The following is a 112,955-nucleotide window of genomic DNA, read 5'->3' as shown; positions in this document are numbered from 1 at the left end:
TTCAGGACGGTCGGCTGTTCGGAATGTCCGATCTCGCCGTCGAATCCGGCCCAGCCGGTGAACGAGGTGATGACGTTGTAGATGGAATCCGGGTCGGCATGCCGAGTGGTGTTGAGCCGGAAAAACTCCCGCCAGCCATTCGGGTACAGCAGCGCAATCGGCAGATTCACGACCAGCCAGGTGCCCGCAGCGGCTGCGACGGTCAAGGCGGCCGCGCCCAGCGGTCGGGCGCTGAGAAACTGCATGCGATACGGGGTTTCGCGCAGCCAGGTCATCGCGGTGCGCCCGCTGTCGATATCGCTCAACCGGAGTCCGAGCCGGGCGCTCGGCACCCGCTGCAGTGGATCGGCGCGCAGGCACAACACCACGATCGGCCCGAGCAGCAGCAGCGGATAGAGCTTTGCCGCGCCGCCCAGTCCGAGCAGCAGGCCCGCGAGCAGCGGTCGTCGGCGGGCCCAGGCGAGTAGGCCGGTGGCGGCGAAAGCCGTTGCGAGCGCGTCGAAATTGGTGAACGCGTGCACGATCACCAGTGGCGAACAGGCGACCAGCGCGGCATCCCAGATCCGTCGCCCTGCCAATTGCGCCGAGGCCCACACCGTGACCAGCCAGGCGAAGGCCAGACCGGCCGCGACCACGTTGAAGTAGATGACCACCTGCAGCGCACCGGGCAGCGGGGAGGCATCCCAGGTCTTGGCGACCTGCATCGACGCGTACTGATAGAGCCCGGACAGCACCGGGTACTCCATGTACCGGGTCTCGCGGCCGCCGTCCGAGGTCTGCTCGGTCCATTCCTTCTTGTACGGGAAGGCGCCCTCGTTCAAACGCTCCGCGCCGTAGAGCGGCACGGTATCCGAGTAGCACATGGCGATGTACTGGCGGCCGTTGTTCCAGTCGAGGGTGAGCGAACCGTCGGACGTGGTCGTCTGCTGGATGCAGCCCGCCTTGCTCGCCCAGCCGAGTGCGAGGAAGACCAGCGCGAAGGCGAGCAGCACCCGCATCGGGGTCCAGAACCGGACCCGGCCGATGAGCGCGTGGTCACCGACCGGGCCGCCGACGACCGTGCTGAGCTGCGCGGTCAGGGAATCGTTGCGGCTGGGCCGATCTCGGCCGTCGGCCGAGCGCAGATCCGGCGCCAGCGGCGCGGGCGCGACATAGTGCCCACGCGCGTCATATGCCGGTGTGCTCTGCGCTGCACCGGACTGCATCCCAGTGGGCTGCGGCGCGCTCCCGTTCGTCCGCCCGTCCGCGAGGTGCTGTTCGGTCACGCCATCCGAGAGTACCGGCCGCGAGGTGCGCCGCCTGGACCGAGTGGTACTGAGTGCCCAATGCGTATCGTTCTCGATGCGGCTGCTGCAGCTGATCGAACTGCTATGCGGCGTTTTTAGCGGTGATAGCATCGTATTGATCAACTGTCGGAGGGGCAGTTGATCATCACAAGAGGGGTGGGAATGTTCACGAAAGTCATGGCTACCGTGGCCTTGGTCGGCGCAGCGCTCGTCGGATTCGCGGGTAATGCCTCAGCGGGGTACCCGTCGTATTCGGAATGCTTGACCTGGGCCGGGGTCCGCGATAGGTGTGTTCAGATATCGGACGGCTCATATGTCGTCTTGAAGGGCTACGGTTCCTACACCGAATGTCTCAGTTGGGCTGGGGTGCAGGACAAGTGCTACCAGGATCCGAATGGGTTCTGGTACATCACGAGCGTCTGATCCAACAACGTCGGGAAGCTCTGGCCAGCCGCAGTGAGCTGGCCAGAGCTTTTCGCTCTAGCGGCTCCGGGTCGGTTGACTGCCGTTACCGGTGCCACCGGATTGGGGCGATCCGGTGGTCGTCGGCATCGAACCGTCGGAGTTCGCCGTCGGCTGTCCGGGCAGCGGCGTCGACTCCGGCTGCTGCTGTTGTTGTTGCGGCTGGCGCTGCTGCGTCTGTGGTTGCACGCCGGGTACCTGGATCGGTCCGAAGGGGGTGTCGATCGTATTCGGGACGATCTGGATCGGCGGCAGTAGCGGCGCCTCCGTGGTCGACGGCGGGGTGAACGGTGCGGACCATGCGGGCACACCGGCCTGGCCCTTGATCGGGGCCGGCTTCGGGAAGGTTTCCTTGGGGGTGCCGTCCAGGGCGCCGTCCATGGTGGCTTTCCAGATATCCGAGGGCAGACCGGAGCCGTAGACCATGCCTCCGCTGTAGTTGCGCAGCGGCGAGTTATCGATCGAGCCCACCCACACCGCGGTGGACAGCGATGGGGTGTAGCCGACCATCCAGGCGTCCTTGTTCTCGCCGGTGTCGAGCAGCTGGGCGGTACCGGTCTTGGTCGCCGACTCGCGGCCGTTGGCCAGGTTGTGATTGCGCGACCACGCTGCGATCGGCTTCATCGCGTCGGTGACGTTGTCCGCGACCGCCGACGAGACCCGCTGTTCACCGGCCACATCGCCGCGGTCGAGCAGCACCTGTCCGTCGGCGCTCACCACCTTGGTGACGAAGTGCGGAGCGTGGTAGACGCCGGAGGCGGCCAGCGTCGCGTAGGCCGAGGCCATATCGAGCACCCTGGCCTGGTACTGACCGAGCACGATGCCGTTGTTCGGCGCGGAACCGTCCGGCTCGACCAGGCTCTTGCCGACGCCCGGAATGGTCTCCGGAATGCCGAGCTTGTGCGCCATATCAGCGATCTTCTGCGGACCGTTCTGCATATCCAGCTCCATGCGGTAGAAGCTGGTGTTCAGCGAGCGCTTGAGCGCCTCGGCGATGGTGCAGGTGCCGCACTGTTCGCCTTCGACGTTCGTGATCTTGATGCCGTTCACGGTGATCGGCGAACTGTCGTACATCTCCGACAGCGGTTTGCCCAATTCCAGGTTCTCCGCGAGACCGAAGACCTTGAACGAGGAGCCCGGCTGCAGACCGGCATTGGCGAAGTCGTAGCCCTGACCGTCGTCGCCGCCGTAGTAGGCGCGCACCGCACCGGTCTTCGGATCCACCGAAACCACTGCGGCGCGCAGTTTTTCCGGTTCGCCCTGCATCTTCTTCTGCGCGGCGTCGACGGCGGCCTGCTGTGCCTTCGGATCGATCGTGGTGGTGATCGACAGACCAGCCGTGTTGAGCTGCTGCTCGCTGATGCCCGCGGCCGCCAACTCCTTGAGTACCTGGGTCTTGATCAGGCCCTCGGGGCCCGTGTCCAGGCCCTTGTCCTTGGTGGTGTTCACCGGGACCACCTGCGGGTACTGCTGGCCCTGGCGCTCTTCGGCCTTCAGATTGCCGCCGGAGACCATGCCGTCGAGCACATAGTTCCAGCGGAACTTCGCGCCCTCGGGATTCTTCTCCGGATCCAGGCCGGAGGGCTGCTGGATGGTGGCGGCGAGCACCGCGCCCTCGGCCACGGTGAGCTCCGAGACCGGCTTGGCGAAGTAGGCCTTGGCGGCGGCATCGATGCCGTACGCACCGCGACCGAAGTAGATGGTGTTGAGGTAGGCGGCAAGGATTTCGTCCTTGCTCCACTGGCGCGCCATCTTCGCCGAGATGACCAGCTCGTGCAGCTTGCGAGACAGCGAGTGTTCGTCACCGACGAGCGCGTTCTTCACGTACTGCTGGGTAATGGTCGAGCCACCGCCCGCGCTCTCCTTGTTGAGGGCTTGATCCCGGGCCGCGCGCATGAAGCCGGAAACCGAGAAGCCCGGGTTGGTGTAGAAGTCCCGGTCCTCGGCCGCGATCACGGCGTTGCGTACGTGCGGCGGAATCTGATCGATGGTGACGTCGGTGCGGTTGCCCTCCGGGGGTACGACCTTGCTGATCACCGTGGTGCCGTCGCTGGCGAGGATATTCGCGACCTGGTTGGTTTTGAGGTCACCCGGCTGGGGTACCGAAACCGTGGTGTAGGCGATCAGGAAGACCGTGCTCGGCAAAATGATGGACAGGGCTAGCAGGACGTAGATGACCCGGCGCACGATCCGCCACGGCGACTTCTTCTTCGCACCGGGACGACGACCGCCCGGTCCGCCCGGACCACCGTTACCGCCAGTGCGGCGCGGCGGCGGTCCCGAGGGCGGCGCGCCCGCGGTCGCCCGGCGCTCGCCGGTGGTGGGGCCGGAGCCGTTGGGGCGCCGCGCACCAGGGCGATCTTGACCGGGGCGATCCTGGCCGGGCCGCGGGCTGGCCGGTCGGGGACCGGTGGGCGGGGCCGTGCGGCGGTTGCGCTCGGCTACGGCGTCGGTCAGCGAACCGGGCTGCCGATTCGGGCGCGCGATCTTCTGCGTGGACTGCGCGCCGGGCGGGGCGTTATCGGGTAGTGGCCTGCCCTGCGGCGGACGGCCCTGCGGCGGCGGACCCGGTCGACGCGGCGGCTGCGGACCGCGCGGCTCACCGGGGTACCCGCCCTGCGGTGGCCGCGGACCACCGGGACCGGGGCGACCGGGTGGGGGACCGGCCGGTCGCTGACCGGGATACGGGTTCGGAGGCTGAGGTGAACTTCGCTGAGTGCGGCCGCCGTGCGGTTCATCGCCGTAGGGGGAAGTCTCGTAGGGCGAATTCACTGACAAGATCTCCATAACTCGTAAGGGTCTGCGGGGCGCGGTGCGGCGATTATCGCCGCGGCGGACGCGTCGAGGCTCCGCGTGTCACCCGACGGGCAGATGACCTGGCACATCATTCGGCTGCGCTGCGCCGGTTGGCCCTGGTGCCCGAGCGCCGCCGCGTGGGCGACGGAGCGGTACCGAGCACATAGGACTGCACCAAATGATTCCAGCTGCAGCTCCGGCATACCTCGACGACATGGACCGAGAACTCCTCGCGAGTCTCGGCGAGGCGTATCAATTCCTCTGGTGTGCGAGCCGAACCCGCCATCGGGCCGACGCCGTCGCCGTAGACCCAGGATACGAGCGTCAATTGCTCTTTCCGGCAGATCGGGCATGTGACCTCGCTCCCCCGACCGTGGAACTTCGCCGCACGTAAAAGGTAGGGATTGGCATCACAAACCTCGGCGACATCGACACGGCCCGCATAGACGTCAGCGAGCAGCGACCGACGCTTGAGAGCGTAGTCGACCACCTGTCGCTGAATTCGCACGAGAACCAGAGTAGCGGGGCCGCGCGCGGGCCGCGCTGGGCTGTGCGGGATCGACCGACCGGTATTCATGGTTGAACTGGGTCGTTACCGGCGTCGGCGGATTACGATTCTCCCGTGTCCCCCGCTACATCCGGGCGGTCAACGGCAGCATCCGGACGTATGCGAGCGCGTGACCTCGACCGTGCCAACGCGTCCAGTGTGCTGGATGCGGCCTATGCCGAAGGGCAGCTCGGCGCCGATGAATACCGCGACCGTACCGCGCGGGCCGAGACCGCCAAGACCATCGCCGATCTGGACCGGCTCACCCGCGATCTCCAGGTCCCTTCGGCGGTGCGCGATCTGGTGCCGGGTGCACCGACACCGACGCGAAACCCCTTGCGCCGCCCCGGATCCACGGGCCGTTATCCCGATCACACCCGAGCCCGCGACGCCGATCGCGACACAACTGGGCAGCTACTCGACAGCGCCCGCCGGGATGGTCAGCTCACCGAAGAGGAGCATCGGACTCTCGGCGAATTGGCGCAAGGGGCCAAGACTCTCGGCGATTTGGCCGATCTGGTCGATGACTTGCAACGGCCGACCGATGCGCCGTTGCCGCCGGCGCCACCTCGATCGAATCGCCGGCGCTGGTATGTGATCTGTGTGACCGCCGCGTCGGTCTGTGCCGCCGTTGCCGCTTTCGCGCTGACCAGCGGTGCCGCGGCGTCGGATGCGCCACCCGTCGCGCAGGTCGGCGCCGCGGTGCCCGATCTCGGTGCGGTGCAACCGGTGGTGGTCGCGACGCCGAATCTGCTCACCCGCGAAGGGGTTACGCACTTCCTGGCGAAGTACCGGGAGAAGTTCGGTGATCTGCAGGCCGATGAGCTGACCATGTTCGGCGATTACGCCACGGTTGCGCGCGCGGTACCCGGTCAGTCGAATCGGCAGGTCCGCTACGACTACCGCGGCGGATTCGCGCAGAGTGGTGGCCCCGTCAGTCGCAAGACCGATACGCCCGCCGCCGATCTGGCGCAGCTGAACGTCGCCGCTCTGTCGGACTTACTGGCAACCGCGCCCACCGCGTTGAAGGTGCCGAACGGAGTTGTCACGCATATGGATATGGAAGTCGACGCCACCGGTACCTATAGCTCTTTCGGCATCGCGAAGGGTGCGACCATCGTGCGGATCTTCGCGGGCAACCAATTCAACGAATCCGGGTACTACCTGCTCACTCCCGCGGGGCAGGTTGTTCGCGCCTGGCCGTTCCAGGGGTGATGGTCGATGACGACGACGCGCTATGGCGGAATCCGGGCCCGCGATACCGATCGGGCCGATGTCTGCGGACTGCTCGACGCGGCGCTGGCCGACGGTCAGCTCATCGATGACGAACACGCCGAACGCACCGCGCGGGCCATGCGCGCCAAGGCATTCGGTGAGCTGGACGAGCTGATCGGCGATCTGCAGATTCCACGGAATCTGGTCGATGCTCCGGTGATTCGAGTCGATCGCCGTCGACCGCGGCGCTGGCTCGCGCCGGTGGCGTTCATCGCCGGTGCGGCGGTCATCGGTGCGGCGGTGGGCGGCATCGCGAGCTGCGCTTCGGGCGGCTCCGGACCGCTCGGGTGGTCGGAGCATGTGCCGGTGCTCACCACGGGGAGCGGCCTCGCGTACTTCATCGATGAATATCGCGCCGAGTTCGGCGATACGAAGGTGGACGAGGTCACCCTGTATCCCGACTACGCGCTCTTCGAGCGGCAGGCGGCAGGCGATCCGACCGAGACCGTGCGATATCGCTACGACGGCAGATTCCACGACTACACCACCAACAATGGGCGCAAGGCCGATGTGCGCACCTTCGATCTCGCGAGCATCGATCTGCGTGCCATCGCCGGGCTGCTGGCCGGTGCGCCGCAGTCGATCAAGACGCCGGGCGGCGTCATCACGCACGCCTCGATCGAATTCCCGCCGGGTCGTAGTGATTCGGACGCCGCTGTGTCGATCTACGCGAAGAACCAAGCGGGTGCGACTGGTTATCTGACGGCGACGGTGACCGGGGAGCCATTGCAGGTCTTCCCGCCCAGTCGCTGACGAGGCGCCGCGACCCGGTGCGGAGGTAATTCATTGGCCCGCCGCAATCGGGCGCGCTAGCATCCCTTGTTCGAATTCGACCTGATGTGCAGCCCGAGGAGGTGGGGCGGGATGACCGCGCCGAAGACCGCCGTCACGCGCGACGCCTGGACCGTTCAGTTGTCCCGGGTCCCGGTCTGATCCCTCTTCGTCCGGCGTTCGTGCCGCGAGCCGCATGGTTCGCGTGACGGTGGTGTCGTGTCCGAAACCGGGCCCGAACCATACGAATACGGAGAATCCGAGTTGAATTCCCCCATCGATTGGCGCACGCGCGCCGAAACCGATGCCGATATTCCCGCGGTCCACGCGATCAACCAGGCGGCCTTCGATCGAGCCGATGAGGCCGATCTGGTCGACGCACTGCGCGTCGATCCGGCATGGATCGACGGACTGTCCATCGTCAGCGCACTGCCGGACGACACTCCGGTCGGCTACGCGCTGCTGACCCGCTGCCATGTCGACACCACGCCTGCGCTGTGTCTGGGACCGTGCGCGGTGCTGCCCGAATATCAGAAGTCCGGCGCGGGCGCCGCCGCGATCCGGGCGGCGCTCGCGACGGCGGGGCAATTGGGCGAAGCATTTGTCATCGTGCTCGGGCATCCGACCTACTACCCGCGTTTCGGCTTCGGGAGGGCATCCGAGTACGGCATCGGCCTGAGCATCGAGGTGCCGGACGAGGCGTTGATGGCATTGACGCTCGATTCGGCTCAACCGCTACCGCACGGCACGGTTCGCTACGCCGCGCCATTCGGTATCGACTAGTGAGAGCGGTCAGCGCCCAGCGCTGACGGCGCCGAGGTGGGGCGAGTCGAGTTTCGTCCCACCGTCGGCCAGCCGGTACCAGCTACGTCCGCGCCCGCAAACGGGCAATGGTGGTGTTGTCTGCTGTCCGGTGCGGGCGTGGGGTAGTCGCCTCTACCTGCGCAAACAGTGGTATGTATCGCCGACCACTATGCACGTTTATATCGCTCCGATATAGTGGGCAGTCGCATCCATCGGTTAGGTCTGCACACACAGTCAGGGGGTGAAGCCCGATGCTCGAGCTGGCAATCCTCGGGCTGCTCCTCGAAGCGCCCATGCACGGATACGAGCTGCGCAAGCGGCTGACCGGATTGCTCGGGCCGTTTCGGGCCTTCTCCTACGGATCGCTCTATCCGACGCTGCGTCGCATGCAGACCGATGGGCTGATCGCCGAGGAGAACGTCGCGGGCGTCACCCGTCGTGCGCGACGGGTCTATCAACTGACTGCGACCGGGCGGGAGCGGTTCACCGAACTGCTCGCCGACACCGGACCGCAGAACTACACCGACGACGGCTTCGGCGTCCACCTGGCGTTTTTCAGCCGCACCCCCGCGGAAGCGCGGATGCGGATTCTGGAGGGCAGGCGACGGCAGGTCGAGGAGCGCCGAGAGGGTCTGCGGGAGGCGATCAAGAAGGCCAGTGGCTCATTGGATCGCTACACCCGCCAGCTCCACCAGCTCGGTCTGGAATCAAGCGAGCGCGAAGTGCGCTGGCTCAACGAGTTGATTGCGGCGGAGCAATCGACGAAGGCGGCACCACAGAAAGAGGGAAATAACGGCCATGAGTGAAGACAACAAGGCTGACAAAGCCACCGAAGTCCGCGTCGCCATCGTCGGCGTCGGTAACTGCGCTTCCTCGCTGGTCCAGGGCGTGCAGTACTACAAGGACGCGGACGAGACCGCGACCGTGCCCGGTTTGATGCACGTCAAGTTCGGCCGGTACCACGTCCGCGACGTCAAGTTCGTCGCCGCGTTCGACGTCGACGCCAAGAAGGTCGGCTTCGACCTGGCCGAGGCGATCTTCGCCAGCGAGAACAACACCATCAAGATCTCCGACGTGCCGCCGAGCGACGTTGTCGTGCAGCGTGGTCCGACGCTGGACGGTATCGGCAAGTACTACGCCGAGACCATCGAGCTGTCCGAGGCCGCTCCGGTCGATGTTGTAAAGGTGCTGAAGGACAACAAGGTCGACGTCCTGGTCTCCTACCTGCCCGTCGGCTCGGAAGAGGCGGATAAGTTCTACGCCCAGTGCGCGATCGATGCCGACGTGGCCTTCGTCAACGCGCTGCCGGTGTTCATCGCCTCCGACCCGGTGTGGGCCGAAAAGTTCACCAAGGCAGGCGTTCCGATCGTCGGTGACGACATCAAGAGCCAGGTCGGCGCGACCATCACCCACCGGGTGATGGCCAAGCTCTTCGAGGACCGCGGCGTGCAGCTCGACCGCACCATGCAGCTCAATGTCGGCGGCAATATGGACTTCAAGAACATGCTCGAGCGCGAGCGGCTGGAGTCGAAGAAGATCTCCAAGACCCAGGCCGTCACCAGCAACCTGAAGAAGGAACTGGGCGCCAACGATGTGCACATCGGTCCGTCCGATCACGTGGGCTGGCTCGACGACCGCAAGTGGGCCTACGTCCGGCTCGAGGGTCGCGCCTTCGGCGATGTGCCGCTGAACCTGGAGTACAAGCTCGAGGTGTGGGATTCGCCGAACTCGGCGGGCATCATCATCGACGCGGTGCGTGCCGCGAAGATCGCCAAGGACCGCGGCATCGGCGGCCCCGTCCTCCCGGCCTCGGCGTACCTGATGAAGTCCCCGCCGAAGCAGCTGGCCGACGACATCGCGCGTCAGCAGCTGGAAGCGTTCATCATCGGCGCGGAGTAATCGGGCGCACTGACAAGTAAAGCCGGGCCGGGTGCACAGCTCCGGCCCGGCTTTGCGTATCGAATCAGCCCGGTCGACCGGCCGCGGTTGCATTCTCGAGCGTCTGTCGAGGGTAGTCGAATGGCGGTTGTGGCCGGGGCTGCCAGCCACCATTCGACTACCCTCGATGGGGTGAGCGCTCAGTCGAGGGAGACGTAGACCTCGACTGAGGTCGGCCCCGTGTAGCGCTCGAGTTCCGCGGTGTGCGACCGGGTGATGGTGCCCGCGCTCTCGGCCTTGCGGACCTGTGCCCATGCGGTGCGCAGCAGATCATAGGGCTTATCGGAGACAACGAATTTCGCGTAGCGTCCGGTCGGGACCCGGGTCAGCACATCACCGGCATCCATATCGTCCATCTCGGCGACTTCGTAGCCCAGAATCGCGACGGCGTGATCGTTCTGGCCGATATAGGCCGCGACCCGCGGCACATTCTTCTCCCGCGCCAGATACCGGTCCCAGGTGAAGTTCACCAGGTCCAGGTCGCGGGCGGTCACCTCGCGTCCGGCCAGCGGGACCGTGAGTCCGGCGACCAGGCTTTCGTCCAATGTGACAATTTCGAAGTCCACAGCTGTTCCTAACCGTCGACCGGTTCGTGTGCCAGCGCCACGAATACTTCGGCCGTGCGCGCGTCCGGATAATGTTCCACGTCACCGGTATAGGCGCGCACCAATCGTCCGGCGGCCTCGGCATCCCATACCGCCCGCCAGATGGTCACGATGGTGTCGCCGAGATTGTCGCCGCTGAGCGTGAATCGGGCGAACCGTCCCGCGGGTACTCGGGCGAGCACATCGCCCGGTAGCAGATCCGCGAGGGTGTGGCAGCGGTAGCCGACGATATGCGTCAGGTAGGAGTTGATCTCCGGCGCGTGGTCCACATACGCGGTCGTCGGCGGGCCGGGCAGCTTGCGGGCCAGATTGCGTTTCCACGCCTCCTCGACCTTGGCGCGGCGCGGTCCCTCGACCGCGAGCGCCGGGCTGCGCAGCACTGTGCCCGCCACGAGCGTCTCGGGACGGTCAACGACATTGAAATCCACCGGCGTGCCCCTATGTCTAGTCTGTCTCCAATTGGCGGCGCTCCCGGGCCCCCGTGGCCGCGGAAGCTACTTCCGGGCCTGACGCTCGCGCCGCGTGTCGTCGCTCGAGCGCATATCCTTCCTCATCGATCTCGCGGCGTCGGCGTCGGCCTGGTTTCGGTTCCGGCGCGCGCGCTCACTTCACTCTGGCAAACGATGCTGCCACGTCATCCGTTCCCATGGCCCCGGTCGACGCACATTCATAGCGAACCGAACCCGGCAAGTTGGAAGCTGCGGCCAAGCCAGACGGAGTGAGTCTTACGGCGACCCGTTCGCGGCCCGTCTCGCGTCCGGGTCGTCGATGCGCATGCGACGACGCAGGTACGGGGCCCCGCCCGCTCGGCGCGTGCCCGTCAGGCGCCGAGTGATCCGTCATCGGCGATCAGCGCGGAGTGAGTCTTACGAGCGACCTGTTCGTGGCCCGTTTCGCGTCCGGGTCGTCGAAGCGCATGCGCCGCATGCGTAGGACTCGACCATCCCTCGCGCGTGCATCGGTGGCCGAACGATCCGCTACCGGTGACCACCACGAAGCGAGTCTTACGAGCGACCGTTCGCGGCCCGTCTCGCGTCCGAGTCGTCGAAGCGCATGCGCCGCAGGCGCGAGTCTCGACGACTCGGACGCGAGACACCAGGGGGCCGCGAACCCGCCGCGCCGAAGGCGCGGCCAAAAACTCAGCCCGGCACCGGAATGCTGAATCCGGGGAAGATTTCGACTTCCTTCGTGGGCTCTGGGGCGGGTGGGATGATGATCACCGGTGCGGTGGAGGTGCCGGACGGCGGATTCAGGATGTCGTAGCTGCCGCCGGAGGGTTTGCTCGCGGTCGGCGGGCTGCCTTGCGGTCCGGCCGCCGCGAACTGCTCGATCGGGGTGCCGTCGAGCGCGCCGTCCATCACCTGTTTCCAGATATCGGCGGGCAGACCGGAGCCGTAGATGTCGGTGCCGCGTGTGGTTTCGATGGGCTGGGACTGTTCGGTACCGACCCAGACCGCAGTGGACAGCGACGGGGTGAAGCCGATCATCCACGCGTCCTTGTTCTCTTTCGACTCACCGAGCTGGGTTGTGCCGGTCTTGGCGGCCGAGGGGCGTCCGCCGGACAGGCTGTGCTCGTTGGAATATGCGGCGATCGGGATCATCGCGCCGGCGGTACTGTCGGCGATGCCGCGCGGTATGCGCTGCTGGCCGGGCGGGAGTTGCTTGCCGACCTGTTTGTCGGGTCCGCCCCGATCCAGCAGGACGCGGCCGTCGCCCGCGACCACTCGCTGCACAAAGTAGGGCTGGTGGTAGACACCGGAATCGGCGATGGTCGCGTAGGCCGATGCCATATCGATGGGGCGAACCAGATACTGGCCCAACACGATTCCGTTGAGCGGGTGCCCGCCGTCCTCGGTGAGCGTCTTACCGGCCACGCCCGGGATCTCTTCGGGGATACCGGCCTGATGGGCGGCATCGGCAATTGCCTCCGGGCCGTCGGCCATCGACATCGTCAGTCGATAGAAGCTGGTGTTCAGCGAGCGCTTCAGCGCCTCGGCCATGGTGCATTTGCCGCACGATTCGCCGTCCACGTTGGTGATCTCGGTACCGTGATCGGTCACCGGTGAACTGTCGAGCATCCGGGTGAGCGGAATGCTCTGCTGCAGTGCCGCGATCACCGCGAAGACCTTGAATGCGGAGCCGGTCTGCAACGGCGCCTGCGCGAAATCGAAGCCGATACCGTCGGCCCCGCCGTAGTAGGCGCGCACCGCGCCGGAACGCGGGTCGATCGAAACCACCGCACCACGCAGTTCCGGTGGCTGCGGGTCGAGTCGATCGTGGATCGCGTCGAGTGCGGACTGCTGTGCCTTGGCATCGATGGTGGTGGTGATCTGCAATGCCCCGGTATTCAGTTCCCGCTCGCTGATGCCCGCGCTGCGTAGTTCCCGCAGCACCTGGCTGCGAATCAGGCCTTCCGGGCCGCGGGCCGCGTTGACGTCCGGGATTTCGGTGATCGGGACGATCTGCGGGAATACCGTCGCATCACGGTTGCCCGGCGCGAGCGCACCCATCTCGACCATGCCGTCGAGCACGTACTTCCAGCGCGCGGTCAGATCGGAGAGGTGGGTTTCCGGATCCAGGATCGATGGGGTGCGGATGACCGAGGCCAGTACCGCGCCTTCGGCGAGCGTCAGTTCCGGCACCGACTTGTTGAAGTAGGCCTTCGCGGCCGCCGAGATCCCGTACGCGCCGCGCCCGTAATAGATGGTGTTGAGGTAGGCGGCGAGGATGTCGTCTTTACTCCATTGCCGCGCCATTTTGGATGCGATGATCAGCTCGCGCATCTTCCTGGTCAGGGTGCGTTCGGAGCCGAGGAAGGCATTCTTCACATACTGCTGAGTGATGGTGGAACCGCCGCCCGCATCCTCTTCGCCGAGGATATTGTTCCGCGCGGCGCGCAGGAATCCACTGGTCGAGTAGCCGGGATTGGTATAGAAGTTGCGGTCCTCGGCCGAGAGCACCGCATCGCGCACCGGTTTCGGCACCTGCGACAGCGGTACCGGAATCCGATTGCCGTCGGGCGGAACAACCTTCGCGATCACCGTGGTTCCGTCGGCGGCCAGGATGGTGGCGATCTGATTGGTCTGCACCGAATCAGGATCCGGGATTTCGGCGCTCCAGTAGACCAGCACGAACAGCAACGACGGCACCGCGACGAAGGTGATGAACAGAGCGAGCAGTAGTCGTCGGAAGCGTTCGCCTCTGCTGCGCTGTGGTCGATTCGCCGGGGTCGGTTGCGGCCTGGACGGTTTCGAAGAGCCGGGCGGCCGGGGCTTGTCCCTGCGTCGTGACGTCCCGGTGTTGTGCTCGCTGAATCCCGCGACGGAGGCATAGGGTGCCGGTATCGGTTGGCCCCGGCGACTGCCGCCGCGTCGCCGCTTGCCGAACGAGCTCACGATCATCTCCTCCCGGAGCGTCGGTAAAACTCACCTGCACGGACACGATCGGAAATGACCAGAGATCGTATACACCGAGTATTACCGCCGCAACGGGATTCAACCGATGCGACAGGCGTACTAGCTCTTCACGCCACCCGCCGTCAGACCAGAGATGATCCGGCGCTGGAACAGCAGCACCATGATGACCAGCGGAATCGTGACCATCGTGCCCGCGGCCATGATTGCGGCGTACGGCTGCACGAGCGGGTTGTTACCGGAGAAGCGCGCGATCGCGACGGTCACCGGTTCGGTCTTATCGCTGGAGAGCAGCCGGGCCAGCAGATATTCGTTGACCGAGGCGATGAACGCCAGGATCGCGGTGGTGAATACCGCGGGCGCCGCCAGCGGCAGCATGACCAGCCGGAATGCCTGCATCTTGGTCGCGCCATCGATGCGGGCGGCCTCTTCGAGTTCCCACGGCAGTTCGGCGAAGAACGAGGCCAGGATGTAGACGGTCATCGGCAGCACGAACGAGATGTTCGGGATGATCATCGCCTGGTATTCGCCGATCCAACCGAGGTTGGTGAACAGCTGGAACAGCGGGGTGACCAGCACGACCACCGGGAACATCGATGCGGACAGGATGAGCCCGGAGACCAGGTACTTGCCCTTGAAGGTCAGCCGGGCCAGCGCGTAGGCGGCGAGCACGCCGAGCACCAGGGCGACCGCGGTGGTCACCGCGCCGATGATGACGCTGTTGAGCAGTGCCTTGCCGAAGTCGTTGCCGCGGCTGGTATCGAAGGCGTTGCGGAAGTTCTCCAGGGTGACGTGGGTGGGCCACGGGGTGTTGTCGAAGGTGTATTCCGGATCGCGGAATGCGGTGACGGCCATCCAGTAGAACGGGGCCAGGCCCCACACCAGCACGATCAGCGCACCCAGATACAGCCGAACCGGACCCAGGCGCTTGGTCCAAGGTGCCTGTGCCGCGGGCTTTTTGGTGGTCACGGTGGTCATCAGTGCGCCTCCCGCTGTTCTTCCTGGGTCCGAACGGCATTGGCGCCCAAGACCTTTACCAGCAGGAACGCCACCGCGAAGATCAGCAGGAAGGTGATCGTCGACAGTGCCGCCGCGCTATTGGGACCCTGGCGGACCTGTTCGACCACCAGCGCCGAAATCGGGCGGGTGGACGGGTTGCCGAGCGTCATGATCGCGGGCAGGTCGTACAGGCGCAGTCCGTCCATGGTGCGGAACAGCACCGCGACCAGCAGCGCGGGCCTGAGCAGCGGCAGCGTGATCTGAGTGAAGCGCTGCCAGGCGGACGCACCGTCGACCTTGGCGGCCTCGTACACATCGGCCGGAATCACCTGCAAACCGGCCAGCAGCAGCAATGCCATGAACGGCGTGGTCTTCCAGACATCGGCGGCGATAACCGCGAACCGTGCGGGCCAAGCCTCCGAGGTCCACAACACGTGGGTGCCGAAGACTCGGTTCACCACACCGTCGTACTGGAACATGAACTCCCACAACCGGGCGGTGACCGCGGTCGGAATCGCCCACGGCACCAACACCGCCGCGCGCAGCAGGGCGCGGCCCCGGAAGGTCTTGCCCATCACCATGGCCATGCCGAGGCCGAGGGTGGCCTCCAGGGTCACCGTGATCACTGTGAAGAACAACGTCACGCCGATGGCCAGCCAGAACTGCGAGCCGAGGTTGCCGGTCGGGCAGGAGACCGTCTCGCCGGCCGCCTGACACTGCTGCAGCAGCCAGTGCGTGTAGTTCGCGAAGCCGGCGCTGCCGCCCTCGACGAACATGCCGGTCGCCGGGTCGAGTCCAGGATCCTTCTGGAACGACATGTACAACGCGCGGAAGACCGGATAGCCGACGACCACTGCGAGGGTGATCAGCACGGGCGTGACGAACAACCACGCCTTACCGGAACGCCGCAACTCCAACGCCAAGGTGCCACCGAATCCGCGCTTTGTCGGCTGAGCGCCGTCGCTCGGCACGCGAGTGGCCGTTCCCGAAGGATCCGACACCGTTTCTCTCTCCTACGGGGTGGTCGGGTCCGCTCTTGTACTCGCTACGACCCGGCTGTCTCGATGCCCTTTTGCATACCGGTGATCGCGTCGTCGACGGACTTGGTTCCGTTCAACGCAGCATAAGCGTTGTCCTGGATGGCCTTCGACACCGCGGGGTAGAACGGGGTGACCGGACGCGGCACCGCGTTGGCGATCGAATCCTTCAGTGCGGGCAGGTACGGCATCTTCGCGATCAGCGCCGGATCGTCGTACATCGACGCGCGCACCGAGGGCAGCGCACCCGCCGCGACGATGTGCTGAGCGTCCTCGCTGATCAGGTAGCGCAGGAAGTCGAGCGCGGTGGCCTTGTTCTTGGAGAACGCACTGATCGCCGCGTTGTAGCCGCCGAGGGTCGATGCGCCGACGCCGTTTTCGCCGGGCAGCGGCGCGACGCCGAACTTGTCCTTGACCGCGGAGGATTCCGCGCCCGCGTCACCGAAGGTGGACGGCCAGTTGCGCATGAAGAGCAGCTTGCCGGTGTTGAAGGCGTTGGCGCTCTCCGGCTCCTTGAAGGTGATGGCTTCCTTCGGGATATCGCCGCTCTTGTAGGCGTCGACGAGCACTTTGAGTCCGGCGCGCGCCTGCGGGGTGTTCACGGTCGGGGTCTTGCCGTCCGCGCCGACGAAGGTGCCGCCGTAGGCATTGATGGCCTCGGCAGCGTTCACCGTCAGGCCCTCGTACGGTGCGAGCTGGCCCGCGTAGCAACCCATATTGTTCTGCTTGGCGATCGGGCACTGCGCCAGCATCTCGCTCCAGGTCTTGGGCGGATTCGGCACCAGATCCTTGCGGTAGAACAGCAAGCCGCCGTTGGTGTTTCGCGGCGCGGCATAGAGCGTGTTGTTGTAGGTGGCGCTGGCGACCGTCGGGGACAGCAGTGCCGAGGTGTCGATCTTGAAGGTGTCCTTCAGCGGCTGGATCCAGCCCTTCGCGGCGAATTCCGCGGTCCACGGCACGTCAAGGGCGACCACGTCATAGGTGGACTGCTTGGAGCGCATGTGCTCGACCAGGTCGTCGTACTGCTGCGAGGCATCGTTCGACTGCTCTTTGAAGGTGACCTGCTCGTCCGGGTGCGAGGCATTCCAGCGCTCGATCAGCTGCTTGACCGCGCCGGTTTCGGTGGTGTCCTTGCCCTCGACGTAGGTGATCGGGCCGCGGCCGGTGAGGTTCTGGCTGGATGGATTGCCGCCGTTATCGCTGGAGCAGGCACTGGTGAACGTCGCCGTCAGCAGCGCAACAGAGGCGGCTGCCAACGCCGCTCGTGGTACGAGCGACGAACGTAGGGACGTCACCTTTTTCAAAGCCATCGCGAACACTCCAAGGGGTCGAGACGTGAGCAGCAGCACACCCTGCCGGTGCACAAGGCAAGATACATGGTTGTTATATGCGACGCAGCGATTGTGCCCGTAACAGGGGCACTTTCCAGCCGGGGCGGACGCCGGCGCTGCAATGTCATAGTCGCTCGTAGCCTCGATATTTTGCCGGGCAGACGGTCCGGGCGATCGGCTGACCGGATATGCCCGCGGACAGCAGCATCTGTGGCAGCTGCATCCCAGCCTGCATCCGCAGCAGCAACTCTTCACCCCGGCGGACGCCCCAGCGCTGCTCGGTGACGCCCGTCGGTTCGTCGCGTCGGCCTACAGGTGGCTGGCCGCACGACCCGTCGCGGCACCGGACCTCCTGCGCACCATCGAGGAGTTCTCCCACGCATGATCAGTTCGGATCAGGTGGGTGTGGTCGACGGGTCGGCTGCCGGGTTCCGCGGGCCCGGGGATGGTCGCTCGCGATGCGGTTAGGCTGACTGGCGATGACTTCGCCGAATGCGGTCCCGGACCGGATGCTCACCCGGATCGGTGGGTTGCTGCGCCAAGCCGAATCGACCGATAACGAGCACGAGGCCGAGGCATTTCTGGCCGCGGCCCAGCGGTTGGCGACCAGGTCCTCGATCGACCTCGCGGTCGCCCGCGCGCATATCGCCGGGCGTGAGCGCAGGCCGACGCCGATGCAGCGGATGATTCCGATCGGCGAACCGGGCAAGAAAGGTTTGCGCACCTACGTTCAGTTGTTCGTGGCGATCGCCGCGGCCAATGATGTGCGCTGCGATGTTGCGCGCACTTCCACGCAGGTTTACGCCTACGGCTTCGAGTCCGATATCGATACGTGTGAAGCCCTCTACACAAGTCTGCTGGTGCAGATGGTGCGTGCGTCGGATCAGTACATCAAATCGGGGCAGTATCGTTCGGCCACCGTCGACAAGATCGTCACGGAGAAACGCTGGGGCCGAAAGGTGCAACGACGCGTACAAGCGCCGGTCGCGGCGGTTACCGCGCGGCTGAACTTTCAGATGGCATTCGCCGCACGGATCGGCCGCCGCCTAGCCGAGGTGAAGGCGGAGGTCGTGGCCGAGGTGGTGCCCGAAACCGTGGCGGCGGGTACGGCATTGGCCCTGCGCAATAAGGAAATCGAGCTCACCGACTTCTATAAGAAGACCTCCGATGCCCGCGGCAACTGGCGCGGCCCACAAGCCTCGGCCGGGCATAGCGCTGCGGCCCGGCGTGCAGGTGACCGGGCCGGGAAGGCGGCGCGGCTAGGGACATCTCCCGAACTCAGTGCTGCGCGTGGGCAATTGCCGGGTGGGTCGAAATGAGCGAATTCATTGCGCGACATGCCAATTGCCCGACTCGGCGTGAGCGACGATGGGTGTGAACCGTGAGCGGGGCCAATGAGTGCACGAGATGCCCAGCGCGCCAAGGTGTATGACGCCGAGCAGTTGGTGCGGAGTGTATTCGATCGAGCCGATGAAAACGGTGTCCGCACGGTGGAGCTCTACGGTTCACACCTCACGCTGCCGATCGAGCGCCGCTTCGCCTCGGTCGAATCGGTGCAGGTCTACACCGATAAGGTGCTGAGTCTCAATTGGATTCGGGCGCAATGGGACCGTGCCGCGACGCCCGTCCGGGTCCGCTCTCGCGCCGGAACCGCCGCCGCGCACTACGAGGCCGCCGATGCGGTGCTGGCTGTTCCGCTGTACACCGGTGCGACCGCATGGGCACTGCGCGAATTGGTGATCCTGCACGAACTGGCCCATCACCTAGAGCCCGCCGCCGGATCGGTAGCCCCGCACGGGCCCGAGTTCTGTAGCCGCTACTTGGAACTCGTCGATGGCATTATCGGGCCGGAAGCCGGGCTGGTTTTGCGGTCGAGCATGCTCGGGTGCGGTGTCCGCATAACCTGAGGCCGCTGCTGCTTGTGGTCGCGCCGTGTCTGCGGCCGCCGGTGGCTGATTGTCGGGCTAGGCACGCGAACTCGCGATGCTCGGCTGTGGTGTCCGCCTCCGCGTGTCCAACGCGATCGAAATCGCGCGACCGCGGTTGCGCAAACGCCGAACTTTGGGAGGTGCGGGGTTCGGTGGTCCATTGCTCGCCGTTGTCGACTTCCGTCGCGACACGGTCACTTGGGCGGCCCCAGTGCACGGACCCGGGTAAGTCGGTCCTCCCACCAGCGGGTTCGTACTGGGTCGGGGTGGCGGTAGCGCTCCAGTAGGGCCGGGTCGGGTGTGGGGGGTGACTTCGGGACCGGCATGAAGCCGTCGACCGGGCGGAGTGATTCCTGCACGAGGTCGCCTTCGAGGAGTGACAAAGTGCCCAGGCCGCACGCGAATTCGAGTTCGGGGAGGGCGGCGGCGAGGGCGAGTTGGGCGGCTAGGCCGACGCTGGTTTCCAGGGCGGAGGAGACCACGCACGGCAGTCCAGCGGCCTCGGCGACCTGGAGTGCGCGGCCGACACCGCCCAGCGGGGTGCATTTGAGGACCGCGATATCCGCGGCGCCCGCTACCGCGACGTGCAGGGGATCCTCGGCGCGGCGGATGGATTCGTCGGCGGCGATTCGGACGTCGACACGGCGACGCACCGCGGCCAGCTCCTCGATGGTGCGGCACGGTTGCTCGACGTACTCCAAACCACCGGCGGCACGGTCGATCTGCTCGATATGCGTGACGGCCGTCTCGACATCCCAGACCGCGTTGGCATCCACCCGAACCGAGCCATCGGGCCCGAGCGCATCCCGGACCGCCTCGACCCGCGCCAGATCCTCACTCAGCGAATCCGGGTGATCTGCGATCTTCACCTTCGCGGTGCGGCATCCGGACCCGGCCACGATCGCGTGCGCCCGCTCCGGATCGACTGCGGGCACTGTGCAATTGATCGGAATCCGTTCCCGCACCGGTTCCGGCCAACCGACCGTCACCTGTTCCATCGCGGTCGCCAACCAGCCGGCGGCCTCCCGATCGTCGTACTCGGGAAATGGACAGAACTCGCCCCACCCGAGCGGCCCCCTGATCAACATTCCCTCGCGCACCGTGATGCCGCGGAACCGGGTCCGCATCGGAATGGCGTAGACGAAGGTTTCGGGCATCACCGTGCAGCCTAGCGAGCCCGGTGCCCCCGCCCGCGCTGTGCGTCCGCCGCCGCTGGCAAGGACGCCCGAATCGGCGAATCATTCGTGCACGGGGTTGGGCTGCCGCCGGGTTGTCGTCGGGTGCGTCTGCTGCGGCTGGTAGGGCTGTGGGGATTGGCGAATTTGTTCGTGCACGGGGTTGGATTGCCGCCGGGTTGTCGTCGGGTGCGTCTGCTGCGGCTGGTAGGGCTGTGGGGATTGGCGAATTTGTTCGTGCACGGGGTTGGATTGCCGCCGGGTTGTCGTCGGGTGCGTCTGCTGCGGCTGGCAGGGCTGCGCGGATCGGCGAATTGTTCGCGCGGAGTTGGGCTGCTGCGCGGCTGGCTTCTCGTCGGCCGCGTTCAGTGCCCCTGCTGCCGCTGTGACGGTGCGCTGGTGCGGGTGGTTGGTGCTGGAGCGGAGTGGCACCGGGATGTGCGAGTCCGATGTAGCGGTCATGCTGGGGTATGGGGTCGAGTCGGTTCGAGCTGCGGTTGGCGAATGCGGTTCGGGTGGTGCTCGGGTCGGTATTCGCGGTCGGGTTCGGGTGGGTGGTCGCCTCTTCTGTGCCGCTGTACGAACTCCTCGGGGGTGATGCCGATCCCGATGGGGGTATGCGCTATCTGGCGGTCGCGTATTGCGTTGCGTGGGTCGGGATTGCCCTCTCCGGGGTTGCGGTGGGCATCAGGGTGGTGGAGAAGATCCGCAACCGACGCCGCATCGCGTGGACTCCGTTGGTGGCGGTGCCATTGATTGCCGAGTCGTGGTTGCTCGGTTTCTTGATTGCAGTGGTGCTGGTTTCGATCTGAGCCCGCGGCACCGATACGGGACCGGTGCCGCGGTACTCGGCGACTCAGAGCCGTTCGATAATGGTGGCGTTGGCCAAACCGCCTGCCTCACACATGGTTTGCAGACCGTAGCGCGCGCCGCGCTCCTGCATGGCGTGCACCAGCGTGGTCATCAGGCGCGCGCCGGAAGCGCCGAGCGGATGTCCGATGGCGATGGCGCCGCCGTTCACGTTGACCTTCGACATGTCCGCACCGGTGTCGTGCGCCCAGGCCAGCACCACCGGCGAGAAGGCCTCGTTGATCTCGACCAGATCGATATCGGAGAGCTGAAGTCCGGCGCGCTGCAACACCTTCTGCGTCGCCGGGATCACGGCGGTCAGCATGAGCAGCGGATCGTCACCGGCCACCGCGAAGCTGTGCAGCCGGGCCAGCGGCTTCAGACCGAGTTCCTCGGCGCGTTCGCTGGTCATGATCAGCACCGCGGCGCTGCCGTCGCTGACCTGGCTCGCCGTCGCGGCGGTGATCTGCCAGCCGATTTCCGGGAAACGCGCGGCCATGGCCTCGTCGTAGTAGGCGGGACGCAGTTTGCCGAGGGTTTCCAGGGTGCTGCCGACCCGGATGCCCTCATCGGTTTCCAGTCCGGCGATGGGGGCGAGCTGAGCGGCGAACGAGCCGTTCTTCGTTGCCAGCGCCGCCTTTTCGTGGCTGCCGAGGGCGAATTCGTCGAGCTGGTTGCGGGTCAGTCCCCAGCGGGCCGCGATCAGTTCGGCGCTGATGCCCTGGGATACCAGACCCTCCGGATAACGCTCGGCGAAGCCGACACCGGAGAAGTCGTCGGATCCGATCATGTTTGCGCCCATGGGAACTCGTCCCATCGACTCGACACCCGCCGCGACCACGATGTCGTACGCACCGGCGATCACGCCCTGTGCGGCGAAATGAATGGCCTGCTGGCTGCTGCCGCACTGGCGATCGACCGTCGTCGCCGGTACCGATTCCGGATAGCCCGCGGCCAGCGCCGCACGCCGGGTCATATTGGCGCCCTGTTCGCCGATCTGGGTGACGATGCCGCCGATCACATCGTCGATGAGCGCCGGATCGATGCCGCTGCGGTCGACTACCGCGCGCAGGCTGTGTGCGAGCAGGTCCACCGCGTTGACATTGTGCAGTGCCCCGTTCGGCTTCCCCTTGCCGATCGGCGTGCGTACCGCTTCGACAATCACCGCGTCTCTCATGGTGGTTCCTTTCGAACCGTGAGCCGAGCTCCTCCGCCTGGCTCTATTGGCTTATAGTCAGGTTAACGCCTGGGTATAGGCGACTCAAGCCAGATATCGCTATGATGTTCGTCATGGCAGCCGTGATGGAAGGACCGTTGGCAGATCTGAGCGCGTGGAAACCCACGGAATGCTCGATCGCGAAGGCGATGGACCTCATCGGCACCCGCTCGGCGATCCTGATCCTGCGCGAGGCCTACTACGGCACCACCCGCTTCGACGGCTTCGCCGCCCGGGTCGGCATCACCGACGCCGCGGCCTCCGGCCAGCTCCGCAAGCTCACCGAGGCGGGTCTGCTCGCCAAGCGGCCGTATCAAGAGGCGGGCAGGCGGACTCGCCACGAGTACGTGCTGACGGATATGGGTCGCGATCTACTGCCCGCGGTGCTCGCACTCATGCAGTGGGGCGATGCCTACCTGCAGCCGGGGCCCGCGCCGCTGCTGCTGGTCGAGGAATCCAGCGGTGCGCCGGTCCGGGTGGAGGTGCGCAGCGAAACGGGTCGCGAGATCGACCTCGAAGAACTCGGCGTCCGGCTCAACCCCGAATATTCGCGCGCCGTCCGCTCGGCGAAGTAATCCGCTCAGGCGGTGGCCACCGCGTAGTTGATGTCCTCGGTGCCGAACTTGTTGTAGAGGTGAACCCACAGCAGCACAAGGGGTTCGGTACTCCGCGCGGTCACCACGCCGCCCAGATCGATGATCTGCGCATCGGACCAGCCGAAGGATTTCAGCAGCGCCGCCACCTCGACCTTGGCCGATTCGTCGTCGCCGCTCAGAAAGACATTGTGCCGCCCCGGAATTCGGGACGGGTCAACCATGAGCTGGTTGTTCATGGTGTTGAGGGTCTTGACCACCCGCGCGTCCGGGAAGGCCTGCTGGATCGCCTCGGCGACGCTGCCCCCCTCGGGGGTGGCCAATTTCGGTGGGAATCCGCCGGAGAAATCCAGTGCATTCGACACGTCCACCAGCACTTTCCCGCTCAGATTCGCCGCGCCCGCCGCGGTGAGCGCGGCCAGCGAGACGGTGCCGGAGGTCGCGTTGAACACCAGCTCGGCATCGGCCGCGGCGTCGGCGAAAGTGCCGTGGCGGCCCCCGGTTTCGTTCGCCCACTCGGTTGCCGCCGCATTGTCGGCTGTCCGGGATCCGAGCGTCACCGCGTGCCCGAGTTCGACCAGCTTGCTCGCGAGCCTGCGTCCGACCTGCCCGGTACCGAGCACCGCTATCTTCAACGTCCACTCCTCACGCAGATCCCGTTCGAGCGTCGAGTTTATGAGTGCGGCGTGGTCTTCGCGTGGCCTTCCGCCGTGGGCGAACGCCGATGGCGGCGACTCGGCGCGGGCGTGAATCCGCGCGCAGCGCGCTCGCCGCACAGTTCCACGCTGCGAGCGGTCTCGGGGACGCGGCCTGCGCTGCCTTCCACGACGAGGGCAAGGACGGCACCTTCGTTTCTGCGCGTGCACTTTCGCTGGTATCCGGTAGGAAGTTTCGGATTGGCGAAAGCGCACGCGCAGCGGTCTCAGGACAAGCGGCGACCGTCGACGGCGGAGAAGAAGTAGGTGTGTTCCGGTGTGGGCGTCAACTGCACCCGGGTGCCCTTCTCCGGCGGGTTGCGCCAATCCGCCCGCGCCACAATGGTTTCGCCAGCGCCGTTCGTCACGCCCTCGGCAACCGTACGGCCGTAGATGTAGGCGTCCGAGCCCAGCTCCTCGACGACGTCGACTTCCATCTGGATGCCCGACTTGTCCACCGCCCCACCGATTTCCAGATGCTCGGGCCGTACCCCGACCACTACCGAACCCTCTGCGGCATCCGCGACCGACCGCGGCACCGCCAGCTCGGCGCCGCCGAGCTCCACCGCGCCGTCGGCGACCGGCAGCGTGAACAGATTCATCGCGGGCGAACCCATGAATCCGGCGACGAACACATTCGCCGGATCCCGGTACAGATCGCGCGGCGTCGCGCACTGCTGCAGCAGTCCGTCCTTGAGCACCGCAACCCGATCGCCCATGGTCATCGCCTCGACCTGGTCGTGCGTGACGTACACGGTGGTGGTGCCGAGGCGACGCTGCAGCTGGGCGATCTGCGTGCGCGTCTGCACGCGCAGCTTGGCGTCCAGATTCGACAGCGGTTCGTCCATCAGGAAAACCTGCGGCTGGCGCACGATCGCCCGGCCCATCGCGACGCGCTGACGCTGACCGCCGGACAGCGCCTTCGGCTTGCGTTCCAGATACGGCTCGAGGTCGAGCAGTTTGGCCGCCTCCAGCACCCGGCGCTCCTTCTCCGCCTTGGCGACCTTGGCGAGTTTGAGCGCGAAGCCCATGTTCTCCGCGACGGTCATATGCGGGTAGAGCGCGTAGTTCTGGAACACCATGGCGATATCGCGTTCCTTGGGTTCGGCGTGCGTGACGTCGTTGTCGCCGATCAGAATGCGCCCGTCGTCGACATCCTCGAGCCCGGCGAGCATCCGCAGCGAGGTCGATTTACCGCAGCCGGACGGACCGACCAGCACGAGGAATTCCCCGTCGGCGATCTCCAGATTCAGCTTGTCGACGGCGGGTTTGGACGAGCCGGGGTAGAGCCGGGTCGCGCTATCGAAGGTCACGGTGGCCATGACAAATCACATCCCATCACCGGCAGGAACGTGCCGGACGATCCGAGTAAGGGTTGAGCGGCGATATTACTGGATCTGCTCGATTCGTGCTCGAAATGATCGAGTTCGCGCGCATTCCGGGCAGGAGTTGTCGATGTGCGACAGAAGTTGGATCGGCGCGGTTGGTGGCAATCACTGGGTCCGGCCGAGGTGGTGGGCGTCGTGGCCCGTCCCCATGAATGACACCGCTCATCGTCATCTGGGACCGGTCAGGGGCGCTTGCCGGTACACGCAAACCTCCGCTCCGGCGGCTTGGACGTCGGCGGGCAGGGTGACGAAAGTGTCGGCCGTGCCGTCGCGGAATGCCATCACCCGGTCGCCGGCCCGCAGGTCGTGCACTCCCGGACCGACATCGGTGAGCCTGGCGATGACCGACTCCGCAGGGGCGGGCAGCTAGGACCGCGGACGGATCGAATCGGTCGGAATTTCGATTCTGGTGTCGTGCTTGTCGACTGTCCAGCGGTCCGCGTCGTAGAGCCACCAACGCTCGACCTGCAAGAGGTAGAACCGTCGCGGCCCGTCGCCATGGAACTCCTCCACCGGCAACAACCACTCGGCACGCACACGCGGGTCAGGGAAATTCGTCTCGTAGTAGTACCGGTGATACTCCTCGACTTGGTCGCGGTCGTGGATCGCACGGCAGGAGCCGCTGAATTGAGCGCCGTCGATCGGGATTCCCGAGGGCGCCGAATCGCCGGTGAGCCCGGTCAGGAACATGGAGCCGGAAACCTGTGTCGAGGCCACGATATCGAGCGAGTGCTGAGCGGAGCGCAGCGAATACCACAGTAGCCTCACCGGGGCGTGCAGCGCGACGAAGTTCACCGGCGCCGCCCACGGACCGGCCGACCCGTTGGTCGCGAGGGTCACGAAACGCGCTGTATCAAGGAGCCGCAGGGCCCGGTCGACCGGTGTCGGTGCGGCAGGGCTGGGTAAGGGAATCGGCCGCGGCGGGTCGGTCAGGATGCGGGAATCGAGGATTTCGTACCATTCGTCTTGACTCGTCCGCCTCTGTTCCCAGTCGGGATCTTGTGACCGTCGGCTGATCTCCGCGCGATAGCGACCCCACGCGGCCTCGTCGGCGAAGCTCACATGGTGTTCCAGGCAGTGGACATCCGAGCCGATGGTGACGGTGTGCCAGCGGGTATCGATGATCATGTCCAGATCGCGGTAGAACCACAACTGTCGATCGGCGATCCAGTCCCAGAACGCCCGGAGATCGCCGCGTGCCTTGGCTGTGGGCCGGAATCGGTAGACGAGATGTAGCAACGGGTGACTCTCCTCGGGTTGTCATAGTGTGGTGATCGGCCAGGTCGGACTCAGCGACCAGGGATAGGTCGAAAATCGTTCGCGATAGGACGCGGCCACCCGAAGGTTGTGGGCCGCCACGGCATCCCGGCTGGGCAGCCGCTTATCGTCGGTCAGCACCACCGCGGCCAACGGCTCGAGGGTGGCACCGCGGCGGACCTTCGCCTCCAACGACGAAATCGACAGATCGACCTGACGGAAGCCGGCCGACACGGCATGGTGCAGCGGGGCGTGGAAAGTCGCGACGAAATACGCGTTGGCCCGCCGAGACTGGGCGTAGTCGGCCCCGAAGTACCTGCCGTGCAGACGATCTCCGTGCGGATAGCAGATGGCTACGGCCGCGAGTTTGCCCGCGCGCCGGCAGGAAATGGCCACCGCACGGTCGAGCAGACCCGCCCGCCGCTGCGCCGCGAACACGTCCCGCATCCAGTCCACCCCGTCCCGGCTGCCGTGCTTGTGCCGGGTCTGGGCGATCAACATCGCCGATTCCTCGGCTACCGAGTCCGTCAGTTCGGTGTATTCGACAGCCAGCCCGTGCCTGGCGAAGTCACGAAGCTCATGGCGGCGCAACTTCCTGTTGTGGCTGCTCGCCCGCTGCCCGAGTTCGTGCCAGCCATCGGACGGGACGGTGACGACAGCCTCGGCTGAGTGCACGAGCACACGCGCATCGGGGTGCGCCGCACCGAGTTCCACGGCCGACATGAGAGGCAGGTAGGGCATGATCACTCCGGCCAGGCCGTCGTCGGTGGCGCCGTCGATCGCGGCGCTCAGCAGCATCCGCAACACCGTCGTCCGCTCGGCCCCCGTTGTGCTTGCGAGGGTGTTGTGGGTCGCACGCCGGGCTCCGAGCCAGCGGTACCGTTGCGACCACAGCCCATCCAACCCGGGAAAGAAGTCGGGCAGATGAAACAGCCCCTGCCTGCCCGACTCCCCATCCCACAGCGGCAGCACGCCCACGACCTCACCGTTCGACTGGCAGGCCAGCACGGGGGCCGGTCCGAGCACGTCCTCGAGATGACGCACCCACGCGTAGCTGGTGTACAGGTCACCGGGAGCGACGAGCGCATCCCAGGAAGCCCTCGAGATATCGGCCACTGCTTCGACCCGCCGCACCACGCACGTCGCGCGATCCTCGACGAGCCGACTTGTCATCCCAACCTGCTGCACTGCACCACTTACCTGCCAGCAACTTCTTTGCATGCGAAATTGGCGTATGACGTTCGCCTACGAACCCGGCTCACGGAACAAACCGGAGAGTATGTGATCAACCTAAGGCGAACGCTCGGCCGAAACATCCGCCGCCACCAACCGCAATATCCGCATCTCGCGCCCGGACCGAGGACGTCCGGCATCTCCCCAGCCAGGATGGGCCCCGTTTTCACCGATATCACGTCACGATGACGAATCCCGGGAAGGTCGATGAACCCAAGGGGTCGGCCAAGAGGGGCCGAATCCAGCAATCGGATCGCCCACAGTAGGGCGAATTCGCAACAGAATCGTGTTGCCTATCCATCACCCCGGCAGGAACGTGCCGGACGATCCGAGTAAGGGTTGACCGGCGATATTACTGTATGTGCTCGCTTCGCACGCGATGCGCTCGAGTTCGCGCGCACGCCGGGGCTAGACCTCAGTCGCCGGTGCGCTCATGGGGTACTTCGCAAAGCCCGAACAGGTGTGAAAACGACGGGCAGGGAGGTCATACCGCGCAAGAAGGCCGACGGTCGCCGGACCAGGTTCTGTGGGGGCACGGCCAGATCCAGGTCGGGCAGCCGGTCCAGCAGCACCTCGATGCTGGTGCTCGCGATGATCTCCGCGATCTGCTGCGCTGGAAACGGGCAGCGGTATTCGCCGTAGCTGAAGGCGAAGTGCGCACTGTTGCCGGAATGGGCATCGGTATCCACACCGAGATGCTGGCGGACGTGTGGATCGGCATTGGCAGCGGCCAGTCCGAGCAACAGCAAGTCGCCCGCACGAATTGTTTTTTCCCCCAGCCGCGTATCGCGTGCCGCCCAACGTCCCGCGTGGATCTGCGACGGTGTGTCCTCCCACAGCACCTCGTTCATCGCCTCCCCCACGCTGGAGCGCGCGCCGCCGAGCGCCGCGGCGAAACGATCGTCGGTAAGCATCAGCCGCACCGAGTTCCCGATCCAGTCCGCGATCGGCAGGTGCGCGACGGCAGTGATCGTCATCAGGTCCTCGACATACTCCTCATCGGTGAACGGGATCGGATGAGCCAGCATGCGTGACACCAGATCGGCGCCGGGCCGATCCTTCTTCACCGCCAGTAGATATCGCATGCGCTCTTGGAACAGCGCATACGCCGTCGGGGATTCGAGCCCACCGTCGGCTATCTCGTTCATCGCCCACGCCAGCTGCGGCCCCTCCTCGGCGGGAAAGCCGATGACCGAGGCGAGGGTCAGTACGGGTAGTAGCGCGGCGAACTCCCCGATCAGATCGGCGCTGCCTCTGCCACAGAAGCCGTCGATCAGCCGATCGGTCAATTCCTCACAGGTACGCCGCAATTCGAACGGATCGACCGACTCCAGGGCGGGTTCCACCATCGCCACGTGCCTGCGGTGCTCCGCACCCACGGTGAAATAGATCGACGGCCGCCTCGACCCGAACATCGGCCGCAAGGGCCAGTCCTCGGGGATATTCGGCCACTGGTTCCACAGGCCGACGTCGCGGGGGAACAGCTCCGGGTCGCTGGTGACCTGGTGCAGTTCGCGGTAGCCGATGACCAACCAGGCCGGTACGCCGCCGGGCAGTTCGACAGCGACCACGGGGCCGTGGTCGCGGCGCATTTCTCGATAGAGATGATGCGGATCGGTGTGGAAGCGCGGGCCGGCCAATGGCACGGCCGTGGTGTTCGGCCGCATCGGGCAGCCGGTGCTCGCGCTCGATTCGGCGCTGGAGGTGGTCATGACGCGATCTCCGGGGTGGTGCGAGTATGCGGGACCGCGAGGTTCGAGGCCGCTGCATAGATGTGCTCGACGAGCGTGATCAGGACACGTTTGGCGGAATCGCGGGAACGAGCATCGCAGTCGACGAGCGGCACCAGAGGATCCAGATCGAGGGCGGCACGGATCTCGTCGGGCCGATTCGGTGCACCGAAGTTGTTGCAGGCCACGATGAACGGGGTCCGCTGATGTTCGAGCCGGTCGATGGCATACCAGGAGTCGGCGATGCGACGCTGGTCCACCAGCACGATCGCGCCGAGCGCTCCGGTGAACAAGCGGTCCCACAGGAACCAGAACCGTTCCTGCCCCGGGGCGCCGAATAGGTACAGCACGTTTTCGGCGTCGATGGTGATCCGCCCGAAATCGAACGCTACTGTGGTCGTCGACTTGCCCGGTGCGCCGCTCGGGTCATCGATACCCAGGCCGGCGTCGGTCATCGTCGCCTCGGTGTCGAGCGGGCGAATCTCGCTGACCGAGCGGACCAGAGTGGTCTTACCGACGCCGAAACCACCCACTATGACGATCTTCAATCCGCGCTGAGTTGTGCTGTCCAGCGGTGCGTCGGCACGCGAGGGCTTGGCGTTCGGCGTGGCGGTGTCAAAGATTGCGGAGTCCAACGAGCACCTTCTCGAGGGTGGTGGAGTCGGGCACCGAATTCCACGGTGCGCCAGGAACTGTGGGGCTGACGTGCGGATGCCGCACGGTGATCTTGCCCGCGTGCAGCAGGTCGGAAAGCAAGATCGTGGCGATGCCGACCGGCAGCCGCAACTCGGCGGCGATCTCGACCACTGCGGTCGGCGCCCGGCACATATCGAGGATCGCCACGTGCTCGGACTGCATGCCCGGTATCGGATCGCATTCGCTGACCACCAGGGTGACCAGGTCGAAGGCGTCGGAGTCCGGTTTGCTGCGTCCTCCGGTCAAGGTGTACAGCCGGTCCGGTTCATCGTCGCGGCCTGCCCGGACCACAACTACCCCTGTACCCCGGCGCGCGGCGCGGCCGCGAGGTGCTCACTCAGTTGTTCCACCAGTTCCCGCATGTTGTGGCCGATCAGGCCGGCGTCCGCGTCCTCGGCGGCGACGACGGCTATATGTGCGCTCGCACCGGCTTCGACGACGAACAGGATGCCGCCGTAGAACTCGATCATCGATTGACGGACCCCGCCGCGGGCGTCGCCGAACTCGACGGAGGCACCGTGGGACAGGCTCTGGATACCCGCTGCGATCGCAGCGAGCTGATCAGCGCTGTCGGTGCCGAGTTCCGGTGTGTGGCACATCTTCAGCCCGTCGCTGGATAGCAACAGGGCATGCCGGGTTCGGGGCGTACGGTCCAGCAGTTGTTCCAACAGCCAACCCAACTGCGAGGGCACAGACGTTGTCATCGATCGTTCTCCACGGCATAGGAAAGGGAAGGTGATTGCGGGGTAGGGACCTCGGTACTTTCGGCGGCGAAAGCGCGTTGGAATGCACCGAATGCGGCGGGATCCGACGCGGGCGGGGGTACCGCCGCCGCAGGGCGCTGCGGCGCGGACAACCCGTCGGGGTGGACCGCAGCCAGCGTGCTGCCCCGCTGCCGCTTCGGCAGTACTGATTCCACATCAGCGGGCTGAGTTTTCGGCGGCGCGGCGGCGGGCACCGGAACCGGCGTCGGCAACGTGAGTACGGCCGTCGCGCCAGGAGCACGATCCAGGCGTGTGGTGAGATCCCGTGGGACAACTACCACCACTGCGGTTCCGCCGATCGCGGAAGGGCGATACGACACGGTGAGACCGTGCTTGCGGGCCAAATGGCCGACCACCGCCAGGCCGAGCCGAGTTCCGCTCAGCGACGACAGATCCAAAGCGCCGTCGGGTCCGTTCCGGCCCGCGCCGGACACAGCCTGTTCGGCCCGCTGCAGCGCCGATTCGCTCATCACCAGACCGCTGTCCTCGATGGTGATCACGACACCGGCAGGAACTTCGGCCGCGTAAACGTGCACTTCGGTGGTCGGCGGGGAGAAGTTGCACGCGTTATCGATGAGTTCGGCCAGCGTGTGCATCACGCCCTCGGCGGCATGTCCGGCGATCGCGATGACGGCAACGGCGCGTAGCCGGACCCGCTGATAGCCCTTCACACGTCCCAACGCGCCACGCAGAATTGATTCCATCGCAATCGGTTTCGCCCATCGGCGCCCCGATCGCGCACCGCTGAGCACCGCGATGCTGTCGGCGAGACGGCCCGCTTGCGCAACGCGGTGATCCAAGTGCAGGAGGTCTTCCAGGACGCGGGGATCGCTGTGCCGGTTTTCCATCTCGCGCAACTCCGCCAGCATGCCGGTGGTCATCGCCTGTATGCGGCTCGCCGCACCCGCGAACGCCGCCATCGCTGCGGCACGGCGGGTTTCGTTGTCCTTGGCGTCGCGTGCATGCGCATCCGCAGCCTCGTTCGCGGCCGCGATGCGTGCCGCCGCATCTCTATCGGATTCCTGCGTTCGCGTGGCCGCGGCCTCATATGCGGCGATGGCCAGGCGGGCTCGCATGGCTTCGCCGTGGAAGTACACCGTCGCGGTTACCGTGGCGCACAACGCGATCGAGGCCACAATGCTGCCGATCGCTACCGGGGTACGGAACTCTGCAGGCGCGGAGGACAGCGCGGCTACCGCAACTGCCGCAGTCACAATGGCGCACGTCACGAACGCCGAGATAGGAAGTAGTTGTCGAACCGGACGTCCTCGGTGCTGTCCATTCGACGGATTCGATGATGATGACAAGTTCCGTACTTCCGCATCCACGTTCACCGCCGGGAACCTCGTCGTTTTCCCGATATTCTCTGCGTAGCAGCATGTTCTATTTCTCACACCACCACGCGGCTTAGAAATCTCGCGGCCGAGCATAGCTGGAGAATGACGAATCCGCCCGAGTTGGGGCCCTTAAGTCGATCTGTCCAGCTTGTCGATGGCTTCTATGTTTGCTGCAGTGTGACGCGTTGCCCGGAGTCGACCACTGCCGGGACCGGGGAACATCCGATGTGCCGGACATCGCGCTGATCGAACCGGCCAGATCAGACGGCTGGCAATCCGGAGCCATTGCGGCTCAGGACGCCGGCTGGATCCGTAACACCGACCGCAAATTGTCCGACGGTCTGTCGGTCCGTAATTTATTGCGGCACAGGATGTTTGCATTGTCGGTGGAGTTCGAGGGAAGATATGAGGATCAAGCCATCAGCATTTGTCCTGCTCGCGGCGAGCATGTGATCGGCACTGTCGGATCTGGCACGAGTTCGTCGTCAAGTGTCGGCACCGGCACTTGCGGTCCCGTCCGAGTGCGGCACTGGCGGGTTACGTCCGGAACTCGCTGCCACGCACGACGCTCCGGAGCCCGCGGCAACGTGGTGACCTTCACCCTCAACCCAAACTCGGTCCAGGCGAGTGGCCAATTCCCGCCGGACAACTGAGCCGCCCTACACGCAGTACGGAAGTCCTGCGGGCCAGCGAAGCCGCTTGCCCGTCGCGGGAAATCATGCGGGTGAACTCATGGGCGCTCACCAGGAACGGGAAATACTGCATCCGACGGTGTGCGCGCAACTCCTAGCATCAATCTGTGAAATTTGGAATGCTCTCCGCCATAGGTGCTCTCACCCTCGCCGCGGTGTCCGTGGCAGCTCCCTCCGCCTCCGCCTTTCCTACGGGCTCAGCCGGGAATGGGGACGGCCGAGAAGTGGTGATCATCGACGGCACTCTGGAGCTGAGCAACTTGGACTCGTGCTGGGCTAGTGGCTTCGCGCGCGACATTCGCTTCGAGAACCGCAGCACCCGCAATTTCCTGGTGTATGCATCCAAAGACTGCACAGGTGAGCCCACCGCGACCGTGACTCCGGGCGGATCCGCGACGTATTACGGCTGGTCGGCCATGGCGGCCCAATAGCTGGCGTCGACCTGGGACCCCGGTAATAGCTGCGCTGAAGATCTCGAGGCCGGTAGCCTCGATCGGGGAACCAGATCCAGCGACGAGGAGCAGGCTAATGACGCGACCGGTTCGAATCGGTGTACAGCTACAGCCCCAGCACGCCTCCGACTACGGACTCCTGCGCGACGCCGTGCTGCGCGCGGAGGACGCGGGCGTCGATATCGCCTTCAACTGGGATCACTTCTATCCGCTGACCGGCGACCACAACGGTGCGCATTTCGAATGCTGGACCATGCTCGGCGCCTGGGCCGAGCAGACCGAACGGATCGAGATCGGTGCGCTGGTCACCGGCGGTGGTTACCGCAATCCCGATCTGCTCGCCGATATGGCGCGCACGGTGGACCACATCAGCAATGGCCGGCTCATTCTCGGCATCGGCGCGGGGTGGTTCCAGAAGGACTACGACGAGTACGGCTATGAATTCGGTACGCCGGGAACCAGGCTCGCGCTGCTGAAGGCGAATATGGCCCGGCTCACCGCCCGGCTGAAGAAGCTGAATCCGCAGCCGACCCGCGATATCCCGATCCTGATCGGCGGCGGTGGCGAGAAGAAGACGCTGCGGCTGGTCGCTCAGTACGCCGATATATGGCACACCTTCGCCGACCTCGACGCGATCGCGCACAAGAACAAAGTGCTCACCGACCACTGCGCGGACGTCGGCACCGATCAGGCGAAGATCGAGCGCTCGGTGCAATGGCCGGGTGCGGAGCGGGCGGCGACATTCGTCGACGCCGGGGTGAATCTGTTCACCATCGGTGTGAGCGGGCCGAAGTTCGACCTGAGTGAGGTCGAGCGGGCGGTCCGTTGGCGTGACGAAGTGAATCCGGAGCCGGTCAGAGGTCTGGCCTAGCCCTGGGCCGGACCGCCGGTCGGAGATGGGGTTCGAATCACCGTGATTCGAATTCCGGGATCGGGCCATAGTGCCGCATCCGTGCACGCCCGGCGGCCGTAGGCCTTGCCGGCGAGGTGTGGCCGACCGCACGCGCCACGGGGTAGCTGCCTTTCAGCCCTGAATCGGACGTTAGGGTTCCTCACCATGGCTGGTCTGCCCGCTGTGCGGTCTCGTGCGTTGATCGCCGTGCTATTGCTCGCCGTCGGCCTCGCCGCCACGGCCTGCGGTTCCGGCGACGATTCCTCCGATCGAGACCAATGCAGCCCGCCCGGACTCAGCGCGGCATCGGCCGCACCGACGAACCTCGGCTCGGCGGCCGCGGCGGGTGCGGACAAATACACCACCGCGAGCACGTTGCCGGTGTCGGCGATCGATACCAGCAAGCTGCGTTTGATCACGCCGGGCAAGCTCACGGTGGGCACGCTCTCGGATGCACCGCCGAGCATCTGCTTGAACTCGGCGGGCTCGTTCACCGGCTTCGACAATGAGCTGCTGCGGGCGATCGGTGCGAAACTCGGGCTCCAGGTGGAGTTCTCGGGTACCGAATTCGCACCGCTGCTCTCGCAGGTTTCCGGTGGACGCTTCGATGTCGGTTCGTCGAATATCACCACCACGGCGGAGCGGCGCGAACGCGTCGGATTCACCAACGGTTACGACTTCGGCTACTTCTCGCTCGTTGTCCCGAACGGCAGTGCCATCAAGGGCTTTTCGGATCTGGGACGCGGTAACCGGATCGCCGTCGTGCAGGGCACGGTGCAGGACGATTACGTGGTCAACCAGCTGCATCTGGATCCGGTGAAGTTCCCGGATTACGCTACCGCGTACGCGAATCTGAAGTCTGGTCAGGTCGATGCCTGGGTCGCGCCGTCGGCGCAGGCCGAGGGGCAGGTGAAGTCGGGTGACGGCACCACGATCATCCAGAACACCTTCAGCCTGGACAATTTCGTCGGCTACGCGGTTGCCAAGAACAACCAGCCGCTGATCGACGCGCTCAACAGTGGTCTCGACGCCGTGATCGCCGACGGCACCTATGCCAAGCTCTACGCCGACTGGGTGCCCAGGCAGTTGCCGCCCGGTTGGAAGCCCGGCTCGAAAGCCGCACCCGCACCGCAACTCCCGGACTTCGCAGCCATAGCCGCGGAGCAGAAGACCACCGACAGCGGACAGGTCGCGCCGAAATCGACGCTGCAGCAGTTGCGGGAGACGTTCTTCGACTGGTCGCTGTACCGCAAGGCATTTCCCGATCTGTTCAAGACCGGTCTGCCGAATACCCTGATCCTGGCGCTGGTTTCGGGTGTGCTCGGCACCATACTCGGCATGCTGCTCGCGGTCGCGGGCATTTCCCGGACACGCTGGTTGCGCTGGCCCGCAAGGGTTTACACCGATATCTTCCGCGGCCTGCCCGCCGTCGTGATCATCCTGATCATTGGACTCGGCATCGGCCCGGTCGTGCGCAATATCACCGGCAACAACCCGTATTGGCTCGGTGCGATCGCGCTGGCATTGCTTGCCTCGGCCTATATCGGTGAAATCTTCCGCTCCGGCATCCAATCCGTGGAAGCGGGTCAGCTGGAGGCCGCGCGGGCCATCGGCTTCGGCTACCGCCAGGCCATGACGCTGGTAGTGATTCCGCAGGGTGTGCGCCGGGTACTGCCCGCGCTGATGAACCAATTCATCGCGCTGATCAAGGATTCCTCGCTGATCTACTTCCTCGGACTGCTCGCGACCCAGCGCGAACTGTTCGCGGTCGGGCGAGATCTCAACGCGCAGACCGGAAATCTCTCCCCGCTGGTCGCGGCCGGCCTGGTCTACCTGCTGCTGACCATCCCGCTGACGCACCTGGTGAACTACATCGACCACCGGATGCGCACCGGCCGACCCGACCAGCCCATCGACCAGGTCGAGGCGGCCACGATCACGGAAGGGCGCGGGTAATGAGTGCATCTCTCACCGGAACCGGTCTGCATCTGACGCTGGGCCAGAACCATGTGCTGCGCGGCGTCGATATCCATGTCGACGCGGGAAAGACCACGACCGTCATCGGGCCGTCCGGCTCCGGCAAGTCGACGCTGTTGCGGGTGCTGAACCGCCTGCACGAACCCGATCAGGGTGATGTGCTGCTGGACGGCGAGTCGGTGCTCACCGAGGATCCGGATCAGCTGCGCCAGCGCATCGGCATGGTGTTCCAGCACTTCAACCTGTTCCCGCACAAGACGGTCGCGGAGAATGTGGCGCTCGGCCCGCGCAAGCTCCGCGGGCTGTCCAAGGATGCCGCTCGGGCGCTGGCCGTCGAGCAGCTCGAGGTGGTCGGGCTGGCCGAGAAGGCCGATTCCCGGCCGGCGAATCTGTCCGGTGGGCAGCAGCAGCGGGTGGCGATCGCCCGTGCGCTGGCCATGCAGCCGGAGATCATGTTCTTCGACGAGGCCACCTCGGCGCTGGATCCGGAGTTGGTGAAGGGCATTCTCGCGCTGATGGCCGAGCTGGCTACCCAGGGGATGTCGATGATCGTGGTGACTCACGAAATGGGTTTCGCGCGCAGCGTCTCCGACAGCGTGCTTTTCATGGACGCTGGTCAGGTGGTCGAAACCGGCACCCCCGACGCTCTGTTCGACAACCCGGGGACCCCGCGCCTGCAGCGCTTCCTCTCCCAGGTTTTGTGAACATCAGCACACCTCTAGTAAACTCGATAGATGCGCACCTGTTAATGTGTCGTCTCGCTTCGGCGCCGCAAATCCAGCAATGGGAACGAGGAGGTCCGATGACCACAGCGCATCACGAGCACGTCGAACACCAGCACACCCACGGCCCCGGCTGCGGCCACACCGAAGTCCCGCACGGCGACCACACCGACTACGCCCACGGCGGCCACCTGCACCGTGAACACAACGGTCACTGGGACGAATGCGAACCCACCGGCCACACCGAACATGTAGGCCACGACCACACCCACGGCCCCAATTGCGGCCATGAAGCCGTCCAACACGGCGACCACGTCGACTACCTCCACGACGGCCATCACCACGCCGCGCACAACGGCCACTACGACGACCACTGAGTTCGCCGCGCCCGAGCTGCTGACCGACTCGGCCGCAGCTCGGCAACCGGAAATCGACTCGCCGGGGGACTCGGATTCGAGTAGAGATGGTGGATGGGGATTGTCGATCCACGGGTTCGGCTGCTGACGCCCGAGGACTGGGCGGTATTTCGGAGCATTCGCCTGCGCGCCCTGGCCGATGCGCCACAGGCCTTCGGCTCGACGCTGGAGCAGGCGCGGAGCAGGTCCGATCAGGATTGGTCGGACCTACTGACGCAGCGTGCGCAGTTCGTGGCGAGCGTCGACGGCACTGACGTCGGGACGGCTGCCGGGCTGGATGATCCCGAACGGCCTGGGGCGCACTTGATTTCGATGTGGGTTGCTGAAAAGTCCCGTGGGACCGGGATTTCGGATCGTCTCGTGCGATCGGTGATCGACTGGGCGGTCGATGTAGGGCATCGCAAGGTGTGGTTGGAGGTTGCCGCGGGCAACGCGGTGGCCGAGCGGTTGTATCTGCGGCACGGGTTCGTGCGGACCGGGGTGCAGGGGACGATCGCGCCCGGCGATCCACGGCCGGAATTCGAGATGCTCTTGAACCTGTGAGCCGCGCACGGTCCTCGGCACGCTGACCGCATACGTATGCGTCGGCGAAAAGTACTTATAGATGACTGATTCGGCACCCATGGCTCTGCTCATAACGTAGTTCCTGTCAGTAGGAACGACAGCGAAACCGCAGATCAGAAGCCTTGGAGGCCATCATGAACGAGCTCGTCGCACAGTACCTGGAAGTCTGGAACACCACCGATGCCGCGGCCCGCAAGGCCGGAATCGAAGCCGTGTTCACCCCCGAGGCCGGCTACATCGACCCGCTGGCCGCGGTCGCCGGACACGACCAACTGGATGCGGCCATCGCCGGTGTCCAGGCCCAGTTCCCGGGTTGGGTTTTCACCCTTGCCGGACCGGTGGATGCCCACCACAACCAGGTGCGCTTCACCTGGCAACTCGGCCCCGTCGATGCCCCCGCCGTGGTTGTCGGCTTCGACGTCGCGGTCATCGAGGACGGTCGTATCGCGAACGTCTACGGCTTCCTCGACAAAGTTCCCGCCACGGCCTGATCCGAACTCGTTATCCCAGAAGGAAATACCAGTCATGACCACGACAGCCCCCACCTACATGTCCACCCTGCTCGCCCCAGGCCAGAATCTGCTGCGTACCTCGCTGCGCCTGGACTCGGTCGTCACCACCGTCAACGGCCTTGCCTACCTGGCACTTTCGGGTCCGCTGGAATCTCTGCTCGGCCTGGACAGCAGGATCGGCATCCCGATCGGAATCTTCTTGACCCTCTACGGCATCGGTGTCGCCCTGGTCGGCATGACCAAGACCATCAACACCAAGGCCGCCGCCGTGGTCGCCGCGGGTAATGCGGCCTGGGTCGTGGTGAGCCTGGCCGCCCTCGTCGAGGGCGCACTCGAGCTGAATCTGGTCGGTTCGATCTGGACCGTCATGCAGGCAGCCACCGTCGGCGGATTCGCGGCCCTGCAGTATCTCGGCATCCGCAAGGCCCGCTGAATATTGGATCCAGTCGACCAACCCCGCGAAACGCGGCATCGGCACCGTCCGATGCCGCGTTCGGCGTTTGTGGTCGGTGCCTGCCTCTAGAGTCGAGGCCGTGCTCGAGGCAACCAAGATCCCGACCGAGTTCGGCACCTTCGACGCCCTGACCAGTGGCGAACCCGGTGGGCGCGAAGTAATGCTGTTGCACGGCTTTCCGGAATCGGCCATCGCATGGGAATTCCAGCTGACTGCCCTCGGGGGCGGCGGTTGCCATGTGATCGCACCCGATCAGCGCGGCTATTCATCGGGCGTGCGACCCGACAAGGTCGCCGACTATCGCATCGAGGAGTTGGTCGCCGATGTCATCGCCATCGCCGACCAATTGGATTGGCAGCGTTTCGATCTCATCGGCCACGACTTGGGCGCGCACGTCGCGTGGGCGGTAGCGGCCGACCACCCGGCGCGAATCCGAACTCTGACCGCCGTATCGCAGCCGCACCCCGCCGCCTTCCTGCAGGCCCTGACCGAGGACGAAGACCAGGCCCGACGAGCCCAACACTTCACCTACTTCCGCCAGCCCCGCACCCCCGAACGCGCCCTGCTCGCCGACGATGCCGCCGCCCTCCGCAAGATCTTCGACTGGAAGATTCCCGAGGAGCGCATCGACGACTACACCCACCGCCTCACCCGCCCCGATGCCCTCACCGCGGCCCTCAACTGGTACCGAGCCTTCCCGCTCGCCGGCCCGACCGCCCCGATCACCGTCCCGACCCTCTACGTCTGGGGCACCGAAGACCCCACCATCGGCTCCACCGCCGCCCTGGCCACCGCCGCCCACGTCACCGCCCCCTACCGCTTCGAAATGCTCGAAGACTCTTCCCACTGGCTCCCCGAAGAAGCCCCCGAATCCCTCACCCGCCTCATCATGGAACACCTCCTCGCCCATCGGACTTAGTCGCTCAGGTGCGGACTGTGGCGAAGGCGGACCAGAGGAGGGGGGAGTGTTCGATGGCGTGGGTGGTGCGCCAGGCGGTCAGGCGAGATCGTTGCCAGGTGGCGAGGGCGGTTACCGGGTCCGGGTGTTCGTGGGCGGCGTCGATGGCGCAGATGGCGTCTTGCAGGGGGTGGGCGTCGGGGGGCGCGCCGGCGAGGCGTTGGAAGGCGAGGTCGGTGGGGAGCGGCCAGCGGCTGGCGGTGACCAGTTCGGCGCCGCCGTTGATCATGGCGGCGACCAGGCCGAGGGCCTCGCTGAAGCGCATATCGCCGCCGCTTTCGCAGGCGATCAGGGCGACTCGGCTCGGAATGGGCCAGAGTTGTGGTCCGGCAACGGGTTCGGTGGTCAGGGTATGGGTGCCGAGCAGTAGGTCCTTGGCCGAGAGCGGGCGGTGCGCTCGGACGGGGGTAGCGAAGCCGATGGATTCGGCGTCGCAGGCGAGATGTAGTTCGGAGGCTTCGCTCTGGCCGGATTCGGGGGCTGCGGCGGTTACGTGCCCGACATAGGTCAAACGGCTGGCACCGCCGCGTAGCGCCTCGCTCAACCAGCTGCGATCGATATCCGTGCGGCGGAATGCGTCGATCGGATCGTCGACCGCGGGCAGGAGACGGCCCTTGGCCGAATATTCGGCAACCCGTCGGGCGAGTGGGGCTTCGGGGTCCATGCGGCCGAGGACCGAGCCGAGCGCGGAATCGGCGCGAAAGCCCGGGATACGCGGGTCGAGTACGGCCACTACCGGAAGGACACCCGTCTCGGACCAGGCACGCGCCGTGCGGTCCGGACCGTGCACAATGCTGGCGGGAGCGAGCAGACTGATATCGGCGATATCCACCAGGCGCAGCTCCGGGCTGGGAGCGATGACCTCCCACGGGATCTGAGCTACCCGGGGCGAGGGTTGCAGTCGAATATGTGGACGCACACCGCGCACGTGCAGGTCGTACAACTGTGCTGCCAGGCCATAGGGCAGCAGTGCGCGGGAAAGCGACTGCGCAACGAGATATTCCGCGTCGTACGAGGCGAAAGCGCCAGTGGTCATGGCACGTTCGAGTCCGCCGGGCACCGCCGGATTCGGCAGCGCCTGCGCGAACCGTTCGACGGCATCGGTGATCGCATCGCCGGGCAGCATGCTCGCACCCTGGGCGTATTCGTTGCGCAACCAGCGCCATGACATGTACAGATCGCCCGCATCCGCCATCCGCACAATGACGGTCGGTTGTTCCGAGAGGGTCATGCGGGCAGCACCCGGCTGTCCCGCACCGGATGCCCGTACCGCAGCTCGGCGGCCTCGATATACCCGGCCAATGCGATATGTCCGTCCGGTGCGACGGCCACCCGCGGCGGTGGCACCACCGGCAGTCCGGCGCTCGCCGAGACCGAGGCCAGCGCCGTGCCCAACTGCGGGGCCGACCCACGTTGCGGTCCGGTCCCGACCTGCACCGTGGGTTGGGCCGGCTCAGCCGGTGGATCGAATAGTTCGAGAGGCAGCCGCGGCGGCACGCCGACCGCGGATCTGGCGATATCCAATGTCGTACCCGCGCACTGTGTTTCGATGAGGTCCACGATCAGCGGACCATTGCCGGAGAGATAGGCGAACCGGAATGCCATCCGCATTGCCGGATCGGCGATCTGGCGGTTCCATTTCTCGCGTTGATTGCCATTGGGCAGGGTGTGGCGCACGGCATCGATCGCCAGCGCCGACGGCACCGCGAGACCGATTGCCCGCCCCAATAACTCGGCATCCGGGGATTCGGCCGCCTCGATGACCGACTCCAACAGCGCCGCATGCCAGAAATCGATTTGGGCACAGTGCAATCCGAGACCGCGCTCGGCATACGCGGCGAAGGCCTCGCCGATGAGGATTTCGCCCTCGTCGTATTGTCCGTTCGAGTACGCCACGGTCGCCAGGCGCACTCGCACATCGGCGGCATCGAGCACCGCACCGGATTCTTGAAAATAGTCGAGGCCGCGGCGATAGAGCTGATGCGCCGCATCGGTATCGCCACGGCCCTCGGCGAGAAAACCCATGGTCTTCAGCCCGACGCCCGCGCGATATCCGAGTTCGGCGCGCTCGAAATACTCCTGGCTGGACCGCAGCGGCGGTTCCGCCTCGTCGAACCGATCCAACCTGACGTACATGACCGCCAGATTCTGTTCCGTCTCGGCGACGGCATTGCGATCACCGGCGGCATCGAAGGCCGCCAGCGCCTGGCCCATGAAGTCGACGGCGAGTTCGCGCCGTCCGGTCTCGAAGTAGATCCCGCCGAGCGTCGAGAGCGGATGTCCGGCCAGGTGCGGCGCGAAACGTACTGCCGCATCCAATGATTCGGTGGCGAGTTCGATTGCGTAGGCCCAGCTCTGGCGATGGAATGCCACCGCGGTCAGCGATAGCAGACAGGCCACCCGCTGCATGCTCTCGTCATTGTGTTCGGTGAGCAGTGCGCGCGCCTGCTCCAGCGCCTCCTGCGCACCATCGAGATCGCCGACGTGCTGCAATGCCTGGGAGAGGTTGATCAGTGCGGCGGGCCGCTTTTCGATCGCGTCTGCGGGCATCTCCGCGAGCGCCTCGCGGAACAGGACGATCGCCTCGGCATGATCGCCGAGTTCATCGGACATGCTCGCGGCATTGACCAGCGCGCTGACCCGCAGGCCATCCGTGCTGGTCCTTGCGATTTCCTCGAACAGCCGCCTGGCCTCGGCGACATCGCCGCGCTGATAGGCGGCCGCTCCTTCGGCAAGTCGCTCGCGACCGTCATCCACCGGCATCAGAAGTCCGAATCCGATGCGGCGGCGGCGATTTCGGCAAGGAGCGGCGCATCGACGGCATCGTCGGCCGCGGTAGCCCGACGCAACCGGGCGGCCGCGAGCTCACGTATCTGTCGCCGGATCTCGGGACCACCCAAGTCGGGTTCGCCGGGCGCACCGACACCGGGCACATAGACATCCACCGTCGAAACGGAATCCGACGGCGTGGTGGCCGCGCCGGTCCACAGATCGCCGACCAGATCCAACTCGGCCTCGGCGGTGCCGACGGGGGTGGTGATGACGGCGCGCGGGCGCAGGTGTGCTGGTGCGGCCGAGCCCAATTGGGGCGCGGCCACCGCGGTGACGCGGACCGTCGTAGTGCCCGAACCGCGGGTCGAGTCCCAGGACACCGCCCGTTCGGACGCGTCGATGAGGCCGGGCGGGCACCGTCGCCAATCCCATCCGCCGGTGCCGCGTCCGAGGGACAGTGCCTCGGCTGGACGGTCGGCTCCACCACCGGCGGCGAGCGCATAGTCTTCTGCGCGAGGGGATATTTCGACCGATAGTGCCGACTCGTCGGCCGAGGCGGGCTCCTCGTCATCGAGGAGCGGTTCACATCGCATGCGCAGGATCGATATCTCCTGGTCCAGCAGCCGGTCGTCGAGCGCGGCGATGCCATCGATCGTCGATGCGGGCCACCAGCGTGCCGCCCAATACGCGAATCCGAGCCGCCAGGCGGCGGCCACCAGATCCGGCACCACGGGTTCGGCCTCGTCGGTGAATTCGGTTTCGCCGCTCTCGGTATCGGCAATGGCAACGGCGATCCGCTCGCCGTATACCGCCCACAACCAGTCCTGGGCGAGCTCGACATCATCGATCACCGCGGCCGGAATCGTCTGTCCGGCAAGCAGACTCCAGGACAAATGACCGCCGACGACCTCGAGCACCAGAACGTCTATCGCCGCGGCATCGTCGAGCACCGTCGGCGCGCCCTCGGGCGCGATAATCCAGATTCCGTCCCCGCCCGGTTCGATCCGCACGGTCGCACTCATCAGCTGGCCCTCGATTCCGCCGGATCCGGCTCGGTGACAAGGGAACGCACACTGAGCGCCTGTTTGACCCGCATGCGATGGTCCAACATAACCGAGCGCGCCACCCCATCGAGCAGATCCCACAGCTCGTCCGGCTCGTAAACGCCGAACTCCCGGACATCACGGCCGTGCAGACGAACCCACAGCCGCCGCAGATAGGGGCGCCATGGCGTGCGCAGTTCGGTGGCGATGGCCCCCAGTGGGCCGCTGGGCATTTCGATATCGGTGCGCACCGCGAGCCGCCGCGCCTGCAGGACGTATGCCTCTCGCTGCCAGCGGCTATTGATCACCCGATGCGCCGCAGTCGATTGTGCGCCACCGGTGTCGGCAGATGCGATCGGCCGCAACCCGAGCGCCAGCGCGGCCCCCGCCGTCGCCGTGACCCGCAGTGATTCATCCAAAAGTGCCCAGGGCGAACAACTTCGGGCGATCTCGGTGGTCACCAATTCCGGAATGGGCGGCAGTTCGGCCCGTTCACTCGACGCCTGCAGCACGGTGAATACGCGCTCGTAGATGGTGCGGTCGAACGGCAGCCCGAGACTGGCCTTCGAGGCCGACGAACCGAGCTCCGGCGGCTGCGGAACCGGCACGGCGGTCAGCCCGAGCTGATGTGCGGTCGGCTCGAAGCTGTTGTCCCATAGTCGGATTCCGCCGTGCGTCCCAGCATGGACGGCGACCAGTAGATCGAATGTCCGCTGCCCCTCGGCGCTGCGACCGTCGCGAGCCGCGGATGCATCGAGCAGCGTCGCGAACAGTTCGGCGTGCTCGCCGGTCGGTCCGCCCACCGGACGCCGTCCCCATGCGATATCGATCAACGAGTCGAGTTCGGCGGTCCGCGCACCCGCGGTGATGTACTCCTTGAGCGCTTGCGTCGTGCGCCCCGCCGCGAATTCGTGGACGTCGCGCAGTGTCGCCTCGGCTGTCGCCCGGTCCCGGTTCGGATCCGGCATACCGGATGTGGTGGCGAGTTCGAAGGCGCGCTGGAAATACAGATCCTGCGGATTGCCCTCGGTGATCCGCAGCCCCCGCCGGACCTGTTTGAGCAGGGAAAACCAGGCCGCCGTCGCGCGCAGTACATCGGCGGCGGCATGGATTCGGGTGGCGAGCAGGACCGCGCCGTCGGCGGTGAGGATCGGGCCCGCGCACAGCGGATTCTGCACAGGGCGAATGACCAGTGGATCCAGGATGAGCTTCACGGTCCGCCGCAGCGGTCCGCCGTGGGGTCCACTGAGCGGTTCGACGCCCTCGAGTCGGCGCCAAACCTCGTCCAGCACCATCGCGCGCGGGCGTCGCATTCGACCAGGTTAACGGAACTTCGTCCGTTTCAGACTCCGAAAAACCTGGGATCGGTAGGGCGCGTTCGATTCCTACCTTTCTCGTATCGGCCCAACACCGGAGCCGAACGAAGCAAAAGGAACAGATCATGAACACCAAGCCGGTCCGCATCTCCGCCGCCGCCCTCGCCGCCTCGGCCGCCGCTTTCGCCCTCTTCGTCACCGGATGCAGCGACGACTCGGGCAGCTCGCCGACCACCTCGGCCAAGCCGGGCACCTCGGCCGCCCCGGCGCCGGCATCGGGCAAGTCGACCGCCTCGGTCGACGGCAAGGCGCTCGACGGCAAGTTCGACACCACCTGCGCCAAGCAGGGCGACACCCTCGCCCTCGCGCTCAGCGACACCAATAACGCCACCTACGGCACCCTGAGCGTGAGCGCCTCCATCACCGGCACCGACAACGTCCAGGCCGTCGCGGTCGCGGGCAGCAAGGGCGGCGCCAGCGGCCTGCCCTACGCCCTCGGCTTCGGTAACGGCATGCCCGGTGGTTCGGCCAAGGTCGTCAAGGACGGCAACACCTACAAGGTCACCGGTGAGGGCGTCGGTGCGCCCGACCTCACCAATCCGACCGCCGGCCCGAAGAGCTCGAAATTCGACATCACCTTCGCCTGCTCCACCGTGGTCGGCGGCTGACCCGCGCCATGACAAACCCGCTTACGCCCCTTGATATGAGGGGCGTGAGCGGGGCAAACCTCTTCATACACAAGGGAACATCATGAAAAACATCGCCCGCTCGCTCGCCGCCGCGTTCTTCGTCCTCTCGATCGGCTACTACCTCTGGCACGGTTTCACCTACACCAGCGCAGGCCCCTTCGACGATGGCGTGCTCGCCTGGGTCGGGCCGCAGATGGCGCTGCCGATCATTGCCCTGACCATCGTCCCGATCGTCTTCGCCTTCACCGGCGAGGGCATCATGGCGGCCTTCACCGGCAACAACAGCTCGGCCTTCCGTGATGGTCTGGTCGGCATCGGCACCATCAAGTCCTTCCGGCAGACCGGCCTCACCGTCAACGATCAGCCGCAGATCCGCATCGACTTCAGCGTCGAGGGCGCCGACGGCAAGATCTTCGACTCGCACGCCAAAATGATCGTTCCGCTCACCGAACTCGCCCTGCTGCAGCCCGGTGTCGTGCTGCCGGTGCGCTATCTGCCCGATCGCACCGACAAGGTCGAGGTCGACCGCTCCGGCGATATGTCGGCAGCCCAGCGCGCCATGAACGAATCCATGATCCGAAAGGGCTTCACCACCAAGGCCAAACTCGATATCGCCGAGCGCGGCATTACCGCTCAGGCCGTCGTGCAATCGCTTGCGGTGCCCGGCGAAATTCGCAACGGGTATTCCAAGATCGAGCTCGGCCTGGTCGTCACCCGGCCCGATGGAACGACTTTCACCGCGAGCGTGGACAAGTTCCTGCCGCCCGCCAGCGTGGCCCAGGTGCAGGTCGGTCGGATCATCCAGGTCCACTATCTGCCGGAGAACGAACAAGAGGTCGTGATTGCACTGCAAGTCAATGCGTAGCCCCGGAACAGAATGTTGCTCTCGTTCATCACCGAACGGGAGCAATATTTGTTTGCGCGTCAGAAGACGCGGTGGCTGAAGAAGCTGTGCCGGCAGGTGGGGCGCTTGCAGACCGCACCACCGCCCGGGATGAACCCGACACAGGTGGGGTGGGTACACCGGTTGCAGCCGCCGTCGCCCTCTTCACCCATGTGTTCGTGGTCGACGAGTACGACGCGGGCCTCCGCCACCGCGCCCGCGAGGATCGAGTCGAGATAGTCCAGCGCCTGCGGGGTGAGCTGGGATTTTCCTTCGGACATAGTCATCGCACTACTCCTGACTCGGTACTCATGTCCTTGTGACCGATCCTCCTCCTGGGAGGGGAGTCGCACATGAGTAGCGCGTTACGTGACTCAACCGAAATCCAGGGTGTTCGACCAGCTAAGAGCGGTAGTACCCGGTCAGTGCCAGGATAGCGGGCAGACGCGGCCCGATCGCTTCGCAAATTGAGGGTTACCTAATTGGTCGCACGTTCATCTGACTGTTTCCTGTGGATTGCCTGAGCGGCTTACGGTGCGCCGGTCAGCACTATGTCAGGAGTTCATCGTGACACCGAAGCCCCTCGCCCTGTTCGTGAAGCACGACGGTCAGCCGAAGCGCTCGGCCATCACCTGTCAGTACAAATGCGGCAACGCCTGCTTCCATGAGGTTCCGAACACTTCCGAGAACGAATACTTCGGCGATATGGTGCGCGCGGCGCTGACGCGGCGCGGCATGTTGAAGGGCAGTGCGGGGGTCGTGGTCGCGGTCGGCGCGGCCGGTATGCTCGCGGCCTGCGGAGACGACAAGGTCGAATTGGCGGCGGGCGGCTCGCTGGTCGACGGTGTGCCGGTCGGCACCAACTTCAAACCCGTCGCGGCGAATTCCGATGACGCACTGGTCATTCCAGAAGGGTACGAGCACAATGTCGTGATCCGCTGGGGCGACCCGCTGTTCGCCGACGCACCGAAGTTCGATGCAAGTGCTCAGTCCGCGGCCGCACAGGCCGAACAGTTCGGCTTCAACAACGACTTCGCTGCGCTACTGCCCATCGAAGGGCAGGCGAATACCTACCTGCTGGTGGTGAATCACGAGTACACCACCGAACCGCAGATGTTCAAGGGCTACAACAAGGAAGAGCCCGCACTCGAGCACTACCAGACCGCCATTGCCGCGCACGGTCTTTCGGTGGTCCAGGTCAAGGGCGAATCCGGAATCGGCAAGCTGACACCGGAATTCGGCAAATACAACCGTCGCATTACCGGCACCACCGAATTCATGGTCACCGGGCCCGCCGCGGGCAGCGCCTTCCTGAAGACGAGCGCCGACCCGTCCGGCACCAAGGTGCTCGGCACTCTCAACAACTGCTCGGGCGGCCTGACCCCGTGGGGCACAGTGCTTTCCGGTGAAGAGAACATCAACCAGTACTTCGCCAACGGCGATAAGGTCACCGACGAGGCCGCCAAGGCCAGGCTCAAGCGCTACGGCTTCCCGAACGGCGCCTCCGAGCGCAAATGGGAGCGGCACGAATCGCGCTTCGATCTGGCGAAGGAACCCAACGAAGCCAACCGATTCGGCTGGGTCATCGAGGTAAATCCGTGGGATGCGGCGGCCGCGCCGATCAAGCACACCGCGCTCGGCCGGTTCAAGCACGAGGCCGCGACCATTCATGTCGCCAAGGACGGCACCGTCGTCGCCTATATGGGCGATGACGAGCGCTTCGATTACATGTACAAGTTCGTCTCTTCGCGAAAGGTGCAGTCCGGCAATGGCCAGGCGAGCATGCGGCACAACCTGACGATTTTGGACGCGGGCACGCTGTATGTCGCCAAATTCACCGGCGATCACCCGGACAAGATCGACGGCAATGGCACGGTGCCATCGGATAAGGGCTTCACCGGTACCGGCCAGTGGATTCCGCTACTGGTCACCGGCGAGGACGGCAAGGCTGCCTCGAAGGTGGACGGCTTCACCGCCGAAGAGGTTTCGGTTTTCACCCGGTTGGCCGCCGACAAGGTCGGCGCGACCAAGATGGACCGCCCTGAGGATTTCGAGGCGAACCCCAAGTCAGGCAAGGTCTATGTCGCGCTGACCTACAACGAGCAGCGCGGCGCGCAGGGCAAGCCCGCCATCGACGAGGCGAATCCGCGCAATATCAATAAATTCGGGCAGGTGCTCGAACTCGACGATGATCACGCGGGCACCACATTCACCTGGAATATCCTCATGCTGTGCGGTGATCCGAAGACCACCGATACCTACTTCGCCGGCTTCGACAAGGCCAAGGTCAGCCCGATCGCGGCACCGGACAATCTCGCCTTCGACGATTACGGCAATCTGTGGATCTCCACCGATGCCTCGCGCGCCAACGGCGCCAATGACGGGCTGTTCTCGGTGGTGCTCGACGGGCCGAATCGCGGTGAGACCAAACAATTCCTGACCGTCCCGTTCGGCGCCGAGACCTGCGGTCCGACGGTGTCGGAGCAGCGGGTCACCGTGTGCGTCCAGCATCCGGGCGAGCGCGATGACGCGACCGCGGAAAAGCCCGCCTCGCATTGGCCCGATGGTGGCGATAGTCTGCCAAGACCCGCCGTTGTCTCGGTGTGGAAGAAGGGCGGCGGGCGAATCGGCGCCTGATCGATTCCCCCGCACACACGAAACCGCTACTCGACAACCTGCAGGGAGTAGCGGTTTCGTGCTGTGTTCAGCCCATATTGGCGTAGCGCGCGAAATCGCCTTGGGCGCCGCCGTATACGTTGACATCGGTGCCGCCCGCGATACCGGGAATGCGGCCGCTGTCGGTGGTCTGCCAGAACGTCCACGCCGGCCAGCCACCCGGGACTTCGGGTTGTTCGTTGCCGCGGTAGTCGGCGATCCAGAGCGGATACCTGGTGAATTCATCGGTATTCGCCATGGCCGTCTTCCAGAAATTCGGATAGGTGTAGACGATCGGCACCCGTCCGGTCAGGGCCTGCACGGTATTCAGATACCGGTGCGTCCAGTTGATCAGTCCGGCCGGATCGAGTCCGCCCGCATTCTCCAGATCGAGCACCGGCGGCAGATCCAGCGGCCCGTTCTGTCCGAGCACGACCGTCGCGTACAGCGCCGCTTGCGGCTCCGGCGGCAGATTCGGTCGCGCGTAGTGATACGTCCCGCGCGCGACGCCCGCCGCCCGCATCAGAATGCTGTCCGGCACGAAATACGGATTGACGTAACTCACGCCCTCCGTCGCCTTCAGCATGGCGAAAGCGTGCCCCGCGCCTCGCACCGCGAACCAGTCGATGAACCGGCCGTCGACATGCTGCCACGACGACACGTCGGGCCCGCTCGGTTCGGCCACCGCCGTGCCCGCCGAAGTAGCCATCAGGATGCTGCCCACCGTGATCGCGGACAACGCCACAGCGCGAGTGGATCTCCAACGAGTGCTATCCATGCTGTTCGACGATAGCGACAATCGCCCGATGTGACCAGAGTTACATCTGAGGCATTTGCACAGCATTCACTCGCCGCTTTGCCGGGGCCGCTCACATCAACAGCGGCCCCCATTGCCGCGACCGGCCCGGATGCGTCAGCCGAGCCAGTCCAGGACCGAGGCCGCGGTCCAGGACTGCTGCATGCTGCCGAGGGGTTCGCCGGTGAACGGCTCGTAGTACTCGGCGAAGCTGCCGTCGCTGGCTTGGCGCAGACCCTCGGCGCGGAGCATGAAGGAGCGTTCGGCCCAGCCGCGGCGGGCGAAGACCCAGGAGAACAACCAGCTCATCACCGGCCAGACCGGGCCGCGCCAGTATTCGCGGGAGCGGAAGTCCTTGGAGACCGGCGAGGTGGACGGCGGCAGGGCGTAACGCAGGTCCGGATGGCCGCAGAAGCGCGGGCCCTCGAACAGGCGCAGCAGACTGCGTTCGGTGTCGCGGGGCAGGCCGCCGCACAGCAGCGGGGCGAACATCGAGAGGGTTTCGGTATTGATCCAGCGTTTGAGGCGCACGTCGAAATCCCGGGCCGCACCGGTGCGTGCGTCGGTAGTCGCGACCACGCCCGCGCGGAAGCGTTCCGCCCACGAATACAGTTCGCGGACATCGGCATGCGGCTGCTTGTACTCCTCGCCGATATTGGCGAGAACCTCACACGCCAGCGCGAAGATCGCGGTGACGAAGACATCCTCCACCGCGAAGCTCATCGTCGAGGCGAGCTGGTAGTCGTCGTATCCGGCACGACGCATCTGCTCGACCAGCCACAGATAACGGTCGTATTCGCGATCGCTCGGCCGCTGCGATGTGTCCGAGACCACCAGCAGATCCTCGCGCTGATACGGCGGCAGATCGCCGGGCGTCACATTCGCATAGGCCCGATCCCAGCGCGGCGAATTATCCATCCCGGATTCCCAGCCGTGATATAGCGTGATCCGGCCGCTTTCCTTGGGGTCGCGGGCATGGGCCAGCCAGCGATGCCAGCGCACCAGATCGGGCCAGCGCCGATTCAGGAATTCCTCGGCCACCGCCCTGGTGCTGCGGCCGTGGCGGCGGGAATGGTCGAGGATGCGCTGCACCGCGATGGCGTGTACCGGCGGCTGGGTGATGCCGGAGGTGTCCGGACCATCCGGTGCATTGGCGGCCAGCTTCTTGCACTCCCAGCGGGCCGGGCCGGGGAAGTAACCGTCCACACCATTGGCGAAGACGATGTGCGGGATCATCCCGTTCTTCCACTGCGCCGAAAGCAGGGTGTCGAGTTCGATGACCGCGCGCTCGACACTCAGCGGGGCGAGACCGACCGCGACGAAGGCGGCGTCCCAGCTCCACATGTGCGGATACAGCCGGGGTGCGGCACTGGTCATGGTGCCCAGATCATTACCCCGTAGCAGGTAGGCGGCGCGCGCCGCGAGCTGTGTTGGGGTGAAACCCGGGTGTGCCATCCCCCTATTTTGCGATGACACCGGCAAGTACGCCCGCTCAGTGACTCGTGTCTCGTCCTGGTGCGCCCTGGTGGCCAGCTGTTGTGCGCCGGATCTCACTCTGCATGCCCCGTCCGTGAATTCCACTTATTCGCTTTATGCATCCATCGCCGCGCGTGCGGGTAGTGCTACTGCCCGTTTCGGTGGCCGATACGGTGACTCCATGACCACCGCCGTGACCAGCACACCGAAGCCGACCGCGCTGATCACCGGCGCCAGCCGCGGGCTCGGCGCCGCGATCGCTCGCGAACTCGCACCGACCCACGATCTGTTGCTCGGCGCCCGCTCGGCCGAGGCGCTGCGCGCGATACTAGGCGAACTGCCCGGCGCCACCGGATGGCCGGTCGAGTTGACCGACTATTCCGCAGTGGCGGAAGCGGTTTCGCCGATTCAGCGCCTGGATGTGTTGGTACACAACGCCGGTATCGCGGACCTGGGTTCGATCGCCGAATCCTCGGTGCAGCAATGGCGAAACACCCTGGAAGCCAATGTGATTGCCGTCGTCGAGTTGACTCGGCTGCTGCTGCCCGCGTTGCGCGCGGCCAACGGTCATGTGGTGCTGATCAATTCGGGTGCCGGATTGCGGGCGAATGCGGGGTGGGCGTCTTATGCGGCGAGCAAGTTCGGTTTGCGCGCTTTCGGTGACGCGCTGCGGTTGGAGGAGCCGGCGCTGCGGGTGACCTCGATCCATCCCGGCCGCATCGATACCGATATGCAGCGGGAGATCATCGCGGGTGAGGGTCGCGAGTATCGCGCGGAGGAATTCCTGAGCCCGGAGACGGTTGCGGGGACCGTGCGTTCGGCCATCGACACACCGCGCGACGGCCATCCGACCGAGATCGTGCTGCGGCCCTACTGATTCGGCTCACTGTGATTTCGTCCGAATGTGCGGCCCGGATGGTGTCGTTTTCTTGACATGTTGTTCCGAGGTTCAGCTCGGGGACAGTTTCGCTCGGTACCGTCGCGTCTGTTACCTGCGCGTTTGCGTCGACGGGGCGGCGGTGCGCTGATAGAGCGAAGCTAGAGGGTTCGAATCGTGGATAGACGTCGGCTGCTGACAATGCTTGCTACAGGCACCGCGGTGGCATTGACCGGCTGTGTGCGGGCCGAGGGGGAGCCGTTCGACAGTGGTTCGGCGGGTAGCGGGCCGATACTGCCCGCACCGCTGCTGCCCCCGCCGCCGATCGGACCGAAGACGCCGATTCCGGCGCAGACCATCACCGCACTGCCGGGCGGTGGCACCAATATGGCGCTCACGATCGATGACGGTGCGAGTCCGGAAGTCGTCGGCGCCTACATCAAATTCGCCAGGGATACCGGCGCGCGGTTCACCTTCTTCGTGACCGCCTACTACGACTCGTGGGCGATTCACCGAGACGCATTACGGCCCCTGGTCGATTCCGGGCAGATCCAGCTCGGCAATCACACCTGGGACCACGCGGATCTGACCAAGCTGTCCGCGTCGGGCATCTCCTCGCAGTTGGAGCGGGCGAAGTCCTTCCTGTGGAACAACTTCGGTGTGGACGGCACGCCCTACTATCGCCCGCCGTTCGGCCGGCACAACAGCACGGTCGATCGGGTCGCCGCAGATCTCGGCTACAGCGTGCCGACCATGTGGTACGGCTCGCTGTCGGACTCCGGTGTGATCACCGAGGATTACCTACTGGAGTGCGCGCGTAAGTATTTCAATCCGCAGACGATCATCATCGGGCACGCGAATGCGCCCGCGGTTACGCACGTCTACGGGCAGTTGGTGGACATCATCAAGGGGCGCAATCTCTCCATGGTGACTCTCGACGACGTGCTGCTCCCGCCGCACTGACAGCGGTGCGGCAGCAGAACGCCGACGCGCTGACGCGCACGGATTTGCCCGCTGGACACGAAATAACCGGGCAAATGCGTGCGCGGCGCGCCGATCCCGTAACGCGGGACGGGCGCGCGGTCAGGCGACGATATTGATGAGCCGCCCCGGCACCACGATCAGCTTGCGCGGCGCGTTCCCGCCGAGCAGTGCCGCGATCTTCTCATCGGCCAGCGCGGTCGCCTCGATGGTCGCGTTATCCGCGTCGGCGGGCACCTGAATTCGGCTGCGCACCTTGCCGTTCACCTGAATCGGGTATTCCACCGACTCCTCGACCAGCAGCGCCGGATCCGCCACCGGGAACGGGCCGTGGGCCAGGGACTCCTTGTGCCCCAACCGTTCCCACAGTTCCTCGGCGATATGCGGTGCCATCGGCGCCAGCATCAGCACCACCGGCTCCACCACCGCGCGCGGTGCGCCGGCGGGGTAGCTCTTGGTCAGATGGTTGGTCAGCTCGATCAGCTTGGCGCCAGCGGTGTTATCGCGCAGCGCGGCGTAATCGTCGTCCACACCCGCGATCGTCTTGTGCAGCAGGCGCAGCGTCTCCTCCGACGGCGCCACGTCGGTGACCCGGACCGAGCCGGACTCCTCGTCGACGACCAGTCGCCACACCCGCTGCAGGAACCGGTGCGCACCGACGACATCCTTGGTCGCCCACGGCCGCGAGGTGTCCAGCGGTCCCATCGACATCTCGTAGAGGCGGAAGGTGTCGGCGCCGTACATATCGCACATCTCGTCCGGCGAGATGGCGTTCTTCAACGACTTTCCGATCTTGCCGTACTCCTGGAACGCCTCGATCTCGATGCCGGTGGTCGGATCGGGGAAGTAGTGCTTGCCGTCGCGCTCGATGATCTCGGCGGCGGGCAGGTACGCGCCGCGCGCGTCGGTGTAGGCATGCGCCTGGATGTAGCCCTGGTTGAACAGGCGGCGGTACGGCTCGTAACCGCTCACATCACCCAGATCGAACAGCACCTTCTGCCAGAACCGCGCGTACAGCAGGTGCAGCACCGCATGTTCGACACCGCCGACGTACAGATCGACGCCGCCCGGATCGTTCGGGCCGTGCTCCGCGGTGCGCGGGCCCAGCCAGTACTGCTCGTTTTCCTTGGCGCAGAACGCATCCGCGTTCGTCGGGTCCGCGTAGCGCAGCTGATACCAGGAGCTGCCGGCCCAGTTCGGCATGACATTGGTGTCGCGGCGGTACTGCTTGGGGCCGTCGCCCAGATCCAGTTCGACATTCACCCAGTCGGTGGCCTTGGCCAGCGGCGGCGACGGTTCGGAATCGGCGTCGTTCGGATCGAAGGTGACCGGCGCGAAATCGTCCAGCTCCGGAAGTTCGACCGGCAGCATCGATTCGGGCAGTGCGTGCGGTGCGCCGTCCTCGTCGTACACGATCGGGAAAGGCTCACCCCAGTAGCGCTGGCGGGCGAACAGCCAGTCGCGCAGCTTGTACTGGACGGTGCCCTTGCCGTGGCCGTCGGCCTCCAGGCGCGCGATGACGGTGGCTTTGGCCTCCTCGACGGCCAGGCCGTTCAGGTAATCGGAGTTCACCAGCGCGCCGTCACCGGCGTAGGCCGCGGTCGAAATATCCCCGCCGGAAATGACTTCCACGATCGGCAGGCCGAATACCGAGGCGAATTCCCAGTCGCGCTGATCGTGTCCGGGCACCGCCATGATCGCGCCGGTACCGTAACCGGCCAGCACGTAGTCGGCGATGAAGATCGGCACCTGAGCGCCGTTCACCGGGTTCGTCGCATAGGACCCCAGGAAGACGCCGGACTTCTCCTTGTTCTCCTGCCGCTCCAGATCCGATTTGGCCGCGATCGCCTTGCGGTATCCGGCAACGGCTTCCCGAGGGTCACCGGCGTCCTCGAAGGTCCAGCGCGGATCGACGCCCGCGGGCCAGGCCTCCGCGGTCAGCCTGTCGACCAGTTCGTGCTCGGGCGCCAGCACCACATACGTGGAACCGAACAGGGTGTCCGGCCGCGTGGTGAAGACCTCGATCTGCTGACCGTCGGCGTCGAATTTCACCTGCGCGCCACGGGATCGCCCGATCCAGTTGCGCTGCATGGCCTTTACGTTCTCCGGCCAGTCCAGCCGGTCCAGATCGTCGACCAGCCGGTCGGAGTAGGCGGTGATGCGCATCATCCACTGCCACAGCCGCTTCCGGAATACCGGGAAGTTGCCGCGCTCACTGCGGCCGTCGGCGGTGACCTCTTCATTGGACAGCACCGTGCCCAGACCAGGACACCAGTTGACCACCGAATCCGTTTGGTACACCAGGCGATAGGAGTCCAGCACCTCGGCGCGTTCGGCAGCGGTCAGATCATTCCAGGCGCGACCGTCGGGGGCCGGCCGCGCACCCGAATCGAACTGTGCCTGCAGTTCCGCGATCGGGCGGGCACGGTCCAGATCCTTGTCGTACCAAGCGTTGTAAATGCGCAGGAAGATCCACTGCGTCCACTTGTAGTAGGCCGGATCGGTGGTCGCGAACGAGCGTCGACGGTCGTGGCCCAGGCCGAGCCGGTCCAGCTGACGCTGCATGGTGGCGATATTCGACTCGGTGGTCTGGCGCGGATGCGCACCGGTCTGCACCGCGTACTGCTCGGCGGGCAGACCGAACGCGTCATAGCCCAGCGCGTGCAGCACATTGCGGCCGTGCATCCGGTGATACCGCGCGAAGACGTCGGTGGCGATATAGCCCAGCGGATGCCCGACGTGCAGACCCGCGCCGGACGGGTACGGGAACATATCCTGGACGAACAGCTTGTCCGCAGGCGTCGCACCCGCGAGCGGGCCTACCGGGTTCGGCGCGTGGAAGGTGCCGCGCTCATCCCAGGTCCGCTGCCATCGACGCTCGATGCGGCCGGCGAGGCCGGCGCTGTACCTGTGCTCCGGTACATCGCTTTCGGTTGCACGAGTGTCCGCCACGGTCCTGCCTTCTTGTTCTCGCCGATCCCCGTCATAGATGTGCCTATCAGGGTAGAACGTCCGGGCTTATACACCGAAAATCGGGCCGGGCTGGATCCGGCGTGGCGGCGGTGCGCTAGCCTCCTTGGGTGTTCGTCGTCGCTCTCACCCTGTTCGTGCTGGCCATGGTCGCCATCGCAACCGGCGTGCTCGGACTGACCGGCCGGCTGCCACGCAACCGCTTCGTCGGGGTGCACACCGAGGCGGCACTGCACGACGAGGAAACCTTCCGCATCGCCAACCGCGTGGCCGCCCCCACCTCCGTGGCCGCAGGCGCACTGCTCTTCGCAGGCGGTCTCGTCGCCCTCGCCGCAGGCGGAGTCCCTGCGCTGATCGTCGCGGTAGTCACAGCGACGGTCGCGCTGTTCACTCTCGGTGCGGGCGCGAATGCCGCAGCTCGTGCGGTCGAGGAGTTGGTTCCCGCGCAAGAGATCGGCGGCTGCGGTTCCTCCTGCGGTGCGTGCTCGTTGCGCGACGCTTGCGCACCGACCAACTGACGCGCGGTCGCGAACAGACCCCAGCGCGACGTCGTGCGCGTCGCTATTCGCTCCATTTCCGGAGGTGCTCGGCGAGCTCGGGCACGGCCATGTCCCGACCGTCGGATACCGGATTACGCGAGCCGTTCCAGCGATTCGGCGTGCCGGTTCATGGTGCGGGCCGGTATCGCCTCGAACGCTATCGGTCGGCGCACTCAGGCGGATCGACATGACGCGATAGCGGGCTGCCGGTCGGGTTCAGGTACAGCACGAACAGCGTCACCGGTGTCGTCCCGAGATTGCGTGCCACATGGGGATAGGACCGACCACTGGGTTCCCGGAAGATTCGGCCGCGGCGGTAGGTGACCGGGACACAGTCCGAGCCCGGATGGTCGAGCGTGCCGCGCGCGACCAGTACGAGCAGCGTGCCGTCGTGATAGTGCCAACCACTGGTCCCACCCGGTTCGATGACAGTCTGGCGACCGATGACCGCACGCCGCCCCAGCGTGAACCGGAACAACACCCGACTCGCCGTCCCGCGCGCCGGCGCCGCGTTCACCTGGAACTCCCGCCACCGCATCACCACCCCATCGAACCACTGCCCGATCACGAGAAGTTCGTAGACCGGCAGGTGTCGGATCAGTCGAGCCGTTCCAGCGGTTCGGCGTGCCGTTCTGTGGTTCGAGCGGTATCGCCTCGAACACTTCCTCGCGCAGCATGCGCTCGTCGTCATCATCGAGTCGCATGGTCATCGCCGTAACCGGCATGGTGCCCGGTGGAGGCGGCGGCGCCGTGGAACCACACAGGTCCCGCGAACGCCGCCGCTCCAACACCACCTACCGCAGTGATTCCAGCGCCTTCAGCACCGCGTTGTCCGCCTCGGTGTCCCCGACTGCGACGCGCGCGCTGCCGTCGGGATAGGCCTTGGCCGCGATGCCGGCCCGGCGCAGCGCCGTTGCTACGCCGGGGCCCGGCAGGTACAGGAAGTTGGCGTAGCTGCGCGGCACGGCGATGTGTCGGTGTAGCAACGCACTGCGCAGGGTCTCGCGTGCGGTGGTGATGCGCAGGATGCGCGCGGCCAGTTCCGGTTCGGCGGCGTAGGACGCGGCGACCGCGGCCACCGCCGCCGAACTCACCCCGAACGGCAGCTGCAGCCTGCGGACGCGGCTGATCAACTCGCTGCGGCCGAAGGTGTAGCCGATGCGCAGACCCGCCAGTCCGTAGGCCTTCGAAAAGGTGCGCAGGACCAGCAGATTCGGATGTCTGTTGAGCAGTTCGAGGGTATCGACCCGATCGGCGGGACCGAGGAATTCGGTATATGCCTCGTCCAGGATCACCGGCACCCGGCGCGGCACCGAGCACAGGAATGACTTCAGCTCGCCGGCCGAGATCACGGTGCCCGTCGGATTGTGCGGACGGCAGACCACCAACAAACCGGTCCGCTTGTCGATGGCCTTCGTCATCGCCCAGAGATCCTGATTGCCCGCGGCATCCAGGGGCACCGGAACGACCTCGAGATCGGCCATCTCCGCCATGATCGGATAACCGTCGAAAGTTGGTGCACCGTAGACGATTCCGTCACCCGGCTTGGTCAATGCCTGGATGATCTGCATGGCCACCCCGGTCGCACCGGAACCGACGACCACCTGATCCGAATGCACCCCGACGTGCCCCGCGATCAACCTCGGCAGCCGGCGCGGAAGGAACTCCGGATAGCGATTGGCCTGCGCCAGTACGTTGTTCACCGCGATAAGTACCGAAGGCAGTGGGGGGAACGGATTTTCGCTCAGGCTGAGATCGAACCGCGCAAACGTCCGTTGACTTCGGTGCTGTTGCGAGGGCCGAGATTCATCGGCCACCCGCATGCTCATCTGGCCGCACCCCAGCGCACCGCCGCGGCGCCGGCGAAATCACCGGCGTGCGCGAATGCCGACAACAGCACCACCGAGCCGTTGCGCAGCCGACCCGCCCGATTCTCGGTATCGAGGGTGACCGGAATGCCTGCGGCGAACAGGTTTCCGCACTGGTCGAAGGTGTCCGGATGCCGCTCCGGCGGCAGTTCCAGCGCATCGTGCCAGTTGCGCAGGAACAGCCGGTTCGGCTGATTGGTGACGAAGGTGTCGATATCGCGGCCCTTCACCCCGATCCGATCGCACACCGCCAATGCCACCTCCGGCACCAGCCGATTGCCGCGTGCGAACACCTTGGTGATCTTCGATTCGGTGAAACTGACGCAGCCCTGCCCCTCGCCCGGCTCCCAGTACTTGCGCTCGCCATTGGTCGAGAACTCCATATCACCGGCGAATTCGGGATAGGTGCGGCATTCGATATCCAGGATCGGCGCGGAATCGTCCTTGACCAGCAGTCCGACACCGCAGGCGTCACCGGGCACCGGTGCCTGGGCGAGTTTGCGGATCTCGGTCTGGGTGAACACCGGGCCCGCGCAGTTCTGGGTCGCCGCGATGAGCGCGGAGCGGGCGTCGGTGGTCTGCAGGATCATCCTGGCCATGGCCATCATGTGCACGAAGGCCGCACAGCCGCCGTTGTGCACGTCGTAGACGAAGCGGGGCTTCATTCCGAGGCGGCGAGCTGTCTCGGGTCCGCAGCCCATCACCGGATTGTCCGGCAGCTGGGTGTGCGTGATCAGCACATCGATATCCGAGATCGCCTGTGCACCATGGCGTTCGATCAGCGGTGCGACGGCCCGCTCGACCATATCCACCGCGGTTTCGTCCCTGCCCACATGGTGGCGCGCCTTGGGTGAGCGGAACATGACGTTCTTGGCCATCCGATCGGATCGGCTGTACTGCGTGAAGTATTCGGTGCCGACCGGCTCACCCGGCAGATAGCTGGCCACATCGACAAGGCTGACCGTCGGCAGTCCAGCGCCGTTCGGATTGGTGAATGCTTCGGAGTTCATGGCGCGGCCTCACTTCATCCAGTCGGGCTTGATCGGAAGACCGTTTGCCGCACGGTATTCGCAGATCGCCTTGAGGTTGTCCATCTCGAGCTGGTGCCCGGCGGAGAACATCTCCCAGAAGTCGCCCACCCATACCGGCCGCTTCTCGGGAGCCGTTTCGGGATAGGGATTTTCGTCGTAGAACGGGTGACGGCAGTTCACCCACAGCACCACCGAACCCGGCTTGTTGAACACCACCTGGGCATCGATCACCCGCAGCAGATAGATCATCCAAAGGTGCTGACTCTGATCCCAGGCGCAGTGGTAGTCGACGGTCATGCCCTCGCGGTGCGCGACGGTGCGGGTGAAGATTTTGGTCTCCGGGCCGAGCCGGTCCCAGGCCAGCCACAGACCCGGTTCCTCGGTCTCGACGAAGCCGCGCAGGCTATAGGTCCACTCCTCCAGGCTGCGGGTATCGGCCAGGTATTCCCACACCTCATCCGGCGGCGCGGCGATATACGCCTGCACCGGACAGTATTCGCCGAATATCTGGTCGTGCGGATACACCGACCGCAGCATGTCCATGATAATCGGAGTGGTTGCGTCCTTATCTGAGTTCTCGATCCGCAGCACGCCGGGGATTACGTCTTCCGGGATGTCGCTGAGGGCGGGGAGGGCGCTTGTTGTCACGGCTTCTTCTCCAATGTCGCGAGAAACGGGATGAAGGGTGGAACTTCGTCGGGGTCGACGTCGATCGAGATGAATGCCGGCCCTTCGGATTCGACGCATCGCCCCAGTGCGATGGCCAGCTCTGCGGTAGTACGGACGGAGTACGCGGACAGTTCAGGGAACATGGCATCGATGCCCGCTCCCAGTTGTGTGGGCCGAAATCGGTTGAAGCTGTAGCGATCTTCGTAATAGAGCTGTTCTCGAGTGACACACATCGCGTGCGCGTTGTTGTTGAGCACGATGAAGATGACCGGCAGCTGATGTTCGATCGCGGTGTGCAATTCCATGCCGTGCATGTAGAACGCGCCGTCACCTGCGACGACAATGGTGCGTCTGGTTCCGGACGGTCCGCGATGGCGTGCGAATGCCGAACCTATCGCGGCGCCGAACGCATAGCCCATCCCGCCCATGCCGAGCGCGACCACGAATCGGCCGCCGCGCGGCACCCTCAAATGGTGCACCACCGCGGCCCCGGTATTGCCCGCATCCGCGAAAACGTCCGTACCCTCGGGCAATGACGTCTCGATCGTCTCGACCAATTCGCGGTAGCGCAGACCGGGACCGGTCGACTCGGGCACCCGCAATGGCGTCAGAGCATGCGGTGGATACGGAGGGCTCTCTTCGATGCCGTCGGTGAATTCGTCCGCGAGTTCGGCCAGATCCCGCGCGAGATCTGTGCTGGTGGCGTGGATCGCAGACAGATACGGCGCGGCGACACCGATATGCGCGACGGTACGGTCGGCCAACAGCTCGTCCAACCCGGTGCGCGCGGTAATCGGCATCGGTGTGCCGACGATCAGGCACAGGGCCGCCGAGCGCAATGCCGCCGACAACTCCGGATGTCCCATACTTCCGGCGACACCGCAGAACGCCGGGTCGGCATTGTCATAGGTGTCCTTCGCATCCGGGGCGACTCCCACCGACGCATCCAATGTGCGCGCCAGCCGAGCTAGTTCGGCGCGGGCGTCGTCGCGCGCGATTTGGTCGCCCACGATGATCACGATCTTGCCGACCTTGCGTGCCGCGGTCAGCGCGGCGCGCACCCGGGCCAGGCCGCTTTCGTCGCGCCGATGCGTCGGCGAAGTCGGCCGGAACGTCGGGGTATCGCCGATATCGCCCTGCTGTACATCCTTGGGCAGCAACAGGACCGAGGGCCCGCCGCGCCGGGCGGCGTCGACCGCCCTGGACAACTTGTCGGGCAGGTCGGCGGCGGTCTCCACCCGTGCGCAGTACTGGGTGATCTCGCCGAACATCCGGGCCGCATCGATGGTGCCCGCGAGCCCGCTGGAGTCCTGGAACGCGCCGTTGCCCTCCAGGGCGGTCGGCGGCTGCCCGACCAGCGCCAACACCGGCACCCGAGACGCGAACGATTCGGCAAGTCCGGCAACGAGATTCATCGCGCCGCCGCCGGAGGTGGCGGCGACGACGCCGAGTCCGCCGGTCGAGCGGGCATAGCCGTCGGCCATGGTCGCGGCCGAAAACTCGTGCTTGGCAACGATTCCCGCGACGTCGTAGGGCGCATCGAATAGCGCGTCGTACAGATCCTCGATATTCGCGCCGTCGACACCGAAGATGTGCCGCACCCCCAGGGTTGAAACCGCTCGAACCAGATAATCTACGACCCTGCTCGGCATCGGCCCTCCTTTCGCAGTGACCTGCCGTGCGCCGAAGGCGAGCACAGGCGCGGTCACAAATCGCGTACACGTGAACTACGAGTTGGGCTGCTGAGCGGTTCAATCCCTCGTGCAAGATGTACTTCGCGCATGAAGCGGCCGGGAGATTTTTGTGCTCCGCCACCACTTGCGTGTACGTATACATCTACGTATAGTGAGTTCATGCCCAACAAAACGATCTACGTCGCCGATGACGACCTGTCACTGTTCCAGCGTGCGCAGGAGCTGGTCGGCGGCAACCTTTCGGGGGCGGTGACCACCGCGCTGCGGCGGTTCATCGAGCTGGAAGAGGGCAGGCTGGAGGGCTACGACGAGGTAGTGCTGCGGGTCGGCCACAACGGCGTGCGTCAGGTCCGCTTCTCCGGCGCCTTGCTCGGCGAGCATCGCGACGTGAACGAAGAGCGCATGGAACACGTCCGGGTGTATCGCAGTCGGAAGGGCAAATTCGTCATGCATGCCCAGTATTCGAACTGGGACGAATACCCGCAGAGCGTCAACTGGGTCAAGGATCTGACGAACTGGCGTCGCATGCTCGGCGTCGGTGATCAGGACTGGGGCGATTTCATTTTCGAGATCGTCGATTCGCTCGGCGAATTGAAGGGAAAGATTCCGGACAAGCTCTACGAGCGAGTGGCCCAGATCGCCGACCGTCCGCCGGTCGAGGAACTCGACATCTAGGGGGATGGTAGTCGGCGGAGCCGACGGGGCGGGTTAGAACAGCCGAACTCGACACCAACCGAATACCACCTCTCATAACGCCGCACCGGACTCCGGGCGCGGTGCGGCTGAATCATGCTGTCATTCGCATAAATTTATGAAAATCCCTCGAAAGGAAGACCATGACCAACGGTCATCGCGCCCCCGCCATTTCGGCGCTGGGCCTGCGTAAATCGTTCGGTGAGCACGTGGTGCTCGACGGCATCGACATCACGGTTCAGGAGGGCACGATATTCTCCCTCCTCGGCCCGAACGGTGCCGGCAAGACCACCACCGTGCAGATCCTCACCACGCTGCTGCGCCCCGATGCGGGGGAAATCCGTGTCGACGGCCACGATCTGGTCACCGAACCCGATGCCGTGCGCACCGCGATCGGTGTCACCGGCCAGTTCTCCGCGGTCGACGAATTGCTGACCGGCCGCGAAAACCTGGTCCTGATGGGCGATCTGCACCATCTGCCGCGCCGCGAGAGCAAGCGCCTCGCCGCCGAACTGCTGGAACGCTTCGACCTGGTCGAGGCCGGCGACAAGACCGCGGCGACCTACTCCGGCGGCATGGTGCGACGGCTGGATCTGGCCATGACGCTGGTCGGCGATCCGCGCATCATCTTCCTGGACGAGCCGACCACCGGCCTGGATCCGCGCAGTAGGCGGGCGATCTGGGAAATGACCCGCACGCTGGTCGACGATTACAGCGTGACCGTCTTCCTCACCACCCAGTACCTCGAGGAGGCCGATCAACTGGCCGACCGGATCGCGGTGCTCGATCACGGCCGGATCGTCGCCGAGGGCACGGCCGCCGAATTGAAGCGGCGGATACCCGGCGGACATATCCGACTGGAATTCGCCGATCAGCTCGGATTAGCCGCCGCGGCAACGGCATTGGGGCCGGAGGCCCGCGTCGTCGACGACGCGGCCGAGGAGGAGTTCACCCTCGCGGTCCCCAGCGACGGCGGCGTCAAATCGCTGCGCGCGGTGCTCGACCGGCTCGACTACGAGCAGATCGAGGTTGCCGGACTTTCCGTGCACACCCCCACCCTCGACGACGTATTCCTCACCCTCACCGGACATCCCACCGCCGAAAAGGAGACCGTGCGATGAGCAGCAGCACGATGGCCTACGCACTCGCCGACTCGAAAACGATGTTGCGGCGCAGCCTGCTTCATGCGAAGCGGTACCCGAGCATGACCTTCAGCATCATCCTCATGCCGATCATCCTGCTGCTCACCTTCAACTTCGTTTTCGGTGGTGCACTGGAGAAGTCGTCCGGCGGTAACTACATCGACTACCTGACCCCGGGCATGCTGCTGATGATCCCGGCGTATATGACCGCGGGTGTGGCGGTCTCGGTCTGCACCGATACCACCAAGGGCATCGTGAATCGCTTCCGGACCATGGCGATTTCGCAGTCCGCGATTCTCGCCGGGCATGTGGTCGGCGCATTGATCCAGGCCCTGCTCGGCATCGCCGCCATGGTCGGTGTCGCGGTACTCGCGGGTTTTCGGCCGTCGGCCGATGTCGTCGAGTGGATCGCCGCATTCGGACTGCTCGGCATGCTCGTCTTCGGACTCACCTGGATCGCGGTCGGCATGGGGCTGGTCGCGCAGACTCCGGAGAGCGCGAGCAATATGCCCTTCCCGCTGATCATGCTGCCGTTCCTCGGCAGTGGCCTGGTCGGCACCGACACCATGCCGGTCGGCCTGCGTCAGTTCGCCGAGTACCAGCCGTTCACGCCGCTCACCGAGACCATCCGCGGCCTGCTCATGGGCACGGAGATCGGCAATAACGGCATCATCTCCATCGCCTGGTGCGTCGGCCTCGCGCTGGTCGGATACTTCTGGTCGACCTCGGTCTTCCGCAAGCAAGCCCAGCGCTGAATCACCGAAAGCGATCCCCCCGCCGAGTTCGGCGGGGGGATCGAGCCGTGTCAGACCGTGCCGGACAGCAGCGTCTCGCCCGTCGACGCCTTCCGGATCTGCACCGCCTGAATCTGATCCGGCGTCTTATCGAGAGTCCGGTCGATCGTCAGCTCGGTGCCGGGTCCGGCGGGCCACCGGTCGAGTTTGGCCTGGCTGCCGTCGGTGCCGATGACGTACAGGTCGAGATCCCAGTTGTACTTCTGGTCGCTCGGCCCATAGCTACAGGTCATCACGATCCGAGTCTTGCCATCGGCTTGCACGACCTTGAAGCTGGCCGTCACCGGATTCGGTGTGATCGGTTCCATACTGCGTTCGGCCACAACCTGTTCGGAGCTCGGCTTATCCGCCGCGGTGATCGCGGTGACCACCGGAACCGCGATGGCCACCGCCGCGGCGGCCGCCGCAATCGCGGCGCCGGCGGCCGCCCACCGGCCGCGCCGCCTACGCCGCTCGGCCGCATCGGCGAGCCGGGGCAGCAGTTGTGCGGGGGGCTCCACCACGGCCGAGGTCGGCCCCGCCGGCTCGATCATGGCGAGCGCGGTGTCGGGTTCGACCATGGCGAGCAGACCTGGGAGTCCGGCGAGATCGGCCACCGCCGCCCGGCAGACCGGGCAGCCGGCCAGATGCTCTTCGTACTCCCGCCGTTCGATGCGGGTCAGGGAGCCGAGAATGTACGGTGCATCCCACGTCGAGTAGTCGTCGGCGATGTCCGTCATTGATTCGTCACCCCCATCTCCTGTAGTGCCAGCCGTAGCGCCCGCATGCCGTAGTGCATGCGGGATTTCACCGTGCCCGCCGGGATATCGAGTTCCTCGGCGATCTGGTGGGTGGAAAGGCCTCGATAGTAGGCCCGCACGATCACCTCGCGATGATCGCCGCTGAGTCTGCTCAATGCGTCCGCGACCAGCCAGCCGTCCAGGGCCCGGTCGGCCTGATCCGGTGCGGCCTGCTCCGGCGGGTTGTCGGTGCGGAATTCGCGCCGATTGCGGGCGCTGCGGTGCTCATCCACGGCGAGATTGCGCGCGACCGTGAACAACCACGCCCGCGCCGATGTCGTCGATTGATCGAGCACGTTGGGGCGCTGCCACGCCCGCAACAACGTCTCTTGCACGATGTCCTCGGCCCGACCTGGATCGCGAACCAAACCGAGCGTGTATCGCCATAGCGCCGAAGCATGTTCCTGATACAGAACCCGCATGAGCTCGGCTTGTTCTTCGGGCATTTGTCACCTCCCGCTCATCCCACGAATCAGGGGGGCCAAAAGGTTCAATGCGCGTAGGCATGTCAATTGCGTTCTAGTTCGATCGGATGTGTCGCGAGGAGAGACAGGGGCAGTGGCTGGCGGCGCAGCACGTGGGCCCACAGGTCGGGGCGGCCCGTGCTGATCGGATCCGAGGGCAGCGCCGAAAGGACGATCCAGTCGTTGTTCTGCAGTTCGCCCTCGAGTTGGCCGAAGGTCCAGCCCGCATAGCCCGCGAAGATCCGCAGACCCTCGATCAGCGGGGTGATCTGATCCGGGTCGGCGTCGAGATCGACGAGCACCACGCGGCCATCGATGCGGCGCAGTCCGCGGACGCCCGCGATGGACGCGCCGACTCGGATGGTGCCCAGACACAGTGCCGCGTCCCGCTTGACCGGGCCGCCGATGAAGAGCGTGCGCGGCGCGGCGGCCGCCTCGGACCAGCGTGGCAGCACTTCGTGCACCGCGGTATCGCTCGGTCGGTTGAGTACGACCCCGAGGCTGCCCGCCTCGTTGTGCTCGATGATGTACACGACGGTGCGCCGGAAGGTCGGCTCGACCAGTTCGGTCGCCGACACCAGCAGGGTGCCCGCGCGAACCACCTGCTCGCCCTGGGGGAAATCGCGTCGCCTGCGGTCACCGTGTCCGCCGCGAGTTTTCCGATCGTCCGGGTCATCTCCGCGTGCCACTCCGACATCATCGCACTGGCGCGTGCGGTTCGTCGGTCAAGCGGCGTGGCGGATTCTCGGACCGGCGGCGAGCTGACCTTGCGAGCGACCTGCCAGCAGTCGCCGGCGACACCTCGATCACCCCGAAAACAGACCGGTTAGGGTGTGGCCATGGAACGGCCCGAGGTCCTCCTCGACAACGCTGACACTGTGTACGACTTCTATCGCGACCACCGGCAGAACCGGCTCGAGGCATGGGGGGCCTACGCCATTCTCGGACGTCGATACCATCCGCGCGTCACCTATGCCGAGGGTGCGCAAAAGCTGCTGCACCAGGTGATTCGCCAGCGCAGGCCGTTGCTCGTCGCGATCGACCACCTCTCCGAATCCGACCCGTACACCGTCGCCGCCGCGGCGTGGCGTAGCGAATTGCGTTCGGTGATCGGGCGTGTTCGCGTACTGGCCAAGGACGAGCTGTTCCTCGATCCCCACCAGCGCCGCAAGATCGACATGATGGGCGGGATACCGGTATTCCGCGGTAAGGACCACGGCCTGCGGGCGGTGAATGCGGCCGGACAGCGGATGATGGATATCTGCGCGCAGCGGATGGCAAACGGTGACGGCATCGCGGTCTTTCCGGAGGGCACCTGCAACGAGGTCGACCACACCGAGGTGCAGCCGGTGGGCAGCGGGATCGGCCATATCGCATTCCGCGCGATGAAATTGGGAGCGCAGCCGGTGCTGCTCAGCCTGGGTTTGAGCTATGGGCCGCGACCCGATCCGAGCGTGCCGCTCACCAAGGAGGAAGCCAAGTCGGCCAGCTTCTATTTCGGGGTGCCGATCACGGAGCTGCCGACCAAACCCGCGGAGATCGCGCGGCTGGTGCGCACGGATCTGCAGCAGGCGCTGGACGGAGCCGTCGCCGCGTACTGACTACAGCGGCAGGCCGAGCTTCTGACGCGCCCACTGCGGAACCATCGCGATGTATTCCGGCCTCGATTCGACGACGTGACGCACCATCGGGCACATCGGCAGAATGCCGAAACCCTCCTGACGTGAGGCGTTCAATGCCGCCTGCACCAGCACCCGGCCGCATCCGCGACCTTCGTACCCGGGGTCGATCTCGGCGTGGATGAAGGCCCGCTCGGCGGCGGTGTCCTGATATTCGGCGTAGCCGGCGATGGCACCGTCGACGTAGATCTCGAAACGTTCCAGCGCGAAGTTGTTGCGGACCTCAGTCGACATGGCTCGACGCTACTCCGGTGGGTGTGGATGGCTGTGCACCGCAATACCAATCGCACCCGATCGCCCGCTCGACTTGTCTACCGGTGCCAGGCTGACCAGAATGCTGATGGTCGCGCCGAATCAGCGATGGGCCCGGCGGAGGTACGAAACATGATGAGGACGCCAGGTTTTCCACGAGCGCTGGTCGCTGTCGCCGCCGCGAGCCTGATCAGCGGATCGATCGTGACGGGTTGGGCCGAGGCCGCACCCGCGGCGTCCTTCGGCGCCTGCCCGGACTCGTCGGTCACCGAGGGGCGCGGTGTGCGGTGCGCGGTGATCTCCGTCCCGATGAATTACGCCGACCCCGGCGGCGCGCGTATCGAACTCACCGTCAGCCGGATCGCCGCAACCGGGGAGCGTCGCGGCGTCATTGCCGCGAATCCGGGCGGACCAGGCGCGGATGCCCTCGACTACTGGGCTCGTCGGATCGATTCGATGCCTGCCGAACTCAACGAGCATTACGACCGGATCGCGGTGCAGCCGCGCGGATTGCGCTGGGCCACCCCGCTGCGCTGCGATTCCCAGACCATCAGTGCGGCGTCGAAATCAGCTGACAGCGAACAAGTTTCGCTGGGCGGCGGTAACCGCGACGATATCAAGAAGGCCTGTGACGCGGCGCTGCCCGGCTACCTCGACACCATCACAACCGAGAGCACGGCCCGCGATCTGGACGAGGTGCGCGCGGCGCTCGGCGTGGATCGGATCAGTTACCTCGGTACGTCATACGGCACCTACCTAGGCGCGGTGTACGCGTCGTTGTTCCCGAGCCGGGTGGATCGAATGGTATTGGACTCCAACGTCAACCCCGATTGGGTCTGGACCGAGGAATTCGCTCAGCAGCAGGTCGCCGGTAAGCAGCGACTCGACGATCTGTTCGCCTGGATCGCCGACCACAGCGGCGACTACGGGCTCGGCGATACCGCGCTGCAGGTCTACCAGAACTGGGTGCGGCTGGTCGCCGACCAGGGCGGCGGCTGGTACGCCAACCTGACCCCACCACCCGCGAGCGTCGCCGACCTGCCCGGTGCGCTGCCCGAACCGCTCGCCGAAATCGCCCGCGACGGTTTCAACGACAGTGTCGAGCAAGCGGGCAAGGTGCAGAATCTGGTGCGCCTGCTGGTCACCGGTGGCGCGTCCGCGCAGGTGCCGCTGGTCGGCGCGACCGCGGTCGCCACTTACACCCGCACCTTCTGGCCGACCTTCGCCAGGGCGATGGCCGACGCCAATATCGATCCGAAGAATGTCCGCCAGCTACTCGCCATCGAGGGCGCGACCAGCACCGATCCCACCGGACGCTTCGTCTTCTCGGCCATCACCTGCAACGAGAACAATGTGCCCGGCCGCTCCGAACTGATCGGCTCGGCCGTCGCCACCATCGCGACCGGTGGCAATGCCATGGACGCCCGCGCCGATCTGGTCCGCTCCGGAACCGCCTGCGGCAGTTGGAAACCGGTGGCCGAGCCGGTGCCGATCACCGGAAAGGATCTGCAGACCCGCCCGCTACTGCTGCAGAGCCGCTGGGATGCGCTGACCGCCTACGCAGGCGGCCCGGCCATGGCACAGGCGCTCGGTGGATCGCTGATCACGGTCGAGGGCGGCGACCACGGCGCATTCGGTCGCGGCAACACTGCCGTCGACGATGCCGTGATGACGTATCTGCGAACGGGTCAGGTCACCATCGACCACGCCGACCAGGCGCCGTTGCAATAGGTGGTATCGGCATCCCCGCACGGCCATGCGGATCGGCCTGTGCTCCCTGCGCTGATCCAGCGCATTCGATTGGCGCTCAGGCCAATCCGTTCCGGCCTAGGCGGTCGCGCCGATCAGTTCGTCAGCGACCCACTGCGCGATCCCGGCCGGGTATGGCGCGGGCAGTCCGAGGACGATGTGCCCGAACCCGGCGTCGATCGCCCCGCCGATCATGTCCCGGGTGCTGCCGGGCTCATCGTAGGAGACCGGTAGGTGGATGGAGCGGGTGATCGAGGCGGGGTCTCGACCGATCTCGGTGCAATAGCGGTCCAGCAGTGCGCTGCGGCGGATGACGTCGTCGATATCGCCGCCGGGGATGTTCCACAGGTCGGCGTGCTCGGCGGCCACCCGCAGTGTCGCGGCTGATCGCCCACCGATCAGGACCGGCGGGTGGGGGCGCTGGACGGGTTTGGGGTTGCCGAACGCTCCGGTGAGTTGGATATGAGTGCCGTGGAAGTCGAACGGTTCGGCCTCGGTCCACAGCCGCCGGACGACCGTGCAGGCCTCGGCGAAACTCCCTACAGCACTCGCGGTGTCATGGAAGGGCAGGCCGTGTGCTTCGTACTCGCGCCGAGCCAGCGGATGGTCGGGTCGTGAGCCCACACCGATACCGAAGTCGAGTCGCCCGCCGGAGACGATGTCGACGGTCGCGGCGATCTTGGCCAGCATTGCGGGCGGCCGGAAGCGGTTGCTGGTCACGAGCAGACCGAGGCGCAGTCGCCGGGTCTGTGCGGCGAGGGCCGAGAGCAATGTCCAGCCTTCGTGTGTGGGTCCGTTCGGGTCGCCGCCGATAGGCATGAGGTGGTCGAACAGCCATGCGTGTTCGATCTGCGGGATGGCGTCCGCCTCGCGCCAGACCCGCAGGATGTCTTGGTAGTCGACCTGCATCGGGGCGGTCATGATTCCGAAACTGGGCCGGGGTGGGTGCGGCATCGGTCGATTCGTCCTTTCGGCACGGGGTGGGATGCGAATCGCTTGCGACGAAGCGGGCGGCCGGGGTGCGCAACGCCCGCTTACTGCTCGGCGGTCGATGTGACCGGCGATGAGCGACGTCGCAGGGACGGATCGAGCAGGGCAGGTGGCGTGTCGTGCTTTTCGTCGGGGGCCAGGTCGACGCCGGGCGCGACGATCGCGTCGATCGCATCGAGCACGTCGGCGGAGAGCACGGTGTCCGCGGCGGCGAGCTGCGAGCGCAGGTGGTCGATCGTGCGGGGGCCGATGATGGCGCTGGTGACACCGGGGTGTGCGGTCACGAAACCGAGCGCGAGCTGGATCATCGTCAAACCGGCCTGGTCGGCGACCTTTGCCAGTTGCTCGACAGCATCCATTTTGGCCCGGTTGACCGGGATGGTGGTGTCGAAGCGTTGCGGCATGAATTTCGAGCGGCTGGTGGTGATCTCTCGACCCGCGCGGATCGCGCCCGACAGCCAGCCCGAAGCCAACGGGCTCCACACCAGCACGCCGAGTCCGTACTGTTCGGTCACGGGCAGCACGTGGGATTCGATGTCGCGCTGCAGGATCGAGTAGCCGGGCTGTTCGGTGACATAACGGCTCAGGTGGTTTTCGCGAGCGGCCCACTGGGCCTGCACGATGCGATACGCGGGAAATGTCGACGAACCGAAGTAGCGAATCTTCCCGGCGCGCTGCAGGTCGGTCAGGGCCGACAGCGTTTCCTCGTCGCTGGTGTTCGGGTCCCACCGATGAATCTGGTACAGATCGACGTGGTCGACGCCCAGCCGACGCAGGCTGTTGTCCAACTCGGTGACCAACCAGCGGCGCGAACCGCCCTGATGGTTGCGCTCCGCACCCATCGGCATGCTCGCCTTCGTGGCCAGCACGATGTCGTCGCGGCGGTCCGCGATTGCCTTGCCGACCATCTCTTCCGACTCGCCGTCGCTGTACCTGTCGGCCGTGTCGATGAGGTTGATCCCGGCCGCCAGGGCAGCGTCGACCATGGCGGTGGCCTCGTCCTGGGTGGTGCGCCCGATCCGGCCGAAGTTCATCGCGCCGAGCGCGAGAGTGCTGACCTGCACACCGGTGCGACCCAAAATGCGGTACTGCATGAGGTGTTTCCTCCATGAGAGGGGTGAATTGGTTCCGGCTCGGCTGTTCTGTCATCCTGAACAAGCGGAACCTTGTTCCGGAACCCAACATACGGAACATTGTTCCGTTTGACAAGCGCTGTGCCGGAGGTGGTTGATATCGACAACGAATCGGGGTCGTCAGCCCCGCGAAAACGGGCCGACGCCCGGCGCAACCAGAAGGCGCTGCTGGACGCGGCCGCCGCCGCTTTCGTCGAGTCCGGCGTCGATGTGCCCGTGCGCGATATCGCCGCCAAGGCCGGTGTCGGCATCGGCACGATCTACCGCCACTTCCCGACGCGAGCCGATCTCATCGTCGCCGTCTACCGGCACCAGGTCGAGGCATGCGCCGAGGCCGGTCCGACACTGCTGGCGCACAGCGACACGCCGCATGCCGCCCTGGGCCAGTGGATCAACCTCTTCGTCGACTTCCTGGTCACCAAGCACGGCCTCGCCGAAGCGCTACAGTCCGGCGATCCCACCTTCGAGACCCTGCACGCCTACTTCCTCGACCGCCTCGTCCCGGTATGCGCCCAACTCCTCGACGCCGCCGCAGCAGCAGGCGAGATCCGCCCCGACATGGACCCCTACGAACTCCTACGCGGCGTCGGCAACCTCTGCATCGGCGCCGGCAACACCCCCCGCTACAACGCTCGCCGCATGGTCGACCTCCTCATCGCAGGTCTGCGTCACCGGTAGGGAGTCAACGGCACGTCCCTCATGTAGGCGCGCGCCTCAGGCGACGATCCAGCTGAGATTCGAGCAGTTTCAGCGAACCGGCGAGAACTACGCCACCGGTTCCGGCAGGGACTCACCCGTCTCCAGCAGGGTCTTGAGGCTCGACAAGATGCTCGGCCAACCACCGCTGATTCCGGCCAGGACGGCGCTGCCGGGCTCGAAACCGTCGTGGATGACAGTCAGTTTCACGGTTTCGCCCTGGGGTTCGATTTCGAACGTCACCTTCGAGCGGGGCTCGCGTGCCCAGGCCGCCACGTCATCCGGGTTCATTTCGAAGGTGGTGGCGAAGGCGGGGTCGAAGGTGTGCCAGGTGTAGGACAGCCGGGTGTACGGGTCCGCCTCCAGGACAACCTGTTCCGAATCCCTGCTGGTCCAATCCCGCTGGTGCCAAACCATTTCCGAGCCGGGCTGCCAATCGGTATCGAAGCCGGCACCCCAGTAGCGATTGGTGAAGGCCGGGTCGGTAAGGGCTTGCCAGAGTCGCTCCGGAGTCGTCTTGATGTAGGTGGTGTAGACGAACGCGTTGTCGGCTGTGTTGATTGTTCGTTCGCTTCGTTCGCTCATGGGGTTTGCCTCCAGTGCTCGTTTCAGATCGGCCAGCGCGTGGACGCGGGCGCGGTGGTATCGGGTGATCCAGCGGTCGGCGATGGCGTTGATGGGTTCGGCATTGAGGTAGTGCAGTTTTTCGCGGCCGCTGCGACGAGTGGTGATCAAGTTGGCGGACTCGAGGACCGCGAGGTGCTTGCTCACCGATTGGCGGGCCATATCCAGTTCGGCGCACAGTTCGCGCAGGGTTTGGCCGTTGCGCGCGTTGAGGCTGTCGAGCAGCCTTCTGCGGCTCGGATCGGCGAGCGCTCGGAATACCTCGTCCATGTCACCTTCTATGTGATATGCAGCCATCTAGCTGCATATCCTCACGGTAGGCAGCTATTTGGCTGCATGTCAACCGCGACGTGGGCAAGAAATAGCATTGTCGTAGCGCAATATAGTAGATATGCTACGAATCATCCCGATCTCACAACGGGAGGATGAGATGACCATGGGTGACGGCGTTGCGCTCGACGTCGAAAAATTGCGGATGCGGTACGGGACGATCGACGTCCTGCACGACGTGACGTTCCAAGCTCGGCCGGGCGAAGTGCTGGTACTACTCGGCCCGAACGGCGCGGGTAAGACCACGACCATCGAAATTCTGGAGGGCTTCCGCATGCGCTCCGCGGGCCGCGTCGAGGTGCTCGGCGCGGATCCGGCGCACGGCGACGAAGCCTGGCGGGCGCGACTGGGTGTCGTCCTGCAGTCGTGGCGTGATCACGCCAAATGGCGTGTGCGCGAACTGCTTTCGCATCTGGGCTCCTATTACGCGCCGTACCGCACGGATAAGATCCACCGGCCTTGGGACACAGACGAACTCATTGCCGCCGTCGGACTCGCCGAGCAGGCCAACAGCAAGATCGGATCGCTGTCCGGCGGTCAGCGCCGTCGCATGGATGTCGCGATCGGCATTGTCGGCCGCCCGGAACTGCTGTTCCTCGACGAACCGACGGCGGGCTTCGACCCGCAGGCCCGCCGCGAATTCCATGATCTGGTCCATCATCTCGCCGACGACCGGACCACCATCCTGCTCACCACTCACGATCTCGACGAGGCCGAGAAGCTCGCCGACCGCATCATGATCCTGGCCGGTGGCCGAATCATCGCCGACGGCTCGGCCGACGAACTTTCGCGCCGCATCGCGGGCGAGGCCGAAGTCCGTTGGACCCACGACGGACAACGATTCGTGCACACCACCGCCGAGTCGACCAAGTTCGTCTACGAGCTGTTCAAGCAGCACGGCGACGAGATCGGCGAACTCGAGGTGCGCCGCGCCTCGCTCGAAGACACGTACATGGCGCTGGTGCAGCAATACGAGTCCGGCCGGCTCGAAACCGAGGTCCACTCCCTGGAGGAGGTCGCGCGATGAATCCGATCGATGCCGCCGTGCGGGCCGGAACCCGGCGCGGACTGATCGAAATACGGCAATCGCTCACCAATGTGCAGGACCTGTGGGGCATGCTCTTCTGGCCGGTCGCCATGGTCATCGTGCTGTTCTTCATGCGCAATGCGACCTTCGAGGCGAGCGGCTTCGCACTCGGTTCGCTCGCCCTGCCGAGCATCCTCGGCATGCTCGTCGCCTTCAACGGCATGTTCGGCATTGCCCAGATGCTGACCCTGGAACGCGAAGACGGAACACTGTTGCGCGCCAAGGCAACTCCGAACGGCATGGTCGGCTATCTGACCGGCAAGATCGTCACTACCGCGGGCTGGGTGGTCATCCCGTTCCTGATCGTGCTGATTCCGGGACTGTTCCTGGTCGACGGCACGGCAATGGGCAGCATCGGTTCCTGGCTGGGCCTGATCGGCGTCGTCGCACTCGGCATGCTCGCGACCATGCCGATCGGCGCGGTGCTCGGATCACTGTTCAGCAACCCGCGCAATATCGGGTTCGTCTCGCTGCCGATCATGGGCATCGTCGCGATCTCCGGCGTCTTCTACCCGATCACCTCGATGCCGGGCTGGCTGCAGGGTGTCGCGCAGGTGTTCCCCGTCTACTGGGTCGGACTCGGCATGCGTTCGGCGATGCTGCCGGGCGATGCGGTCGCCATCGAGCTCGGCCATTCCTGGCGGCATCTGGAAACCATTGCCGTGCTGGGTGTCTGGGCGGTGGCCGGGCTGCTGCTCGCGCCGATCGTGCTGCGTAGGATGGCACGTCGCGAGTCCGGGTCGAACGTGGCGGCGCGCCGCGAGAAGGCGATTCAGCGTGCCTACTGAGGTCATCTACAACCGCATCGCGATGTTGCGGGCCGAGCGCGGCATCTCCCGGCGGGAGCTTGCCGAGGCGCTCGGCGTGCACTATCAGACGATCGGTTACCTCGAACGCGGCGAATACAGCCCGAGCCTGCATCTGGCATTGCGGATCGCGGCGTATTTCGAGGTCGCGGTGGAGGTGATCTTCTCGACCACCCCGTTCCCGCGCCTCGGGTCCGTCGATTCGGCGCGTGCCGCGGGGGACTGAGATCTACCGCGACCCGGTGAACAACTGGTACACCGGAACCGGCTGGCCCGCCTCCACACTGGCCGCGATCGCACGCCGCCACAGGCCTTGCACCGCGTGCGACAACGTCGCGTCGACACCGACCTCCTCGCTGGCATCGATGATGTGCTGCGCTCCGGCATCCATCATCTTCAGACTCGCCAGGGTGCCCCAGCCACCCGCCTTCGCGGCGGCCGCGAAATCCTCGATGAAATATGGGTACGCGCCGGTCGCACGCAGCGCGAAGGGCAGGAACTGGTCGATACTGTGACCGGACTTCTCGATCACCGCGAGCGCCTGATCGAAGGCGAGCATCCAGGGATGGAAAATGATCAGTCCGGCCTGGTAGAAGATTTGCGCCAGACCATCATCCGCACCGAGGTATTCCTGCGGGCTCAGCGGACGCAGTAGTTCGGCGTGCGCGTCGAAGACCTCCTTTGGGCCGCTGTAGAAGATGAACGATGACGGATGGGCAATATTGTCGCCCGCCGACATGACGCCGCCGGAAATGAATTCCGCCCCGTGCGAACGCACCCACTCCGCACCCTTGCGCGCCTTCTCCGGTGAATCCGAGGACAGATTGGCGATCACCTTGCCCGGCAAGCGGTCGGTCGCCTGGCCCAATACGTCGTACATGGCGGCGTAGTGGGTGAGGCTGAGCACGGTCAACGCATTGGCGTCCAACGCTTCGGCGACCGTGGCGGCCCGCTTCGCGCCGAGTTCGACCATGGCGTCGACCTTCTCGGTGCTGCGATTCCAGACCGTCACCTCGATACCGGCGTCCAGGAAGGCCCGGACCATGGCCCGGCCCATCGGGCCGAGGCCGACTACGGAGACGGAGCCAGCGGTGGTCTGCTCGGACATGTTGTGTCCCTTCGGTTCTCGTTGCGATTGGTGGTCGACTGACCCTTTCGAGCGACCTGCAAGCAGTCGCTGCGGCCGAGATCCATGGTCGTTGTCGCAGGTAGCGTCGGGAAGACCGAACGTTCAGGTGTGGTTGCTTACGTCGAGGTTCGAATTCAGGTCAGAAGGAGTGCGGTGGGCATGAGCAGTGACGCGGATCACGATGTGTGCGGCATGTCGGTGGCGATCGACGTCGTCGGCGGTAAATGGAAGCTGCACCTGATGTGGGTGCTCGCCGCGGGCCCGCAGCGCTTCGGTCGGATACGTAAGCTGCTCACCGGCGTCAGCGAGAAGGTGCTCGCGGAGAATCTGCGGCACCTGGAGGCCAGCGGTGTGGTGCATCGCGAGGTCTTCCCCGAAGTCCCGCCGCGCGTCGAATACTCGCTTACGCCGCTCGGCGAAGAACTCGAAATCGCCCTGCGCCCGCTCGAAGCCTGGGGCGATAAGCACCGCGACGAACTCCTCGGCAATCTGCTCGCCGCAGCGGGCTAGTTCTCCAGCCGGGCCGGGTGATTCGCCGCGCCGGACGGATCGTCCCAGTCCAGCGGGACACCGAAGGTCGTGTGCAAGCCGGTGCGGCCCGCCTCGGTGAGTTGGACCACTCGTCGGGCGCGGCCCCTGCGCAGCCACGCCAGCTCGAATAGCCGATTCGCTATGGCCGCGCCGAGCGCACCGGCGAGGTGGTGACGGTTCTCGCCCCAATCAACGCAGTACCGGATCGCCGGTCGGCGTCGGGAGAACTCCGCGACGTCGATGCCGAATGCTCCCAGTTCGTCGAGTCCGGTCGGGGTGATCCGGTAGGCGCCGGCGGTGTTGGCGAGAACACCGCGGTCCACCAGCGCGGCCAGTAACGCGACGCCGAGCCGACCGGCGAGATGGTCGTAGCACAGTCGGGCACGCAGCAGTGCCTGCGCGCGCACGCCATCGCGCAGTGATCGGACCGGCAGTGGTCGCGCAATCCTGGCCAGTTCCTCCAGCGCCCGTGCCACATCGCTGCTGGCGAGGCGGTAGTAGCGGTGCCGGCCGTCATGCTCGACGGTGAGCAGCTTCGCCTCGCGTAGCCGAGTCAGGTGAGCGCTGATCGTGGACAGGCTTACGCCCGCCTCCGCGGCCAGTGCGCTGGCCGGCAGCACCCCGCCGTCGGCGAGCGCGCGCAGCACCTTGGTCCGTGACGGATCCCCGATGGCCGATGCGACCTCGGCGATATCGGTCTCGGTTGCGTTATTCCACATGCCACCAGGTTATGACGACGACACTTCGGCGATCACCGTAGTAATCCCGCGCGAGACTGGCCTCATGACGGTCACCATGCGGCAATCGAACGCGTCCGACGCGAAACCCGGCTGGCTGCCACTCGGCGCGATTTGCCTCGGATACTTCCTGGTCATCCTGGACGTCACCGTGGTTGCGGTGGCGATTCCGGCGGTCGGCACCGACCTGCGTGCCGGGCTGAATGCTCTGCAATGGGTCGTCGATGGCTACACGCTGACGTTCGCCGGGTTGCTGCTGTTCTGCGGTGGACTCAATGATCGGCTCGGCGGAAAATCGGTGTTCCTGACCGGGCTGGTCGTATTCACGGCCGCCTCCGTCGTGTGCGGGCTCGCGCCGTCCGCCGGTGCGCTGATCGGCGCCCGGCTGGTGCAGGGTGCCGGCGCGGCGCTGATGGTCCCGGCATCGCTCGCCTTGCTGCGCAATGCCTATCCCGACCGCGGGTCACGGGCGCGGGCATTCGGAGTGTGGGGCATGGTCGCGGGGATCGCCGCCGGTGCCGGTCCGGTACTCGGCGGTGTGCTGGTGTTCACGGTCGGCTGGCGGTGGGTGTTCTTCCTCAATATTCCGTTCGGCATGCTCGGTTTCCTGCTGACGACGAGGTACGTGCCCGCACCAGCATCGGGCGGTAACCGGACCGGGCTGGACTTACCGGCTCAGGTCACCGGTGCGCTGTGCCTCGGCGGGCTGGTCACGGCACTGATCGAGGCCGGCGCGCGGGGCTGGTCGTCGCCGGTGGTGCTGGGTGGCATCGGCCTGTTCATGCTCGCGCTGCCGGTTTTCCTACTGCTCGAGCGCCGGTCGCGGGCGCCGATGCTGCCACTGGAACTGTTCGGCGGTCAACGATTCTGCGCATCGGCGGTTATCGGCGTGCTGCTCAATCTGGGGTTCTACGGGCTGCTGTTCGTCGTGCCGCTGTACTTCCAGCGGATACAGCATTTCAGCGCGTTGATGATCGGAGTGGCCATGCTGCCGATGGCGATGATGCCGATGATCTCATCGCCACTCAGCGGCTGGTTCGCCGCACGCACCGGGCCATATCTGCCGATGGCATTCGGGCTGGTAATCGGCGGGATCGGGCTGCTGAGTTGGTTACTGGCCGGCCAGGATTCGAACTACTCGGCGCTGGTCGGGCCGATGGTGCTCACCGGGTTCGGGACCGGTTTCACCATGCCCGCGGCTACCTCGTCGATTATGGAGGAGGCACCTGCCGAACTCGGCGGAGCGGCGTCGGCGGTATTCAACGTCGCTCGCCAGACCGGCAGCGCGATCGGAGTGGCACTGGCCGGCACGCTGGTCGCGGGGAGTGGACTCGTGGCCGGACTGCACGCCGATGTCATCGTCGGCGGGCTCAGCTTCCTGGTGGCCGCCGCGCTCGCCGTGATCATCGTTCGACCCTGATTCATCTCATAGGTTGTCGGCACCTATTTGTTCGCCGACACGAGTGAGTAGCTGTGCCGCATCGGCGATGGAGCGGGCAGGGTCCGGTTCCAGATCGGCAAGGGCGTAGCAGGCGGTGAAGCCTGCCGCTCGGATCTCGTTGGGCGTCAATTGCGTTCGGCCGACGGCGGCCACCACCGGGACGCCCGCCTTGCGCGCCGCCTCGCAGACACCGATCGGGGCCTTGCCGTGCAGGCTCTGGGTATCGAGGGCGCCCTCACCGGTGACGACCAGGGTGGCTCGGTCGAGAAGTACTGGGAAATCGAGGAGTTCGAGTACGACCTCGATGCCGCTGCGGACCTGCGCGCCGAGCACCGCGAGTGCGCCGAATCCGGTGCCGCCTGCCGCACCCGCGCCGGGGGCCTGCGCGAATTCCGGCGCGACAATCGTGGCCCAATTAGTCAGCGCCGCTTCGAGAATGGACAGATCCGACGGTGTCGCACCCTTCTGTGGCGCGTATACCGCGACTGCCCCGGTTGGGCCGAGTAGCGGGTTGTCGACATCGCAGGCCAGGGTGAAGGTGGCCGCCGCGATCCGCGGATGCAATCCGGTGCGATCCAATCGCGCGGCACGCGCCAAAGTCGCTCCGCCTGTGGATAGTTCAGCGCCATCGGCATCGAGGATTCGCGCACCGAGGGCCCGCAGCATGCCCGCCCCACCGTCGGAGGAGGCGCTGCCGCCCAAGCCGAGCACGATATCGGTTACCCCTCGATTCAGCGCATGTGCGATGACGACGCCGAGTCCATAGGTATCAGCTCCGAGCGGATCAGGTTGTCCCCCTGCCAGTTTCGTCAGTCCGACCGCTGCGGCCAGTTCGATCACGGCCGTGGTTCGGTGTACCGCATAGGCGGCGGTGCCGGGCGCGCCGGTTGGTCCGGGCGCATCGACCTCGATCCGCTCCCAACCCGCGGCCACGAATGCGTCGACGGTTCCGTCACCGCCATCCGCGACCGGCACCTGTCGGATCTCGGCATCCGGACAGGCGCGCATGATGCCCGTGGCCAAGGCGGCCGCGACCGCGGGAGCGGTCAGCGAGCCCTTGAATTTGTCCGGGGCGAGCACCACCCGGGGCGCGGATGTCATCTCCACATTCTCGGTGGTGGTTCCGAAGGGCGCACGTCGGCGACATCGACCCCGCCGCCGCCGCCGAAATCGCCGCCCGCCTCTCGCTCACCCTGCTCCTCATCCCCGACAGCATCTTCCCCCTCGACACCGACGACGCCGCCCGCACCTTCGCACGCAACCACCTCATCCCCACCGGATAACCAGAACCCGCCGCATCCGATTCATTCGGTGGTTCTCGACCACACCTTCGGCGAAATCCCTGCCGAAAACGGCGGCTTAGTTGTACGTGTCCAAGACTGGGCGGGGATGCCGAGTTCGTCGAGTAGGCCGCGGACGCGTTTTTCGATGTCGTCGCGGATGGGGCGGACGGCATCGATATCTCGGCCCGCGGGGTCGTCGAGTTTCCAGTCCAGGTACTGCTTGCCGGGGAAGTACGGGCAGGCGTCGCCGCAGCCCATCGTGATGACGACGTCGGATCCTCGCACGGTGTCGGCGGTGAGGATTTTGGGGATCTCGGCGGAGATGTCGATCCCGATCTCGCGCATGGCGCCGATGGCGGCAGGGTTGACCTGGTCGGCGGGCGCGGATCCGGCAGAGCGGACTTCGACCAGGTCGCCGGCGAGGTGGGTCAGAAATGCGGCGGCCATTTGGGAGCGTCCGGCGTTGTGTACGCAGACGAACAGCACGCTGGGTTTGGATGTCATCGGCGGAGTGTGTCTTTTCAGGCGGGACCCGTGACAGGGTGCGGTGTGACGATGTTTTCGGCTGGTGCCGGGTCGGGGTAGAGCAGCCCGATCAGGGCGAATCCGATACCGGCGCCGAGGATTTGGGCAGCGATGAACGCGGGCACCGAGGCGGGGGCGATACCGGCGAAGGTGTCGGAGAAGCTCCGGCTGATCGTGACAGCCGGGTTGGCGAAGGAAGTGGAGCTGGTGAACCAGTAGGCAGCACCGATGTAGGCGGCCACCGCCGCAGCCGACATCGCGGCCCGGCCGGTGCGGGCCAGGGCGAAGATGACCGCGATCAGCCCGGCCGTGGCCACCACCTCTGCGACCAAGTGCCCGGTGGTAACACGGTGATGGGTGGAGATCTGGACGGCACGCTGGTCGAACATGATGTTGGCCAGTACCGCTCCGGCCGTCCCGCCGAGGACCTGCGCGCCGATGTAGGCGGCGAGGTCGGTAGCGGTGAGTCCGGTACCACGGCGGCGTCCGGCCCACCAATCCGCGACTGAGACAACGGGATTGAAATGTGCTCCGGAGACCGGGCCGAGCATCAGAATCAAAACCCCGAGCCCGAAAACGGTCGCGGTCGAGTTCTCCAGTAGCTGCACGCCGCTGTCGTGCGGCGAGAGCTGTTGGGCGGCGATACCGGAACCGACGACCGCGCACACCAGCAGCGCGGTCCCGACGAACTCGGCCAGCAGCCGCCGCGGCAGCGCACTCATCGAGCGAGCGCCTCGGGCAGCATGACGTCCAGAAACCGCGAAAGTTGGTGCAGGGCGGCGGGTTCGACGCGGTAGTAAACCCACGATCCGCGCCGTTCGCTCGACAGCAGCCCCGCTTCCCGCAGCACCTTCAGGTGGTGGGAGATGGTGGGCTGGGAGACGTCGAATCCCTCGGACACATCGCACACGCAGGCTTGCTGGCCGGTATGGCCGGCCACCACCGACAGCAGGCGCAGCCGGACCGGATCCGACAACGCCTTGAACACCGCCGCCAGGTCGGCGGCGGTCTGCGCGGTCACGGGTTGCCGAGCCATGGGCGTGACCTCACACGCGGGTGAGGTCACGTCGGTCAGCGGGAGCTCTCGATTCGACACGCATCGATATTGATGGTTATCGAATCCGAGGGCAAACGAACAACGGATGAACGAACCCGCGAACGGTTAGTTGCAGCAGGATGCGCCGGAGGTGACGGCGTCCTTCTTGGCGTCGCCGGCGCAGCACGCCCCCTCGGCGGCAGCATTCTCGGCGGTGCCGCAGCACACCGACACCGCCTGCTCGTCATCGATCTTTTCGCCGGTGGCGAGTTGCGGTGCGGTGCCGAAGGTTTCGCTATCGGCGAGCACGGTGTAGACCTCCCAGCGTTCGGCATCCGGGGCGGTGACCCACACCTTGTCCTGGGTGGCGAAGCAACAGGTGGTCGCGATCTGCTCCTCGGTGAACAGTCCCGCCGTCGACAGGCGCGCAATCTCGGCGTGCACCTGATCGCTGGATTCCACCTCGACGCCGAGGTGATCGAGGCCGCCACCATGGCCGGGATGCTCGATCAACACGAGCTTGACCGGTGGCTCGGCGATGGCGAAGTTCGCGTAACCCGGCTTGCGCTTGGCGGGTTCGGCATTGAACAGGGTCGAGTAGAACTGCACCGCCTGATCGAGGTCGTCGACTTTGAGGGCGAGCTGAATGCGGGACATGAGAACCTACCTCCACTTGTGAGACATATATCGAAAAGCTGACGAGGTCGAGTCTGCACCACCTTTTCGACATATGTCAATAAGGTGGTTAGAGTTGATTGCATGCCCAAGGCACTGCCCGTGATCGACATGTCCGCTCCCGTCTGCTGCGCCCCCGTTGCCGCCGCACCGATCGACGATGCTGCCGCGCTGGAAATCGCATTGCGGCTCAAGGCCATAGCCGAACCCGTCCGCGTCAAACTGCTGTCCCTGCTGCTCACCAGCCCTGCCGGTGCGGAGAACACCGGTGATCTCGCCCAGGCGATCGGACTGGCTGAATCCACGACCAGCCACCATCTCGGCCAGCTGAGAAAAGCGGGCCTGGTCGAGACCGAACGCCGCGGCATGAACACCTACCACCGCGCACTACGCGACGCCCTGGCAGCGCTGTGCCTGGTTCTGGACCCCAACTGCTGCAGCTGAACCCGGCCTTTCCGGGAGGATCCAGCGTCCATTGATCGCGACATCGTGGCCGGTGAGCAGGTGCTCGGTGGGCGTCCAAAGAAAAGAGAGCAGTGCTCTTGACTTGGCGCGAGCCGGTGTGGAACACTGATCTCAACAGAGAGCAGTGCTCACAAAGGAGTAGGAAATGGACGCCAACACCCGCTACCTCGGCCCCACCGGCATGGACCCGATCATGAACAAGATTGCCAACTGGCTGCCTCGCCTCGGCATCAGCGTTATGGGGTCGCGGCTGTTGGCTGTGCGCGGACGTAAGAGTGGCGAATGGCGCACCACCATGGTCAATCTGATGACCGATACCGATGGCACGCGGTACCTGGTCGCGCCGCGCGGCCACACCCAGTGGGTGCGGAATCTGCGCGTCGCGGGCGACGGTGAGCTGCGGCTGGGCCGCAAGGTCGAGGTGTTCACGGCAACCGAAGTGGCCGACGAGGACAAGGTGCCGCTGCTTCGCCTCTACCTGCAGAAGTGGGGCTGGGAGGTCGGCAAATTCTTCGAAGGTGTCACCAAGGACGCCACCGATGCGGAGCTGGCCGAGATCGCCCCGGGCTTCCCGGTCTTCCGACTCGCCTAGTGCGACAAGCCGATCCGGTCGGCCGATCCTTTCGAGCGACCTGCAAGCAGTCGCTAGCCGACCCTTTCGAGCGACCTGCAAGCAGTCGCTAGCGATGGATCAGGAATTCGATGGCCGCGGCATAACCCTGAATCCCCATCCCGGCCACCACCGCGGTGGCGATGGGGGAGATGTAGGAGTGGTGCCGGAACTCCTCGCGCGCATGCACATTGCTGATGTGCACCTCGACGATCGGGAGTTCCGGAATCACCAGCGCATCATGCAGCGCGACCGAAGTATGCGTGAGCCCACCGGGATTGATGACAATGCCCGATTCGACGCCGCGCGCCCGGTGGATCCGATCGATCAGCGCTCCTTCGGAATTCGATTGGAACGCATCGATCTCGCGGCCGTACCGGGCGGCGGTCTGTCGGCACAATTGGACGACATCGTCGAGCGTGGCCGACCCGTAGACCTCCGGCTGGCGGGTGCCGAGCATATTGAGGTTCGGGCCGTTGAGAACCAGGATCGGGCCAGGTGTCGACATGGCTTAGACACTAGCCCGCCCTGTTCAGAGTCCCTGCGGACCTTCCGATCGCAGGTCGTCGACTTTCCGCATGGCGGTGCGCAACTCCTCGAGCCAGGCCTCGGCATGTTTGCCCGCCAACTTCACCGTCCAAGCCAGCGCATCCGCGCGCGAGCGCGCCACACCGGAATCGACGAGCGTGTCGAGCACCTTGCGCTCCGGCTGCCGCAGTCGCGTCATAACCGGAACCGCCAAGTGCGTGAACATGATTCGTTCGCCGTCCACCGAGACGCCCCACGCGACGCTGCGGCCGTAGCGGCGCTGGGCCTCGTTCGCGATCTGCATGCGGGCCGGACGGGTGGTCTCGCGGAAGCGGGCGACCGCGCCCTCCTTCGTCGCGGCCGGGACCTCCTCGGCGGGAGTGTCTTCCTTTTCCGATACCGGGGCCGGGAGCTCGCCGATAACCACGATCTCGTCCCGGTCGATTTCGATGACGGGCGGCCCGGCGAACCAGTCGCTCGGCAACCTTCCGGCGAACCAGTCCGGAGCGTCCGCGGGATCCGGTAGATCGGCCTGCTGCCAGCCGCCCGGTCGTCCGAAGCCCCGTCCCCGATGCTCATGCCTCATTGGGATTCACCTACTTACTGTGGTGCCTGTATTTCATTGATTACAAGATTACGTCGCAAACTGCGCGAGTGGTTCTGCTCTGTGCGAACGGTTTCGGCCACCGCCCGTGCGGGTACGCCAGATAAAGGTGTGTGCTGGTCAACGAGGCCCTGCACGATCGAAACGCCAACGCGGGCCGCCGAAACGCCGACGTGGGCCGTTTTCTGACAAGTTCGTGTTCCGGCCGGTACGGTTGCGGCGCCGGGTGTCGCAATGGGACCGGGGGACGTCCATGATCGACCAACCGAAGCACAAGCTTCGGGAACAATTGGAGATACTGAGCATGGGTAACGTCCGGCTGGCGCGGCGCGGCGGGCAGCTAATTTCAGGTACGGTGGTCTTGTTACTGGAGTGACAAGAGTAAAGAGTGGGCGACATGGATGTGTGGGGATCCCGCCGCTATCGCGTCCGGGGCGCAATCGCACTCTCGGGGGTGGTGGCGCTGGCTATCGCGATCGGGGCGTGTGGTTCCGACGCGAAGCGCAATGAAGCCGAGTACGTCGTCGATCGCTTCACCGCACTGCTCGACGAGCAGAACTATACAAAGGCCGCGGAGCTCACCTCTTATCCCACGGCCGCATCCGCAACGCTGAAACAGATGTTCGCCGGATTGCAGCCGGGCAAGGTCGACTACCAGAAAACCCAATTCATCGGCCTGGACCGTGAGGCGGGCCTGTTCAGCATGGACGTCGCCTGGAACTTCGGCGAGAACAAGACCTGGCGATACAGCCTGCAGGGCAACGTGCGGAAGTTGGCGATCGGCTGGCGCATCTCCTGGGATCCCGCCGTCGTCATGCCGCAGCTGGACCACAACCGGACGGTCCGGCTCGTGCGCACCACGCCGACCCCGCCGCCGCGGGTCAAGGACATCGTCGGCGATGCGCTGATGACCGAGCAGGTCATCAATGTGGTCAAACTCGATCCCGCCAAGACGACCGATCCGGTGGCCTCGACCGATGCGCTGGCCAAGGCCATCGCACCGGTCGCGCCGCTGATCACCGGACCGTCGCTGATGCAGCAGCTGTCGACCTCACAGGGCAAGCCGATCATCGCGGTGAATCTGCGCGAACCCGATTTCGCGATCCTGGAATCCGCGCTGGCCAGGGTGCCCGGCGTGGTCATGGAGAAGCAGCCGCGGCTGATCTCCGCCGACCGCCGGACCTGGTCGCCGATGCTGGACGCGCTGCGCAAGGTGTGGCAGGACGGCCAGGATCTGCACTCCGGTTGGGGTGTGCAGATTTTCGAACAGGACGGACGTTTCGTCGGCCAGATCGCCGGTTACCAGGGCCCGCCCGGTCCGGATATCGCGGCCACCATGGATCAGCGCCTGCAGCGCGCCGCCGAGGATGCCGTGGTGAGCGTCGGGACGCCCGCCTCGATCGTGGCGATCCAGCCGTCCAGCGGCGCGGTCGTCGCGGTCGCGCAGAATACGCAGGCCAGTGAGCACGGTTCGGTCGCGTTCACCGGGCTCTATCCGGTCGGCACCAATATCGATCTGTTCCGCAATGTCGCCGCGGTGCTGAAGAACAAGGCACCACAGGATGTCTCGGTGCAGGATGCGGCCGAATCCGCGCCGAACCTCGGTGTCGGCGTCGATTACAAGGTGCCGGGATTGGACGAGGTCACCGGCCGGGTCGCGGTCGCGGGGCGCAGTGCCGAGCAGGTGCGCCAGGGCGGCGGTACGGATGCGGTGCTGGCCAGCCCATTCGGCATGGCGATCGCCGCGGCCGCCATCGCACGCGGGCAGGTGCCGCCGCCGATGATCGAGGCCGGACACCCGAGCGCCACGGACGCACAGGTCCCCGAGATGTCACCGCAACTCACCGATCGGCTGCGCGCGATGTTGCGCGACGGCGCGGGCCGACCGGAGTTCGCGCCGCTGCGGCCCTACCGCGATGTCATCGGATTCATCGCAACTGCGGGCAATGACGGTTGGCTCATCGCGAATGCCGGGGATCTGGCCTTCGCGATTCACATCAATGACGCTGACAGCGGCGACGCGACCGCGCGGATGGCGGCGAGGTTGTTCCAATCCCTGGCCACCCCTGAGCCGTGATCAGTTGATGGCTTTGATGGCCGCGCGCCAGCCGAGCAGGAACAGTGCGAGCACACACGCCGCGACGATGATGAAACTGAATGCCGTGCCCTGACCGCTGATCACGCGCAGCAGCATGCCGCCGCACAGGGTGCCGAGCCAGACCAGAACTCCGGTGGGCCACAAGGCGGTTCCGTCGAATTGCGCCGCTCGCTTTTCGCCGGATGCACGGCCGGGCACGGCGACCGCAAGCAACCAGCCGATCGCGAGCCCGATCGCGAACGGCCACACCGTCTTCAGCAGTCCGGCGAGTACCGCCTCCTCATGGCTGCGCCGCCCGATCGCGCAGAACAAGATCACTAGAAGTGCGTCCACCGCCAACGGCACCAGTTTTCTCACCCGGGCCAGCGTAGTAGTGCACCAATCAGCCGTGGGACGGCACACCTGCTGGTCACGTCCCGGACTTACTCGACTCGCGCGGAGCGAGTCTTACGAGCGACCTGTTCGCGGCCCGTCTCGCGTCCGGGTCGTCGAAGCGCATGCGACGAAGTCTCCGGCCCGCCCGCCCGGCGCGTGCCCGTCAGGCGCCGAGTGATCCGTCATCGGCGATCAGCGCGGAGTGAGTCTTACGAGCGAGGAGTTCGTGGCCCGTTTCGCGTCCGAGTCGTCGAAGCGCATGCGCAACAGACGTCGGACTCGACCATCCGTGGCGTGTGCATCGCTGGCCGGACGATCCGCTATCGGTGACCCCAACGGAGTGAGTCTTACGAGCGAGGAGTTCGTGGCCCGTTTCGCGTCCGAGTCGTCGAAGCGCATGCGCAACAGACGTCGGACTCGACCATCCGTGGCGTGTGCATCGGTGGCCGGACGATCCGCTATCGGTGACCCCGACGGAGCGAGTCTTACGAGCGAGGAGTTCGTGGCCCGTTTCGCGTCCGAGTCGTCGAAGCGCATGCGCAACAGACGTCGGACTCGACCATCCGTGGCGTGTGCATCGGTGGCCGAGCGATCCGCTATCGGTGACCCCGACGGAGCGAGTCTTACGAGCGAGGAGTTCGTGGCCCGTTTCGCGTCCGAGTCGTCGAAGCGCATGCGACGAAGTCGCGAGTCTCGACGACTCGGACGCGAGACACCAGGGGGCCGCGAACCCGCCGCGCCGCAGGCGCGGCCAAAATTACAGCGTGCGGCGCTGTTCGAACTCCTTCTCGAATTCGGCGTCATCGGCCTGCGGAGTGCGGAAGAGGAAGGCGAAGACGATCCAGCCGATGATCGCGACCAGGACGAAGCTCACCAGGCGGTAGACGAAGGCGGCGGCGACGGCCTGGGAGGCGGGCAGGGCCGCACCGGCGGTCAGGCCGTAGATGAGGGTGGCGTCGACGTACACGATGCCGCCGGGTGCAAACGGGATCGAGCCGACGGCCTTACCCACGGCGAATGCGATCAGCAGACCGGCCGGCTTCGGATCGGCACCGATCGCGTAGCAGGCGGCGCCGAGACAGGCCACATCGGCGAAGCGGTGCACCAGCGCCCAACCCGCGACCATGGCCCCGTCGCGCTTGCCGAGATCCACCGATTCCAGCTGCGAGAGCATATCGGCGATCTTGTTCATGCCCTGCTTGGCGGGGCGTTTGCGGATCCGGTTGAGCAGCGCGAGCCCGCGGCGCAGCACGGCCTCCAGCGCGCCCGGATTCTTCGACAGGTGGTTGCCCGCCCACACCAGTGCGACCACACCGGTCAGCGACAGTATGAGCTTGAACGGCCCGACCCGGTCGCCGACCAGCAGCGCACCGCCGACGCCGAGCAGTGCCAGTCCGGCGGTCGCGATCACACCGGACATCACCAACTGCCAGGAGGCGACAATCGGATTCGCACCCCACCGGCGGGTCTGGCGATAAGTGAAAGCGGTGGAGAACACCTGTCCGGCAGGCAGCGTCACCGACATGGCGGTGGCGCCGTAGACGACGGCGGCGGATTTGTGCTGACGAACCTCGACACCGCCGGCATGCAGCAGTTGCTTCTGCACCCGGCTGAATCCACTCATCGACAGTGCCTGCAACCAGATACAGGCGGCGACCCAGCCCCAATGAATTTCGGTGAGGTTATTCCAGGAATCGTGTAATCGTGGCCAGAGGTAGTAACCCTCGCCGATCAGCAATGCCAGTAGGGCGATGCCTGCGACCCACTTGACCCACCAGAATTTGCTCCGGCGACCACGTTTCGCCGGTCTATCGGGGTCGTCGGACGGCTGCGGCGCAGGCTCGCCGGCTAGTTCCCCATTGGCCGTCACGCGGTCAGCCTAACGAACCGACTGTTTCGCTGTCTGCATCGACGTGCGGAGCCAGTATCTAATCGGCGGTGCTTCCGAGGCCCTCCGTGGTTACGGAGGCTGCCTCCTCCGGGCCCGGCCGCTAGCGACTGCTTGCAGGTCGCTCGAAAAAACCAGCTCGCACGGCGCCATCCTTCGGCCAGGCCAACCTGGTCTTTCGTCGCCGCCCGCGCAGCTGGACTTCCTCGCCCGTCAGCCAAAAGTCCTGCTCGCTTTCATCGGCGAAATACAGCGCGCTGCCCGAGGCGAGTACGCGGCCGGGTTGATCCTTGGCCAGTTCGGTCAGGCGTGATGCCTCGTTCACCGGATCGCCGATCACGGTGTATTCGAAACGGTTTGCGGCGCCGATATTTCCGGCGACGGCCAAGCCCGCCGAAACTCCGATGCCGATATCGAGTCCGGGCACCTCGCGCAGGACTTCGCGTAGTTCACGGGCGGCGGCCAGGGCGGCGGTCGGTGCGTCCGGGCGGTCCAGCGGGGCGCCGAAGATCGCCAGTGCGGCGTCGCCGACGAACTTGTTGACGAAGCCGTGATGCCGGTCGATGACGTCGACCACGATGCGGAAGAACTCGTTGAGCAGGCTGACCACCTCGGTCGGCGGTCGCTCCGCGGCGGTTGCGGTGGACCCGACCATATCGACGAACAGCACGGCCACGAATCGGGTCTCGCCGCCGAGTTCGGTGCCGTAGTCGAGTGCGCGCTGCGCCACCTCCTCGCCGACATGCTGGCCGAAGAGTTCCTGCAGCTGGCGGCGCTTGGCGGCCTCTTCCATCATGCGGTTGAAGCCGACCTGCAGCAGTCCGATCTCGCTGCCGTCGAACACCTCGACCTGCACGTCGCGGGCGCCTTCCTGCACCCGGTCGATGGCCTGGCTGAGCTGGCGCACCGGGTCGGAGATGCTCGATCCGGTCAGCATCGACAGCGCCAGCGCCTGCATGATCACCACGCCGCACAGCAGCAGAATGGAGATGGCCAGCGACTGCGCGGAGAACTTCACGTCCGACGAGATCTGGGTGACGCACAGCAGCACGATGGCGATGGTGGGCGCGAAGGTGCCCATGCCCCAGGTCATTCCCATCCTGGTACCGACACCCGGTGTCAGCGTGTGGTCGAACGAGCCCTCGGTGAGGGCCTGCGCGGCGACCGGGCGCAGAATCCGTTCGCCGAGCATGTAGGTGAATCCGAAGACGATCGTCGCGGCCATACATTCGGTGACGATGACCGCGCCCGCCAGCTCCGGTGCGTCCACGATGATGGTGGCCGCCAGAATGGCGCCGCCGATCAACCACAGCACCAGATGCAGGATCGCCTGACGCAGCGGCGCGTGCAGTGCGGCCATCTGCTCTTGGTGGCTCGGCGGCCCACCGCGCATCTGCCAGCGCATGACCGGACGCAGCATCAGCGCCGAAGCGGCCAGGCTCAGCAAACCACCGGTGGTGAAAACCAGGCCGGGAATCACCAGGCCGGTGCGTCGCGCACCGGCCGCCTCACCTTCGGGAACCGGGAGTCCATATTGGATGAACGCCCACACCAGGACCGCGCCGAAAGCATTGGCCAACAGCATCGATGTCAGGTACAGCGGCCAGCGCGTTCGCATGGTCTGTTTGACCGCTTCCAAAGGGTCGCGTCCAGCAGTCATGTTTTCCCCAGGGGGCGCGCGTCCAGCCATGTAGGTACTGTGGCTGGACTTGCTTCCAAGGGCGCTGACACGATCACCAATCTAGCGTTCAGCTCATCCGAGCATGTCCGCGGCGCTCTGCGGCCATTAGGCTCGCGGAGGTGACCGACCAGAAGGTTAGTGCTCTCGGAAAAGCCACTGCTGCGCGGTCGGCTGCTGATTCTGTACATCCGTTCGTCCGAGTTTCCGCCGAGTGGGCGTGGCGGCTGCTGGTGATGTTCGCCGCGCTGATCGCGATCACGATGGTCGTGCAGAAATTGGCGACGGTGGTGATACCGCTCGCCATCGGCCTGCTGGCCGCCGCATTGCTGGCGCCGCTGGTGGATTGGATGCAGCGGCTCGGGGTGCCGAGGTCGGTGGGGGTCTTCGTCGCGCTGGTCGGATCGCTCGGGGTGGTCGCGGGAATCATGACCTTCGTCATCGAGCAGTTCATCGAGGGCGTACCGCAGCTGTCCGACGAAATCACCCACAGCGTCCACGAGGTTCAGGACTGGCTGATCAATGGTCCGCTGCATCTGAGCAATGAGCAGATTCGGAATGCGGGCGACACGATCGTCAAAACGATCCAATCGAACAGGGAAGGTCTGACCAGCGGGGCATTGACCACCGCGACGGTGATCGGGCATGTTCTCACCGGCGCGTTCCTGACCCTGTTCATTCTCATCTTCTTCCTTTACGGCGGCGATCAGATCTGGCACTTCATCACCCGGATCGTGCCGACCCCGCATCGGGAAAAGGTGCGCACCGCAGGGCAACTCGGCTTCGGCACGCTGGTCGGATTCGTCCGCGCGACGGTGGTGGTGGCGCTCGTCGATGCCATCGGCATCGGTGCCGGTCTAGCGATTCTCGGGGTGCCGCTGGCATTGCCGTTGGCATCGCTGGTGTTCATCAGCGCGTTCATCCCGATCGTCGGTGCATTCCTGGCCGGGACCATCGCGGTATTCATCGCATTGGTGACCAAGGGCTGGGTGACCGCGGTGATCGTGCTCGGCATCATCATCGCGGTGATGCAGCTGGAAAGCCATGTGCTGCAACCATTGCTGCTCGGTCGGGCGGTGAGCATCCATCCGCTCGCGGTGGTGCTGGCCATTGCCGCGGGCCTCGTGCTCGGCGGGATCGCGGGCGCTCTGTTGGCGGTTCCGTTCGTCGCGGTGATGAATACCGCGATTCGGTCGCTGCTGTCGGAGAGTCCGGAGGAGGCGTTCGAGGAACTGCACACCGGTGACGGGGGTCGATTTGCGGTGGAGCCGGATGAACCGGAGCCCGGCCGGTTCGATGTGGATGCGGTGCTGACCAAGGAGATGCACCGGGAGGACCGGTCGGATGACTCGGCCGGGTCCGACTGAGGTCGGCGCAGCCGAGCTGAGCGCGGACGATGCGGCGACCGCGCCGCTGTGGCGTGCCGTGCAGGCATTGCGGCTGGTCACGCTGCTCTATGCGGTCGGTCAGCAGATCGCCTCGGTGCAGTACTACCAGAATCAGCAGCTGAGCTGGGTACTGATCGCCGTGATGGCGATGTGGTCCGGTGCGTCGGCATTCATGTTGTCGCAGTGGCACTTTCCCGATGTCGCGCGGCTGCGGTCGTGGGTGGTGATCGGTGATCACGTGGTGGTGATCGCATTGATCGCTTCGACCCGGTTGGTCGCCGATTACGGCTGGTACCACGGGCATCAGACGCTGCCGACCACGCTGTGGGTCGCCAATGCCGTTGTCTCCGCGGCGATTCTGCGCGGGCCGCTCGCCGGTGTGCTCTCCGGGCTTCTGATAGCGGCGTTGATCGTGACGGTCCGCGAGCAGTGGGGCCAGGATGTGTGGGCCGATGCGACCGCGCCGGTGCTCGTCTCCATCGGGCTGGCGCTCGGACTGGCGGCCAACACCGCGCGTCGGGCGCAGGGGCAGCTGGAACGGGCCGTTCGGTTGACTGCGGCGGCCGAGGAAAGGGAGCGGCTGGCCCGTGAGGTGCACGACGGCGTGCTGCAGGTGCTCAGCTACATCAAGCGGCGCGGTAACGAGATCGGCGGTCCCACCGAGGAATTGGCGCTGCGGGCCGCGGAACAGGAAGTGGCGCTGCGGGTTTTGATTTCCGAGCAGGGTAGGCACAGGGATACCGGTGGTGCGGATGTCGATCTGCGGCCGCTGCTGACCGTACATGCGACGCCATCGGTGTTCGTATCGACGCCGGGTGAGCCGGTGCGGGTCGGGCGTTGGATGGCGGGGGAGATCGCGGCGGCGGTGGCGAACGCGCTGTCCAATGTCGCGCTGCATGCGGGGCCGGATGCGAAAGCTTATGTGCTGCTGGAGGATACCGGCGACGAGCTGATCATCAGCGTGCGCGATGACGGTGTCGGGATTGCGCCGGGGCGCTTGGAAGAGGCGGAAGCCGAGGGGCGCATGGGGGTTTCGCGATCCATTATCGGTCGTATCGAGACATTGGGGGGAACGGCGGTATTGCTGACCGAGGAGGCTGGTGGGGTTGGCTTCGGTACCGAGTGGGAGTTACGGGTGCCGCGTTCGGGAGGTGTGGCGTGAGTGCTTGCGCGACGACTCTTGCCGGCGCAGGTTTTGTCGTGAATAGCGACCGGCGTGCGGACGCTGCCGCGTGAACGCACCCGCGGCTGCGCTGGCCGGAGTCGGTGTCTCCGGGCGTTCGAGCGTGGAGGAGGACACTGTGACCAGTGGTAGTGCGGCCGAAGCGATTCTTGCCCCCAGGTGCTCGAGCGCGCGGAGGAGTGCGTGGTGACCAGTGATGATGTGGCCGAGGCGGTCCGGTCATCGATGGCCCCTGGCTGCCCAGGTGTCCGCGCGCGGAGGAGTGCGTGGTGACCAGTGATGATGTGGCCGAGGCGGTCCGGTCATCGATTGCCCCGAGCTGCCCAGGAGCCCGAGCGCGTAGGAGGACGGTGTGACCAGCGATGATGCGGCTGAGGCGATTTCAGTGATGGTGGTCGACGACCATCCGATGTGGCGGGATGGGGTTTCCCGTGATCTGGCCGAGGCGGGGTTCGTGGTTGCCGCGACGGCGGATGGGGTGGGGTCGGCTACTCGGCGGGCGGCGGCGGTGCGGCCCGCAGTGGTGTTGATGGATATGCAGTTGCCCGATGGGAATGGGGCCCAGGCGACTGCGGAGGTACTGCGGGTATCGCCGGAGAGCCGGGTGCTCGTGTTGTCGGCATCGGCCGAGCGCGATGATGTGCTGGATGCGATCAAGGCGGGGGCCTCGGGCTATCTGGTCAAGAGTGCGTCCGCGAGCGAGTTGATCGAGGCGGTGCGGGCCACAGCGGCTGGGCAACCGGTGTTCACGCCGGGGCTGGCCGGGCTGGTGCTCGGTGAGTATCGGCGGATGGCGACCGCGCCGGTCGAACCGGATGAACCGCATCGGCCCGCGCTCACCGAGCGGGAGACCGAAGTATTGCGGATGGTTGCGAAAGGCTTGTCCGCCAAGCAGATTGCGTCGCGGCTCGGGCTCAGCCATCGAACCGTGGAGAACCATGTGCAGGCGACCTTGCGGAAGTTGCAGTTGGCCAACCGGGTTGAACTGACTCGCTATGCGATCGAGCAGGGGCTCGAGTAGGTACGCAAGGGTTCTCTAGCAGGTGCGCAACGGTTCTCGAATACGTGCCCGCAACGGGTTCTCGAGCAGGTGACGGCAACGGGTTCTCGAGCAGGCGCGCAATGGTTCTCGTTTAGGTGGCGCAACGGTTCTCGGGCTCCTGCGCGGCGGTTTCGGTCCCCAGAGGTTTCATCGCGGCCCGATCATCCTGCGGGGTCCATGTGTCGGGCGGCGCAGTAGGAGACATTCGCCGTGCTCCACCGGGCACCCCGTCTCGCTAGTGGACACCTGTACACGGGGCCCGGCAGTGGGCCGGTGTACCTGGTGTGTGGGTTCTTCCTCCGCCACGGGGTCGTCTTCGTGCCGGTGGTGCAATGGAGTCCCCAGTGGCTCAGGTGATGTGCGGGGTTTGGCTGGCTGACGTACTTGTGTGATGTGTGGGGGACGGTTCGGGTGTGTGCGGAAGTCGGTGGGGGTGGAGCAGGGTGTCCGGTGGATCGTGGTGATGTGCGGGGTTTGGCTGGCTGACGCACTTGTCTGATGTGTGGGGAACGGTCCGGGTGTGTGCGGAAGTCGGTGGGGGTGGAGCAGGGTGTCCGGTGGATCGTGGTGATGTGCGGGGTTTGGCTCGCCGATGCACTTGTGTGATGTGTGGGAAACGGTCTGCATCTGTGCGGAAATCGGTGGGATCGGGGCCAATGGGAGTGGGGAATCGGGGATTGCCCTGATGCGTGGTGGGTGCTGGGCTCGGTAATCTCGGATTCATGGGTGGCCCCGAATCGGTATCCAACGGTGACGGCTCCGGTGACGTGGTCGGCGGTCGTGAGCTGCGTGTTTCCGATGCCGAACGCGAACATGTCGGTCAACTGCTCCAGCGCGCCGTCGGGCTCGGCATGCTCTCCCTCGGGGAGTTCACCGAGCGAATGGATACCGCGCTGGCCGCCAAGACCCGCGGTGAACTGAATGCCGTGCTTGTCGACCTGCCCGGTGTGCGACTCGTCGGCCAGCCCGCCGCGCCGCCCTCGACATTCGTGAATTCCTCGCCCGCCTTCACGAAGCGGGTCTCACCGCCGCCGTCGGTCCCGTCGCAGGTCACGCCGGGGAATGTGATCCGCAGCCGCCTGTCCGGGGTCAATCGCCGCGGTCCCTGGCAGGTCGCGCCCGCACTGCATCTGAACAACTGGCTCTCCGGCGTCACCCTCGATTTCACCGAGGCGATCATGTCGACCCAGGTCGTCGAGGTGCACGTCGACGACTACCTCAGCTCACTGACCCTGATCGTCCCCGCCGAGGCCACCGTCGACCTCAACGCCGTCGACCTGATCGGCTCCAGCGTCAACAACAAAGTCCGCACCGGCCCACCCCTCGGCCCACTCCACATCGTCGTACAAGGCCGAATCCGCTTCGGCTCGATAACCGCCAAACACTCTTTGCGCGCCCAGTGGCGCAAGTTGATGGGAAGCTAGCGCGGACCGACTCGGGGAGGTCGGTCGCCGGGCAGCTCGAACGGTGCAGGCGCATTGCGGGGAGCTGTTGCGGGCAGTGCGGATTCGGTGTGTTCGGCGGTCCAGCAGCGCGGATCGCGTGAGTCCGATGAGTGAGGCGCAATTGCTCGGTACAGCGGCCAGGTCTTCGCTGCACACGCGGTGGCCGCTGAGGCGCAACTCGCCGACGGCGCCCGCGGCGATGCGGAAAGCACCCGCGGCTGAGGCTGAACTGCCGTTATCGAGCGGATCTCGACGCCGATCAGGTGTTGACGCCGATGCGGCGGGCGAAGGCGCGCAACGGGACTCGGCGGTCGTGGTCCAGTAGTTCGGAGACGATGTGCCGGGGCAGGGACTGGTATTTGATCCAGTCGGCGCCGCCGACGCGTTCGGCATCGAGCAGGGCGGCGAGGGCGCGCTTGTGCTGGCCGGTGCGGGTCAGGGCGACGGCCGTATCGGTGAGGTGGCGGGCGCGGGAGGCTTGGGGCAGACCGCAATTCGCGGGCATGTCCTGCGCGGCGGTCAGCGCCTCCGGATAGCGTTCGGAGCTGATATTCACATCGACCGTCTGCATGACGACTTGTGAAGGGCCGAAATAGGTTTCGTAATCGTGACGATCGACGCCGAGGCGCAGCGCGACCTCACCCGCCGCTTGGACCAGCGACAACGCTTCGGGAACGTCCTGCGATCGACCGGCCGCGGTTGCGCCCTGCAGGACCAGCGATCCGTACGCGGACAGGTGTGCCGGAGCTGCGTCACCCTCGGGCTCCAGATCCGCCGCCGCCCGCAGCGCGACCTTGCGCGACTCGTCATAACGGCCCTGCACCAGCAGCTGCCAGGCGACCGAGCCGCGAATAGTGGCCAGCAGCAGCGGATCGTTGCCGAGCTCGGCGGCGGCAAGTGCCTGCCGGATCGCGAGGAACGCCGGATCGGTCTGCCCGAGATGGACCAGGGTGCAGCCGGTGACCCAATACATCCGTGCGAGTAGTTCATTCGCGGATGCGACCGCGCCGTTGCGGGCGGCGTGCACAGTTGCCCGCAGCTGGGTGAGTCCGGTTGGCAGGATAGAGGTCAGCAGTTCGTAGTGGCCGGTCCAGTAGGCGCCCCACGCGTAATCGACTGCGCGACCGCCCTCGTCGAGGCCGATCGCATCCTCATCCGGGATCTCGCCGAGCAGATCGTCGACCGGGGTCAGTGCGCGTCGGATCGCGACGATACCGGCATCGGGATTGCCGGAGGGGATGCCGTGTCGCTTGCCCACCAGGTCGGAGATGTCGACATCCAGTGCGCGCGCGAGTTTTTGCAGACTGGCGATAGACGCGGTCTGGCGGCCACCCTGTTCCAGTTTGCGCACCAGATCCACGCTGACACCGGCTTGGTCGGCGAGTTGGCGCTGCGTGAGCGCCTTTCCGCGGAACAGCCTTATCCGCACGCCGATCGACGAATCGTCCATTTAGCCAAGTCCTTTGTTACATCCTTGTTTCAGGGTACGACGTTAAGTGATCGCGCTCACCCGAAGTGGGACATTACGTACGACTCGTTCCTGCGTGGTTGGAATACCTTTGCCTTTCTGCAACTTTGAGAATGCAAAGGGCGGCGGCAATGATCACCATGCCGAATACCACCGTGCGAGCTCTCCGCGCCGATCGCGCGTTCGAGCCGGGTGTCCAGACCAGTCGATCCGCGCGCCACACCCAGCGCGTGCGCGAACAGCACGGTCCGCTACGTAGCGGGGGCTGCCCGGTCTGCGGACGTGGGGAGGGGTAGGCCATGTTCGAGCGCTGTCACTCGCCCCACGAAATCGCGCACATGCTGCGACATCGGTACGGACTGCCGGTCCAACTGCTGGCCGGTCGCCCGACGATCACCACCGGATCCATCCTCGGTGCCCTGATGATGCCACCGGATCTCGGCCGCAAGGTCCTGGCCACGCTGGACCGGACCTACACGGCCCCGGTGGTGGCCGAACCCGGCGAACGCACCTGGACCTTCCTCGTCGCGCCGCCGAGCCCGGCCACCCCGGTCGAGATCAGTGTGCGCCGCTGCCTGGCCGGACATTACGTGACCGTCATCCCCCCTGGCCGCCACGTCCTGCTCCCCACCACCGACTCCCAACTCGGCTGGCACTGGGCAGGCGAACCAACCCCCGGCGTCCTGCGCATGCCACCCCGCTCCGCGGTGATCAATGCGGTCTACCAGGTCACCAACATGCGCTCCCACACCCTGTAGTCAGCGCCGACCCCCGCCCTGCCACGACCGGGCGGGGGTTGATCGGCAAGGGTGACCTGGCGATTGTTCACGACCAATCCGAATGACTACGGCGGCTTGGCGAAGCTGTTGACGGTAATCCGTTGGAGCGCTGCGGCGGTAGGCATCTTTGTGCTGGGTGACTCGGGCGCGCAGCTGGAATTCGAGTAGATCCCGGATGAGTACCAGTGGTTTCTACTCATGTTCCGGTGGGCTCGGGAAATCAGCATTGGGATATGACTACGTCTATCGATCCCGCGCTGATTTCGCGGTTGTCCGGGGAGTTCGCTGCGTTGGGAACGCAGATGGGCGTCCTCGGCCGAGATCTGGATCTGTTACGAGCGCAGGTTGTCGCCGATTCGGTTGCGGCATCTGCGGTTTCGCAGGAGTCGACCGGAGGTACGGCGCCACAGCAGTCAGCTTCTGCCGATGTTGCGGGCGCTCCCGCCATGCCGGCGGCGGGGGTAACCGCCGCGGGGGCGGTACCTGGCGCGCCGATGGCGGGTGCGGTGCCGTCGGCACCAGTTCCGGGCGGGGTGGGGCGGATTCCGATGCCGCCGGCCCTACCTTCGGGATGGGCGCGGCCGGTACCTGGGTATGGCGCACCGGGCGGTGTCGGGATGTCCGGGTGGGCTGCGGGACCGGGTGGGGTGCCGGGGCCCTCGGGTATGCCCGGCGGGTTTGTGCCGACGATGATGCGGGGGCCGGGAGGTGGGGCGGTTCCGCCGGGGGTGCCGCCGCGTCCGCCGGGGCGGAGTGCGCCGAAGACGCCGTGGTGGCAGCAGGAGGGGATGATCAGCCGGGTCCTGGCGGTGGCCGGGGTGGGGGTGACGCTGATCGGGGTGGTGATGCTGTTGGTGCTCGCCGCGCAGGCCGGGTTCTTCGGGCCGGTGCCGAGAGTTGTCGCCGGGGCGGTGTTCTCGGCGGCGCTGGTGGGGGCCGGGGTGCGGGTGTTCGGACGGGCCGGTGGTCGGGTCGGTGGAATTTCTCTGGCTGCCACCGGTATTGCCGGGGCGTATCTGGATATGGTCGCGGTGACGGCGATCTACGAGTGGTTGCATCCGGTGGCCGGGCTCGCAGTGGCGCTCGGTGTTGCGGCGGGTGGGGTCGGTTTGGCGATGCGGTGGCAGTCGCAGCCGCTTGCGGTGCTCGTGGTCGCGGGTGCGGCGTTGTTGTCGCCGTTCGTCACTTCGGAACTGGTGCTGTTCGCATTCCTGATCGTGTTGCAGTTGACCTGTGTGCCGGTGCAATTGGTTCGCGATTGGCCGTTCCTGCATGTGGTGCGCACGGTGCCCGTGACTTTGGCGACCTTGCTCGCCATTGCCGTCGCCGTCGCCGACGATCCGGCGCAGGGCCGGGTGTACTGGCTGCTCACCGCCGCGCTGGCGATTGCGGCGATCGGCTTGGTCGGCGGTGTTCTGGTGGTACGCAGGCGACCCGGCGATATCGTCGCCGTGCTGAGCTTCGCGCTTTCGACGGTTCCGCTCTTGGTAGCCCCCGCAATGTTCGAGCGGAACTCGGCCAGCTTGGTCGCGGCCGTTTATGCGGCAGTCCTGTTGGCCGTGTCGGCATTGCCCATGGTGCCGAAATTGCGTGAGCGGGTACAGATTCCGGGTTCGATCGCATTCGTCTCCGCGATCGCCGGTTCGTTCGCGCTGCTCGAAGCGTGTGTCGGCGTGACACGACCGCAGACCCTGCCGATCGCGCTGTACCTGGTGGCGCTCTGCTACCTCGGGTTGGCCGGGCAGCGGCGCTCCCGCATTACCGCCGCCATCGGCGCGGCATTCACACTGGTCGGCTCGGTAGTGTACTTCACCATCGTGGCTCCGGAAGCGCTTGCGACACAACGGCTTGCACACCTCCGCCTGGGGGTCGCGACCGCTCTGGGAGCTGTCCTTGCGCTCGCAGTCTTCGCCGTGGGCGTCTGGTGCGCCCGAAGACTCCCCGGCATGGCGAAGGGCGGAACCGACGAGTCGACGCTGTTCGTCGTCGCGAGCATCGCGGGCTTGTATGCGGTAACCGCCGCGGCGGTCTCGATCGGCATCGCGACCGGCAGCGCCGACGGTTTCATCATCGGCCACAGCGCCGCCACCATCCTGTGGATGGCCGCCGCCACGGCTGCGCTGTTCTTCGGCCTGCGCAACCTGTCCCGCTCGGCCGCCGTCGCCAAACTGGCACTCGGCTCTGGATTGCTCGTCACCGCAGCCGCCCTGGCCAAACTGTTCCTCTTCGATCTGGCCACCCTCGATGGCCTGGTCCGAGTAGCAGCCTTCCTGGTAGTCGGCGTCCTCCTGCTCCTGGCAGGGACCCGCTACGCCCGAGCTTTCGCCGAAGCCGGTGCCACAGCTCCGGATTCAGCAGAACGCTGAAAATTGCAGTATCAGCCGAGGACAACCTGAGCCCGACGCCGATCCGGTGAGCCATCGGGTTCGCACCGAGCGGCCCGCAAAACCGCTGGCATCGCAGCTGCTCAGTGTCGTTCAGCCGTCACCGACGAATCCGCCACCGGTACCCGGGGAGGAACCGATTTGGCTCGAGCCGCACGCATGACCGGCTTGGCGGACCGCCCACGTCGCCGCACCGGGCCTACTCGCCGAGAATGCGTGCGACATGACACCAGCGTCTGGAGAAGCGACACCTACCTGCGCCTGTTGCTGCTTCCGGAGATGTGCTGAAACGAAAGCCGCAGCCGCGCAAGGCGTTACTCGCGATCCCGCCGCCGCAGCAGCTCGTTCACACTGACCGTCCGCCCGTCCGCGCTGTGGTGCCGGCCTTCGTCGGGCTGGCCGATGCGGCGACGATTGGACCGCAACTCGGCCATCCAGTTTTCGATGCTGCTCCGGTTCTCGTCCGAGGCATCGTCATTCGACGGGGCGGGCCGTTCCGATGCCGCGTGGTGGGTCGGCTGGTGCGAAGCCGGGATCGGCGTCTGCTGAACCGGTGGAGGGGGAGGCGTCGGTGTGGGCGCAGGCGGAATCGGACGAGTCGGTTCGGACGCTCCCGAAATCGTCGGAATCGGCCGCGGCCGAATGGGCTCGGGTGCGGGCGGCGCCGACTGGCCGAGCGGCCCGGCAGGCGACCCCGGTGCAAGCGGCAACCCCGGCGCAGGCGATGCCTGTCCGAACGGCGGCACAGGCGGCCCAGGCGGTGGCGTGTGCAGCGGCGAATTCGCCCGCGGCCGAGTCGGATCGTGCGGCGTGACAACCGGCCGCGGCGGCACCGGTGGTTCGGGCGGGAGCTTCGCGAAATGCTGGGTCGGCGCCTCCGCCTCGATCTCCTCGACCGTGCGCGGCCGCCGCGGTGACCGCGTCCGAGTACTGGCGTTATCGGTGAGCGCGGGCATCTGCATCGTGACCGGATCGGTGATCGGCGTGGTCTTCACCAGGTCGACGACCTCACCCCCGCCGGGACGCTCGTCGTCCAGAATGGGTTCGCCGAGCCCGACCTTCTGCTGCACCTTCTTCATCCAGGCCGGTGCCCACCAGCAGTCGTCGCCGAGCAGCTTCATGGTGGCCGGGACGAGCAGCATGCGCAGAATCGTCGCGTCGATGAACAGCGCCGCGATCATGCCGTAGGCCAGATACTGCATCATGACCAGATCGGAGAATGCGAACGCGCCGGTCACGACGAGCAGGATGAGCGCGGCGGCGGTGATGATGCGCCCGGTCTGCGCGGTACCGATGCGCACCGCCTCGGTCGTCGAAGCCCCCTGCGTACGCGCTTCGACCATGCGCGACAACAGGAATACCTCGTAGTCGGTCGAAAGACCGTAGATAACTGCGATGATCAGCACCAATACCGGCGACATGATCGGCTGCGGCGTGAAGTTCAACAGGCCCGCGGCGTGCCCGTCGACGAAGATCCACGTCAAAATGCCGAGCGTGGAACCCAATCCGAGCGCGCTCATCAATGCGGCCTTGATAGGCAGCACCAGTGAGCCGAAGGTGAGGAACATCAGCAACGTGGTCACGAACAGGACCAGCGCGATCATCCACGGCATCCGGTGCAACAGCGCGTCGATGCTGTCCTTCTGGATCGCGGGCTGTCCGCCGACATACATCTGCACGTCGTCCGGGATTTCGAGGGAGCGCAGATAGTCGATGGTCGGATCTGGATTCTCCGAATCCGCCAGCGTCGCGCTGGTGCGGAACACTTCCTTGTCCGTGTTGGACTGAGCAGGCACGTCGAAGGTGCCGTTCAAGCCGGGCGCCTGCTTGGCCGCGGCCCACAACTTGCCGACGTCATTGCTGCTACCGGAGACGAAAACCAGCTGGATCGGATCGGACTTGCGTAGCGGGAAGATCGAGTCGAACTTCGCCTGCGCGAGCCGGGTCGCGTTATCCGGCGGCAGATACCGCTCGTTGATACCGCCGAAGGCCAGATTCTTGACCGGAATGATCAGCAGCAGCAACAGGATGCAGATCGGGATCGCGATCTTGAGTGGATGCTGCATCACCCACCGGGTCGACTTGCCCCAGAAGCCGTTCTCGACTTCCTCCGCGGTCTTGGTCTTGCGGAATCGCTTGAGCCCGAGCAAATCCACCCGCGACCCGAGAATGCTGAGCATCGCGGGCAGGATGGTGATGGCGGTCAGCGCGGCCAGCGTAACGGTTGCGATGGAGCCGTAGGCGATCGATTTGAGGAAGCCCTGCGGGAACAGCAGCATGCCGCCGAGACTCGCGATGATCATCGTCGCGGAGAAGACCACGGTGCGACCCGCGGTCATCACCGAACGTCGCACGGCCGCCCGGGTGTCGTAGCCCTCGGCGAGTTCCTCGCGGAACCGACTCACGATGAACAGGCCGTAGTCGATGGCCAGACCGAGACCGATCATCGAAACGACCGGCGAGACAAACGAGTTGACCTCGGTGAATTCGGTCACGAACCGCACGATGCCCCAGGCGCCGATCACCGTGAGACCACCGACGATGAGTGGCAGCGCCGCCGCGACCACACCGCCGAAGATGAAGAACAGCAGCACCGCGACCGCGGGGATGGCCAGGATCTCCATCCGCTTCTGGTCGGCGGCCATGGTGTCGTTCAGCGTGCCCGCCACCGCCTGCAGGCCCGCGACCTGCACATCGATGCCCGGAATGGCGAAGACATCCTTCACTTTCCGGAAGTTGCGCACCATATCGGTGTCGTTATTGCCCTGAATGGCGATCGAGGCGAAGGTGTACTTCTTATCCTTCGAACCGAATGTCAACGGTGACGCCGGACCGGTCTCGGTCTGCCAGTAGGCGCCGTTGATCTTGGAGATCTCATCGGGATGTTCGCGCGGCAGCGAATTGAGGCTGTCGACGATCTTCTGCCGGAATTCGGGATCATCGATCGTCTTACCGTCCGGTGCGGTGTAGAGCACGATCACATCGCTGTTGTGATCACGTCCGAACGCCTCGTCGGACAACTTGGCCGCCTTGGCCGATTGCGACGTGGGATCGTCCCACCCGCTGGAGCTGAGATGGTCTTCCAGGCCCAGGCCGTAACCGCCGAGTGCCAAGAGCGCGGCCGCGACCATGCCGATGACGGCGAAGCGCAGCCGATAGACCAGATCGCCCCAGCGTGTGAACACTAAGCGACTCCTTGGGCAGGGCGAGAGGTGAGCAGCGCCGACAGCGGCCGGAACGGCTGCAGCCAGGCTCCCTCGTCGGGCAGCGAGTCGAGGCTGACCCTGGGCAGCGGTTCACGGAACACGCCCGGGATGTCCTCGAGATCTACGAACTCGAGGGTATCGGATGTTACGGCCCAACTCGCATGCTCACGGAAGCCGAGTATCTGAACAGGGATTCCGTTGGCGGCCAATCGTTCGAGCGGTTCGCGGAATGCCTGGCCATCGGCGGAGGCGACCATGATGCCCGCCAGCCCGGCACCGCGGCTGCGTAGCTCGATGTGCGCGAGCATATCCGCGTCGACATCGGAGTCCTCATCGATCTTGGGCTTGGCGAAGACCGCATAGCCGACATTGCGCAGCGCCTCCACCCACGGCCGCACCACATCGGCGGTGCCGGGCGCGATATTGGTGAAGACGGTCGCTTCCGGTTCGACCCGGGTCACGCTGCCCACCGATAGTTCGGCGGTGCGCGCGAGCAGCCAGCGGCCGAGCGCGTCGAAGCGCGGTCGATAGGCGGCGGTCGGGCGGCCGCCGAGGATCGCGCCCAGTCCCATATCGAGGTTCGGGGCGTCCCAGACCAATAGCACCCGACGCACATCGGGCGTAACCGCGCCGATCACCTCGGATCCGGTTCCGTGCACCTCCCCGGCAACATCCACGACCTCATGGGCCATCTCACCGACACTCATCATCCGATCTTCCCCCATATGAACTCGTTGATGGCGCTTCCGGCGCGATGTGCCTTGCCTTCGAATTTCGTGACGGGCCTTTCGAAGCCGATCGGCGCGCTGTCGCGATGCTCGGCGCTGACCCCGCCCGTGGTCTCGTTCAGGCCGATGATCTGCGGTTCTGCGGCGCCGACTTCGGCGATGAATTCGGCGTAGTCGGCGTGGTCGGTCGCGACGTGCAACACACCGCCGGGCCGCAGGCGATTGGCGATCAATGCGAATGTCGCGGGCTGCAACAGCCGCCGCTTATGGTGTCGCGCCTTCGGCCACGGGTCGGGAAAGAAGACTCGGACGCCCGTGAGCGACTGCTCAGCAATCATGTTTTCCAACACATCCACGGCGTCGCCGCGCAGCAGTCGAATGTTGTCGATCTGCTCGCGCTCGATGCGCTGCACCAGTTGCGCGAGACCGGGCTGATAGACCTCGATGCCGATGAGATTCAGATGCGGTTCCGCCTGTGCCATCGCGGCGGTGGCGGTGCCTGTCCCACAACCGATCTCGATGACGAGCGGGGCGTCGCGGCCGAACCAGGCGGGGGCGTCGAGTGGTTCGTCGGCCACATCGCGACCGATCTCGGGCCAGGTGCGATCCCAGGATTGCTGCTGGGTCGCGGTGAGTGCGCCCCGGCGCGAGCGGAAGCTCGTCACGCGGGGGTACAGGCGAGAGCCCGAGCCCTTTCGGGATCCACCGTCCGCCGGAGCCGGAGCTGTGGACGGCGGTCCGGGAACTGACTCGGCAGTATGGTTCGCGGCGTCGTTCACGCGCTCCATTGTCCAGCATCGCAGGATGCGGGCAGCAAGCGGTCGTAGCGGATCGCTTGCGGGTTACCCGCGACGGACAGTTATGCGGCGCGTACGCGGGGGATTCGAGCCGCGGGCTCGGTCTCCTGACGCAGCGGCTTGCCCAGCGCCACCTTGACCGCGGTGCCGAGCATTTCCCACAGTCCGCGCACCCCCGTGGGCGAGGCGGCGACCGACCACACCGTGCTGTCGCCGACTTCGTGCACCGGTTTTCCCGCGAGCCGATCGCTGAGCCAGTCCAGGCTGATCGGGGTGGCCAGCGGGAGCAGCGAGAAGTGCTCGCTGAGCCGGTCGCGCACATAGGTGACCTGTGCGCCGCCGCGGCGATATCGCTCGACTTGGCCGTCGACGCCGTCCACATGGATGATCTGGTCGTGCACCGGCTGCACCACCAGCAGCGGGCAGGTCGGCGTGGAGTGGCCGAGGCGCAGGTCGTCGAGCATGGCCTGCATATCGGGCGCGGCGAGCACCTCGGCGAGCGGACGGCTCAGATGGTGGCCGACATCTCTTTTGACGAGCCCGAGAACCGCCGCTAACGGTGTCGACCGTTCGGCGCGTTCGATGAGCCGGAGCCCCTCGTCATCGCAATCGCTGTCGAATACCGCGGCCAGTGCCGGGTAGAGCCTGCGTAGCGCAGCGATCACGATCGCGGGCAGTCCGGCGTAATGCCCGCCGTTGAGTCGGGTGAATACCTGGCCGGGATCGCCGACCGGCGCGCCGAGCACCGCGCCGACGATATCGAGCTCCGGTGCGTAGGTCGGCGCCATCTCGACCAACCACGAACTGGCCATACCGCCACCGGAATAACCCCAGACCGCGATCCGGGTATCGGGGCGCAGACCCAGCGGCGCGAAGCGCAGCGCCGCGCGGATCCCGTCGAGTCCGCGGTAACCGGGCTCGCGCGGCGCGCCGAAATTCCCGTGCGGGCCCTCGTGATCGGCGATGCTCACCGCCCAACCCCGGCGCAGCGCGTTGGCCACCAGCATCCATTCGAATTGGGTGACCGAGCCGAGTGCGTGGGAACCGCGGCGCAAGGCGTAAGAGGGGGAACATCGCTCGGCGACCGCGTCCATGGCGGTCTGGAAGGCCAGCAGCGGGCGGTCTTCGTTCGGGTCGGCGTCGAGCGGCAGCAGCACTGTGGTGACCGCCGCTTCCGGGTTGCCGTGCATGTCACAGCTGCGGTAGAGCAGCTGCCAGGCCGAGACCTGCTGCGGGACCAGACCGAACAGTGCGAGTTCGACGCGACGGCTGCGCAGGATGGTCCCCGCCGGACGGGCCGCGAAACCTTTCGGTGGACGGAGGAATGGATCGCTACTGGGTAGCAGTGGCTTCCGATCGCCGGACGCGTCCGGCTCAGCACCGATGACATCGACGGTCACGGCAACCTCCTCATCGAGACCAGCGGAACGGATTCCGCCTGGTCGGCTTGCCGTGTTCGATTGCGGCGCTCCCGGGGCCCTGCGTGGTTACGCAAGCTACCGCCTCTGGGCCCGTCGCTCGCACCGCATGTTCGAAAAGCGAAGCTGCGCACCGTCTATGGTGCCGACCATCCCGCCAGATTAAGTGACCATGGCATCTGTGGGAACCCCGAGGTAGGGGGCTTGCCGCCGCACTAGACTGCGCGCATGAGCAGACCGACTGTGTTCATCACCGGTGCGGCGGCGGGTATCGGCCGGGCCACGGCCCTACTTTTCGCAGCACAGGGGTATCACGTCGGTGCATACGATATCGATGAGGTGGGGCTGACCAGGCTCGCGGCCGATATCCACGCCGCCGACGGCAGTGTGCGCACCGGGGTGCTGGATGTGACGAACGACACGCACTGGACCGAGCGTCTCGCGGAGTTCAACGGTGACGAGAACCGGCTCGACATCCTCGTCAACAATGCGGGCATCCTGCGCGCGGGTTCGTTCGAATCGATCGATCTGGCCACCCACCAGACAATCATCGACGTCAATCTCGGCGGGGTCATAGCGGGTACGCATGCGGCGTTCGGTTATCTGCGCGATACGCCCGGTGCCCAGGTGGTGAATCTGTGCTCGGCGTCGGCGATCTACGGTCAACCCGAACTCGCCAGCTACGGCGCGACCAAATCCGCGGTCAAAAACCTCACCGAGGCACTGGATCTCGAATGGGAGCGCCACGATATCCGGGTGATCGCGGTGTGGCCGCTGTTCGTGGCCACCGCCATGGTCGACGGAGTCGAAACCGGTACGACCAAATCGCTTGGCGTGCGCCTGACCGCCGAGGATGTCGCGCACGGGATCTGGGACGCGACCCGCAAGCGCGGACGGCTGCCGCGGGTGCACTACGAAATCGGAGCGCAGGCAAAGGTACTGGCGGCCGCCGCGAAATACGCGCCGAACTGGGCCGTGCGGACCGCGAACAAATACTTCAGCGGCAGCTGATCCTTTCGACCGACCTGCACGCCAGCTGATCCTTTCGAGCGACCTGCAAGCAGTCGCTACGGCCCGTCCGCGCGGTATGTCTGCAAGAATGGCGCACCGAAAAGGGGGTGCGAAGCTTTGCCGACAGCCACCGAATCCGAGGGGCCCCGGATCCGACCGGGCGGACCCGCACGGGAATTGGACCAACTCGACCACCTGCTCGCGACGCTGCGCTCGGGTGCCGATCCGCGGATCGTGGGCCAGGTGGGGACCGCCATCGCGCGGTGGCGTCGGCCGCCGCGCATTCAGGTGACCGGGCGGGCGCATACCGGGCGGACCACCGTGCTGCATGCGCTGGCATTGATGTCGGCGGTGGAGACGGCGCCGATCGATGAACCGGGCGTGGCCGATCCTGAACTCGACGCCGACATCATCGTCTACGTGCTCTCCGGTGCGCCACAGCCCGCGGATCGGCGGATTCTGTCGGAACTGCCGCCGGAGCGCACGGTCGCGGTGCTGAACAAGGCCGATGCCATCGGATCCCGGTGGGGTGATGCGGTCGCCGCCGCCGAGCAGTACAGCGGCAGCCTCGGGTCGGTAACGCTGCCGGTGGTCGCGTCGCTGGCCGTGCGCACCAGGGCCGGTGCGATGAGCGAGGCCGATATGGCCACGCTGCGCCGCCTGGCCGAAACCGCGGATCCGGCGCTCACGCTTTCGCCCGACCTGTTCGTCTCGGCAACGGCTGGACCGGATGTCGCCGAGCGTGAAGAACTGCTGCAGCGCTGGGATCTGTACGGCGTGACCTGCGCGCTGTCGGCGTTGCGGCAAGACCCCGAACTGGGTCCGCACGCACTGCTGCAGATCATGCATGCGGCCAGCGGCATCGATCCGCTGCACCGCTTATTGCACCGCCGCTATGAACAGGTCTCCGCACTGCGCGGCGGCGAACTCCTCGACGAACTGGCCCGTCTCGCCGCCCGCGCCGTCCCGGCCGACGGCACGAACGCACGGGACATGCTGGAGGACTACCTCTTCGGCGACGACGCCCTCTGGCTCGGCCTCTGCGCGGGCCTCGCCTACCCGGAGGTCGCCCACCTGGCCGCCGGATATCGCTCACCCGCGCCGTCCGATGCCGACGACGCCCTCGCCCGCGCCGCCCGCTGGCGCGCGGTGGTCTCCAGCGATATGTCCCCTGCGGCTCGCCGCGCCGCCCTGCGCGTGCACAACGGCTACATCCGGCTATGGGAACGGATGAGCAGTGCCGGACTCTGAGCAACCGAGTTCCGCGGGCACGGAGCCGTCGGCCTCGGGTGCGCCCGAGCGTGATGAATCCGCCACTGCTCCACGCCGATCCGCACCCGAGAAGGGCTCGCTGGCTCCAGAGGTCGAGGCAGTCATCGCGCGGTGGAACCCGCAGGGGACGGCGCTGTTGCGCGCGGTGCGGGGGACCGGGGTGGCGTCGGCGGTGTCGTTGATCGGGCCCGATGACGCCAATACGAGCCTGTTGCGCACCGAGCTGGCTCGGTTCGAGCCGCGGATACCACTCTCGGATCCGGTACCCGATGCAAGCGCGGCGGTGGAGACCACGTCGCCGTCGGGTAATGCGCCGTCGGCGGTTGCGCTGATGTTGTTGGACGCGGGTAGCGCCCTCGGCGCGGACACTGTGCACGTGGTGCAGCGCCTGCGCGCCGACGGCACCCGGATCCTGCTCGCCATGAACGGCATCCACGCCTATCAGGATTGGCGCGCGGTGCAGGCGCACAACCTCGAACTGCTCGCCGCCCAGGGCATCGACGATCTGGAGATCGTGCCGGTATCGGCGCGGCTCGCGGTGGCGGGCCGGGCGGCGGGGGATGCGGGCCTGCTCGATCGCTCCGGCCTCGGCGCGCTGCACGCGGAACTCGCGGCGGCGACGGCCGGCGCCGAATCCGACGACCGGGTCGCCGCCGTTACCACGCGCGTGTTGACCGATACCCGCCGACGGGTCGCCGAACAGGTCACGGTGCTGCGCTCCGGCGCGGAACCGATCCAGTGGCGCGAGGAACGCGCCGTGCTGCTCGCCGGACGGGACGGCGGCCGCGCCACCGCCATGTCCACCCTGCGCGGCCAACTGCACCTGGCCAGGGTCGATCTGATGACCGATGTCGGGGCCCGGGTCCGCGCGCTGCATGCCGCCGCCCGGGGCGACCTCGACCGTTTGCGCCGCGCCGAATTCGGCGGCTATCCCGAACGTTTACAGCAGGCGGTCAACGAGCTGACCAACGCCGTGGACGGAACCATCGACCAGCGGCTGTCCGAGCTCACCGATCGCCTCGGCGCAGCGCCGGAACACGACCGCGGCATGCCGCCGCGTTGGCGCGATCCGGCTCCGCGTGTCGGTCCGGATCCGGAGCCGAGGCACCGAGGTGTCGAAGATCACCTCATGATCGCGCTGGGTGCCTCCGCGGGGGTCGGCATCGGCCGCCTACTGGTCGCCCCGTTCTCGCTTGTGCAAGCCCTCAATTTCGCGGTACTACCCGTGACGCTGCTGCTCGGAGCGGGTGCGGCGGCGTGGGTGGTGCGGGCCCGCGGCCAGGTCGCCGATCGCGCGCACCTCCGTCAATGGGTCTCCGACGCGCTGGTCAATGTGAAGGCCCAATTGGAGCAGCGGGTCGCCACCGCGCTGGTGGAATCGGAGACCGCGCTATCGGACCGCGTCATGCGCGCGAGCACCGAGCGAATCGTCGAAATCGACCGTCAGGTGGCCGAATTGGAGGCCAGACTGCGCCGCGCCGCGGCCGAGCAACCGGGGCAGCTCGCCGCCTGCGAACGCGATATCGCCATCCTCGACCGGTATCGGACTTCTTTTGATTAGGTAACTTAGTGGGTACTCCTGGGGGAACCCGATTCCGTACTGGTCGTCACATCGCGTTAACCTCTTAAGCAGGAACCTGGGCGTCCGCTTCGTCCTTGTACGCGGTCCAGCCATGACGCGCTTTCGACTGGTCGTAGCGGGTGCCTTCCCGCCAACGGTGGCGCTCGGTGTGTTCGCGCTGGTCATGGGCCTTGCCGTAGCGACTGCTCGCAGGTCGCTCGAAAAGGTCAGCCTAGGCGGAAACACCGTGAACCGCCCATCTCAGGAGAGTTTTCATGACCTCAGCGACCATTCCTGGTCTTCGCGATTCCGACGGCAAGCAGCCGACCGAGCACAGCGAACTACTCGCCTGGGTACAGGACGTCGCAGAACTCACTCAACCAGAGCGAGTGGTCTGGGCGGACGGTTCCGACGAAGAGTGGGATCGGCTGACCGCCCAGCTCGTTGCGGCGGGCACATTCCAGAAGCTCAACGAGGACAAGAAGCCGAACTCGTTCCTCGCCCTCTCCGACCCCTCCGATGTGGCGCGTGTCGAATCCCGCACTTACATCTGTTCGAAGACCGAGGCCGACGCGGGCCCGACCAACAACTGGGTCGACCCCACCGAGATGCGCGCCACCATGACCGAGCTGTACCGCGGCTCGATGAAGGGCCGCACCATGTACGTGGTGCCGTTCTGCATGGGCCCGCTCGGCGCCGAGGACCCCAAGCTGGGTGTGGAGCTCACCGACTCCGAATACGTCGTGGTCTCGATGCGCGTGATGACCCGCATGGGCACCGCCGCGCTGGAGAAGCTCGGCACCGACAAGCCGTTCGTGAAGGCGCTGCACTCGGTCGGCGCGCCGCTCGCCGACGGCCAGGCCGATGTGCCGTGGCCGTGCAACGACACCAAGTACATCACCCACTTCCCCGAGGACCGCGAGATCTGGAGCTACGGCTCCGGCTACGGCGGCAACGCGCTGCTCGGCAAGAAGTGCTACTCGCTACGCATCGCCTCGGCCATGGCCCATGACGAGGGCTGGCTGGCCGAGCACATGCTGATCCTGAAGCTGATCTCCCCGGAGAACAAGGCGTACTACATCGCCGCGGCCTTCCCGAGCGCCTGCGGTAAGACCAACCTCGCGATGATCCAGCCGACGGTTCCCGGCTGGCGCGCGGAGACCCTGGGCGACGACATCGCCTGGATGCGTTTCGGCAAGGACGGCCGCCTGTACGCGGTGAATCCGGAGTACGGCTTCTTCGGCGTCGCGCCGGGCACCAACCGCAGCTCGAACCCGAACGCCATGGCGACCGTCGAGGCGGGCAACACGGTCTACACCAATGTCGCGCTCACCGATCACGGCGACGTCTGGTGGGAGGGCTTGGAGGGCGAGCCCGATCACCTGATCGACTGGAAGGGCAACGACTGGTACCTGCGGGAGACCGAAACCCTTGCCGCGCACCCGAACTCGCGGTACTGCACGCCGATGTCGCAGTGCCCTATCCTGGCTCCGGAATGGGACGACCCGCAGGGTGTGCCGATCTCGGCCATTCTGTTCGGCGGCCGCCGCAAGACCACGGTCCCGCTGGTGACCGAATCCTTCGACTGGCAGCACGGTGTCTTCATGGGCGCGACCCTGTCGTCCGAGCAGACCGCCGCCGCCGAGGGCAAGGTCGGCACCGTGCGCCGCGACCCGATGGCGATGCTGCCGTTCATGGGCTACCACGTCGGTGACTACCTGAACCACTGGATCAATGTCGGCAAGAACGCCGATGCGAACAAGCTGCCGAAGATCTTCTACGTGAACTGGTTCCGTCGCGGTGGCGACGGCCGCTTCCTGTGGCCCGGATTCGGTGAGAACTCTCGCGTGCTGGAGTGGATCGTCGGCCGCATCGAGGGTTCGGCGCAGGCCGAGCCGACCGCGATCGGCAATGTGCCCACCGCGGCTCAGATGGACCTCGAGGGCCTGAAGGTCGACCCCGTTGACGTCGATGAGGCACTCGCCGTCGATGCCGACGAATGGCGCAAGGAGATCCCGCTCATCGAGGAGTGGTTCGAATTCGTGGGCGACAAGCTGCCCTCCGGCGTGCGCGACGAGTTCGAGGCGCTGAAGGAGCGCTTGGGCTCTGTCTAATTGCAGCGCCTGCGGCGCTGCGTGTTCGCGGCCCCCTTGTGTCTCGCATCCGAGCGGCCGAGACTTGCGACTTCGTCGCGTGCGCTTCGGCCACTCGGATGCGAGACGGGCCGCGAACCTCGCTCGTAAGACTCGCTCCGTGGTGGCTGAGTAATCGATCTAATTGCAGCGCCTGTGGCGCTGCGTTCGCGGCCCCCTTGTGTCTCGCGGCCGAGCGCCCGAGACTTGCGACTTCGTCGCGTGCGCTTCGGCCACTCGGATGCGAGACGGGCCGCGAACCTCGCTCGTAAGACTCGCTCCGTGGTGGCTGAGTTA

General features: G+C 65.9%; 107 protein-coding genes and 1 pseudogene (1 of these 108 cut by a window edge). 50 read left to right on the top strand and 58 right to left on the bottom strand.

The features are described from left to right. Positions 1 to 1,205, bottom strand: partial view of a glycosyltransferase family 87 protein gene (locus ACIBW7_RS01080; protein WP_397044115.1) — the 5' portion only. It extends 496 nt beyond the left edge of the window; the window shows 1,205 of its 1,701 coding nt (coding positions 1–1,205); it begins with the start codon at positions 1,203 to 1,205; its stop codon lies beyond the left edge, outside the window. Between the two features lie 243 nt (positions 1,206 to 1,448). Here ACIBW7_RS01080 and ACIBW7_RS01075 point away from each other — a divergent pair, with 243 nt between their 5' ends. Next, positions 1,449 to 1,709, top strand: coding sequence for a hypothetical protein (locus ACIBW7_RS01075; protein ID WP_397042872.1), 261 nt, complete (start codon positions 1,449 to 1,451; stop codon positions 1,707 to 1,709). 57 nt (positions 1,710 to 1,766) lie between these two features. On the opposite strand, the gene ACIBW7_RS01070 is transcribed toward ACIBW7_RS01075, so the two are convergent. Both ACIBW7_RS01070 and ACIBW7_RS01065 read right to left on the bottom strand, forming a co-directional pair. Next, positions 1,767 to 3,905: a transglycosylase domain-containing protein gene (locus ACIBW7_RS01070; RefSeq protein ID WP_397044113.1), complete on the bottom strand. Its 2,139-nt coding sequence runs from the start codon at positions 3,903 to 3,905 to the stop codon at positions 1,767 to 1,769. 727 nt (positions 3,906 to 4,632) lie between these two features. Continuing rightward, positions 4,633 to 5,052, bottom strand: a complete 420-nt coding sequence (locus ACIBW7_RS01065) for a DUF5318 domain-containing protein (protein ID WP_397042871.1) — start codon at positions 5,050 to 5,052, stop codon at positions 4,633 to 4,635. Between the two features lie 159 nt (positions 5,053 to 5,211). Between ACIBW7_RS01065 and ACIBW7_RS01060 the strand changes: the two genes are divergently transcribed. The 5 genes from ACIBW7_RS01060 to ACIBW7_RS01040 all read left to right on the top strand — a co-directional run bounded on the left by ACIBW7_RS01060 (position 5,212) and on the right by ACIBW7_RS01040 (position 9,840). Then, positions 5,212 to 6,306, top strand: coding sequence for a DUF1707 domain-containing protein (locus tag ACIBW7_RS01060; RefSeq protein WP_397042869.1), 1,095 nt, complete (start codon positions 5,212 to 5,214; stop codon positions 6,304 to 6,306). A gap of 6 nt (positions 6,307 to 6,312) precedes the next feature. Beyond that, positions 6,313 to 7,119 carry a DUF1707 domain-containing protein gene (locus ACIBW7_RS01055; RefSeq protein WP_397042868.1) on the top strand — a complete coding sequence of 269 codons (807 nt, stop codon included), beginning with the start codon at positions 6,313 to 6,315 and terminating at the stop codon, positions 7,117 to 7,119. A 282-nt stretch (positions 7,120 to 7,401) separates the two neighbouring features. Next, positions 7,402 to 7,920, top strand: a complete 519-nt coding sequence (locus ACIBW7_RS01050; protein WP_397044111.1) for a GNAT family N-acetyltransferase — start codon at positions 7,402 to 7,404, stop codon at positions 7,918 to 7,920. 272 nt (positions 7,921 to 8,192) lie between these two features. Further along, the gene (locus ACIBW7_RS01045) at positions 8,193 to 8,747 is read left to right on the top strand and encodes a PadR family transcriptional regulator (protein ID WP_397042866.1); all 555 of its coding nucleotides are present in this window, start codon (positions 8,193 to 8,195) and stop codon (positions 8,745 to 8,747) included. After that, positions 8,740 to 9,840 carry an inositol-3-phosphate synthase gene (locus tag ACIBW7_RS01040; RefSeq protein ID WP_397042864.1) on the top strand — a complete coding sequence of 367 codons (1,101 nt, stop codon included), beginning with the start codon at positions 8,740 to 8,742 and terminating at the stop codon, positions 9,838 to 9,840. Before ACIBW7_RS01045 ends, ACIBW7_RS01040 begins: the two co-directional genes overlap by 8 nt. 179 nt (positions 9,841 to 10,019) lie before the next feature. Here ACIBW7_RS01040 and ACIBW7_RS01035 read toward each other — a convergent pair whose 3' ends face one another. From ACIBW7_RS01035 to ACIBW7_RS01005, 7 genes are all read right to left on the bottom strand, one after another. Beyond that, positions 10,020 to 10,445, bottom strand: a complete 426-nt coding sequence (locus tag ACIBW7_RS01035; RefSeq protein WP_040697421.1) for a GyrI-like domain-containing protein — start codon at positions 10,443 to 10,445, stop codon at positions 10,020 to 10,022. A gap of 8 nt (positions 10,446 to 10,453) precedes the next feature. Further along, the gene (locus ACIBW7_RS01030; RefSeq protein ID WP_397042863.1) at positions 10,454 to 10,912 is read right to left on the bottom strand and encodes a GyrI-like domain-containing protein; all 459 of its coding nucleotides are present in this window, start codon (positions 10,910 to 10,912) and stop codon (positions 10,454 to 10,456) included. 711 nt (positions 10,913 to 11,623) lie between these two features. Beyond that, on the bottom strand, positions 11,624 to 13,885 hold the full coding sequence (locus tag ACIBW7_RS01025; protein ID WP_397042861.1) for a transglycosylase domain-containing protein: 2,262 nt from the start codon (positions 13,883 to 13,885) through the stop codon (positions 11,624 to 11,626). 114 nt (positions 13,886 to 13,999) lie between these two features. Next, positions 14,000 to 14,875, bottom strand: a complete 876-nt coding sequence (locus tag ACIBW7_RS01020) for a carbohydrate ABC transporter permease (protein ID WP_397042859.1) — start codon at positions 14,873 to 14,875, stop codon at positions 14,000 to 14,002. After that, positions 14,875 to 15,897, bottom strand: coding sequence for a carbohydrate ABC transporter permease (locus ACIBW7_RS01015; RefSeq protein ID WP_397042857.1), 1,023 nt, complete (start codon positions 15,895 to 15,897; stop codon positions 14,875 to 14,877). The genes ACIBW7_RS01020 and ACIBW7_RS01015 overlap by 1 nt, the downstream gene beginning before the upstream one ends. Positions 15,898 to 15,941: 44 nt before the next feature. Next, positions 15,942 to 17,243, bottom strand: coding sequence for an ABC transporter substrate-binding protein (locus ACIBW7_RS01010; protein WP_397042856.1), 1,302 nt, complete (start codon positions 17,241 to 17,243; stop codon positions 15,942 to 15,944). 145 nt (positions 17,244 to 17,388) lie between these two features. After that, positions 17,389 to 17,643 (bottom strand): hypothetical protein, encoded by a 255-nt coding sequence (locus ACIBW7_RS01005; protein ID WP_397042854.1) that lies wholly within the window; start codon positions 17,641 to 17,643, stop codon positions 17,389 to 17,391. Between the two features lie 100 nt (positions 17,644 to 17,743). Here ACIBW7_RS01005 and ACIBW7_RS01000 point away from each other — a divergent pair, with 100 nt between their 5' ends. Continuing rightward, a complete protein-coding gene (locus ACIBW7_RS01000) occupies positions 17,744 to 18,583 on the top strand; it encodes a DUF2786 domain-containing protein (RefSeq protein WP_397042852.1) in 840 nt (279 codons plus the stop codon). A gap of 75 nt (positions 18,584 to 18,658) precedes the next feature. Then, on the top strand, positions 18,659 to 19,171 hold the full coding sequence (locus ACIBW7_RS00995; RefSeq protein ID WP_387286830.1) for a TIGR04338 family metallohydrolase: 513 nt from the start codon (positions 18,659 to 18,661) through the stop codon (positions 19,169 to 19,171). A gap of 215 nt (positions 19,172 to 19,386) precedes the next feature. Here ACIBW7_RS00995 and ACIBW7_RS00990 read toward each other — a convergent pair whose 3' ends face one another. Further along, complete coding sequence (locus ACIBW7_RS00990) at positions 19,387 to 20,349, bottom strand: o-succinylbenzoate synthase (RefSeq protein ID WP_397042850.1); 963 nt, start codon at positions 20,347 to 20,349, stop codon at positions 19,387 to 19,389. Between the two features lie 488 nt (positions 20,350 to 20,837). Here ACIBW7_RS00990 and ACIBW7_RS00985 point away from each other — a divergent pair, with 488 nt between their 5' ends. Further along, positions 20,838 to 21,179, top strand: a complete 342-nt coding sequence (locus ACIBW7_RS00985) for a hypothetical protein (protein ID WP_397042849.1) — start codon at positions 20,838 to 20,840, stop codon at positions 21,177 to 21,179. Between the two features lie 44 nt (positions 21,180 to 21,223). On the opposite strand, the gene ACIBW7_RS00980 is transcribed toward ACIBW7_RS00985, so the two are convergent. Then, entirely contained in the window at positions 21,224 to 22,393 is a 1,170-nt protein-coding gene (locus ACIBW7_RS00980; RefSeq protein WP_387286825.1) for a thiolase family protein, read from the bottom strand. Positions 22,394 to 22,494: 101 nt separating this feature from the next. Between ACIBW7_RS00980 and ACIBW7_RS00975 the strand changes: the two genes are divergently transcribed. Then, positions 22,495 to 23,007 (top strand): winged helix-turn-helix transcriptional regulator, encoded by a 513-nt coding sequence (locus ACIBW7_RS00975; protein ID WP_387286823.1) that lies wholly within the window; start codon positions 22,495 to 22,497, stop codon positions 23,005 to 23,007. Between the two features lie 5 nt (positions 23,008 to 23,012). Here the strand turns inward: ACIBW7_RS00975 and ACIBW7_RS00970 are convergent, their stop codons facing one another. The 9 genes from ACIBW7_RS00970 to ACIBW7_RS00930 form a co-directional block, all read right to left on the bottom strand. Further along, on the bottom strand, positions 23,013 to 23,801 hold the full coding sequence (locus tag ACIBW7_RS00970; protein ID WP_397042847.1) for an NAD(P)-binding domain-containing protein: 789 nt from the start codon (positions 23,799 to 23,801) through the stop codon (positions 23,013 to 23,015). 146 nt (positions 23,802 to 23,947) lie between these two features. After that, positions 23,948 to 25,042, bottom strand: a complete 1,095-nt coding sequence (locus ACIBW7_RS00965; protein ID WP_397042845.1) for an ABC transporter ATP-binding protein — start codon at positions 25,040 to 25,042, stop codon at positions 23,948 to 23,950. Positions 25,043 to 25,474: 432 nt separating this feature from the next. Next, a complete protein-coding gene (locus ACIBW7_RS00960; protein WP_397042844.1) occupies positions 25,475 to 26,347 on the bottom strand; it encodes a hypothetical protein in 873 nt (290 codons plus the stop codon). Positions 26,348 to 26,368: 21 nt separating this feature from the next. After that, positions 26,369 to 27,538 (bottom strand): GNAT family N-acetyltransferase, encoded by a 1,170-nt coding sequence (locus ACIBW7_RS00955; protein WP_397042842.1) that lies wholly within the window; start codon positions 27,536 to 27,538, stop codon positions 26,369 to 26,371. 491 nt (positions 27,539 to 28,029) lie between these two features. Further along, on the bottom strand, positions 28,030 to 29,310 hold the full coding sequence (locus ACIBW7_RS00950) for a cytochrome P450 (RefSeq protein WP_397042840.1): 1,281 nt from the start codon (positions 29,308 to 29,310) through the stop codon (positions 28,030 to 28,032). After that, positions 29,307 to 29,876, bottom strand: a complete 570-nt coding sequence (locus tag ACIBW7_RS00945; protein ID WP_397044109.1) for a GTP-binding protein — start codon at positions 29,874 to 29,876, stop codon at positions 29,307 to 29,309. The genes ACIBW7_RS00950 and ACIBW7_RS00945 overlap by 4 nt, the downstream gene beginning before the upstream one ends. A 67-nt stretch (positions 29,877 to 29,943) precedes the next feature. After that, entirely contained in the window at positions 29,944 to 30,315 is a 372-nt protein-coding gene (locus ACIBW7_RS00940) for a DUF742 domain-containing protein (RefSeq protein WP_063045723.1), read from the bottom strand. Positions 30,316 to 30,317: 2 nt separating this feature from the next. Next, positions 30,318 to 30,728: a roadblock/LC7 domain-containing protein gene (locus ACIBW7_RS00935; RefSeq protein WP_063045724.1), complete on the bottom strand. Its 411-nt coding sequence runs from the start codon at positions 30,726 to 30,728 to the stop codon at positions 30,318 to 30,320. Next, complete coding sequence (locus tag ACIBW7_RS00930) at positions 30,725 to 32,002, bottom strand: sensor histidine kinase (RefSeq protein ID WP_397042838.1); 1,278 nt, start codon at positions 32,000 to 32,002, stop codon at positions 30,725 to 30,727. Before ACIBW7_RS00930 ends, ACIBW7_RS00935 begins: the two co-directional genes overlap by 4 nt. A 350-nt stretch (positions 32,003 to 32,352) precedes the next feature. Here ACIBW7_RS00930 and ACIBW7_RS00925 point away from each other — a divergent pair, with 350 nt between their 5' ends. The 9 genes from ACIBW7_RS00925 to ACIBW7_RS00885 all read left to right on the top strand — a co-directional run bounded on the left by ACIBW7_RS00925 (position 32,353) and on the right by ACIBW7_RS00885 (position 39,725). Continuing rightward, complete coding sequence (locus ACIBW7_RS00925) at positions 32,353 to 32,778, top strand: hypothetical protein (RefSeq protein ID WP_397042836.1); 426 nt, start codon at positions 32,353 to 32,355, stop codon at positions 32,776 to 32,778. A gap of 567 nt (positions 32,779 to 33,345) precedes the next feature. After that, complete coding sequence (locus tag ACIBW7_RS00920) at positions 33,346 to 34,140, top strand: LLM class F420-dependent oxidoreductase (protein ID WP_387286815.1); 795 nt, start codon at positions 33,346 to 33,348, stop codon at positions 34,138 to 34,140. A 186-nt stretch (positions 34,141 to 34,326) separates the two neighbouring features. Then, positions 34,327 to 36,117: an ABC transporter substrate-binding protein/permease gene (locus tag ACIBW7_RS00915; protein WP_397042834.1), complete on the top strand. Its 1,791-nt coding sequence runs from the start codon at positions 34,327 to 34,329 to the stop codon at positions 36,115 to 36,117. After that, positions 36,117 to 36,842 (top strand): amino acid ABC transporter ATP-binding protein, encoded by a 726-nt coding sequence (locus ACIBW7_RS00910; protein WP_397042832.1) that lies wholly within the window; start codon positions 36,117 to 36,119, stop codon positions 36,840 to 36,842. The genes ACIBW7_RS00915 and ACIBW7_RS00910 overlap by 1 nt, the downstream gene beginning before the upstream one ends. Before the next feature lie 98 nt (positions 36,843 to 36,940). Next, positions 36,941 to 37,237 carry a hypothetical protein gene (locus ACIBW7_RS00905; RefSeq protein WP_397042829.1) on the top strand — a complete coding sequence of 99 codons (297 nt, stop codon included), beginning with the start codon at positions 36,941 to 36,943 and terminating at the stop codon, positions 37,235 to 37,237. Between the two features lie 93 nt (positions 37,238 to 37,330). Further along, on the top strand, positions 37,331 to 37,819 hold the full coding sequence (locus ACIBW7_RS00900; RefSeq protein WP_397042827.1) for a GNAT family N-acetyltransferase: 489 nt from the start codon (positions 37,331 to 37,333) through the stop codon (positions 37,817 to 37,819). Positions 37,820 to 37,974: 155 nt separating this feature from the next. Beyond that, positions 37,975 to 38,331, top strand: a complete 357-nt coding sequence (locus tag ACIBW7_RS00895) for a nuclear transport factor 2 family protein (protein ID WP_397042826.1) — start codon at positions 37,975 to 37,977, stop codon at positions 38,329 to 38,331. Positions 38,332 to 38,365: 34 nt separating this feature from the next. Then, entirely contained in the window at positions 38,366 to 38,785 is a 420-nt protein-coding gene (locus ACIBW7_RS00890; protein ID WP_397042824.1) for a hypothetical protein, read from the top strand. 100 nt (positions 38,786 to 38,885) lie between these two features. Further along, positions 38,886 to 39,725 carry an alpha/beta fold hydrolase gene (locus tag ACIBW7_RS00885; RefSeq protein WP_397042822.1) on the top strand — a complete coding sequence of 280 codons (840 nt, stop codon included), beginning with the start codon at positions 38,886 to 38,888 and terminating at the stop codon, positions 39,723 to 39,725. Between the two features lie 4 nt (positions 39,726 to 39,729). Here ACIBW7_RS00885 and ACIBW7_RS00880 read toward each other — a convergent pair whose 3' ends face one another. The 4 genes from ACIBW7_RS00880 to ACIBW7_RS00865 are packed head-to-tail and all read right to left on the bottom strand — an operon-like array spanning position 39,730 to position 44,874. Continuing rightward, complete coding sequence (locus tag ACIBW7_RS00880; RefSeq protein WP_397042820.1) at positions 39,730 to 40,995, bottom strand: CHAT domain-containing protein; 1,266 nt, start codon at positions 40,993 to 40,995, stop codon at positions 39,730 to 39,732. Beyond that, positions 40,992 to 42,527 (bottom strand): tetratricopeptide repeat protein, encoded by a 1,536-nt coding sequence (locus ACIBW7_RS00875; RefSeq protein WP_397042818.1) that lies wholly within the window; start codon positions 42,525 to 42,527, stop codon positions 40,992 to 40,994. The genes ACIBW7_RS00880 and ACIBW7_RS00875 overlap by 4 nt, the downstream gene beginning before the upstream one ends. Beyond that, entirely contained in the window at positions 42,527 to 43,558 is a 1,032-nt protein-coding gene (locus ACIBW7_RS00870; protein WP_397042816.1) for a hypothetical protein, read from the bottom strand. Before ACIBW7_RS00870 ends, ACIBW7_RS00875 begins: the two co-directional genes overlap by 1 nt. Further along, positions 43,558 to 44,874, bottom strand: coding sequence for a hypothetical protein (locus ACIBW7_RS00865; RefSeq protein WP_397044107.1), 1,317 nt, complete (start codon positions 44,872 to 44,874; stop codon positions 43,558 to 43,560). Before ACIBW7_RS00865 ends, ACIBW7_RS00870 begins: the two co-directional genes overlap by 1 nt. A 146-nt stretch (positions 44,875 to 45,020) precedes the next feature. On the opposite strand from ACIBW7_RS00865, the gene ACIBW7_RS00860 reads away from it, so the two are divergent. Beyond that, complete coding sequence (locus tag ACIBW7_RS00860; protein WP_397042814.1) at positions 45,021 to 45,563, top strand: lipoprotein LpqH; 543 nt, start codon at positions 45,021 to 45,023, stop codon at positions 45,561 to 45,563. Between the two features lie 82 nt (positions 45,564 to 45,645). After that, positions 45,646 to 46,449, top strand: a complete 804-nt coding sequence (locus ACIBW7_RS00855; protein ID WP_397042812.1) for a hypothetical protein — start codon at positions 45,646 to 45,648, stop codon at positions 46,447 to 46,449. A 59-nt stretch (positions 46,450 to 46,508) separates the two neighbouring features. Here ACIBW7_RS00855 and ACIBW7_RS00850 read toward each other — a convergent pair whose 3' ends face one another. Continuing rightward, entirely contained in the window at positions 46,509 to 46,754 is a 246-nt protein-coding gene (locus tag ACIBW7_RS00850; protein ID WP_397042811.1) for a hypothetical protein, read from the bottom strand. 280 nt (positions 46,755 to 47,034) lie between these two features. On the opposite strand from ACIBW7_RS00850, the gene ACIBW7_RS00845 reads away from it, so the two are divergent. Then, on the top strand, positions 47,035 to 49,104 hold the full coding sequence (locus tag ACIBW7_RS00845) for a PhoX family protein (RefSeq protein WP_397042809.1): 2,070 nt from the start codon (positions 47,035 to 47,037) through the stop codon (positions 49,102 to 49,104). A gap of 67 nt (positions 49,105 to 49,171) precedes the next feature. Here ACIBW7_RS00845 and ACIBW7_RS00840 read toward each other — a convergent pair whose 3' ends face one another. After that, on the bottom strand, positions 49,172 to 49,831 hold the full coding sequence (locus tag ACIBW7_RS00840) for a glycoside hydrolase family 25 protein (RefSeq protein ID WP_397044106.1): 660 nt from the start codon (positions 49,829 to 49,831) through the stop codon (positions 49,172 to 49,174). A gap of 204 nt (positions 49,832 to 50,035) precedes the next feature. Then, positions 50,036 to 51,373, bottom strand: a complete 1,338-nt coding sequence (locus tag ACIBW7_RS00835) for an MGH1-like glycoside hydrolase domain-containing protein (protein ID WP_357481901.1) — start codon at positions 51,371 to 51,373, stop codon at positions 50,036 to 50,038. 202 nt (positions 51,374 to 51,575) lie between these two features. Between ACIBW7_RS00835 and ACIBW7_RS00830 the strand changes: the two genes are divergently transcribed. Beyond that, positions 51,576 to 52,271, top strand: a complete 696-nt coding sequence (locus ACIBW7_RS00830; RefSeq protein ID WP_397042806.1) for an SDR family oxidoreductase — start codon at positions 51,576 to 51,578, stop codon at positions 52,269 to 52,271. Positions 52,272 to 52,463: 192 nt separating this feature from the next. Continuing rightward, the gene (locus tag ACIBW7_RS00825; protein ID WP_397044104.1) at positions 52,464 to 53,234 is read left to right on the top strand and encodes a polysaccharide deacetylase family protein; all 771 of its coding nucleotides are present in this window, start codon (positions 52,464 to 52,466) and stop codon (positions 53,232 to 53,234) included. Between the two features lie 120 nt (positions 53,235 to 53,354). On the opposite strand, the gene leuS is transcribed toward ACIBW7_RS00825, so the two are convergent. Then, positions 53,355 to 56,204: a leucine--tRNA ligase gene (leuS, locus tag ACIBW7_RS00820; protein WP_397042804.1), complete on the bottom strand. Its 2,850-nt coding sequence runs from the start codon at positions 56,202 to 56,204 to the stop codon at positions 53,355 to 53,357. Positions 56,205 to 56,332: 128 nt separating this feature from the next. On the opposite strand from leuS, the gene ACIBW7_RS00815 reads away from it, so the two are divergent. Then, complete coding sequence (locus tag ACIBW7_RS00815) at positions 56,333 to 56,740, top strand: SdpI family protein (RefSeq protein WP_397042802.1); 408 nt, start codon at positions 56,333 to 56,335, stop codon at positions 56,738 to 56,740. A gap of 178 nt (positions 56,741 to 56,918) precedes the next feature. On the opposite strand, the gene ACIBW7_RS00810 is transcribed toward ACIBW7_RS00815, so the two are convergent. The 5 genes from ACIBW7_RS00810 to ACIBW7_RS00790 form a co-directional block, all read right to left on the bottom strand. After that, positions 56,919 to 57,329, bottom strand: coding sequence for a cupin domain-containing protein (locus ACIBW7_RS00810; protein WP_397042800.1), 411 nt, complete (start codon positions 57,327 to 57,329; stop codon positions 56,919 to 56,921). 226 nt (positions 57,330 to 57,555) lie between these two features. After that, complete coding sequence (locus ACIBW7_RS00805) at positions 57,556 to 58,590, bottom strand: aminotransferase class I/II-fold pyridoxal phosphate-dependent enzyme (RefSeq protein WP_397042798.1); 1,035 nt, start codon at positions 58,588 to 58,590, stop codon at positions 57,556 to 57,558. Continuing rightward, positions 58,587 to 59,639 carry a 3-oxoacyl-ACP synthase III family protein gene (locus ACIBW7_RS00800; RefSeq protein WP_397042796.1) on the bottom strand — a complete coding sequence of 351 codons (1,053 nt, stop codon included), beginning with the start codon at positions 59,637 to 59,639 and terminating at the stop codon, positions 58,587 to 58,589. The genes ACIBW7_RS00805 and ACIBW7_RS00800 overlap by 4 nt, the downstream gene beginning before the upstream one ends. Positions 59,640 to 59,648: 9 nt before the next feature. Next, positions 59,649 to 60,308: an SRPBCC family protein gene (locus ACIBW7_RS00795; RefSeq protein ID WP_397042794.1), complete on the bottom strand. Its 660-nt coding sequence runs from the start codon at positions 60,306 to 60,308 to the stop codon at positions 59,649 to 59,651. Beyond that, complete coding sequence (locus ACIBW7_RS00790; RefSeq protein ID WP_397042792.1) at positions 60,305 to 61,981, bottom strand: thiamine pyrophosphate-binding protein; 1,677 nt, start codon at positions 61,979 to 61,981, stop codon at positions 60,305 to 60,307. The genes ACIBW7_RS00795 and ACIBW7_RS00790 overlap by 4 nt, the downstream gene beginning before the upstream one ends. A gap of 201 nt (positions 61,982 to 62,182) precedes the next feature. On the opposite strand from ACIBW7_RS00790, the gene ACIBW7_RS00785 reads away from it, so the two are divergent. The 3 genes from ACIBW7_RS00785 to ACIBW7_RS00775 all read left to right on the top strand — a co-directional run bounded on the left by ACIBW7_RS00785 (position 62,183) and on the right by ACIBW7_RS00775 (position 64,613). Further along, positions 62,183 to 62,698 (top strand): EXLDI protein, encoded by a 516-nt coding sequence (locus ACIBW7_RS00785; RefSeq protein WP_397042790.1) that lies wholly within the window; start codon positions 62,183 to 62,185, stop codon positions 62,696 to 62,698. A 161-nt stretch (positions 62,699 to 62,859) separates the two neighbouring features. Beyond that, positions 62,860 to 63,837, top strand: coding sequence for an ATP-binding cassette domain-containing protein (locus tag ACIBW7_RS00780; protein ID WP_397042788.1), 978 nt, complete (start codon positions 62,860 to 62,862; stop codon positions 63,835 to 63,837). Continuing rightward, positions 63,834 to 64,613 (top strand): ABC transporter permease, encoded by a 780-nt coding sequence (locus ACIBW7_RS00775; RefSeq protein WP_397042786.1) that lies wholly within the window; start codon positions 63,834 to 63,836, stop codon positions 64,611 to 64,613. The genes ACIBW7_RS00780 and ACIBW7_RS00775 overlap by 4 nt, the downstream gene beginning before the upstream one ends. A 50-nt stretch (positions 64,614 to 64,663) precedes the next feature. Here ACIBW7_RS00775 and ACIBW7_RS00770 read toward each other — a convergent pair whose 3' ends face one another. From ACIBW7_RS00770 to ACIBW7_RS00760, 3 genes are all read right to left on the bottom strand, one after another. Continuing rightward, positions 64,664 to 65,371: an anti-sigma factor family protein gene (locus ACIBW7_RS00770; protein ID WP_397042784.1), complete on the bottom strand. Its 708-nt coding sequence runs from the start codon at positions 65,369 to 65,371 to the stop codon at positions 64,664 to 64,666. Further along, positions 65,368 to 65,877, bottom strand: coding sequence for a sigma-70 family RNA polymerase sigma factor (locus ACIBW7_RS00765; protein ID WP_063045755.1), 510 nt, complete (start codon positions 65,875 to 65,877; stop codon positions 65,368 to 65,370). The genes ACIBW7_RS00770 and ACIBW7_RS00765 overlap by 4 nt, the downstream gene beginning before the upstream one ends. A gap of 62 nt (positions 65,878 to 65,939) precedes the next feature. Further along, on the bottom strand, positions 65,940 to 66,584 hold the full coding sequence (locus ACIBW7_RS00760; RefSeq protein ID WP_397042782.1) for a YqgE/AlgH family protein: 645 nt from the start codon (positions 66,582 to 66,584) through the stop codon (positions 65,940 to 65,942). A gap of 150 nt (positions 66,585 to 66,734) precedes the next feature. Between ACIBW7_RS00760 and ACIBW7_RS00755 the strand changes: the two genes are divergently transcribed. Continuing rightward, entirely contained in the window at positions 66,735 to 67,496 is a 762-nt protein-coding gene (locus ACIBW7_RS00755; protein ID WP_397042780.1) for a lysophospholipid acyltransferase family protein, read from the top strand. Here ACIBW7_RS00755 and ACIBW7_RS00750 read toward each other — a convergent pair whose 3' ends face one another. Then, on the bottom strand, positions 67,497 to 67,808 hold the full coding sequence (locus ACIBW7_RS00750) for a GNAT family N-acetyltransferase (protein ID WP_397042778.1): 312 nt from the start codon (positions 67,806 to 67,808) through the stop codon (positions 67,497 to 67,499). A 150-nt stretch (positions 67,809 to 67,958) separates the two neighbouring features. Between ACIBW7_RS00750 and ACIBW7_RS00745 the strand changes: the two genes are divergently transcribed. Next, complete coding sequence (locus tag ACIBW7_RS00745; protein WP_397042776.1) at positions 67,959 to 69,557, top strand: alpha/beta hydrolase; 1,599 nt, start codon at positions 67,959 to 67,961, stop codon at positions 69,555 to 69,557. 96 nt (positions 69,558 to 69,653) lie between these two features. On the opposite strand, the gene ACIBW7_RS00740 is transcribed toward ACIBW7_RS00745, so the two are convergent. After that, complete coding sequence (locus ACIBW7_RS00740) at positions 69,654 to 70,496, bottom strand: LLM class flavin-dependent oxidoreductase (RefSeq protein ID WP_397042774.1); 843 nt, start codon at positions 70,494 to 70,496, stop codon at positions 69,654 to 69,656. Between the two features lie 113 nt (positions 70,497 to 70,609). Beyond that, entirely contained in the window at positions 70,610 to 71,659 is a 1,050-nt protein-coding gene (locus ACIBW7_RS00735) for an aldo/keto reductase (RefSeq protein ID WP_397042772.1), read from the bottom strand. 108 nt (positions 71,660 to 71,767) lie between these two features. Between ACIBW7_RS00735 and ACIBW7_RS00730 the strand changes: the two genes are divergently transcribed. After that, positions 71,768 to 72,376 carry a TetR/AcrR family transcriptional regulator gene (locus ACIBW7_RS00730; RefSeq protein WP_397042770.1) on the top strand — a complete coding sequence of 203 codons (609 nt, stop codon included), beginning with the start codon at positions 71,768 to 71,770 and terminating at the stop codon, positions 72,374 to 72,376. A gap of 87 nt (positions 72,377 to 72,463) precedes the next feature. On the opposite strand, the gene ACIBW7_RS00725 is transcribed toward ACIBW7_RS00730, so the two are convergent. Beyond that, entirely contained in the window at positions 72,464 to 73,288 is an 825-nt protein-coding gene (locus ACIBW7_RS00725; protein ID WP_397044102.1) for an ArsR/SmtB family transcription factor, read from the bottom strand. A 160-nt stretch (positions 73,289 to 73,448) separates the two neighbouring features. On the opposite strand from ACIBW7_RS00725, the gene ACIBW7_RS00720 reads away from it, so the two are divergent. The 3 genes from ACIBW7_RS00720 to ACIBW7_RS00710 are packed head-to-tail and all read left to right on the top strand — an operon-like array spanning position 73,449 to position 75,467. Further along, positions 73,449 to 74,375 carry an ABC transporter ATP-binding protein gene (locus ACIBW7_RS00720; RefSeq protein WP_397044100.1) on the top strand — a complete coding sequence of 309 codons (927 nt, stop codon included), beginning with the start codon at positions 73,449 to 73,451 and terminating at the stop codon, positions 74,373 to 74,375. Next, positions 74,372 to 75,223 (top strand): ABC transporter permease, encoded by an 852-nt coding sequence (locus tag ACIBW7_RS00715; protein WP_397042768.1) that lies wholly within the window; start codon positions 74,372 to 74,374, stop codon positions 75,221 to 75,223. Before ACIBW7_RS00720 ends, ACIBW7_RS00715 begins: the two co-directional genes overlap by 4 nt. Continuing rightward, positions 75,213 to 75,467: a helix-turn-helix transcriptional regulator gene (locus ACIBW7_RS00710; RefSeq protein WP_084509363.1), complete on the top strand. Its 255-nt coding sequence runs from the start codon at positions 75,213 to 75,215 to the stop codon at positions 75,465 to 75,467. Before ACIBW7_RS00715 ends, ACIBW7_RS00710 begins: the two co-directional genes overlap by 11 nt. A 3-nt stretch (positions 75,468 to 75,470) precedes the next feature. On the opposite strand, the gene ACIBW7_RS00705 is transcribed toward ACIBW7_RS00710, so the two are convergent. Continuing rightward, positions 75,471 to 76,349, bottom strand: coding sequence for an NAD(P)-dependent oxidoreductase (locus ACIBW7_RS00705; RefSeq protein WP_397042767.1), 879 nt, complete (start codon positions 76,347 to 76,349; stop codon positions 75,471 to 75,473). 180 nt (positions 76,350 to 76,529) lie between these two features. On the opposite strand from ACIBW7_RS00705, the gene ACIBW7_RS00700 reads away from it, so the two are divergent. Further along, positions 76,530 to 76,880 carry a helix-turn-helix domain-containing protein gene (locus tag ACIBW7_RS00700; RefSeq protein ID WP_063045767.1) on the top strand — a complete coding sequence of 117 codons (351 nt, stop codon included), beginning with the start codon at positions 76,530 to 76,532 and terminating at the stop codon, positions 76,878 to 76,880. Here ACIBW7_RS00700 and ACIBW7_RS00695 read toward each other — a convergent pair. Further along, positions 76,877 to 77,620 carry an ArsR/SmtB family transcription factor gene (locus ACIBW7_RS00695; protein WP_397042766.1) on the bottom strand — a complete coding sequence of 248 codons (744 nt, stop codon included), beginning with the start codon at positions 77,618 to 77,620 and terminating at the stop codon, positions 76,877 to 76,879. The genes ACIBW7_RS00700 and ACIBW7_RS00695 overlap by 4 nt on opposite strands. Positions 77,621 to 77,684: 64 nt before the next feature. Between ACIBW7_RS00695 and ACIBW7_RS00690 the strand changes: the two genes are divergently transcribed. Next, a complete protein-coding gene (locus tag ACIBW7_RS00690; protein ID WP_397042764.1) occupies positions 77,685 to 79,058 on the top strand; it encodes an MFS transporter in 1,374 nt (457 codons plus the stop codon). 6 nt (positions 79,059 to 79,064) lie between these two features. Here ACIBW7_RS00690 and ACIBW7_RS00685 read toward each other — a convergent pair whose 3' ends face one another. Continuing rightward, entirely contained in the window at positions 79,065 to 80,180 is a 1,116-nt protein-coding gene (locus ACIBW7_RS00685; protein ID WP_397042763.1) for a glycerate kinase, read from the bottom strand. Here ACIBW7_RS00685 and ACIBW7_RS00680 point away from each other — a divergent pair. Next, positions 80,174 to 80,362: a hypothetical protein gene (locus tag ACIBW7_RS00680; protein ID WP_397042761.1), complete on the top strand. Its 189-nt coding sequence runs from the start codon at positions 80,174 to 80,176 to the stop codon at positions 80,360 to 80,362. The two genes, ACIBW7_RS00685 and ACIBW7_RS00680, sit on opposite strands and share 7 nt — an antisense overlap. Before the next feature lie 96 nt (positions 80,363 to 80,458). Here ACIBW7_RS00680 and ACIBW7_RS00675 read toward each other — a convergent pair. The 4 genes and pseudogenes from ACIBW7_RS00675 to ACIBW7_RS00660 form a co-directional block, all read right to left on the bottom strand. Further along, a pseudogene (locus tag ACIBW7_RS00675) lies at positions 80,459 to 80,866 on the bottom strand (arsenate reductase ArsC); the annotation flags it as partial. 17 nt (positions 80,867 to 80,883) lie between these two features. Next, the gene (locus ACIBW7_RS00670) at positions 80,884 to 81,609 is read right to left on the bottom strand and encodes an aquaporin (protein ID WP_397042759.1); all 726 of its coding nucleotides are present in this window, start codon (positions 81,607 to 81,609) and stop codon (positions 80,884 to 80,886) included. Next, positions 81,606 to 81,983, bottom strand: a complete 378-nt coding sequence (locus ACIBW7_RS00665) for an ArsR/SmtB family transcription factor (RefSeq protein WP_397042757.1) — start codon at positions 81,981 to 81,983, stop codon at positions 81,606 to 81,608. The genes ACIBW7_RS00670 and ACIBW7_RS00665 overlap by 4 nt, the downstream gene beginning before the upstream one ends. A gap of 66 nt (positions 81,984 to 82,049) precedes the next feature. Further along, entirely contained in the window at positions 82,050 to 82,580 is a 531-nt protein-coding gene (locus ACIBW7_RS00660; RefSeq protein WP_397042754.1) for an ArsI/CadI family heavy metal resistance metalloenzyme, read from the bottom strand. 102 nt (positions 82,581 to 82,682) lie between these two features. Between ACIBW7_RS00660 and ACIBW7_RS00655 the strand changes: the two genes are divergently transcribed. Then, positions 82,683 to 83,042 (top strand): Rv2640c family ArsR-like transcriptional regulator, encoded by a 360-nt coding sequence (locus ACIBW7_RS00655; protein ID WP_397042752.1) that lies wholly within the window; start codon positions 82,683 to 82,685, stop codon positions 83,040 to 83,042. Between the two features lie 166 nt (positions 83,043 to 83,208). Beyond that, on the top strand, positions 83,209 to 83,655 hold the full coding sequence (locus ACIBW7_RS00650) for a nitroreductase family deazaflavin-dependent oxidoreductase (RefSeq protein ID WP_397042751.1): 447 nt from the start codon (positions 83,209 to 83,211) through the stop codon (positions 83,653 to 83,655). A gap of 88 nt (positions 83,656 to 83,743) precedes the next feature. Here the strand turns inward: ACIBW7_RS00650 and aroQ are convergent, their stop codons facing one another. Together aroQ and ACIBW7_RS00640 are read right to left on the bottom strand one after the other, a co-directional pair. Beyond that, positions 83,744 to 84,181, bottom strand: coding sequence for a type II 3-dehydroquinate dehydratase (gene aroQ, locus ACIBW7_RS00645; RefSeq protein ID WP_397042749.1), 438 nt, complete (start codon positions 84,179 to 84,181; stop codon positions 83,744 to 83,746). A 24-nt stretch (positions 84,182 to 84,205) separates the two neighbouring features. Further along, positions 84,206 to 84,787, bottom strand: coding sequence for a hypothetical protein (locus ACIBW7_RS00640; protein WP_397042747.1), 582 nt, complete (start codon positions 84,785 to 84,787; stop codon positions 84,206 to 84,208). A gap of 415 nt (positions 84,788 to 85,202) precedes the next feature. Between ACIBW7_RS00640 and ACIBW7_RS00635 the strand changes: the two genes are divergently transcribed. Then, positions 85,203 to 86,882 (top strand): NTF2-like N-terminal transpeptidase domain-containing protein, encoded by a 1,680-nt coding sequence (locus tag ACIBW7_RS00635; protein ID WP_397042745.1) that lies wholly within the window; start codon positions 85,203 to 85,205, stop codon positions 86,880 to 86,882. Here the strand turns inward: ACIBW7_RS00635 and ACIBW7_RS00630 are convergent, their stop codons facing one another. The 3 genes from ACIBW7_RS00630 to ACIBW7_RS00620 form a co-directional block, all read right to left on the bottom strand. Then, positions 86,883 to 87,260 (bottom strand): DUF3054 domain-containing protein, encoded by a 378-nt coding sequence (locus tag ACIBW7_RS00630; RefSeq protein ID WP_397042743.1) that lies wholly within the window; start codon positions 87,258 to 87,260, stop codon positions 86,883 to 86,885. A gap of 775 nt (positions 87,261 to 88,035) precedes the next feature. Further along, positions 88,036 to 89,148 carry a YbhN family protein gene (locus ACIBW7_RS00625; RefSeq protein WP_397042742.1) on the bottom strand — a complete coding sequence of 371 codons (1,113 nt, stop codon included), beginning with the start codon at positions 89,146 to 89,148 and terminating at the stop codon, positions 88,036 to 88,038. 121 nt (positions 89,149 to 89,269) lie between these two features. Beyond that, positions 89,270 to 90,826, bottom strand: coding sequence for an adenylate/guanylate cyclase domain-containing protein (locus ACIBW7_RS00620; protein ID WP_397042740.1), 1,557 nt, complete (start codon positions 90,824 to 90,826; stop codon positions 89,270 to 89,272). 254 nt (positions 90,827 to 91,080) lie between these two features. On the opposite strand from ACIBW7_RS00620, the gene ACIBW7_RS00615 reads away from it, so the two are divergent. The 4 genes from ACIBW7_RS00615 to ACIBW7_RS00600 all read left to right on the top strand — a co-directional run bounded on the left by ACIBW7_RS00615 (position 91,081) and on the right by ACIBW7_RS00600 (position 95,881). Then, positions 91,081 to 92,211, top strand: coding sequence for an AI-2E family transporter (locus ACIBW7_RS00615; RefSeq protein WP_397044098.1), 1,131 nt, complete (start codon positions 91,081 to 91,083; stop codon positions 92,209 to 92,211). After that, a complete protein-coding gene (gene macS, locus ACIBW7_RS00610) occupies positions 92,189 to 93,394 on the top strand; it encodes a MacS family sensor histidine kinase (RefSeq protein ID WP_397042738.1) in 1,206 nt (401 codons plus the stop codon). The genes ACIBW7_RS00615 and macS overlap by 23 nt, the downstream gene beginning before the upstream one ends. Before the next feature lie 409 nt (positions 93,395 to 93,803). Beyond that, complete coding sequence (locus ACIBW7_RS00605; protein WP_397044096.1) at positions 93,804 to 94,436, top strand: response regulator; 633 nt, start codon at positions 93,804 to 93,806, stop codon at positions 94,434 to 94,436. A gap of 743 nt (positions 94,437 to 95,179) precedes the next feature. After that, a complete protein-coding gene (locus ACIBW7_RS00600; RefSeq protein ID WP_397042736.1) occupies positions 95,180 to 95,881 on the top strand; it encodes a DUF1707 domain-containing protein in 702 nt (233 codons plus the stop codon). Between the two features lie 280 nt (positions 95,882 to 96,161). Here ACIBW7_RS00600 and ACIBW7_RS00595 read toward each other — a convergent pair whose 3' ends face one another. Beyond that, entirely contained in the window at positions 96,162 to 97,352 is a 1,191-nt protein-coding gene (locus tag ACIBW7_RS00595) for a helix-turn-helix domain-containing protein (protein ID WP_397042734.1), read from the bottom strand. Positions 97,353 to 97,669: 317 nt separating this feature from the next. On the opposite strand from ACIBW7_RS00595, the gene ACIBW7_RS00590 reads away from it, so the two are divergent. Together ACIBW7_RS00590 and ACIBW7_RS00585 are read left to right on the top strand one after the other, a co-directional pair. Next, positions 97,670 to 98,128, top strand: coding sequence for a hypothetical protein (locus ACIBW7_RS00590; protein WP_397042732.1), 459 nt, complete (start codon positions 97,670 to 97,672; stop codon positions 98,126 to 98,128). A 254-nt stretch (positions 98,129 to 98,382) separates the two neighbouring features. After that, positions 98,383 to 100,515, top strand: a complete 2,133-nt coding sequence (locus ACIBW7_RS00585; protein WP_397042731.1) for a DUF2339 domain-containing protein — start codon at positions 98,383 to 98,385, stop codon at positions 100,513 to 100,515. Between the two features lie 332 nt (positions 100,516 to 100,847). Here the strand turns inward: ACIBW7_RS00585 and ACIBW7_RS00580 are convergent, their stop codons facing one another. The 4 genes from ACIBW7_RS00580 to ACIBW7_RS00565 form a co-directional block, all read right to left on the bottom strand. Further along, positions 100,848 to 103,718 (bottom strand): MMPL family transporter, encoded by a 2,871-nt coding sequence (locus tag ACIBW7_RS00580; RefSeq protein WP_397042729.1) that lies wholly within the window; start codon positions 103,716 to 103,718, stop codon positions 100,848 to 100,850. After that, entirely contained in the window at positions 103,718 to 104,446 is a 729-nt protein-coding gene (locus ACIBW7_RS00575) for an NYN domain-containing protein (protein ID WP_387287475.1), read from the bottom strand. The genes ACIBW7_RS00580 and ACIBW7_RS00575 overlap by 1 nt, the downstream gene beginning before the upstream one ends. Continuing rightward, on the bottom strand, positions 104,446 to 105,255 hold the full coding sequence (gene trmB / locus ACIBW7_RS00570; protein WP_397042727.1) for a tRNA (guanosine(46)-N7)-methyltransferase TrmB: 810 nt from the start codon (positions 105,253 to 105,255) through the stop codon (positions 104,446 to 104,448). The genes ACIBW7_RS00575 and trmB overlap by 1 nt, the downstream gene beginning before the upstream one ends. A 71-nt stretch (positions 105,256 to 105,326) precedes the next feature. Beyond that, entirely contained in the window at positions 105,327 to 106,664 is a 1,338-nt protein-coding gene (locus ACIBW7_RS00565; protein ID WP_397042725.1) for a lipase family protein, read from the bottom strand. Positions 106,665 to 106,910: 246 nt separating this feature from the next. On the opposite strand from ACIBW7_RS00565, the gene ACIBW7_RS00560 reads away from it, so the two are divergent. The 4 genes from ACIBW7_RS00560 (at position 106,911) to ACIBW7_RS00545 (ending at position 112,640) form a co-directional block, all read left to right on the top strand. Next, on the top strand, positions 106,911 to 107,693 hold the full coding sequence (locus ACIBW7_RS00560; protein ID WP_397042723.1) for an SDR family oxidoreductase: 783 nt from the start codon (positions 106,911 to 106,913) through the stop codon (positions 107,691 to 107,693). 117 nt (positions 107,694 to 107,810) lie between these two features. Further along, positions 107,811 to 108,944: a hypothetical protein gene (locus tag ACIBW7_RS00555; RefSeq protein ID WP_397042721.1), complete on the top strand. Its 1,134-nt coding sequence runs from the start codon at positions 107,811 to 107,813 to the stop codon at positions 108,942 to 108,944. Beyond that, on the top strand, positions 108,931 to 110,526 hold the full coding sequence (locus ACIBW7_RS00550; RefSeq protein WP_397042720.1) for a hypothetical protein: 1,596 nt from the start codon (positions 108,931 to 108,933) through the stop codon (positions 110,524 to 110,526). Before ACIBW7_RS00555 ends, ACIBW7_RS00550 begins: the two co-directional genes overlap by 14 nt. A 275-nt stretch (positions 110,527 to 110,801) precedes the next feature. Further along, complete coding sequence (locus ACIBW7_RS00545; protein ID WP_397042718.1) at positions 110,802 to 112,640, top strand: phosphoenolpyruvate carboxykinase (GTP); 1,839 nt, start codon at positions 110,802 to 110,804, stop codon at positions 112,638 to 112,640. Positions 112,641 to 112,955 lie beyond the last annotated feature (315 nt).

The organism is Nocardia sp. NPDC049526, assembly GCF_044465765.1.
GTDB lineage: Bacteria > Actinomycetota > Actinomycetes > Mycobacteriales > Mycobacteriaceae > Nocardia.
The sequence above is the reverse complement of the archived record's forward strand: the minus strand, read 5'-3'. Positions and strand labels throughout refer to the sequence as shown.

Bases quoted from the DNA above. Each gene is read 5' to 3' on its own strand.
- ACIBW7_RS00985 (WP_397042849.1), top strand. From the start codon at position 20,838: ATGGGGTCGAGTCGGTTCGAGCTGCGGTTGGCGAATGCGGTTCGGGTG.
- ACIBW7_RS00690 (WP_397042764.1), top strand. From the start codon at position 77,685: ATGACGGTCACCATGCGGCAATCGAACGCGTCCGACGCGAAACCCGGC.
- ACIBW7_RS00955 (WP_397042842.1), bottom strand. From the start codon at position 27,538: ATGACAAGTCGGCTCGTCGAGGATCGCGCGACGTGCGTGGTGCGGCGG.
- ACIBW7_RS00850 (WP_397042811.1), bottom strand. From the start codon at position 46,754: ATGACTATGTCCGAAGGAAAATCCCAGCTCACCCCGCAGGCGCTGGAC.
- ACIBW7_RS00860 (WP_397042814.1), top strand. From the start codon at position 45,021: ATGAACACCAAGCCGGTCCGCATCTCCGCCGCCGCCCTCGCCGCCTCG.
- ACIBW7_RS00595 (WP_397042734.1), bottom strand. From the start codon at position 97,352: ATGGACGATTCGTCGATCGGCGTGCGGATAAGGCTGTTCCGCGGAAAG.
- ACIBW7_RS00890 (WP_397042824.1), top strand. From the start codon at position 38,366: ATGACCACGACAGCCCCCACCTACATGTCCACCCTGCTCGCCCCAGGC.
- ACIBW7_RS00790 (WP_397042792.1), bottom strand. From the start codon at position 61,981: ATGCCGAGCAGGGTCGTAGATTATCTGGTTCGAGCGGTTTCAACCCTG.
- ACIBW7_RS01010 (WP_397042856.1), bottom strand. From the start codon at position 17,243: ATGGCTTTGAAAAAGGTGACGTCCCTACGTTCGTCGCTCGTACCACGA.
- ACIBW7_RS00590 (WP_397042732.1), top strand. From the start codon at position 97,670: ATGTTCGAGCGCTGTCACTCGCCCCACGAAATCGCGCACATGCTGCGA.
- ACIBW7_RS01020 (WP_397042859.1), bottom strand. From the start codon at position 14,875: ATGACCACCGTGACCACCAAAAAGCCCGCGGCACAGGCACCTTGGACC.
- ACIBW7_RS00995 (WP_387286830.1), top strand. From the start codon at position 18,659: ATGAGTGCACGAGATGCCCAGCGCGCCAAGGTGTATGACGCCGAGCAG.
- ACIBW7_RS00900 (WP_397042827.1), top strand. From the start codon at position 37,331: ATGGGGATTGTCGATCCACGGGTTCGGCTGCTGACGCCCGAGGACTGG.
- ACIBW7_RS00880 (WP_397042820.1), bottom strand. From the start codon at position 40,995: ATGACCCTCTCGGAACAACCGACCGTCATTGTGCGGATGGCGGATGCG.
- ACIBW7_RS00755 (WP_397042780.1), top strand. From the start codon at position 66,735: ATGGAACGGCCCGAGGTCCTCCTCGACAACGCTGACACTGTGTACGAC.
- ACIBW7_RS00910 (WP_397042832.1), top strand. From the start codon at position 36,117: ATGAGTGCATCTCTCACCGGAACCGGTCTGCATCTGACGCTGGGCCAG.
- ACIBW7_RS00650 (WP_397042751.1), top strand. From the start codon at position 83,209: ATGGACGCCAACACCCGCTACCTCGGCCCCACCGGCATGGACCCGATC.
- ACIBW7_RS00835 (WP_357481901.1), bottom strand. From the start codon at position 51,373: ATGGCACACCCGGGTTTCACCCCAACACAGCTCGCGGCGCGCGCCGCC.
- ACIBW7_RS01000 (WP_397042852.1), top strand. From the start codon at position 17,744: ATGACTTCGCCGAATGCGGTCCCGGACCGGATGCTCACCCGGATCGGT.
- ACIBW7_RS00765 (WP_063045755.1), bottom strand. From the start codon at position 65,877: ATGCCCGAAGAACAAGCCGAGCTCATGCGGGTTCTGTATCAGGAACAT.
- ACIBW7_RS00770 (WP_397042784.1), bottom strand. From the start codon at position 65,371: ATGACGGACATCGCCGACGACTACTCGACGTGGGATGCACCGTACATT.
- ACIBW7_RS00865 (WP_397044107.1), bottom strand. From the start codon at position 44,874: ATGGTGCTGGACGAGGTTTGGCGCCGACTCGAGGGCGTCGAACCGCTC.
- ACIBW7_RS01025 (WP_397042861.1), bottom strand. From the start codon at position 13,885: ATGATCGTGAGCTCGTTCGGCAAGCGGCGACGCGGCGGCAGTCGCCGG.
- ACIBW7_RS00775 (WP_397042786.1), top strand. From the start codon at position 63,834: ATGAGCAGCAGCACGATGGCCTACGCACTCGCCGACTCGAAAACGATG.
- ACIBW7_RS00875 (WP_397042818.1), bottom strand. From the start codon at position 42,527: ATGCCGGTGGATGACGGTCGCGAGCGACTTGCCGAAGGAGCGGCCGCC.
- aroQ (WP_397042749.1), bottom strand. From the start codon at position 84,181: ATGTCGACACCTGGCCCGATCCTGGTTCTCAACGGCCCGAACCTCAAT.
- ACIBW7_RS00655 (WP_397042752.1), top strand. From the start codon at position 82,683: ATGCCCAAGGCACTGCCCGTGATCGACATGTCCGCTCCCGTCTGCTGC.
- ACIBW7_RS01045 (WP_397042866.1), top strand. From the start codon at position 8,193: ATGCTCGAGCTGGCAATCCTCGGGCTGCTCCTCGAAGCGCCCATGCAC.
- ACIBW7_RS00975 (WP_387286823.1), top strand. From the start codon at position 22,495: ATGATGTTCGTCATGGCAGCCGTGATGGAAGGACCGTTGGCAGATCTG.
- ACIBW7_RS00705 (WP_397042767.1), bottom strand. From the start codon at position 76,349: ATGTCCGAGCAGACCACCGCTGGCTCCGTCTCCGTAGTCGGCCTCGGC.
- ACIBW7_RS00670 (WP_397042759.1), bottom strand. From the start codon at position 81,609: ATGAGTGCGCTGCCGCGGCGGCTGCTGGCCGAGTTCGTCGGGACCGCG.
- ACIBW7_RS01040 (WP_397042864.1), top strand. From the start codon at position 8,740: ATGAGTGAAGACAACAAGGCTGACAAAGCCACCGAAGTCCGCGTCGCC.
- ACIBW7_RS00605 (WP_397044096.1), top strand. From the start codon at position 93,804: ATGGTGGTCGACGACCATCCGATGTGGCGGGATGGGGTTTCCCGTGAT.
- ACIBW7_RS00980 (WP_387286825.1), bottom strand. From the start codon at position 22,393: ATGAGAGACGCGGTGATTGTCGAAGCGGTACGCACGCCGATCGGCAAG.
- ACIBW7_RS01075 (WP_397042872.1), top strand. From the start codon at position 1,449: ATGTTCACGAAAGTCATGGCTACCGTGGCCTTGGTCGGCGCAGCGCTC.
- ACIBW7_RS00905 (WP_397042829.1), top strand. From the start codon at position 36,941: ATGACCACAGCGCATCACGAGCACGTCGAACACCAGCACACCCACGGC.
- ACIBW7_RS00620 (WP_397042740.1), bottom strand. From the start codon at position 90,826: ATGACTGCTGGACGCGACCCTTTGGAAGCGGTCAAACAGACCATGCGA.
- ACIBW7_RS00785 (WP_397042790.1), top strand. From the start codon at position 62,183: ATGCCCAACAAAACGATCTACGTCGCCGATGACGACCTGTCACTGTTC.
- ACIBW7_RS01060 (WP_397042869.1), top strand. From the start codon at position 5,212: ATGCGAGCGCGTGACCTCGACCGTGCCAACGCGTCCAGTGTGCTGGAT.
- ACIBW7_RS00855 (WP_397042812.1), top strand. From the start codon at position 45,646: ATGAAAAACATCGCCCGCTCGCTCGCCGCCGCGTTCTTCGTCCTCTCG.
- ACIBW7_RS00745 (WP_397042776.1), top strand. From the start codon at position 67,959: ATGATGAGGACGCCAGGTTTTCCACGAGCGCTGGTCGCTGTCGCCGCC.
- ACIBW7_RS00600 (WP_397042736.1), top strand. From the start codon at position 95,180: ATGGGTGGCCCCGAATCGGTATCCAACGGTGACGGCTCCGGTGACGTG.
- ACIBW7_RS00695 (WP_397042766.1), bottom strand. From the start codon at position 77,620: ATGTGGAATAACGCAACCGAGACCGATATCGCCGAGGTCGCATCGGCC.
- ACIBW7_RS00740 (WP_397042774.1), bottom strand. From the start codon at position 70,496: ATGACCGCCCCGATGCAGGTCGACTACCAAGACATCCTGCGGGTCTGG.
- ACIBW7_RS00990 (WP_397042850.1), bottom strand. From the start codon at position 20,349: ATGCCCGAAACCTTCGTCTACGCCATTCCGATGCGGACCCGGTTCCGC.
- ACIBW7_RS00575 (WP_387287475.1), bottom strand. From the start codon at position 104,446: ATGAGTGTCGGTGAGATGGCCCATGAGGTCGTGGATGTTGCCGGGGAG.
- trmB (WP_397042727.1), bottom strand. From the start codon at position 105,255: ATGGAGCGCGTGAACGACGCCGCGAACCATACTGCCGAGTCAGTTCCC.
- ACIBW7_RS00715 (WP_397042768.1), top strand. From the start codon at position 74,372: ATGAATCCGATCGATGCCGCCGTGCGGGCCGGAACCCGGCGCGGACTG.
- ACIBW7_RS00720 (WP_397044100.1), top strand. From the start codon at position 73,449: ATGACCATGGGTGACGGCGTTGCGCTCGACGTCGAAAAATTGCGGATG.
- ACIBW7_RS00780 (WP_397042788.1), top strand. From the start codon at position 62,860: ATGACCAACGGTCATCGCGCCCCCGCCATTTCGGCGCTGGGCCTGCGT.
- ACIBW7_RS00920 (WP_387286815.1), top strand. From the start codon at position 33,346: ATGACGCGACCGGTTCGAATCGGTGTACAGCTACAGCCCCAGCACGCC.
- ACIBW7_RS00950 (WP_397042840.1), bottom strand. From the start codon at position 29,310: ATGACCACCTCCAGCGCCGAATCGAGCGCGAGCACCGGCTGCCCGATG.
- ACIBW7_RS00680 (WP_397042761.1), top strand. From the start codon at position 80,174: ATGTCATCTCCACATTCTCGGTGGTGGTTCCGAAGGGCGCACGTCGGC.
- ACIBW7_RS00545 (WP_397042718.1), top strand. From the start codon at position 110,802: ATGACCTCAGCGACCATTCCTGGTCTTCGCGATTCCGACGGCAAGCAG.
- ACIBW7_RS00700 (WP_063045767.1), top strand. From the start codon at position 76,530: ATGAGCAGTGACGCGGATCACGATGTGTGCGGCATGTCGGTGGCGATC.
- ACIBW7_RS00685 (WP_397042763.1), bottom strand. From the start codon at position 80,180: ATGACATCCGCGCCCCGGGTGGTGCTCGCCCCGGACAAATTCAAGGGC.
- ACIBW7_RS00750 (WP_397042778.1), bottom strand. From the start codon at position 67,808: ATGTCGACTGAGGTCCGCAACAACTTCGCGCTGGAACGTTTCGAGATC.
- ACIBW7_RS00840 (WP_397044106.1), bottom strand. From the start codon at position 49,831: ATGGCTACTTCGGCGGGCACGGCGGTGGCCGAACCGAGCGGGCCCGAC.
- ACIBW7_RS00585 (WP_397042731.1), top strand. From the start codon at position 98,383: ATGACTACGTCTATCGATCCCGCGCTGATTTCGCGGTTGTCCGGGGAG.
- ACIBW7_RS00965 (WP_397042845.1), bottom strand. From the start codon at position 25,042: ATGGCCACCGTGACCTTCGATAGCGCGACCCGGCTCTACCCCGGCTCG.
- ACIBW7_RS00895 (WP_397042826.1), top strand. From the start codon at position 37,975: ATGAACGAGCTCGTCGCACAGTACCTGGAAGTCTGGAACACCACCGAT.
- ACIBW7_RS00635 (WP_397042745.1), top strand. From the start codon at position 85,203: ATGGATGTGTGGGGATCCCGCCGCTATCGCGTCCGGGGCGCAATCGCA.
- ACIBW7_RS00615 (WP_397044098.1), top strand. From the start codon at position 91,081: ATGTTCGCCGCGCTGATCGCGATCACGATGGTCGTGCAGAAATTGGCG.
- ACIBW7_RS00830 (WP_397042806.1), top strand. From the start codon at position 51,576: ATGACCACCGCCGTGACCAGCACACCGAAGCCGACCGCGCTGATCACC.
- ACIBW7_RS00800 (WP_397042796.1), bottom strand. From the start codon at position 59,639: ATGAACTCCGAAGCATTCACCAATCCGAACGGCGCTGGACTGCCGACG.
- macS (WP_397042738.1), top strand. From the start codon at position 92,189: ATGACTCGGCCGGGTCCGACTGAGGTCGGCGCAGCCGAGCTGAGCGCG.
- ACIBW7_RS00870 (WP_397042816.1), bottom strand. From the start codon at position 43,558: ATGAGTGCGACCGTGCGGATCGAACCGGGCGGGGACGGAATCTGGATT.
- ACIBW7_RS00725 (WP_397044102.1), bottom strand. From the start codon at position 73,288: ATGGACGAGGTATTCCGAGCGCTCGCCGATCCGAGCCGCAGAAGGCTG.
- ACIBW7_RS01055 (WP_397042868.1), top strand. From the start codon at position 6,313: ATGACGACGACGCGCTATGGCGGAATCCGGGCCCGCGATACCGATCGG.
- ACIBW7_RS00805 (WP_397042798.1), bottom strand. From the start codon at position 58,590: ATGAGCATGCGGGTGGCCGATGAATCTCGGCCCTCGCAACAGCACCGA.
- ACIBW7_RS00915 (WP_397042834.1), top strand. From the start codon at position 34,327: ATGGCTGGTCTGCCCGCTGTGCGGTCTCGTGCGTTGATCGCCGTGCTA.
- ACIBW7_RS00660 (WP_397042754.1), bottom strand. From the start codon at position 82,580: ATGTCCCGCATTCAGCTCGCCCTCAAAGTCGACGACCTCGATCAGGCG.
- ACIBW7_RS00560 (WP_397042723.1), top strand. From the start codon at position 106,911: ATGAGCAGACCGACTGTGTTCATCACCGGTGCGGCGGCGGGTATCGGC.
- ACIBW7_RS00935 (WP_063045724.1), bottom strand. From the start codon at position 30,728: ATGACAACGTCTGTGCCCTCGCAGTTGGGTTGGCTGTTGGAACAACTG.
- ACIBW7_RS00640 (WP_397042747.1), bottom strand. From the start codon at position 84,787: ATGAGGCATGAGCATCGGGGACGGGGCTTCGGACGACCGGGCGGCTGG.
- ACIBW7_RS00735 (WP_397042772.1), bottom strand. From the start codon at position 71,659: ATGCAGTACCGCATTTTGGGTCGCACCGGTGTGCAGGTCAGCACTCTC.